This window comes from Amycolatopsis sp. NPDC003731 (assembly GCF_053586895.1).
In genome coordinates this window covers 1-89433 of sequence record NZ_JBSFNC010000010.1, presented here as the reverse complement: position 1 = coordinate 89433, position 89433 = coordinate 1, and the positions used below count along the sequence as shown (strand labels likewise).

89 protein-coding genes and 1 pseudogene are annotated in these 89433 nt (G+C 72.2%); 46 read left to right on the top strand and 44 right to left on the bottom strand.

The window, feature by feature from the left end:
- Positions 1-263: 263 nt before the first annotated feature.
- Both ACWDN5_RS06780 and ACWDN5_RS06775 read right to left on the bottom strand, forming a co-directional pair.
- Positions 264-887, bottom strand: a complete 624-nt coding sequence (locus tag ACWDN5_RS06780; RefSeq protein WP_449675061.1) for an enoyl-CoA hydratase/isomerase family protein — start codon at positions 885-887, stop codon at positions 264-266.
- The gene (locus ACWDN5_RS06775; RefSeq protein ID WP_449675059.1) at positions 884-1477 is read right to left on the bottom strand and encodes a TetR/AcrR family transcriptional regulator; all 594 of its coding nucleotides are present in this window, start codon (positions 1475-1477) and stop codon (positions 884-886) included. The genes ACWDN5_RS06780 and ACWDN5_RS06775 overlap by 4 nt, the downstream gene beginning before the upstream one ends.
- Positions 1478-1530: 53 nt before the next feature.
- Between ACWDN5_RS06775 and ACWDN5_RS06770 the strand changes: the two genes are divergently transcribed.
- Positions 1531-1884, top strand: a complete 354-nt coding sequence (locus ACWDN5_RS06770; protein ID WP_449675057.1) for an arsenate reductase family protein — start codon at positions 1531-1533, stop codon at positions 1882-1884.
- Here ACWDN5_RS06770 and ACWDN5_RS06765 read toward each other — a convergent pair.
- Entirely contained in the window at positions 1881-3092 is a 1212-nt protein-coding gene (locus tag ACWDN5_RS06765; RefSeq protein ID WP_449675056.1) for a threonine synthase, read from the bottom strand. The two genes, ACWDN5_RS06770 and ACWDN5_RS06765, sit on opposite strands and share 4 nt — an antisense overlap.
- Positions 3093-3122: 30 nt before the next feature.
- Here ACWDN5_RS06765 and ACWDN5_RS06760 point away from each other — a divergent pair, with 30 nt between their 5' ends.
- Positions 3123-3902 carry a DUF1295 domain-containing protein gene (locus ACWDN5_RS06760; protein WP_449675054.1) on the top strand — a complete coding sequence of 260 codons (780 nt, stop codon included), beginning with the start codon at positions 3123-3125 and terminating at the stop codon, positions 3900-3902.
- Complete coding sequence (locus ACWDN5_RS06755; protein WP_449675052.1) at positions 3899-4711, top strand: carbon-nitrogen hydrolase family protein; 813 nt, start codon at positions 3899-3901, stop codon at positions 4709-4711. Before ACWDN5_RS06760 ends, ACWDN5_RS06755 begins: the two co-directional genes overlap by 4 nt.
- A gap of 16 nt (positions 4712-4727) precedes the next feature.
- Here ACWDN5_RS06755 and ACWDN5_RS06750 read toward each other — a convergent pair whose 3' ends face one another.
- The 3 genes from ACWDN5_RS06750 to ACWDN5_RS06740 all read right to left on the bottom strand — a co-directional run bounded on the left by ACWDN5_RS06750 (position 4728) and on the right by ACWDN5_RS06740 (position 7713).
- The gene (locus ACWDN5_RS06750) at positions 4728-5474 is read right to left on the bottom strand and encodes an SDR family NAD(P)-dependent oxidoreductase (RefSeq protein ID WP_449675050.1); all 747 of its coding nucleotides are present in this window, start codon (positions 5472-5474) and stop codon (positions 4728-4730) included.
- Positions 5475-5566: 92 nt separating this feature from the next.
- A complete protein-coding gene (locus ACWDN5_RS06745; RefSeq protein ID WP_310974404.1) occupies positions 5567-6460 on the bottom strand; it encodes a LysR family transcriptional regulator in 894 nt (297 codons plus the stop codon).
- Entirely contained in the window at positions 6460-7713 is a 1254-nt protein-coding gene (locus ACWDN5_RS06740; RefSeq protein ID WP_449675048.1) for a cytochrome P450, read from the bottom strand. Before ACWDN5_RS06740 ends, ACWDN5_RS06745 begins: the two co-directional genes overlap by 1 nt.
- Before the next feature lie 47 nt (positions 7714-7760).
- Here ACWDN5_RS06740 and ACWDN5_RS06735 point away from each other — a divergent pair, with 47 nt between their 5' ends.
- On the top strand, positions 7761-8489 hold the full coding sequence (locus ACWDN5_RS06735; protein ID WP_310974402.1) for an alpha/beta fold hydrolase: 729 nt from the start codon (positions 7761-7763) through the stop codon (positions 8487-8489).
- 240 nt (positions 8490-8729) lie between these two features.
- A complete protein-coding gene (locus tag ACWDN5_RS06730; RefSeq protein ID WP_449675046.1) occupies positions 8730-11975 on the top strand; it encodes a tetratricopeptide repeat protein in 3246 nt (1081 codons plus the stop codon).
- 88 nt (positions 11976-12063) lie between these two features.
- Here ACWDN5_RS06730 and ACWDN5_RS06725 read toward each other — a convergent pair whose 3' ends face one another.
- Positions 12064-12846 (bottom strand): L-histidine N(alpha)-methyltransferase, encoded by a 783-nt coding sequence (locus ACWDN5_RS06725; protein WP_449675044.1) that lies wholly within the window; start codon positions 12844-12846, stop codon positions 12064-12066.
- Between the two features lie 28 nt (positions 12847-12874).
- Here ACWDN5_RS06725 and pdxR point away from each other — a divergent pair, with 28 nt between their 5' ends.
- The 3 genes and pseudogenes from pdxR to ACWDN5_RS06710 form a co-directional block, all read left to right on the top strand.
- Positions 12875-14326, top strand: a complete 1452-nt coding sequence (gene pdxR, locus ACWDN5_RS06720; RefSeq protein WP_449675042.1) for a MocR-like pyridoxine biosynthesis transcription factor PdxR — start codon at positions 12875-12877, stop codon at positions 14324-14326.
- A 115-nt stretch (positions 14327-14441) separates the two neighbouring features.
- On the top strand, positions 14442-16211 hold the full coding sequence (locus ACWDN5_RS06715; RefSeq protein WP_449675040.1) for an MFS transporter: 1770 nt from the start codon (positions 14442-14444) through the stop codon (positions 16209-16211).
- A gap of 51 nt (positions 16212-16262) precedes the next feature.
- A pseudogene (locus ACWDN5_RS06710) lies at positions 16263-16469 on the top strand (DUF6881 domain-containing protein); the annotation flags it as partial.
- Position 16470: 1 nt separating this feature from the next.
- On the opposite strand, the gene ACWDN5_RS06705 reads toward ACWDN5_RS06710, so the two are convergent.
- A complete protein-coding gene (locus tag ACWDN5_RS06705) occupies positions 16471-17130 on the bottom strand; it encodes a peptidylprolyl isomerase (protein WP_449675038.1) in 660 nt (219 codons plus the stop codon).
- Positions 17131-17155: 25 nt separating this feature from the next.
- Positions 17156-17413 carry a DUF2631 domain-containing protein gene (locus ACWDN5_RS06700; protein ID WP_310974395.1) on the bottom strand — a complete coding sequence of 86 codons (258 nt, stop codon included), beginning with the start codon at positions 17411-17413 and terminating at the stop codon, positions 17156-17158.
- Positions 17414-17507: 94 nt separating this feature from the next.
- Between ACWDN5_RS06700 and dxr the strand changes: the two genes are divergently transcribed.
- The 3 genes from dxr (at position 17508) to ispG (ending at position 21210) form a co-directional block, all read left to right on the top strand.
- Positions 17508-18710: a 1-deoxy-D-xylulose-5-phosphate reductoisomerase gene (gene dxr / locus ACWDN5_RS06695; RefSeq protein WP_449675036.1), complete on the top strand. Its 1203-nt coding sequence runs from the start codon at positions 17508-17510 to the stop codon at positions 18708-18710.
- Positions 18711-18713: 3 nt separating this feature from the next.
- Complete coding sequence (locus ACWDN5_RS06690) at positions 18714-19940, top strand: M50 family metallopeptidase (protein WP_449675034.1); 1227 nt, start codon at positions 18714-18716, stop codon at positions 19938-19940.
- A 136-nt stretch (positions 19941-20076) separates the two neighbouring features.
- On the top strand, positions 20077-21210 hold the full coding sequence (gene ispG, locus ACWDN5_RS06685; RefSeq protein ID WP_310974753.1) for a flavodoxin-dependent (E)-4-hydroxy-3-methylbut-2-enyl-diphosphate synthase: 1134 nt from the start codon (positions 20077-20079) through the stop codon (positions 21208-21210).
- A gap of 56 nt (positions 21211-21266) precedes the next feature.
- On the opposite strand, the gene ACWDN5_RS06680 is transcribed toward ispG, so the two are convergent.
- Entirely contained in the window at positions 21267-21521 is a 255-nt protein-coding gene (locus ACWDN5_RS06680) for a hypothetical protein (RefSeq protein ID WP_003057586.1), read from the bottom strand.
- A 113-nt stretch (positions 21522-21634) separates the two neighbouring features.
- Between ACWDN5_RS06680 and ACWDN5_RS06675 the strand changes: the two genes are divergently transcribed.
- The 5 genes from ACWDN5_RS06675 to map all read left to right on the top strand — a co-directional run bounded on the left by ACWDN5_RS06675 (position 21635) and on the right by map (position 26621).
- Positions 21635-22459 (top strand): helix-turn-helix domain-containing protein, encoded by an 825-nt coding sequence (locus ACWDN5_RS06675; protein ID WP_449675032.1) that lies wholly within the window; start codon positions 21635-21637, stop codon positions 22457-22459.
- Between the two features lie 4 nt (positions 22460-22463).
- The gene (locus ACWDN5_RS06670) at positions 22464-22853 is read left to right on the top strand and encodes a VOC family protein (RefSeq protein ID WP_449675030.1); all 390 of its coding nucleotides are present in this window, start codon (positions 22464-22466) and stop codon (positions 22851-22853) included.
- 177 nt (positions 22854-23030) lie between these two features.
- Positions 23031-23885, top strand: a complete 855-nt coding sequence (locus ACWDN5_RS06665; RefSeq protein WP_449675028.1) for a GNAT family N-acetyltransferase — start codon at positions 23031-23033, stop codon at positions 23883-23885.
- 61 nt (positions 23886-23946) lie between these two features.
- A complete protein-coding gene (locus ACWDN5_RS06660; protein ID WP_449675026.1) occupies positions 23947-25740 on the top strand; it encodes a penicillin-binding transpeptidase domain-containing protein in 1794 nt (597 codons plus the stop codon).
- A gap of 23 nt (positions 25741-25763) precedes the next feature.
- Positions 25764-26621, top strand: a complete 858-nt coding sequence (map, locus tag ACWDN5_RS06655; RefSeq protein WP_449675024.1) for a type I methionyl aminopeptidase — start codon at positions 25764-25766, stop codon at positions 26619-26621.
- Position 26622: 1 nt separating this feature from the next.
- Here the strand turns inward: map and ACWDN5_RS06650 are convergent, their stop codons facing one another.
- The 5 genes from ACWDN5_RS06650 to ACWDN5_RS06630 form a co-directional block, all read right to left on the bottom strand.
- Positions 26623-27426: an ABC transporter permease gene (locus ACWDN5_RS06650; RefSeq protein ID WP_449675022.1), complete on the bottom strand. Its 804-nt coding sequence runs from the start codon at positions 27424-27426 to the stop codon at positions 26623-26625.
- Positions 27426-28382 carry an ATP-binding cassette domain-containing protein gene (locus tag ACWDN5_RS06645; protein WP_310974385.1) on the bottom strand — a complete coding sequence of 319 codons (957 nt, stop codon included), beginning with the start codon at positions 28380-28382 and terminating at the stop codon, positions 27426-27428. Before ACWDN5_RS06645 ends, ACWDN5_RS06650 begins: the two co-directional genes overlap by 1 nt.
- 26 nt (positions 28383-28408) lie before the next feature.
- Positions 28409-29251, bottom strand: a complete 843-nt coding sequence (locus tag ACWDN5_RS06640) for a DUF4097 family beta strand repeat-containing protein (protein WP_449675020.1) — start codon at positions 29249-29251, stop codon at positions 28409-28411.
- Positions 29252-29306: 55 nt separating this feature from the next.
- Positions 29307-29795, bottom strand: coding sequence for a hypothetical protein (locus ACWDN5_RS06635; protein WP_310974383.1), 489 nt, complete (start codon positions 29793-29795; stop codon positions 29307-29309).
- 81 nt (positions 29796-29876) lie between these two features.
- Positions 29877-30560, bottom strand: a complete 684-nt coding sequence (locus ACWDN5_RS06630) for a FadR/GntR family transcriptional regulator (RefSeq protein ID WP_310974382.1) — start codon at positions 30558-30560, stop codon at positions 29877-29879.
- Between the two features lie 47 nt (positions 30561-30607).
- Here ACWDN5_RS06630 and ACWDN5_RS06625 point away from each other — a divergent pair, with 47 nt between their 5' ends.
- The 3 genes from ACWDN5_RS06625 (at position 30608) to ACWDN5_RS06615 (ending at position 34382) form a co-directional block, all read left to right on the top strand.
- Positions 30608-31825 carry a CynX/NimT family MFS transporter gene (locus ACWDN5_RS06625; RefSeq protein ID WP_449675018.1) on the top strand — a complete coding sequence of 406 codons (1218 nt, stop codon included), beginning with the start codon at positions 30608-30610 and terminating at the stop codon, positions 31823-31825.
- Between the two features lie 52 nt (positions 31826-31877).
- On the top strand, positions 31878-32777 hold the full coding sequence (locus ACWDN5_RS06620; protein WP_449675016.1) for an XRE family transcriptional regulator: 900 nt from the start codon (positions 31878-31880) through the stop codon (positions 32775-32777).
- 78 nt (positions 32778-32855) lie between these two features.
- Positions 32856-34382, top strand: coding sequence for a proprotein convertase P-domain-containing protein (locus ACWDN5_RS06615; protein ID WP_449675014.1), 1527 nt, complete (start codon positions 32856-32858; stop codon positions 34380-34382).
- 38 nt (positions 34383-34420) lie between these two features.
- Here the strand turns inward: ACWDN5_RS06615 and ACWDN5_RS06610 are convergent, their stop codons facing one another.
- Both ACWDN5_RS06610 and ACWDN5_RS06605 read right to left on the bottom strand, forming a co-directional pair.
- A complete protein-coding gene (locus ACWDN5_RS06610; protein ID WP_449675012.1) occupies positions 34421-35815 on the bottom strand; it encodes a mycothione reductase in 1395 nt (464 codons plus the stop codon).
- Between the two features lie 96 nt (positions 35816-35911).
- Positions 35912-36766: a M15 family metallopeptidase gene (locus tag ACWDN5_RS06605; protein ID WP_449675010.1), complete on the bottom strand. Its 855-nt coding sequence runs from the start codon at positions 36764-36766 to the stop codon at positions 35912-35914.
- 162 nt (positions 36767-36928) lie between these two features.
- Here ACWDN5_RS06605 and ACWDN5_RS06600 point away from each other — a divergent pair, with 162 nt between their 5' ends.
- Positions 36929-37744, top strand: coding sequence for a S1 family peptidase (locus tag ACWDN5_RS06600; RefSeq protein ID WP_310974377.1), 816 nt, complete (start codon positions 36929-36931; stop codon positions 37742-37744).
- A 17-nt stretch (positions 37745-37761) separates the two neighbouring features.
- On the top strand, positions 37762-38193 hold the full coding sequence (locus ACWDN5_RS06595) for a GNAT family N-acetyltransferase (RefSeq protein ID WP_449675008.1): 432 nt from the start codon (positions 37762-37764) through the stop codon (positions 38191-38193).
- A gap of 7 nt (positions 38194-38200) precedes the next feature.
- Here ACWDN5_RS06595 and ACWDN5_RS06590 read toward each other — a convergent pair whose 3' ends face one another.
- From ACWDN5_RS06590 to ACWDN5_RS06580, 3 genes are all read right to left on the bottom strand, one after another.
- Positions 38201-39376, bottom strand: coding sequence for an 8-amino-7-oxononanoate synthase (locus tag ACWDN5_RS06590; protein WP_310974374.1), 1176 nt, complete (start codon positions 39374-39376; stop codon positions 38201-38203).
- Positions 39377-39476: 100 nt separating this feature from the next.
- The gene (locus tag ACWDN5_RS06585; RefSeq protein WP_449675006.1) at positions 39477-41060 is read right to left on the bottom strand and encodes a DEAD/DEAH box helicase; all 1584 of its coding nucleotides are present in this window, start codon (positions 41058-41060) and stop codon (positions 39477-39479) included.
- A 323-nt stretch (positions 41061-41383) separates the two neighbouring features.
- Entirely contained in the window at positions 41384-42343 is a 960-nt protein-coding gene (locus ACWDN5_RS06580) for a serine protein kinase RIO (protein WP_449675004.1), read from the bottom strand.
- A 274-nt stretch (positions 42344-42617) separates the two neighbouring features.
- Between ACWDN5_RS06580 and ACWDN5_RS06575 the strand changes: the two genes are divergently transcribed.
- The 5 genes from ACWDN5_RS06575 (at position 42618) to ACWDN5_RS06555 (ending at position 46385) form a co-directional block, all read left to right on the top strand.
- A complete protein-coding gene (locus ACWDN5_RS06575; protein WP_310974368.1) occupies positions 42618-44153 on the top strand; it encodes a phytoene desaturase family protein in 1536 nt (511 codons plus the stop codon).
- A gap of 166 nt (positions 44154-44319) precedes the next feature.
- A complete protein-coding gene (locus ACWDN5_RS06570) occupies positions 44320-44583 on the top strand; it encodes a hypothetical protein (protein ID WP_449675002.1) in 264 nt (87 codons plus the stop codon).
- Entirely contained in the window at positions 44567-44716 is a 150-nt protein-coding gene (locus ACWDN5_RS06565) for a hypothetical protein (RefSeq protein ID WP_449675000.1), read from the top strand. The genes ACWDN5_RS06570 and ACWDN5_RS06565 overlap by 17 nt, the downstream gene beginning before the upstream one ends.
- Entirely contained in the window at positions 44713-45486 is a 774-nt protein-coding gene (locus tag ACWDN5_RS06560) for a hypothetical protein (protein ID WP_449674998.1), read from the top strand. The genes ACWDN5_RS06565 and ACWDN5_RS06560 overlap by 4 nt, the downstream gene beginning before the upstream one ends.
- Positions 45483-46385: a hypothetical protein gene (locus ACWDN5_RS06555; RefSeq protein ID WP_449674996.1), complete on the top strand. Its 903-nt coding sequence runs from the start codon at positions 45483-45485 to the stop codon at positions 46383-46385. Before ACWDN5_RS06560 ends, ACWDN5_RS06555 begins: the two co-directional genes overlap by 4 nt.
- Here ACWDN5_RS06555 and ACWDN5_RS06550 read toward each other — a convergent pair.
- Entirely contained in the window at positions 46375-47265 is an 891-nt protein-coding gene (locus ACWDN5_RS06550; protein WP_449674994.1) for an MBL fold metallo-hydrolase, read from the bottom strand. The two genes, ACWDN5_RS06555 and ACWDN5_RS06550, sit on opposite strands and share 11 nt — an antisense overlap.
- A gap of 82 nt (positions 47266-47347) precedes the next feature.
- Here ACWDN5_RS06550 and ACWDN5_RS06545 point away from each other — a divergent pair, with 82 nt between their 5' ends.
- Genes ACWDN5_RS06545 through ACWDN5_RS06535 form a run of 3 tightly spaced genes read left to right on the top strand, consistent with a single transcriptional unit; the run spans position 47348 to position 49584 of the window.
- Positions 47348-48199 carry a LysR family transcriptional regulator gene (locus ACWDN5_RS06545; protein ID WP_449674992.1) on the top strand — a complete coding sequence of 284 codons (852 nt, stop codon included), beginning with the start codon at positions 47348-47350 and terminating at the stop codon, positions 48197-48199.
- Between the two features lie 50 nt (positions 48200-48249).
- Complete coding sequence (locus ACWDN5_RS06540) at positions 48250-49053, top strand: class I SAM-dependent methyltransferase (RefSeq protein ID WP_449674990.1); 804 nt, start codon at positions 48250-48252, stop codon at positions 49051-49053.
- Entirely contained in the window at positions 49054-49584 is a 531-nt protein-coding gene (locus ACWDN5_RS06535) for a TetR/AcrR family transcriptional regulator (protein ID WP_449674988.1), read from the top strand.
- Here ACWDN5_RS06535 and ACWDN5_RS06530 read toward each other — a convergent pair.
- On the bottom strand, positions 49581-50135 hold the full coding sequence (locus ACWDN5_RS06530) for a suppressor of fused domain protein (protein WP_310974353.1): 555 nt from the start codon (positions 50133-50135) through the stop codon (positions 49581-49583). The genes ACWDN5_RS06535 and ACWDN5_RS06530 overlap by 4 nt on opposite strands.
- Before the next feature lie 83 nt (positions 50136-50218).
- On the opposite strand from ACWDN5_RS06530, the gene ACWDN5_RS06525 reads away from it, so the two are divergent.
- Positions 50219-51307, top strand: coding sequence for an NAD(P)/FAD-dependent oxidoreductase (locus tag ACWDN5_RS06525; protein WP_449674986.1), 1089 nt, complete (start codon positions 50219-50221; stop codon positions 51305-51307).
- Here the strand turns inward: ACWDN5_RS06525 and yaaA are convergent.
- Positions 51294-52040 carry a peroxide stress protein YaaA gene (gene yaaA / locus ACWDN5_RS06520; protein WP_310974350.1) on the bottom strand — a complete coding sequence of 249 codons (747 nt, stop codon included), beginning with the start codon at positions 52038-52040 and terminating at the stop codon, positions 51294-51296. The two genes, ACWDN5_RS06525 and yaaA, sit on opposite strands and share 14 nt — an antisense overlap.
- Before the next feature lie 55 nt (positions 52041-52095).
- Between yaaA and ACWDN5_RS06515 the strand changes: the two genes are divergently transcribed.
- A complete protein-coding gene (locus ACWDN5_RS06515; protein WP_310974348.1) occupies positions 52096-53061 on the top strand; it encodes a GNAT family N-acetyltransferase in 966 nt (321 codons plus the stop codon).
- Here ACWDN5_RS06515 and ACWDN5_RS06510 read toward each other — a convergent pair.
- The 3 genes from ACWDN5_RS06510 to ACWDN5_RS06500 all read right to left on the bottom strand — a co-directional run bounded on the left by ACWDN5_RS06510 (position 53042) and on the right by ACWDN5_RS06500 (position 56523).
- Complete coding sequence (locus ACWDN5_RS06510) at positions 53042-53944, bottom strand: 2-hydroxyacid dehydrogenase (protein WP_449674984.1); 903 nt, start codon at positions 53942-53944, stop codon at positions 53042-53044. The genes ACWDN5_RS06515 and ACWDN5_RS06510 overlap by 20 nt on opposite strands.
- Positions 53945-53960: 16 nt before the next feature.
- A complete protein-coding gene (locus ACWDN5_RS06505; RefSeq protein ID WP_449674982.1) occupies positions 53961-55763 on the bottom strand; it encodes a S1 family peptidase in 1803 nt (600 codons plus the stop codon).
- A gap of 409 nt (positions 55764-56172) precedes the next feature.
- Positions 56173-56523, bottom strand: coding sequence for a VOC family protein (locus ACWDN5_RS06500; RefSeq protein WP_449674980.1), 351 nt, complete (start codon positions 56521-56523; stop codon positions 56173-56175).
- 122 nt (positions 56524-56645) lie between these two features.
- On the opposite strand from ACWDN5_RS06500, the gene ACWDN5_RS06495 reads away from it, so the two are divergent.
- The 3 genes from ACWDN5_RS06495 to ACWDN5_RS06485 all read left to right on the top strand — a co-directional run bounded on the left by ACWDN5_RS06495 (position 56646) and on the right by ACWDN5_RS06485 (position 59947).
- Entirely contained in the window at positions 56646-58394 is a 1749-nt protein-coding gene (locus ACWDN5_RS06495; RefSeq protein WP_310974341.1) for a proline--tRNA ligase, read from the top strand.
- Position 58395: 1 nt separating this feature from the next.
- Positions 58396-59211 carry a hypothetical protein gene (locus ACWDN5_RS06490; RefSeq protein ID WP_310974340.1) on the top strand — a complete coding sequence of 272 codons (816 nt, stop codon included), beginning with the start codon at positions 58396-58398 and terminating at the stop codon, positions 59209-59211.
- 61 nt (positions 59212-59272) lie between these two features.
- Positions 59273-59947 carry a hypothetical protein gene (locus ACWDN5_RS06485; RefSeq protein WP_310974339.1) on the top strand — a complete coding sequence of 225 codons (675 nt, stop codon included), beginning with the start codon at positions 59273-59275 and terminating at the stop codon, positions 59945-59947.
- On the opposite strand, the gene ACWDN5_RS06480 is transcribed toward ACWDN5_RS06485, so the two are convergent.
- Both ACWDN5_RS06480 and ACWDN5_RS06475 read right to left on the bottom strand, forming a co-directional pair.
- On the bottom strand, positions 59925-61988 hold the full coding sequence (locus ACWDN5_RS06480; protein WP_310974337.1) for a bifunctional lysylphosphatidylglycerol flippase/synthetase MprF: 2064 nt from the start codon (positions 61986-61988) through the stop codon (positions 59925-59927). The genes ACWDN5_RS06485 and ACWDN5_RS06480 overlap by 23 nt on opposite strands.
- Before the next feature lie 174 nt (positions 61989-62162).
- Positions 62163-62858, bottom strand: a complete 696-nt coding sequence (locus tag ACWDN5_RS06475; RefSeq protein ID WP_310974335.1) for an HAD family hydrolase — start codon at positions 62856-62858, stop codon at positions 62163-62165.
- Between the two features lie 104 nt (positions 62859-62962).
- Between ACWDN5_RS06475 and ACWDN5_RS06470 the strand changes: the two genes are divergently transcribed.
- Positions 62963-63955, top strand: coding sequence for a YhgE/Pip domain-containing protein (locus tag ACWDN5_RS06470; RefSeq protein WP_310974333.1), 993 nt, complete (start codon positions 62963-62965; stop codon positions 63953-63955).
- On the opposite strand, the gene ACWDN5_RS06465 is transcribed toward ACWDN5_RS06470, so the two are convergent.
- Positions 63893-64303: a secondary thiamine-phosphate synthase enzyme YjbQ gene (locus tag ACWDN5_RS06465; RefSeq protein ID WP_310974331.1), complete on the bottom strand. Its 411-nt coding sequence runs from the start codon at positions 64301-64303 to the stop codon at positions 63893-63895. The genes ACWDN5_RS06470 and ACWDN5_RS06465 overlap by 63 nt on opposite strands.
- A 10-nt stretch (positions 64304-64313) precedes the next feature.
- Entirely contained in the window at positions 64314-65525 is a 1212-nt protein-coding gene (locus tag ACWDN5_RS06460) for an MFS transporter (RefSeq protein ID WP_449674977.1), read from the bottom strand.
- Positions 65526-65597: 72 nt separating this feature from the next.
- Here ACWDN5_RS06460 and ACWDN5_RS06455 point away from each other — a divergent pair, with 72 nt between their 5' ends.
- Entirely contained in the window at positions 65598-66257 is a 660-nt protein-coding gene (locus ACWDN5_RS06455) for a TetR/AcrR family transcriptional regulator (protein ID WP_449674975.1), read from the top strand.
- On the opposite strand, the gene ACWDN5_RS06450 is transcribed toward ACWDN5_RS06455, so the two are convergent.
- From ACWDN5_RS06450 to ACWDN5_RS06430, 5 genes are all read right to left on the bottom strand, one after another.
- Positions 66242-66886, bottom strand: coding sequence for a response regulator transcription factor (locus ACWDN5_RS06450; protein ID WP_310974324.1), 645 nt, complete (start codon positions 66884-66886; stop codon positions 66242-66244). The two genes, ACWDN5_RS06455 and ACWDN5_RS06450, sit on opposite strands and share 16 nt — an antisense overlap.
- A gap of 9 nt (positions 66887-66895) precedes the next feature.
- Positions 66896-68158 (bottom strand): sensor histidine kinase, encoded by a 1263-nt coding sequence (locus ACWDN5_RS06445; protein WP_449674972.1) that lies wholly within the window; start codon positions 68156-68158, stop codon positions 66896-66898.
- A gap of 461 nt (positions 68159-68619) precedes the next feature.
- On the bottom strand, positions 68620-68820 hold the full coding sequence (locus ACWDN5_RS06440) for a hypothetical protein (protein ID WP_310974321.1): 201 nt from the start codon (positions 68818-68820) through the stop codon (positions 68620-68622).
- Positions 68821-68827: 7 nt separating this feature from the next.
- Positions 68828-69934 (bottom strand): fatty acid desaturase family protein, encoded by a 1107-nt coding sequence (locus ACWDN5_RS06435; protein WP_310974320.1) that lies wholly within the window; start codon positions 69932-69934, stop codon positions 68828-68830.
- 11 nt (positions 69935-69945) lie between these two features.
- Positions 69946-71004 (bottom strand): ferredoxin reductase, encoded by a 1059-nt coding sequence (locus tag ACWDN5_RS06430; protein ID WP_310974318.1) that lies wholly within the window; start codon positions 71002-71004, stop codon positions 69946-69948.
- Between the two features lie 94 nt (positions 71005-71098).
- Here ACWDN5_RS06430 and ACWDN5_RS06425 point away from each other — a divergent pair, with 94 nt between their 5' ends.
- The 5 genes from ACWDN5_RS06425 to ACWDN5_RS06405 all read left to right on the top strand — a co-directional run bounded on the left by ACWDN5_RS06425 (position 71099) and on the right by ACWDN5_RS06405 (position 75415).
- On the top strand, positions 71099-71758 hold the full coding sequence (locus ACWDN5_RS06425; protein WP_310974317.1) for a TetR family transcriptional regulator: 660 nt from the start codon (positions 71099-71101) through the stop codon (positions 71756-71758).
- A gap of 123 nt (positions 71759-71881) precedes the next feature.
- On the top strand, positions 71882-72994 hold the full coding sequence (locus tag ACWDN5_RS06420) for a Re/Si-specific NAD(P)(+) transhydrogenase subunit alpha (protein ID WP_310974315.1): 1113 nt from the start codon (positions 71882-71884) through the stop codon (positions 72992-72994).
- Between the two features lie 5 nt (positions 72995-72999).
- On the top strand, positions 73000-73302 hold the full coding sequence (locus ACWDN5_RS06415; RefSeq protein WP_091319377.1) for an NAD(P) transhydrogenase subunit alpha: 303 nt from the start codon (positions 73000-73002) through the stop codon (positions 73300-73302).
- A complete protein-coding gene (locus ACWDN5_RS06410; RefSeq protein WP_449674970.1) occupies positions 73299-74687 on the top strand; it encodes an NAD(P)(+) transhydrogenase (Re/Si-specific) subunit beta in 1389 nt (462 codons plus the stop codon). The genes ACWDN5_RS06415 and ACWDN5_RS06410 overlap by 4 nt, the downstream gene beginning before the upstream one ends.
- Complete coding sequence (locus tag ACWDN5_RS06405) at positions 74684-75415, top strand: lipoate--protein ligase family protein (protein ID WP_449674968.1); 732 nt, start codon at positions 74684-74686, stop codon at positions 75413-75415. The genes ACWDN5_RS06410 and ACWDN5_RS06405 overlap by 4 nt, the downstream gene beginning before the upstream one ends.
- 16 nt (positions 75416-75431) lie before the next feature.
- Here ACWDN5_RS06405 and ACWDN5_RS06400 read toward each other — a convergent pair whose 3' ends face one another.
- Positions 75432-75821: an Lsr2 dimerization domain-containing protein gene (locus ACWDN5_RS06400; protein ID WP_449674966.1), complete on the bottom strand. Its 390-nt coding sequence runs from the start codon at positions 75819-75821 to the stop codon at positions 75432-75434.
- A gap of 237 nt (positions 75822-76058) precedes the next feature.
- Here ACWDN5_RS06400 and ACWDN5_RS06395 point away from each other — a divergent pair, with 237 nt between their 5' ends.
- The gene (locus ACWDN5_RS06395; protein WP_449674964.1) at positions 76059-77447 is read left to right on the top strand and encodes a dihydrolipoyl dehydrogenase family protein; all 1389 of its coding nucleotides are present in this window, start codon (positions 76059-76061) and stop codon (positions 77445-77447) included.
- A 3-nt stretch (positions 77448-77450) separates the two neighbouring features.
- Here ACWDN5_RS06395 and ACWDN5_RS06390 read toward each other — a convergent pair whose 3' ends face one another.
- Positions 77451-79790, bottom strand: coding sequence for a hypothetical protein (locus tag ACWDN5_RS06390; protein WP_449674962.1), 2340 nt, complete (start codon positions 79788-79790; stop codon positions 77451-77453).
- A gap of 275 nt (positions 79791-80065) precedes the next feature.
- On the opposite strand from ACWDN5_RS06390, the gene ACWDN5_RS06385 reads away from it, so the two are divergent.
- Together ACWDN5_RS06385 and ACWDN5_RS06380 are read left to right on the top strand one after the other, a co-directional pair.
- The gene (locus tag ACWDN5_RS06385; protein ID WP_191315073.1) at positions 80066-80569 is read left to right on the top strand and encodes a DUF3145 domain-containing protein; all 504 of its coding nucleotides are present in this window, start codon (positions 80066-80068) and stop codon (positions 80567-80569) included.
- Between the two features lie 31 nt (positions 80570-80600).
- Entirely contained in the window at positions 80601-81197 is a 597-nt protein-coding gene (locus tag ACWDN5_RS06380) for a hypothetical protein (RefSeq protein WP_310974304.1), read from the top strand.
- A 51-nt stretch (positions 81198-81248) separates the two neighbouring features.
- Here the strand turns inward: ACWDN5_RS06380 and ACWDN5_RS06375 are convergent, their stop codons facing one another.
- The 7 genes from ACWDN5_RS06375 to ACWDN5_RS06345 form a co-directional block, all read right to left on the bottom strand.
- Positions 81249-82499: a beta-ketoacyl-[acyl-carrier-protein] synthase family protein gene (locus tag ACWDN5_RS06375; protein WP_310974303.1), complete on the bottom strand. Its 1251-nt coding sequence runs from the start codon at positions 82497-82499 to the stop codon at positions 81249-81251.
- A 28-nt stretch (positions 82500-82527) separates the two neighbouring features.
- Entirely contained in the window at positions 82528-82773 is a 246-nt protein-coding gene (locus ACWDN5_RS06370; protein ID WP_004559006.1) for an acyl carrier protein, read from the bottom strand.
- 74 nt (positions 82774-82847) lie between these two features.
- Positions 82848-83831 (bottom strand): beta-ketoacyl-ACP synthase III, encoded by a 984-nt coding sequence (locus ACWDN5_RS06365; RefSeq protein WP_310974283.1) that lies wholly within the window; start codon positions 83829-83831, stop codon positions 82848-82850.
- Positions 83828-84751, bottom strand: coding sequence for an ACP S-malonyltransferase (locus ACWDN5_RS06360; RefSeq protein WP_310974280.1), 924 nt, complete (start codon positions 84749-84751; stop codon positions 83828-83830). The genes ACWDN5_RS06365 and ACWDN5_RS06360 overlap by 4 nt, the downstream gene beginning before the upstream one ends.
- A gap of 182 nt (positions 84752-84933) precedes the next feature.
- Positions 84934-85389 carry a nitroreductase family deazaflavin-dependent oxidoreductase gene (locus tag ACWDN5_RS06355; protein ID WP_449674958.1) on the bottom strand — a complete coding sequence of 152 codons (456 nt, stop codon included), beginning with the start codon at positions 85387-85389 and terminating at the stop codon, positions 84934-84936.
- A gap of 21 nt (positions 85390-85410) precedes the next feature.
- Positions 85411-85848 carry a VOC family protein gene (locus tag ACWDN5_RS06350; protein WP_310974276.1) on the bottom strand — a complete coding sequence of 146 codons (438 nt, stop codon included), beginning with the start codon at positions 85846-85848 and terminating at the stop codon, positions 85411-85413.
- 73 nt (positions 85849-85921) lie between these two features.
- Positions 85922-87136, bottom strand: a complete 1215-nt coding sequence (locus ACWDN5_RS06345) for a PucR family transcriptional regulator (RefSeq protein ID WP_449674956.1) — start codon at positions 87134-87136, stop codon at positions 85922-85924.
- Between the two features lie 118 nt (positions 87137-87254).
- Between ACWDN5_RS06345 and ACWDN5_RS06340 the strand changes: the two genes are divergently transcribed.
- Together ACWDN5_RS06340 and ACWDN5_RS06335 are read left to right on the top strand one after the other, a co-directional pair.
- Positions 87255-88163 (top strand): ABC transporter ATP-binding protein, encoded by a 909-nt coding sequence (locus ACWDN5_RS06340; protein WP_310974273.1) that lies wholly within the window; start codon positions 87255-87257, stop codon positions 88161-88163.
- Positions 88160-89377: an ABC transporter permease gene (locus ACWDN5_RS06335; RefSeq protein WP_449674954.1), complete on the top strand. Its 1218-nt coding sequence runs from the start codon at positions 88160-88162 to the stop codon at positions 89375-89377. Before ACWDN5_RS06340 ends, ACWDN5_RS06335 begins: the two co-directional genes overlap by 4 nt.
- Positions 89378-89433: the final 56 nt, after the last annotated feature.

The window sequence follows — 89433 nt, the reverse complement described above, 5'->3', positions numbered from 1 at the left end:
TCCCGCCGCCGCTGCTGCCGCCGCTTGCTCTGCTGCTCCCGCCGCCGCTGCTGCCGCCGCTTGCTCTGCTGCTCCCGCCGCCGCTGCTGCCGCCGCTTGCTCTGCTGCTCCCGCCGCCGCTGCTGCCGCCGCGGCAGCTCCCGCTGCTCCCGCCGCTGCTGCCGCCGCCGCTGCCGCCTCCGCTGCCTCTGCAGCGGCTCGCGCCGCCGACCGGCCGAAATTGTCGGTGGCCCCCGGTAAGCTGGATACCGGGGGCCGGAGGCCTACCCCGCCGCCCGGAGAGCCGCCACAGCCGGGGCGAACATCGTTGCCTTGATCGCGCCCAGCGTTCCGCGGTCCTTGCCCGCCAGCTGCTCCACCCGCTCCTGGGCCACCTTCAGCACGTCACCCTCGGTCGCGACCTCGTCCACCAGTCCGATCTCCGCTGCCGCCGGTCCGCCGAAGCGGCGGCCGGTCGTCATCGAGGCGATCGCCGCCGAGGGGGTCAGTTTTCCCTGGATCAGCGCCGCCATGCCCGGGGTGAACGGGATGTTGATGTCCGCCTCCGGGAAGCAGAAATAACCCCGGTCGCTGCGCATCACGCGGAAGTCGTGGGCCATCGCCAGCATTGCGCCCGCGCCGAACGCGTGGCCGTTGATCGCCGCCACCGTCGGGACCGGCAGGGTCAGCACCCGCGCGAACAGCTCCTGGACCTCCGCGACGTACTCCGATGCCCGGTCACCGTTCGCCGTCAGCCATTCGAGGTCCAGGCCGTTCGAATAGAACTTGCCGCTGCCGGTCGTCACCAAGGGGCCTTCGACGCCGTCCAAAAAGGAATGCACGCGCTGGAGCCAGTCCGGGGAGAACCGGTTTTCGCCGGCGCCCAGGTCAAATACGGAAACGGTCACGGTCGGTCCTTTTCTCGAGGGGGCACGGTCAGCACGGCCCGCACCGCGGCGGCCAGCCTTTCCCGCACCAGCTGATCGGTGATGTCACGCCGGAAGAACGCCGTCGGCAGGTCGACGACGCACGTCGTGATCACGTCGACGGCCAGCCCGTCCCCGCGGTCCCACAGCTGCCGGGCCAGCCGCACCAGCAGCGCGACCAGGCGCTTGTCCACCGCGTGCAGGGCCTCCGCCAGCTCGTCGGGCAGCTCCGGCCCGAACAGCCGGTCGCCGCGCACCGACAGCAGCATCCGCGCGCCGTCGGGGCGCAACAACGCGAACTCCGCCGGCGTGTCCGCGGCCGCGACGACCGCCTCCACCGGCGAAGGAGCCTGATCCACCCGGGACGTCTGAAGGTCGAGGAACGCCGTGGCCGCGCGTAGCCAGACCTGGGCTTTCACTGCACTGAGCGACCCGAACGCGTGGTAAATCGTCCCGTTCGGGACGCCCGCGGCCGCCGCCAGGCCACGGACCGTCACCTCCGTCGAGGAGGCGACGAGCCGCTCGGCGACGTCGAGGAGCGCGTCGAGGTCGTGGACGCGGGGGCGGGGCATGCCGCGACCGTAACAGAGCACGCGCTCCAAAACCAGGGCGGTAGGCTGCCGCCGTGGAGATCTGGATCAACCCGGCTTGCTCGAAGTGCCGGTCCGCGGTGTCGATGCTCGACGAGGCCGGCGCCGAATACACCGTGCGCCGCTACCTCGAGGATCCGCCGACGGCCGCCGAGCTCGAAGCCGTCCTGAAGCGCCTCGGCCTGGAACCGTGGGACATCACGCGCACCGCCGAGCCCGTCGCGAAGGAACTCGGCCTCAAGACCTGGGGCCGCACCCCCGCGGACCGGCCGAAGTGGATCGCCGCGCTCGCCACGCACCCGAAGCTGATCCAGCGGCCGATCATTACGGCCGACGACGGCACGACGGTCGTCGCCCGCGATCCCGAGACCGTGCGGTCGGTCCTCTAAGGAATCGCGTCGGTCGTCGACAGGAGCGGGACGTCCAGGGGCACTGTCTCCGGGTACTTGATCCCGGCGCCGGTGTTGAGCACGACGACGTCTTCGCCGCCCTCGAGCCACCCCGACTCGCGTAGGTGCCTCAGCGCGGCGAAGCACGCTCCGCCCTCCGGACAGACGAAGGTGCCTTCGTACGACGTCAGGTCCCGTTGCGCCTTGAGAAGCTCTTCGTCGGTGACGGCGATCGCGGTGCCGCCGGTCGCGTACACGGCGTCGAGCACGAGGAAGTCGCCCAGCGCCTTGGGGACCGTGATGCCGAAGGCGACCGTGCGGGCGTCCGGGAACGGCGTGCTTTCCCGCTCACCGCGCGAAAACGCCGTGACGATCGGCGCGCACCCGGTGGCCTGCACGGCGACGAGCCGGGGCAGCGGCCCGGAAACCCAGCCCAGTTCCCGCATTTCCAGCAGCGCCTTGTAGATCCCGATGATGCCGACGCCGCCGCCGGTGGGGTAGAGGATGACGTCGGGCAGCCGCCAGCCGAACTGCTCGGCGATCTCGTACCCCATCGTCTTCTTGCCCTCGATGCGGTACGGCTCCTTCAGCGTCGAGACGTCCTGCACGCCGGGTCGCCGCCCGACCGCCGCGGCGACGAGCTTGCCCGCGTCGCCGATGAGACCGTCCACCCGGTACAGCTCGGCGCCCGCCGCGACGCACTCGCGCATGGTGATCGCCGGGGCGTCGTCCGGCATCGCGACCAGGCTCGACAACCCCGCGCGCGCCGCGTACAACGCCCACGCCGCGCCGGCGTTGCCGTTCGTCGGCATCGCGATCCCGCGCACACCCAGCTCGGCCGCCCGCGAGACGCCGACCGCGGCGCCGCGCGCCTTGAACGTGCCGGTCGGGACCAGGCCTTCGTCCTTCATCCACAAGCGTGACAGCCCCAGCTCACGGCCGTAGCGCGGCAGCCGCAGCAACGGCGTCATGCCTTCGCCGAGGCTGACGACATGCTCGGCCGAGCGCACCGGCAGCACCTCGTGGTAGCGCCACAGCGTCGGCTCGCGCCCGGCGATCTCCTTCGGCGTCACGGCTTCGCGGACCCCGTCGAGGTCGTAGCGCGCGAGCAGCGGCGCGCCCGCCGGGGACAGGCCTTGGACGGCGTCGGCGTCCAGGCGGTCGCCGGTCCGCGAGCACTCGAGGTGGCTGAGGAACGAGTACGGCACAACGCCGATCCTAGGTCCTAAAGTGAGCACATGGACGCGCTGCGGGTGTGCCTGTACGTCTTCGCCGGGGTGACGCTCGGTACCTGGGTGGTCTCGGTGCTGACCAGGGAGTACTCCTGGGTCGACCGGATCTGGTCGATCGTGCCGGTGGCCTACGTGGGGATCTTCGCCGGTGCCGCCGGGTTCGCCGACGCGCGGCTGGACGTGATGTTCGCGCTGGTCGCGCTGTGGGGCGCGCGGCTGACCTTCAACTTCGCCCGCAAGGGCGGGTACGCGCCCGGCGGTGAGGACTACCGGTGGGCCGTGCTGCGCGAGCGGATGGCGCCGTGGCAGTTCCAGCTGTTCAACTTCTTCTTCATCTCGCTGTATCAGAACGTGATCCTCCTGCTGATCACGCTCCCCGCCCTGACCGCGCTGGAGCACCCCGGCGGCTTCGGGGCCGCGGACGTCGTCGTCGCGCTGATCTTCGCCGCCTTCCTGGTCGGGGAGACGGTCGCCGACCAGCAGCAATGGGCGTTCCACCGCGAGAAGCACGCCGGGCGGGCGCCGACGCGGTTCCTGCAGGACGGGCTGTTCCGCTATTCGCGGCACCCGAACTTCTTCTTCGAGCAGGCGCAGTGGTGGGCGATCGCCGCGTTCGGCGTCGTCGCCGGCGGTCTGCAGTGGACAGTCGTCGGTGCGGTCCTGCTGACGCTGCTGTTCGTGGGCTCGACGCGGTTCACCGAGAGCATCACGAAGTCGCGGTACCCCGAATACGCGGACTACCAGCGGCGGACGTCGGCCGTGGTCCCGTGGCCGGTCCGCGGATGACGGTCGTCGCCGCGCTGCAGATCGCGACCGGCGTCCCGCTCGAGCGGGTCCTGGCGTTCGAGGACGAGATCCGGGGCGCCGACCTGGTGGTGCTGCCCGAGGCCGTGCTCGGCGGCTACCCGGGCCGGACGCCGTTCGTGGAGTACTTCCACGCGGCCGTGACGGTGCCCGGCCCCGAAGTCGCCGAGCTGGCCGGGCTCGCGGCGCGGACCGGCGCGAGCCTGGTGGTGGGCGTCATCGAGCGCGACGGCTCGACCCTGTACAGCACGGTCGTTTTCCTCGACCCGGCACTCGGCCTGGTGGCCCGACACCGCAAGCTGGTCCCGACCGCCCGCGAACGCCTGGTCTGGGGCCGCGGCGACGGCTCGATGCTCCCGGTCGTCCCGACGGCGGCGGGCCGCGCCGGCGCGGCGATCTGCTGGGAGAACCACATGCCCCTGCTGCGGGCCGCGATGTACGCGAAGGGCGTCGAAATCTGGTGCGCCCCGACAGCGGACGACCGCGACGTCTGGCAGGCGTCGATGCGCCACATCGCCGACGAGGGCCGGTGTTTCGTGGTTTCGGCGTGCCCGTACGAAACCACGGGCGACGACCCGTTCCGCGGCGGCAGCGTGATCGTCGGCCCGCTGGGGGACGTCCTGGCGGGCCCGTTGCGCGGCACCGAAGGCCTGATCACGGCGGAGATCGACCTGGCCGAGATCGTGGCCGCGCGGCACAGCCTCGACGTCTCGGGCCACTACGCGCGGCCGGACGTCTTCTCGCTGACGGTCGACGAGCGACCCCAGGACGGCGTCACCTTCCTGAAATGACGCCGTCCTGCGGGACTCACACCGCCAGCCGGCCGCCGTCCACCGGGAGGATCGCGCCCTGGACGAAGCTCGCGTCGCCCGCCGCCAGGAACGCGATCGCCGCCGCGATCTCCTCCGGGGCCGCCACGCGCCCGGCCGGGCCCGCGGCCGCCAGCTCGTCCAGGCCGTCGCCGAAGACCGCCGTGCCTTCGGTGCGGGTCGGGCCCGGGCTGACCGCGTTGACGCGCACGCCCGACGGCCCGAACTCCGCCGCCCACGCCTTCGTCATCAGCTCGATCGCCGACTTCGACGCGCCGTACACCGCCATGCCCGCCATGCCGCGCACCGCGACCATCGTGGACACGTTCACGATCGTGCCGTGGCCGCGCGCCGCCATCTCCGGCCCCAGCGCGGCGACGAGGAAGAACGGCACCTTCACGTTCGTCGTGAAGACCGCGTCGAAGTCCGCCTCGGCGAAGGACCCGGTCGGTCCGGTCGGGAAGATCCCGGCGTTGTTGACCAGCACGTCGATCGGCCCGGCCAGCTCCCGCGCCCGGTCCGCGAGGGCGCGCGCCGACGCGGCGTCGACGAGGTCGGCCGCGACGAAGTCGGCTTTCCCGCCCGCCGCGCGGATGGTCTCGACGGCTTCGGCGCCGCGCCCGGCGTCCCGGCCGGACAGCACCACGTGCGCGCCGAGCCCGGCCAGCGCGGCGGCCGTCGCGCGGCCGATCCCGCTCGTGCCGCCGGTCACCAGTGCGGTCGACCCGGACAGTTCTGCAGTCATCGTTCAGCTCCTCCGCAACCCGGGTGTTTCCCCGGTCGCAGGGTTCAAGCGAGACCGCCCGGAAGGACTTCCGGCTGCGTGTTCGGCCCTCCTTATACCTCCGATCCGTTCCGCCGATGGTCTTCCAGCGCCGCGACGAACTCGGCGACGTCCCGCCGCCGCGACGCCGCCGGCCACACGGCCCAGGTCCGCCGGACGATCGGCGTGCCGGCCAGCGGCACCCACCGGACCGTGTCCGGCAGCGGGTAGGGCCACTCGGGCGGCGCGAACGCGTACGCCCCGCCCGCGCTGACCGCCGGGATCTTCAGCTCGACGATCAGCCGCTGCTCCTCCGGCACCTCCGGCCCGACGTCGAGGCCGTGACTGCGCAGGATCGCGGCCAGCTCGTCGTACCAGGCCGGGCTGCCCGCGCGCGGGAAGGCGAACCACTCCAGCCCGGCCAGGTCCTCCAGCCGGACCGGTGCGCCCAGCTTCTCGGCGACCTCGGTGGCCAGCAGGACACCGACGTCCTCGGTCACCACGAGCGTCGCGTCCAGGTCGGGCCCGGGCGGGCGCTCGCGGACCAGCCCGACGTCCAGCTCGCCGGCCCGCAGCGCCGCCACCTGCGCCACCGACGACAGGTGCCGCGCCTGCACCCGCGTGTCCGGCAGCCGCGCGAGCGCCGCCGGCAACAGCTCCGGCGGCAGTTCCAGCGGGACGCCGACGCGCAGCACGCCGCCGCCGTCCGCGGTGTGCCGGGCCATGGCCGCGAGGGCCTGGTCGTGGCGCGCCAGCACGGCGCGGGCCTCGCCGAGCAGCGTCGTCCCGGCGTCGGTGACCTGCACGCCGGTGCTGGTGCGCACCAGCAGCCGGACGCCGAGCCGCCGTTCGAGGGCCGTGATCGTCTGGGACAGCGCCGGCTGGCTCACGTGCAGCTGCCGGGCCGCCTTCGACATCGCGCCCGCCTCGACGACCGCGACGAACGCCCGCAGCTCCCGGATCTCCATCAGGCGGCCCACCGGATCGGCAGCGACTTGAGGCCGTTCTGGAAGTTCGACCGCAGCCGCACGGGCGGTCCCGCCAGGGAAACCTGGCCGAGCCGGTCGAGCACCGCTTCGAACATCGCCCGCAGCTGCACCCGCGCGAGGTGCGCGCCGAGGCAGAAGTGCGGACCGTGGCCGAAGGTCAGGTGGTCGTTCAGGGTCCGGCCGATGTCGAACGTGTCCGGCTCCGGGAACACCGCGGGATCCCGGTTGGCCGCCGAGAACCAGACCACCACCTTGTCCCCGGCGGCAATGTCCACATCGGACAATCGGACGTCGGTGACGGCCGTGCGCCGGAAGTGCATGACCGGCGTCCACCACCGCAGCATCTCTTCGACCGCCGAGGGCAGCAGCGAGCGGTCGGCCAGCAGGCGGCGGTATTCCGCGGGGTGCGAGAGGAGCGCGAGCAGCCCGCCCGGCAGGCCGTTGCGGAGGGTTTCGTTGCCCGCGACGGAAAACAGCCAGAACAGGTTCTCGAACTCGGCGAGCGAGACGCGGCCGCCGTCGGCCCCGACGTGCTGCATCAGGTTGCTCATCACGTCGTCGCCCGGGTGCGAACGCTTGTACTCGCCCAAAGCGTTCGCGTACGCGTAGAGATCCGGCATGCCCGCGCGCGTCCGCGGATCGGGCATCGACCCGTCCGGCCCCGGCGACGGCCGGACGGCGAGCGCGGCCCGGGCCAGCTCGCTCACTTCGGATGCGGAAACCGTCGAGCTCACCGCGTACTCGGCGTCCTGGTAGCCGATCACGCGATTGCTCCAGTCGTACATCAGCCGCCGGTCCTGCTCCGGCACGCCGAACACCTCGGCCAGCGTCAGCAGCGGGAGATCGGCCGCCACCGCGGCGAAGTCGCACCGGCCTTCGGAGGCGACCGCGTCGACGAGGTCCCGCGCCCAGGCCTCGATCCGCGAGGTCAGCTTCGCGATCGCCCGCGGGGTGAACGCCTTGGTGAGCAGTCCGCGCAGCCGGCCGTGCTCCGGCGGGTCCATGTTCAGCATCATCCGGCGCACGTACGCGAGGTCGGCCGCGTCCCGGATCTGCGTCCCGCCCAGCTGCGAGGAGAACACTCCCGGGTCGCGCAGCACCCGCCGCACCTCGGCGTGCCCGAGCACGGCCCAGAAGTCGTCGACGCGCACCACCGGGCCGGCGCGCCGCAGCCGCGCCAGCTCGTCGTACGGGACCCCTCGCACGTAGGTGTCCGGATCGGTGATCGTCACGGGCCCGACCCTAGCCGCGGCCACCGACAATTTGGGAGGCTGCGCAGATGGACACGCTCAACATGCGCATCGGCGGCAAGGGCGAACCGGCCGTCCTCCTGCTGCACGGCCTCGGCGCGACCGGCGCCGTCTGGAACCACCTCGCCGTCCAGCTCGACCGGCGCGTCCTGGTGCCCGACCTGCCCGGCCACGGCCCGTCCGCACCACTGCCGCACTACAGCTTCGCCACGCTCGCCGAAGCGGTCGCGCGGGCGCTGCCGGACGGCGGGCCGCTGATCGTCGCCGGGCATTCGCTCGGCGGGGTGCTCGCGCTGGAACTGGCGTCCGATCGCCACGACGTCGAGGTGGCCGGCGTGCTGGCCCTCGGCGTCAAGGTCGAGTGGAGCCAGGACGACCTGAACCGCGCGGCGTCGTTCGCGGCCCGGCCGCCGCGGGTGTTCGCGACGCAGGAGGAGGCCGATCAGGCGTACCTGAAGGTGTCCGGGCTGCTCGGGATCGCGCCGGCCGACCCGGCCGGGCTTCGCGAGACCGAGGGAGGTTGGCGCCTCGCGATGGACCCGGCCGCGTTCGGCCTCGGCGCGCCGGACATGCCGGCCCTGCTGGCCGGGGCGCGCTGCCCGGTCGTGCTCGCCGCGGGGGAAAACGACCCGATGAGCCGTCCGGAGCAGCTGCGGGCGCTCGATCCCGGCGCCGTCACGCTCGCCGGTCTCGGGCACAACGCCCACGTCGAGGACCCGGCCGCCGTGCGGGCCCTGCTCGAGCGCTTCGGCGTCTGAAGGAGCGGGTGCAGCCGTCGTACCCCACTCGACGGCTGCTCCGCCAACCCCTCGCCACCATCGGACGCGAAAAGCCTAGGAAAGCGCGGTGGACGAGCGCCTGTACTCCCGCTCCGCGCCGTCGTCACGGTCCGTACCTGCGGAAACGGTTATCTTCGCCGATCGGTGGTACATCTCGGGCGGCACGATCGTGATGCTGGAGAGGTACGTTCCGCTCGGGGGACGCAGGAGAGGACGCCTGTGGACGAAGGCCCGTCGTTCGCCGGATGGCTGCGCGACCGGCGTGCGCTCGCCGGTCTCACCCAGGCCCAGCTCGCCGAGCGTGCGGGGTTGAGCCTGCGCGCGGTGCGCAACGCCGAGCTGGGCAGCGTCCGGCGGCCCCGGCCGGAGACGGCCCGCAAGCTGCGGGAAGCGCTGGCCGAAGCCCCGCCGGAACCCGTGCGGCTCGGCGTGCTGGGCCCGCTGACGGTGACGCGCGGCGCCGAGGCCGTGGAGATCGGCGCGGAGAAGCAGCGACTCCTGCTGGCGCTGCTGGCCCTGCAACCGAACCGGACGGTCCGGCGCGAGGACCTCGTCGACGTCATCTGGGACGAGCCGCCGTCGACGTGCCTGGAGCTGCTCCACACCTACGTCGCCCGGCTGCGGCGGGCGCTGCGGCCCGCCGACCTGATCGCCACGGACAAGGGCGGCTACCGGCTGGCCGTCGGCGAGGACGAGCTCGACCTGCTGCGTTTCGAAGCGCTGCTGGAACGGGACGCCCTGAAGGAGGCCCTGGAACTCTGGCGCGGCCCGGCGCTCGCCGACGTCGAACGGCTGCGCCAGCACCCCGCCCGGCTCGCGCTGGCGATGCGGCGCGCGAAGGCCGTGCTGGCCTACGCCGCGGACGCCGACCCCGAAGACGCGGCGGTGCAGCTGCGGGTGCTGACCGCCGAGGAGCCGCTGAACGAGTCCGCGCACGCCAAGCTGATGCTGGCCCTCGCCGCATCCGGGCGCCAGGCCGCCGCCCTGGACGTCTTCGACGAGGTGCGCCGGCGCCTGGCCGGTGAGCTCGGCCTGGAACCCGGTCCCGAGCTGCGGGCGGCCCACCAGCAGGTGCTGCGGCAGGACTTCGCCGCTCCGGAGCCGCCCGCGCGGGTGCCGGCCCAGCTACCCGCCGACGTCCCCGGGTTCCGCGGCCGCGCCGCGCAGCTGGCCGAGCTGGACGCGCTGCTGCGGCGCGACGAAGGCGACACCGGCGCGCGCATCGCCGTCCTCTCCGGCACCGGCGGGGTCGGCAAGACCGCGCTCGCGGTCCGCTGGGCCCAGCGCGTGCCCGCGGAGTTCCCGGACGGCCAGCTCTACCTCGACCTGCACGGCTACGGCACGGTCCGGCCGGTGGACCCGGGCGACGCGCTGTCGGGCTTCCTGCGTGCCCTCGGCGTCGACGGCGCGGACATCCCCGCCGAGCCGGACGAGCGCGCCGCGAAGTTCCGGACCGCGCTCACCGGGCGGCGGATGCTGCTGGTGCTGGACAACGCCAACGCGGTCGGGCAGGTCCGCCCGCTGCTGCCCGGCTCGCCGACCTGCCTGGTGCTGGTGACCAGCCGGGACGCGCTGCCCGGGCTGGTCGCCCGCCACGGCGCCCGCCGCGTGCTCGTCGACCTGCTCACCGAGACCGAGGCCCGCGATCTGCTGCGCGCGCTGCTCGGCCGGCGCGTCGACGACGAACCGGAGGCCACCGCGGCGCTGATCGGGTACGCGGCGCGGCTGCCGCTGGCTCTGCGGCTGGTCGCCGAGCTGGCGCTGAGCCGGCCGGGGGAGCGGCTCGCCGCGCTCGCGGCCGAGCTGGCCGACGAACGGCGCCGGCTCGACCTGCTCGACGGCGGCGGTGACGAGCTGACCGCGGTCCGCGCGGTGTTCTCGTGGTCCTACCGCAACCTCGCGCCCGACGCGGCGCGCGTGTTCCGGCTCTGCGGCCTGCACCCGGGCCGCGACCTGACGCCGCCCGCGCTGGCCGCACTCGCCGGCGTCCCCTTGCCGGAGGCCGAAAGGCTGGCGGGCACCCTGGTGCGCGCCCACCTCGCCCAGCAGACCGGCGACGACCGCGTCCAGCTGCACGACCTGCTGCGCGTCTACGCGGCCGAGCTCGCGGCCGAGGACGCCGAGGAGAGCCACGAGGCGCAACAACGGCTGTTCGACTTCTACGTCACCTCGGCCGGGCAGGCGATGGACGTCGTCCTGCCGCAGGAACGGCACCTGCGGCCGCGCGTGCCCGACCCGGAGATCAAGGTGCTCGACGCGCCGGCGTGGCTGGAGGCCGAGCGGCGCAACCTCCTGGCGGTCGCCGCGCACGCGACCCGGCACGGCTGGCCGGAGCACCTCCGGCTGCTGTCCGGGATCCTGTGGCACTACCTCGACGTCGGCGGCTACCACGAGGAAGCGCTGGTGCTGCACACGCACGCGTCGGCGCTGGCCCACCACACCGGCGACCGGGCCGCCGAGGCCGAGCCGCTCATCCTGATCGCGCTGGGCCACTGGCGGGTCGGCCGGTCGCCGGAGGCCCTGCGGTACCTGGAGGAGGCGCTCGTCCTGGCCCGGGAAACCGGCGACTGGCGCACCGAAATCCACTCGGTCAACACCCTGGGGCTCGTGTGCCGCGCGCTGGGCCGGTTCGCCGACGGGATCCGGTACTCGACCGAGGCCCTCGCCCTGGCGCGGAAGACGGGCGACCGCACCAGCGAAGGCCTGGTCCTGGTGGTGCTCGGCTGTTCCAGCCGCGGCATCGGCCGCTACGGCGAAGCCATCGGCTACCTGGAAGAGGCCCTCGCCCTGGCGCGCGACATCGCCGACCGCACCAGCGAGGGCTACGCGCTGGTCAACCTGGGCGACGCGCTGTCTGCGCTGGGCCGGCACGACGAAGCCGTCCAGGCCCTGGAAGAAGGGCTGACGCACCTGCGCGCGATGGGCGTCCGGGTGAGCGAGGGGTACGCCCTGAGCATCCTCGGCGACATCGAGCACGCACGCGGCCGGTACGCCGAAGCCGCGGAACACCTGGAACGGGCCCTGGAAATCGCGCAGGAGACGGGAAGCCCGCCCAACCGCTGCATCTCGCTGAAGCACCTGGGCGACGTCCGCCTGGCGCAGGGGCGGCACTCGGAAGCGGCCCAGCACCTCGAAGAAGCGCTGAGCCTGGCCCGCGAATGCGGCGATCGGGGCGTGGAATCCCGCGTCCTCAACAGCCTCGGCAGCCTCTCCGCCGCGCGCGGCGCCACCGCGGACGCGTTGCGGTACCACCGTGAAGCCCTGGCCGTGGCGAAGGAAACGGGCTGCCGTCCGGAACAGGGCCGGGCCCACTGCGGGCTCGGCGAAGTCCACAGTGGACTCGGTGACGCGGAGGCCGCCCGCTCGCAGTGGGAGCGGGCGCTGGCCTGCTACGCCGGGGAATGCGTGCCCGGCGCGATCCGGGTCCGGAACCACCTGACGGCCCTGGAGCGCGTCGCGCGGTGATCGGGTTCGCGGGCGGCCAGGTCGGCTTCGAGCCGCTGGAGGTCCCGGTCGACGACGTCGGTGCTGCCCGCGAGCCGGGCCCGGGGCTTCACGGCCTGCTCCCGGTGGCCTTGAAGAACGTGTAGTGGAAGGTGCCGTCTTCGCGGGTCGTCCGGTGCAGGTCGGCGACGCCCCGGTCCCAGCGGCCCTGGGTGATCAGCCCGCGGCTGACGGCCGTTTCGCCGACGCCGTCGACCATCGCGGTGAAAGTGTCGCGGGTGAAGCCGGTGACCAGGCCGGGCCGCGAGGCGTCGGCGTAGACCGTCCGCGGTTCGACCTTGACGTCGCCGAACCCGGCGCCGGTCAGCAGCGGGTGGAGGCGGCGGCCGATGAGCGCGTCGCCGCCGGCGTCGGCCTGGAGCCGGATCAGGCAGTCGATGGCGGCCTGGGCGTGCTCGCTGCGCGGGTGGAAGAACGCCGAGCCGTGGTCGCCCTCGATCACGGTGATCGTGCCGCCGGGGCGCAGCAGCGTCTTCAGGTGCGCGAGGGCCTTCTCCGGCTCCGGCAGGTGTTCGAGGACGAAGCAGACGAAGACGTGGTCGTATTCGCCGTCGAGGTCGAACAGGTCGGCCTGCCGGAAGTCGACGCCCTCGACCCGGGTCCGGGCCTGGCGCAGGGACGCTGCGGAGACGTCGACCGCGGTCAGGTGCGCGTCCGGGCTGCGGGCCGCGAGGTGGACGGTCTGGGCGCCGACCCCGCAGCCGGCTTCGAGCACGCGGCTGCCGGCGGGGTAGGCCGTCCCGGCGTGCAGGAGGTCGGCGAGGGTGTCGGCCTGGTCGCCGAGGCGGCGGGCTTCGGGTTCGGTGTATCCGTGCACGTAAGCGGTGTCCATGCCTCCAGCGTGCTGCGACAATGGTCCGATGGACAGAGCCAAAACAGCGCCCTCGGAGGGGGCCATAGGTTCGGACTTCCTCCAGCTGGACGTCCGGTCGGCGCCGCCGGGCGGGCTCGCGGACTGGCTCGCCGGGCAGCTGCGTTCCGCGGTCGCCGACGGCCGGTTGCCGGTGGGCGGACGGCTGCCCGCGTCCCGGGTGCTGGCCGCCGACCTGCGCGTCTCGCGGGGGGTGGTCACCGAGGCCTACCAGCGGCTGATCGACGACGGCCACGCCGCGGGCCGCGGCCGGGCGGGCACGGTCATCGTCGCCGCGCCCGTCCTGCCGCCGTCCCCTTCGCCGGACCGCCTCTCCTCGGACGTGATCACGGCTTCGCCGGGCGTGGAGGTCTTCGACGCGGTCCGCGCGACCCCGGCCCGGATCGACCTCAGCCCGGGCGTCCCGGACCTGACGGCGTTCCCGCGGGCGGCGTGGCTGCGGGCGGAGCGGGCGGTGCTGGACGAGCTGGAGCCGTCCCACTTCGGCTACGGCGACCCGCGCGGCGCACCCTCGATGCGGCTGGCGGTGTCGCGCTGGCTGGCCCGCAACCGCGGGATCCGGGTCGATCCGGGCGAGATCATCGTGGTGGCCGGGGTCGCGCAGGCGTTGACGCTGGTCGGCGAGGTGCTGCGGCAGCACGGCGTGACTTCGGTGGCCGTCGAGGACCCGAGTTCGCTGGGGGCGCGGCAGCACCTGCACCACTGCGGCCTGGCGACGCCGCCGGTCCCGGTCGACGACGACGGCCTGCGCGTCTCGGCGTTGACGGCGCCGGCGGTGCTGCTGACACCGGCGCACCAGTTCCCGATGGGCGTGGTGCTGGGCGGCGAGCGCCGTCGTGAGCTGATGCGCTGGGCGGCTTCCGGCGGCATCGTCCTCGAAGACGACTACGACGCCGAGCACCGCTACGACCGGGCGCCGGTGCCGGCGGTCCGGTCGATGGTGCCGGAGGTCTGCTACATGGGCAGCGTGTCGAAGCTGCTGGCGCCGGCGTTGCGGGTGGGCTGGCTGCTGGCGCCGCCGCGGTTCTTCGCCGATCTCGTGGCGGCGAAGCGGTTCGCGGACCTGGGCAATCCGGTGCTGGCCCAGCTGGTCCTGGCGCGCTTGATGGAGACCGGCGAGCTGGAGCGGCAGCTGCGGGTGGTGCGGGGGCGGCACCGGCGTCGGCGGGACGCGATGATCCGGGCTCTGTCGGCGTCGCTGCCCTCGGCCGTCGTCCACGGCGCGGCCGCGGGCCTGCACCTGACGGTGACCTTCGACGCTGACGTGGACGACGTCGCGGTGGCGGCGGCCGCGCTGGCGGAGGGGGTGAAGGTCCAGCCGCTGTCGTGGCACCGGCAGCTCCCGGGGCGGCCGGGCCTGGTCCTGGGGTATGCGGCGCGGACGGCGTCGGAGATCGAGGAAGGCGTGGCCGTTCTGGGCACTCTGGTAAAGGGTCCCTAAAGGACAGTCAAGCGGCTGTGATCATGCTCTCCCATGCATTTCGCCCGGTTGGTTGCCATACGCAAGCAACTTGCTTAGCCTAGCTAAGGGACTTTGCGAGCAGAAGGGTTGCACAGTGGCGGAACGCCGGACGTATTCGATCGCGGAACTGGGGCCGCGGTACAAGTGGATCGCGCTGTCCAACACGACGCTGGGCATGCTGATCGCCACGATCAACTCCTCGATCGTGCTGATCGCGCTGCCCGACATCTTCAAGGGCATCGGCATCAACCCCCTGGAACCGGCCAACACGAGCTACCTGCTGTGGATGATCATGGGCTTCCTCGTGGTCACCGCGGTGCTGGTGGTGAGCTTCGGCAGGCTCGGCGACATGTACGGCCGCGCGAGGATGTACAACCTCGGCTTCGCGGTGTTCACGGTGTCGTCGATCATGCTGGCCATCACCTGGTTCGACGGCGACGCGGCCGCGTTGTGGCTGATCGGCTGGCGGATCGTGCAGGGCGTCGGCGGCGCCTTCCTGATGGCGAACAGCTCGGCGATCCTCACCGACGCCTTCCCGGCCAACCAGCGCGGCCTCGCGCTCGGCATGAACGGCGTCGCGGCGATCGCGGGCTCGTTCCTCGGCCTGGTCGTCGGCGGCGTGCTCGCGCCGGTCGACTGGAACCTGATCTTCCTGGTGTCGGTGCCGTTCGGCGTGATCGGCACGGTCTGGGCGTACCTCAAGCTGCACGACACCGGCGTCCGCAAGCACGCGCGGATGGACTGGTGGGGCAACATCACCTTCGCCGTCGGCCTGATCGCGGTGCTGATCGGCATCACCTACGGCATCCAGCCGTACGGCTCGTCCCCGACCGGCTGGGGCAGCCCGTTCGTGCTGACCTGCCTGATCGGCGGCCTCGCGGTGCTGGTGGCGTTCGTGGTCATCGAGTCGAAGGTGGACAACCCGCTGTTCCGCCTGTCGCTGTTCCGCATCCGCTCGTTCACCTGGGGCAACGTCGCCAACCTGACGGCCTCCCTCGGCCGCGGCGGGCTGCAGTTCATCCTGATCATCTGGCTGCAGGGCATCTGGCTCCCGCAGCACGGCTACACGTTCGAGCAGACCCCGTTGTGGGCGGGCATCTACATGCTCCCGATGACGATCGGCTTCCTGGTCTCGGCACCGGCGTCGGGCGTGCTGTCCGACCGCATCGGCAGCCGCCTGCTCGCCTCGGGCGGCCTGCTCATCACGGCGGTGACGTTCCTGCTGCTGATCCTGCTGCCGGTGAACTTCGACTACTGGGCGTTCGCGGCGATCCTGCTGATCAACGGCATCGGCATGGGCATGTTCGCTTCCCCGAACCGCGCCGAAGTGATGAACAGCCTCCCGGCGGACGCCCGCGGCTCGGGCGCGGGCATGATGACGACGTTCCAGAACGCGGCGATGGTCCTGTCGATCGGCTTCTTCTTCAGCTTGATCATCGCGGGCCTGTCGTCGAGCCTGCCGTCGACGATGAGCGCGGGCCTGATCGAACACGGCGTTCCCGCGTCATCGGCGGCCCAGATCGCCAACCTCCCGGCGGTGGCGGTGCTGTTCGCGGCGTTCCTGGGCTACAACCCGATCCAGCAGTTGCTGGGCGGTCAGCTGTCGTCCCTGCCGCCGGACCAGGCGTCGTTCCTGACGGGCCGGAGCTTCTTCCCGAACCTGATCTCGGGCCCGTTCCAGTCGGGCCTGGCGGTGGCGTTCGGCTTCGCGATCGTGGTGTGCGTGATCGGCGCGGTGGCGTCGCTGCTGACGAAGGACGCCAGGCCGAAGAACGGCGAGTCGGTGGGGGAGGAACTGGCCGCGGTGGCGGGGGAGTCGAGCGGGGGGCCGAGCGAATTGGTGTCGCCGTCGAGCGAACGCTGAGCGACGTGATCGAGGGGCCGGGGTCGTACCCCGGCCCCTTTCAGCGAACTCGATGAAGACCGGTACGAGGTGCGCAAGGTGGACGTCTACCGAGACGGCCGGGCCGAGTGGGCGGATGGGAGCCGGGAAACGGACGCGATCGGCCTGGGACAGCTGCCGTTCCCGGCGGCGGCCGAGATCAGCGCCCAGCCGGAGTTCCACGCGGAGGTCATCACGGCCGCGGAGTTCGAGGCCGTTGGGGCGCGTGCCCGCGGGTGACCTACCAGCCGATCGTGGCGCGCTGGATCTTCACCGGGTGAGCCGGCGCCCCGTCCAGCGGCCCGTTCGGGTCGGTCGGGATGATCCCGTCCGCCACCATCCGATCAAGAGCGGACATCCCCCGGATCACCCGCCCCATCACCGAGTAGCTGGCCGGGATGTTCGCGAACGAGTGCACGATGAAGAACTCCGACCCATTGGTTCCCGGCCCCTGGTTCCCCATCGCGATCGTCCCCCGCGGGTACGTCTCCGAACCCGAAACCTCGTCCGGGAACTTGTACCCCGGCCCACCCTTCTCCACCTCGTAGATGTCCCCGCACTGAAGAACACCAAGACGAGCGGAGTCGGACAGCCGCCAGCACTGCGACCGGTCGTAGAACCGCTGCAAAACCAGCGAGACCATGTTGTGCACCGCACAAGGCGCAGCCCCGCCGCGGTCCAGCCGCACGGTCACCGGCCCGTAGTTGAACCGGAACGTCACGTCGACAGTCCCGCGCGTCAACGCCACCGGAGCAGGACGCACCACAGGACGAGCCGCCGGGTTCGAGGGCGTCGGCGTGAACGAACACCGGACCAACGGCACCGACGCCGATGCCGGGGCAGGAGCCACCAGCAGCGCGCCCAGTACACCGACAAGAGCAAGTCCCCAGCGCAGCTTCATGCCGGGGACGTTAGCGAAAAACCGACTACTTGCGCCAGGCCGTGCGCTGCTTGCGGATGTCCAGCACCAGCAGCAGGATCAGGAACAACGACAGCCCCACCAGCCACACGTTCTCGGTGTTGTTCTCGTGGTTGCCCTTGATCATCACCAGCAGGACGATCGCGCTGACCCAGCCGGCGATGCGGGTGGCCTTCGGGAACGAGCCGTGCCAGCCCCAGGCCGCGGACGGCTCGTCGCGCGGGTCGACCTCGGGCCGCCTCTTCTCGACCGCCTTGCCTGCCACGATGAACTCCTCAAACCCCGTGAACCTCGGACCCGCCGATGATCCCACACCTCCGGGTGCGCCGCGGAGACGCCCCGCGCGACAATGACCGGCGATGACTACCTCGCGAAGCGTTCTCGTGCTCGGCTCGACCGGGTCCATCGGCGTGCAGGCCCTCGACGTCGCCGCGCGCAACCCGCACCTGTTCCGGGTGGCCGGGATCGCCGCCGGTGGAGCCGATCCGGCCGCTCTCGCCGCGCAGGCGATCGCCCACGGCGTCGAAGCCGTCGCCGTGACCAAGGCCACGGCCGCCGAGGACGTCCAGCTCGCGCTGTACGCCGAGGCGCAGAAGCGCGGGTACGCGCAGGGTGACTTCAAGCTCCCGCGGCTGTTCGCCGGCTCCGACGCCGTCACCGAGCTGATCGAGGCCGTCGAAGTCGACACCGTCCTCAACGCCCTGCCCGGCTCCCGCGGCCTCGAGCCCACGCTCAAGGCCCTGGCCACCGGCGCCACGCTCGCGCTCGCGAACAAGGAGTCGCTCATCGCCGGCGGGCCGCTGGTGCTCGCCGCCGCGAAGCCCGGGCAGCTCGTGCCCGTCGACTCCGAACACTCCGCCATCGCCCAGGCGCTGCGGGCCGGCCGCCAGGACGAAGTCGCCCGGCTCGTCCTCACCGCGTCCGGCGGCCCGTTCCGCGGCCGCAAGCGCGCCGAGCTGGCGGACGTCACCGTCGAGCAGGCGATGGCGCACCCGACCTGGTCCATGGGCCCGCTGATCACCATCAACTCCGCCACCCTGGTCAACAAGGGCCTGGAGCTGATCGAGGCGGCGCTGCTGTTCGGCATCGCTCCCGAAAAGATCGACGTCACCGTGCACCCGCAGTCGATCGTGCACTCGATGGTGACCTTCACCGACGGCTCGACGATCGCCCAGGCCAGCCCGCCCGACATGCAGCTGCCGATCGCGCTCGCCCTGCACTGGCCCGACCGGGTGCCCGGCGCCGCCCCGGCCTGCACCTGGGACAAGGCCGCCACCTGGACCTTCGAGCCGCTGGACGACGACGCCTTCCCGGCCGTCGAGCTGGCCCGCCACTGCGGCAGCGCCGGCGGCTGCCTGCCCGCGGTCTACAACGCCGCGAACGAGGAGCTCGTGGCGGCTTTCCTCGCGCAGAACACCAGCTTCACGTCGATAGTGGACACTGTTTCCGAGGTGGTGGGAGCCGCCGACGAATGGCGTCGCGAACCACGCGACGTGGAGGACGTACTCGCGGCCGAGCGCTGGGCTCGTGCCCGGGCCGGTTCGATCATCGAGGGGAAGTAGCGGGTGCTCGCCTACATCATCGGTGTGGTGCTCTTCGCGCTGGGGATCTGCGTCTCAGTCGCACTGCACGAGGCCGGCCACATGCTGACCGCGAAAGCCTTCGGCATGAAGGTCCGCCGGTACTTCGTGGGCTTCGGGCCCACGGTGTTCTCCTGGCGCCGCGGCGAGACCGAGTACGGCCTGAAGTGGATCCCGCTCGGCGGCTTCTGCGACATCGCCGGCATGACCGCGCTCGACGAGGTGACGCCGGACGAGGCGCCGCGCGCGATGTGGCGGTTCAAGACCTGGAAGCGCACCGTCGTGATGTCGGCCGGGTCGGTCACCCACTTCATCCTCGGCTTCGTGGTCCTCTACCTGATGGCCGTGACGATGGGCCTGCCGAACCTGGCCCCCGTCGACACCACGCCGGTGCTGGCGGCGACGTCGTGCGCGCAGTCGGCGACGACCGAGGCGCAGGCCCAGGCGCAGTCCGACGACCCGAGCTGCCCGCCGGGTGCGGTGCGGCCGGCCGAGGCGGCCGGGCTGCGGGCCGGCGACAAGATCCTCGCGGTCGGCGGCAAGCCGGTCGCCAGCTGGACCGAAATGCTCGCCGCCGTGCAGGCCACCAGCGGCCGGACCCAGTTCGACGTCCAGCGCGGCGACCAGCGGCTCGCGCTCATCGTCGACGTGCCGCAGGTGCAGCGCTGGACCAGCGCCGGCGTCAAGACGGTCGGCATGATCGGCGCTTCGCCGAAGCAGCCCGCGGTCACCACCCAGTACGGCCCGGTCGCCGCGGTCGGCGCCACCTTCAGCTTCACCGGCACGATGTTCGCCGAGACGGCGCAGCGGCTCGTCGAGTTCCCCCAGCGCATCCCCGCCGTCGTCACCGCGATCTTCGGCGGCGAGCGCGACCCGAACACCCCGGTCAGCGTCGTCGGCGCGAGCCGGATCGGCGGCGAGGCCGTCGAGCGGGGTATCTGGGTGCTGTTCTTCTTCCTGCTGGCCAGCCTCAACTTCTTCATCGGCGTGTTCAACCTGCTGCCGCTGCTGCCGCTGGACGGCGGGCACATCGCGGTGGTCTGGTACGAGCGCGTCCGCGACTGGATCCGGGCCCGGCGGGGCAAGGTCGCCGGCGGGCCGGTCGACTACACCAGGTTGTCCGGGATCACGATGGTGCTGGTGCTCATCGGCGGTGCGGTCACGCTACTCACGGTGACCGCGGACATCGTCAACCCGATTCGGCTGCAGTAGCGAACCGCCACGGAGGGGTTCCGGCCCCTCCGTGGCGCGCCACACGGCGCGTAATGCTGCTCACCGTGACGGTTGACATGGTGAAGGTGGCCCAGTAGGGGTGGGTACGCTGGAAGCCGTGACCGTCGCACTCGGTATGCCCGCCCTGCCCCCGCCCGTCCTCTCCGAGCGCCGCAAGACCCGCCAGCTCCAGGTGGGTCCGGTCGGTGTCGGCAGCGACTTCCCGATCTCCGTCCAGTCGATGACGACGACGCTCACCTCCGACGTCAACGCGACGCTGCAGCAGATCGCCGAGCTGACCGCCGCGGGCTGCGACATCGTCCGCGTGGCGTGCCCGTCGGCCGACGACGCCGAGGCGCTGCCCGCGATCGCGAAGAAGTCGCAGATCCCGGTGATCGCCGACATCCACTTCCAGCCGAAGTACGTCTTCGCGGCGATCGAGGCCGGCTGCGCGGCGGTGCGCGTCAACCCCGGCAACATCCGGAAGTTCGACGACCAGGTCAAGGAGATCGCGCAGGCCGCGAAGGACCACGGCACGCCGATCCGGATCGGCGTCAACGCCGGCTCGCTGGACAAGCGGATCATGGACAAGTACGGCAAGGCGACGCCGGAGGCGCTGGCCGAGTCGGCGCTGTGGGAGGCGTCGCTGTTCGCCGAGCACGACTTCCACGACATCAAGATTTCGGTGAAGCACAACGACCCGGTGGTCATGGTGCGCGCGTACGAGCTCCTCGCCGAGCAGTGCGACTACCCGCTGCACCTCGGCGTCACCGAGGCGGGCCCGGCGTTCCAGGGCACGATCAAGTCGGCGGTCGCCTTCGGCGCGCTGCTGCGCCAGGGCATCGGCGACACGATCCGCGTCTCGCTGTCCGCGCCGCCGGTCGAAGAGGTCAAGGTCGGCATCCAGATCCTGCAGTCGCTGAACCTCAAGCAGCGCAAGCTGGAGATCGTCTCGTGCCCGTCGTGCGGGCGCGCGCAGGTCGACGTCTACACGCTCGCCGAGCAGGTCACCGCCGGGCTCGAGGGCATGGAGATCCCGCTGCGCGTGGCCGTCATGGGCTGCGTCGTGAACGGCCCGGGCGAGGCCCGCGAGGCCGACCTGGGCGTCGCTTCGGGCAACGGCAAGGGCCAGATCTTCGTCAAGGGCGAGGTCATCAAGACCGTGCCCGAGCACGCGATCGTCGAGACGCTCATCGAAGAGGCCATGCGCATCGCCGAGGAGGCGGGCGAGTCCCTCGGCGAGGGCGCGCCGGTGGTCACCGCCGGCTGAGCACTCCCGCTCGGAGCCCTCCTCGCCGGATCGGTGAGGAGGGCTCCGGCGCGTTTTCAGCCCTGCAGGTGGTGCTGGGCGGCGTCGCGGATCTGCAGCCGCACGTTCTCGAGCGCGGCCGCGACCTCGTCGATCTGCTGGGAAGCGAGCTGGATGGCGCCCTGGATCGCGGTCGCGGTGGACGTCTCCCCGAGCAGGCCGAGCACCTGGGCCTGGAGGTCTTCGAGGTCGCTCTTCGTGGCGAGCGCGATGCCGGTCGGCACCTGGTCGGCGAGCAGCTCCAGCTGCTGCGCCTGCTCCTGGATCGTCATCGGGTGGTTCCTTCCGCGGTGGGGACGCACGTCCGTGTTATCAGACCCGGAACTGGCTGTGACACAGAGGGCTTCGCCCAGGTCGGGGGCTCCGCCACCCGAACCCCCGAAAAATGTCGGTGGTGACCTTTACCCTGGCAACCGTGAGCGTGACCTGGGCCGTCCACGAGCCGCACCCGGTGGTGCGGCCCCTGGTCACGCGCTATGTCGGGTACGCCCAGGACGACGTCACGCTGCCGGTCCACCGCGGGCTGCCGTCCCGGCACGTGACGCTCGTCATCAGCCTCGCCGGGCCGGTGCGCATGGGCGGGCAAAGCCTGCAGGCGCTGGTCGGCGGGCTCCACACGCGCGCGGTGCTGATCCGGCAGGACCGCGTGCAGGAGGGCATCCAGCTGGAGCTCGACCCGCTGGGCGTGCGGACGCTGTTCGGCGTCACGGCGGCGGAACTGTCCGGCGAGGTGGCCGACCTCGCCGGATTCGGTCTCGGCTCGCTGCCGGATCGGCTGCGGGAGCTGCCGTGGCGCGAGCGGTTCGCGCTGCTGGACGACGTCCTGGCCGCCCGGGCCGTCGAGCCGGTGGTTCCGCCGCCCGAGCTGGGGGAGGCGTGGCGCCGGATGCGCGGCGCGGACGGGCAGGTGCGCGTCGCGGACCTCGCCGAGGAGGTCGGCTGGAGCCGTCGCCACCTGGGCGAGCGGTTCCGCACCGAGCTCGGTCTGGCGCCCAAGCAGGCGGCGCGGGTGCTGCGGTTCGAGCGGGCCGGGCGGCTGCTGCGGCGCGGCCGGACGGATCTGGCGGCGCTGGCCGCGGAGTGCGGGTTCTACGACCAGGCGCACCTGACCAACGAGTGGCGCGCGCTGGCGGGCTGCACGCCGGGCACGTGGATCGCCGAGGAGCTCCCGTTCCTCCAAGACCAGGAGGCGGAGGTGGCGCGAAGCTGACGGCATGACTCCTGAACCGAACGTCTGGCCCGCTCTCCGGTACGACGACGCCCCGGCCGCGGTCCGCTTCCTCGTCGACGTCCTGGGCTTCACCGAGGCGCTGGTGGTGCCCGAGGGCGACCTGATCGCGCACGCCGAGCTGCGCTGGCCCGAGGGCGGCGCGGTGATGCTGGGCAGCGTCCGGCCACCGGACGGCGTCCACGACGCGATGAAGCCGGGCGCGTCCGCGGTGTACGTGGTCTCGGACCGGGTGGACGAGGTGCACGCGCGGGTGACGGCGGCGGGCGCCGAGATCACGGCCGAGCTGACGGACACCGAGTACGGCTCGCACACGTTCAGCCTGAGCGACCCGGAGGGCAACTCCTGGACGATCGGCACCTACCGCGGCGCCTGACCGCGCCAGGGAATGCCGCGAATGACTCATTCGGGGCCTCCGACGTCCCGAATGAGTCATTCGGGACGCGGCCGGCCGCGGCACCGGCCGCCCGGGGTGGCCGTCGACGGCTGTTCATCTCACCGTGTCGGGAGGCTTGCGTTCCGTTTAGCAGTCGAATCTGGCACCCTGGAGCCCGTGTTGCGGCTTGCAGGTGCACGGCTGCTCGATGATCGGGACTATCCGGCGGTCCGTGCCGCTCTGGCCGCGGACCCGGTGGGCAGCTGCATGGTCAGCGCCCGGGTCGAGGCCGCGGGCCTCGACCCGTGGCGGCTCGGTGGTGAGCTCTGGGCCGCCGACAGCCGTCCGGTCCGGGCCGGACGGCTCCAAGGGCTGTGCTTTTCCGGGCCGAACCTCATCCCGCTGAGGGGCAATGCGCCCGCGTTGCGCTCCTTCGCCGACCGCGCCCTGAGAAGGCAGCGCACCTGCTCCTCGCTCGTCGGCCCGGCCGAACAGGTCCTGGGCCTGTGGGACGAGCTCGAAGGCGAGTGGGGTCCGGCCCGCGAGGTCCGCGACGACCAGCCGCTGATGGCCCTCGACGCCACCCCGCTCGTCGCCGCCGATCCCCAGGTGCGGCCCGTCCGGCCGGACGAGCTCGAGCGGTACCTGCCCGCGGCCGTCTCGATGTTCATCGAGGAGGTCGGCGTCGACCCGCGCAGCGGCGACGGCGGGGCCAGCTACCGTGCCCGGGTCACCGAGCTGATCGGGGCCGGCCGCGCGTTCGCCCGTTTCGAGGACGGCGAGGTCGTCTTCAAGGCCGAGATCGGCGCCATGTCGGCCACCGTCGGGCAGATCCAGGGCGTCTGGGTGCACCCGGACCGCCGCGGCGACGGGCTCGGCACCGCTGGCACCGCCGCGGTCGTGAACCGGCTCGTCCGCGGCCTCGGCCGCACCGCCAGCCTCTACGTCAACGCCTTCAACACCCCCGCCCTCGCGGCCTACCGCAAGATCGGCTTCCAGCAGGTCGGCCAGTACGCGACGGTGCTGTTCTAACCACTCTTCCGTGGCGGTGTTGCGAAGCCGCCACAACGCTCTGACCAGGCATGATCCGGCCATGAGTGCACGTCGACACCGTGCTCTCGCGGCGCTGCTGCTGCTCGTCGCCGCGACCACGGCCGGGTGCTCGGGCGACGGTCCCGAGGACGCCCTTTCCGCCTTCCTGGACGCCCTCGCGTCCGGGGACGTCGCCGCCGCGGCCGCGAACACCGACTCACCCGATGCCGCCAAGACCGTGCTGAGCCAGGTCCGCGGCGTGCTCGACCCCGAGGCCCTCGACGTCGACGACGAAGAAGTGAAGCAGCCGGAGGGCGACGTCGTGACCGCCGGCTACCGGCTCACCTGGCACCTCCCGCACGGTCGCACGTGGTCCTACCGCGCCGACGCCCAGCTGCGGGCGGCCGAGAGCGGCTGGCAGGTGCACTGGCAGCCGACGGTCGTGCACCCCCAGCTCGCCGTCGGCCAGACCCTCGGCATGCTGCCGCAGCTGCCCGAGACGGCGCCGGTCCTCGACCGCGACGGCGTGGCGCTGATGCGCCCCCAGACCGTGATCGGCGTGGTCGTCGACCCGCAGAAAACCGGCAACGCGAGCGCTGTCGCCGGGACGCTGGCCAAGGCGCTGCACCGGTACGAGCCGTCGGTCACCGGCCGGTCCGTGCTGGACGGGATGAACAAGACCAAGCCCGGCGACGCCTACCCGGTGATCACCCTGCGCGCCGGCGACTACCAGCGGGTCAAGCCGGTGATCTACGACCTGCCCGGCGTCCGCTTCGCCAGCCAGGAGCGGCTGCTGCCGGTGACCCGCGGGTCCGGGCAGCAGGTCCTGCCGGGCATCCGCGCGCTCGTCGAGCAGCAGCTGGCCGGGGCGGCGGGCTGGCGGATCGTCACCCGCGACGTCACCGGGGGCGAGGCCGCCGAGCTCAAGGCCGAGCCGCCGCGGCCCGCGCCCGCCGTCACCAGCACGCTCAGCGCGAAGATCCAGGCCGCCGCCGAGAAGGCCCTCGAAACCGAGCCGTACTCCGCCGCGCTGGTCGCCATCCAGCCTTCCAGCGGGGACATCCTCGCGGTGGCCCAGAACGACGCCGCCGACGAGGAGGGCTCGCTGGCGCTGTCCGGGCGTTACCCGCCGGGGTCGACGTTCAAGATCGTCACGGCGGCAGCCGCGCTGTCGGCGGGGGAGGTCGAAGCGGGCGGCCCGGTCGACTGCCCGGGGACGACGACGATCGAAAACCGCGTCGTGCCGAACGAGGGCCGGTTCGACCTGGGCCGGGTGCCGCTGAAGACGGCGTTCGCGCGGTCCTGCAACACGACGTTCGCCCGGCTCGCCGCCGGCCTCGACAAGGCGGCGCTCACCGACACCGCCCGCTCCTTCGGGCTCGGCGCCGACTTCGTCGTCCCGGGCCTGACCACGGTCACCGGGGACGTCCCGGCCGGCGACTCCGCCGTCCAGCGGGCGGAAAACGGCTTCGGCCAGGGGACGGTCCTGACCAGCCCGTTCGGCATGGCGCTGGTCGCGGCCACCGTGCAGGCCGGGAAGGTGCCGTCGCCGTCGATCGTCAAGGGCCTGCCCGCGGCGACGCAGAACGTCGGGGACCCGCCGTCGCCGGAGGTCCTCGACGCGCTGCGCGGGATGATGCGGGAGGTCGTCACGGCGGGCACCGCGACCGGCCTGCGGGACATCCCCGACGTCGCGGGCAAGACCGGTACCGCCCAGTTCGGCGACGGCTCCCGCTCGCACGGCTGGTTCGTCGGCTACCGCGGCGACCTGGCGTTCGCCGTGCTCCTCACCGACGCCGGGTCGTCGAAACCGGCGGTGCAGGCCGCGCACCGGTTCCTGGCGGGGATCGGCTGAGCGGACCGTCGTAAGGTGGAGGCATGTCCGTTCGTGCTCCGCTCGTTCCCGGCGTCCAGACGCCGCGCCGTGACGTCCCCAGTTCCATCGCCCGTCCCGAGTACGTGGACAAGCCGGCGCCGAAGCGGGACACCGGCAACGGCGTGCGCACGCCCGAGGTGATCGAGAAGATGCGGATCGCCGGCCGTATCGCGGCCCAGGCGCTGGAAGAGGGCGGCAAGGCCGTCAAGCCGGGCGCCACCACGGACGACATCGACAAGGTGGTGCACGAGTTCCTGCTCGACCACCACGCCTACCCGTCGACGCTGGGCTACCGCCGCTTCCCGAAGTCGTGCTGCACGTCGCTCAACGAGGTGATCTGCCACGGCATCCCGGACTCGACGGTGATCGAGGACGGTGACATCTGCAACATCGACGTCACCGCCTACATCGGCGGCGTCCACGGCGACACGAACGCGACCTTCCTGGCCGGCGACGTCTCCGAGGAGGCCCGCCAGCTGGTGGAGCGCACCCGCGAGGCGACCATGCGGGCGATCAAGGCGGTCCGGCCGGGCCGGCAGCTGAACGTCATCGGCCGGGTCATCGAGTCCTACGCCAAGCGCTTCGGCTACGGCGTGGTCCGCGACTTCACCGGCCACGGCGTCGGCCCGGCGTTCCACACGCCCCCGACGGTCCTGCACTACGAAGAGCCCTCCGTCGACACGATCATCGAGGAGGGCATGACCTTCACGATCGAGCCGATGATCACGCTGGGCACCATCGACTACGACATCTGGCCGGACGACTGGACCGTCACCACGAAGGACAAGAAGTGGACGGCCCAGTTCGAGCACACCCTCGTGGTGACGGCCGACGGCAGCGAGATCCTCACGCTGCCCTGAGTCAGTGGCTGGTGGCCTTCTTGTAGCAGCGCACCGAAAGCGGCACGAAGACCACCAGCAGCAGCGCGATCCACAGCACCGAGGCGAGCACGGCGTGCTGCATCGGCCAGGCGGCGTGCACCGGCATGGCCGCGCTCGTGTTGCCGAACAGTTCCCGGGACGCCTGGGTGATCGCCGAGACCGGGTTCCAGTCCGCGATCACCCGCAGCGGGGCAGGGAGGCGGCCGCTGTCGACGAACGTGTTGGCCAGGAAGGTCAGCGGGAAGATCGCCACGCTGGAGACGTTGTTGAACACCTCCGGCTTGCGGACGGCCAGGCCGAGCGTGCCCATCACCCACGACAGCGCGTAGGCGAACGCGAGCAGCAGGAGCACCCCGCCGAGCGCTTCTAAAACGCCGGTGTGGATGCGCCAGCCGACCAGCAGGCCGACCAGGCCCATGATCAGCAGGCTCGTCACGTTCAGGATGAGGTCCGCGGTGGTGCGGCCGATCAGCACCGCGGCCGGGGACATCGGCAGCGATCTGAACCGGTCGATGATGCCCTTCTGCAGGTCGTCGGTCAGCCCGTAGCCGGTGACGATGCTGCCCATCGCCACCGCGAGGACGAAGATCCCCGGGAGCATGAACTCGCGGTACGACATGCCGGGGATGTCGATCACGCTGCCGAAGACGTAGCCGAAGAGCAGCACGAACATCACCGGCATGAACACGATGGACCCGAGCAGGTCCAGCGACCGGACGATCTTGATCGAGTTGCGCTTGGCGACGGTCACGCCGTCGGTGACGGCCATCTGCACCGCGTTCATCACACGGCCTCCTTCGCGGGTTCGGCCGTCTCGTGGCCGGTCAAGGTGAGGAAAACGTCGTCGAGGGTGGGGCGGCGGACGCCGACGTCGCGGACGTCGACGCCTTCCGCGGCGAGCAGGGCGAGCGCTTCGGTAAGCGCTTTCGCGCCGTGGGTCACGGGCACGGTGAGCCGGAACGCCTCGGCCTGCGGCTCGCCGCTGGCCAGCCGGGCCAGCGCGCGCCGGGCCACGAGGACGTCGTCGTGGGTGCCGACGGTCAGCTCGATCCGCTCGCCGCCGACCAGGTCCTTGAGCTCGTCGGCGGTGCCGCGGGCGATCACGCGCCCGTGGTCGACGACGGCGATGCTGTCGGCCAGCCGGTCCGCTTCTTCCAGGTACTGCGTGGTCAGCAGCAGCGTGGTGCCGCCGGCGACCAGCTCGGTGATGACGTCCCACAGCTCGGTGCGGGCCCGCGGGTCGAGCCCGGTCGTGGGCTCGTCGAGGAACAGCACCGGCGGGTTGGCCACGAGCGCGCCGGCCAGGTCGAGCCGGCGCCGCATGCCGCCGGAGTAGCCCTTCACCGGCCGGTCGGCCGCGTCCTCCAGGCTGAACCGGGCGAGCAGCTCGCGGCCGCGGGCCTTGGCCCGCTTGGTACCCAGGTGGTAGAGCCGCCCGACCATCTCGAGGTTCTCCGCCCCGGTCAGTTCCTGGTCGACGGCGGCGTACTGCCCCGAAGCGCCGATGTGCGAGCGCAGCTCGTGGGCGTCCTTCACGACGTCGAACCCGGCGACGGTCGCGTGGCCCGCGTCCGGCTTCTGCAGCGTCGTGAGGATCTGGACGGTGGTGGTCTTCCCGGCGCCGTTCGGCCCGAGCACCCCCAGCACCGTGCCCTCCGGTACGCGCAGCGACATCCCGTCGAGCGCGGTGACCTTCCCGTACTTCTTGACCAATCCCTCGGCCACGATGGCGTCCGGCATGGATTTCCCCTGTCTGTGTGGAGTCTTCAGGCGCGTCGGATGACGATGTCGCCGGTATAGGTGTGGGCCTTGACCTCGACGGTCTCGGTGGTGCCGCCCGGACCGTCGGACGGCGTGAGCGTGTTGCGCACCGACCCGGTCAGCGAGTTCAGCTCGAGCCACGCGGCACTGCCCTCGCGGATGCCGACCTCGATCTCGCCGACGGCGGTCTCGAGGACGACCCGGTCGCGGATGACCTCGCCGAGCCGGATGTCACCGGCGGCGGTCTTCGCGTTGACCGCGGCATGGGCGACGTCGACCAGGATGTCGCCGTTGGCGGTGTTGACGCGCAGGTCGCCGGTCACCTCGCCGACGCGGGTCTCGCCGTTGGAGTTCTTGAGGACCGCGGTGCCGTCTATCTCGCGGATCCGCAGCTCGCCGGAGCCGGTGCCGACCTCGGCGTGCCCGGTGGCCCGGTCGACGAAGACGTCACCGGTCGCGGTGTTCGCTTCGAGCCGCGAGGTCTCGTCGAGGTGGATGTTGCCCACGGACGTCTTGAGCCGGCTGTCGCCCAGGCGGCCGGTGACGTGGAAGTCGCCCATCGCGGACGTCGCCTTGACGCGGGAGCCGGCCGGCAGCTCGACCGTGACGTGCAGCGCGCCGCCCTTGCCCCACAGTCTCGTCGTGTACTTCGGGCCTTTGACCAGCAGCTCGCCGTCCGCGAACTCGACGCGGGTCTTGGCCGCGGCCTTGACGTCCTCGTTGTCGCCGGGGTCGGCCGGCTGGACCTCGACGGTGGTTTCGGTGCGGTCGCCGGCGACGATCCGGACATCGGCCATGCTGACGTCCAGCGTGGCCGTGATCGGCTCGGGGGTGGGGAAAATTGGCATGGCTGCGCCCTCCTGGGGTGCTTTGGGAGCGTTTTGGCTGGTCAGAACGGGTGGGTCAGCGGACCCAGCCGGTGTACTTCTCGCCGTAGACGGACCGGCGGTGCGCGGGCCGGCTCGCGTCGGCGCCGAGTGCGGCGTTCGCGGCCCGGACGAGCCAGGCGTTGATGGAGAGCCGGTCGCGGCTCGCGGCCTCCTCCACCCGCTGCTTCAGCTGGTCGGGGAGCCGCAGGTTGATCCGGGAGACGGCGCCGTCGTCGGCCTCGGGTGGTGGCGGGGCCTCCGCCGGAGCCGGTTCGGGCGCCGTGGGCACGGAAACCGCGAACTCCGCTTCGCGGCGGCGAAGGCGTACTTCGACGGATCCGGGAGCGAGGTCGCGGGTGATCTCGTCGGCCGCGGCCGACAGCGCGTCGAGCAGGGTGAGCCGGATGGCGGACTCCAGCGGGGAGGCCAGCCGTTCGGCCAGGGTGACAGCGTCCTCGCCGGCCGCCTCGGCGGCTACCGCGAACTCGCGGCGGAGGCTGTCCACGAAGGGTGTCAGGTCCATGGCACAAATATGGCACCACGGTGGTGCCACAACAACCCTGAAATGGCACCCTTAGGGGTCATCTATGGCAGAACTCGCAGGTCAGGCGTGTTCGATCCGCTCCAGGAGCTCGTCGAGGAACCCGCAGGCCTCCGCGGCCGCGCGGTCCGGGTCGCGGTCGGCGATGGCCTCGGCAAGGCCTTCGTGGCCGATCTCCGGTACGTGATCCGCGCCCGGCGCGATGCTGGACGTCGTCGCGATGCTCGCCGCGATGACCTCGGTCAGCCCGCGGTAGAGCTCGGTGAGCAGCCGGTTGTGCCCGGCGGCGACCACGGCGCAGTGGAACTCGGCGTCGGTGCGGGCGAAGTCCTGCCACTGGCCGGCCCGCAGGTCGGTTTCGCGGCGGGCGAGCAGGGCGCGCAGCTCGGCGACCTCGTCTTCGGTCCGCTCGACGGCCGCGAGCCGGGCGCCTTCGACTTCGAGGGTGCGCCGGACCTGCAGGACTTCACGCAGTTCCGTGCCGCAGAGCCGGCGGATCGCGCCGGAGACCTCGCTCGTGGCGCGCACGTAGGTGCCGTCGCCCTGCCGGACCTCCAGGAGCCCGGTGTGCGCGAGCGCGCGCACGGCTTCGCGGACGGTGTTGCGCCCGACGCCGAGCTGCTCGACCAGCTCGGCCTCGGTCGGGATGCGTTCGCCGATCGGCCATTCGCCCTGCGTGACCGCGGTCCGCAGCTGGTCGATGACCTGGTCGACGAGGCCTGCTCGGCGCGTGGTGGCCAGAGGCACAGGATTATCCCTTCATCCAATCATCCTACGTATGCGATAGTAGCGCCATGCCCGTCGAACACCGTGAACCCGAACTGGACGGCGTCATCGAAGTCCGGACGCCCGGCGTGGTCGCCGCCGGCGCGCTGCTCGCGGTCGCGGTGGTGCTCACCGCCCTGAACCTGCGCCCGGCGATCACCGGCGTCGGGCCGATGCTCGCCGAAATGCGCCAGGACCTGGGCACTTCGGTCGTCTGGGCCGGGCTGCTCACGACGTTGCCGACGCTCTGCTTCGCCGGCGCCGGGCTCGCCGCGCCACTGCTGGCGCGCCGGGCCGGGATCGGCGCGGCCATCGCGATCGCGCTGGCCGCCCTCGCCGCCGGGCTCGTGCTGCGCGTGCTCGACGGCCCGGCCGTGGTGCTCGGCGGGACGCTCGTCGCGACCGCCGGGATCGCCCTGATCAACGTGCTCATCCCGGTCGTCATCAAGGACTCCTTCCCGGCTCGGATCGGCGTGCTGACCGGCGTCTACACCGCCGCGCTGCAGGGCGGCGGCGCGCTCGGGTCGGCGGTGACCCCGCGGCTGGGCGACACCCTCGGTGGCTGGCGCCCGGCACTGGGCGGCTGGGCGGTGCTCGCCGTCGTCGCGCTGCTGGCCTGGATCTTCGCAGCCCGCGGCACCGGCCGGGCACCGCGGCCCGCCGAAGGCGCCGAGGGTGGCCGGTCGCTGCTGCGCAACCGGCTGGCCTGGATCGTCACCGGGTTCTTCGGCCTGCAGGCGTTCTACGCCTACGCGGCGATGGGCTGGTTCCCGCAGGTGCTGATGGACGCGGGCGTCCCGCGCGAGGACGCCGGGCTGCTGTTCGGCCTGGTTTCGCTGATCGCCGTGCCGATCAGTCTCGTCGTCGCGCCGATGGCGGCCCGGCAGCGCGGGCAGAGCCCGTGGATCGTCGGGCTCGGCGTCTTCGGTGTCGCCGGGACCATCGGGCTGATGCTCGCGCCGTCGTGGTCGCCCCTGCTCTGGAGCATCCTCGTCGGGCTCGGGATGAGCACGTTCTCGCTGGCCCTGACCGTGATCGCGTTGCGCGCGCGGACCGGCGCCGACACCGCCCGGCTGTCCGGGATGGCGCAGGGCTTCGGCTACCTGTTCGCCGCGCTCGGGCCGTTCCTCTTCGGCCTGCTGCACGACCTCGCGGGCGGCTGGACCGTGCCGCTGGCGATGCTGCTCGGCTTGCTCGTGGTGCAGCTGGCGTTCGGCGCCCTCGCCGGGCGCCACCGCTTCGTCTGATTCTTGATTGTTAACGGCTTTCGCCCCGGTTGCCGCGACTTAGGATCACCGGGTGGCCGTGCCGGTGCCCGACCTCGGGACGTTGCTGCGCGAGGGCCCCTTCGACGCGGCTCTGCGCGCGGCCATCCGCGCCCGCGGGCTGAGCCTCGACCGGCTCCGCGAGCACCTGCGCACCCGCGGTGTCTCGGTCACGACGGCGACCCTGAGCTACTGGCAGTCCGGCCGCAGCCGCCCCCGGCGGCGCGACTCGGTGCACGGGCTGCGGCAGCTCGAAGCGATCCTCGAGGTGCCGGCGGGCTCGCTGGTCGCGCTGCTCGGCCCGCCGCGGACCGGCCGGTCCGCGCCCGCCGGGATCGGCCGGTTCTGGCCGGACGGGCCGCGCATCGAGGCCGCGGTGTCCGATGTGGACACCCGGTGGGACGAGCGGCTGACCCGGCTCAGCCAGCACGACGTCGTTCTCGTCGGCCCGGGTCGCGAGGAGCTGGAGATCCGGTCGCGGCAGGTACTGCGGGCCGAGGCCGACGGCCCGGACCGGTGGGTGGTGATCCTGCACCTCGACGAGCACGACCGGCCCCTGCCGGAGCTGCGTTCGCTGCGCGGCTGCCGAGCGGGCCGCAGCGTGCTGCAGCCCGAAGACGGCCTTCTCGTCGTCGAACTGCTCTTCGGCAGGCCGCTGCTGCGCGGCGAAACGGTGATCACCGAACACACGCTGGCGAATTCCGCGCCGCACCCGGTCGCGCTGAACTACGAACGGAAGTTCCGGCTCCCGGTCCGCGAATACGTGCTCGAAATCCGGTTCTCCCAGGAGGCGGTGCCGCCGGTGTGCCGCCGGTTCGCCGAGCCCGGCGAAAACGCCGACGTCGTGCCGGAATCCGGTGCGGTGCACGGGGTCGCGCTCAATTTCGGGCCTGGCCGGTACGGCTTCGCATGGGACTGGCCGGTTGATTGTTAAGGACTTGCGGATCTGCACCGCGGGCCTTCCGGCGGCTTACCGTCTGCGCACTCCACTCGCCGATCCGAGGAGAAACCGATGCGCAGATTCGTTTCCGCCGTCAGTGTGGCCGCGCTGGCCACGCTGGGACCGGGTGTCATGCCCGCCGAAGCGGCGCCGGACCATCCGGACGCCGAAGTGGCGGGTGTCGCCGCGGCGTTCGGGCTGTCCGCAGGACAGGCCCGGACCCAGCTCGCCGCCCAGGATCGCGCGCACCGGCTGGCCGGGACCCTGCCCGCGGCCGTCCGTGCGCAGGCCGCGGGACAGTGGTTCGATGCCGCCGCCGGGCAGCTGACCATCGCCGTCACCACGCCGGAAGCGGCTGAGGAGGCCCGTGCCGCGGGTGCGGCGGCCCGGGTCGTGGCCCGGAGCCGGGCCGAGCTCGACCGCACCGCCTCGGCCGTCCGCGACCTCGTCGGCGGGGGCGTCCCTGGCGTCTACGGCTGGGGCGTCGACGTCCGCGCCAACGACGTCGGGGTGGACGTCGACCGGACGAAGAAGACCGCCGCGACCGACAGCTTCCTTTCGCGCGTGCGGGAGCTGGGGGTCCGGATCACCGAGACCACGACGTCGCCGCGGCAGCAGTCGGGCACGATCCAGACCGGCAACCCGTGGTGGCCGGGCAGTGAGAGCAACTGCTCGGTCGGCTTCCCGGTGACGGATTCCACCGGTGCGAAGCACTTCCTGACCGCGGGGCACTGCACGAACGACCGCGACCAGGCCGCCTACGGCGCTTCGGGGCAGCAGAACCGGATCGGCACGTCGAACGTCGGCGGCACGCACAGCGTCAACGCCCGCGAAGGCGACATGGGTGTCGTCGCGGTGACGGAGGCCGGGTGGAACCTCTCGGCGTCGGTGAACACCTGGGGCCAGCCGGCGATCACGCTGTCCGGCGCGGCCGAAGCGATGGTCGGCGACCGCGTCTGCCACTCCGGCAACACCTCGCACTGGCAGTGCGGCGAGGTGAAGTACACGCACAAGTCCGTCGACTACGGCGGCGGCCTGGTTATCGACGACCTGACCTGGACGACGGCGTGCTCCCTCGGCGGCGACTCCGGCGGCGGCTGGCTGCTCGGCGACAAGGCCACCGGCCTGCACGACGGCGGCCCGTCGCAGTGCGTCCAGAACCCTTCGGACGGGGATCTGTCACTCTTCCAGCCGGTGGCCGAGGCGCTGGCCAAGTGGCGGCTGACCCTGGTGACCGGCAGCGGCCCGGCGCCGGGCGGCCGGACCTTCACCAACGACACGGACTACCCGATCCGCGACCACCAGCAGCTGTTCAGCCCGGTCACGTCCACGCTGACCGGCCAGGCGGCGACGCCGCTTTCCGTCGCGGTGACGATCCGGCACACGTGCGCCGAGGACCTCGGCGTCACGCTGCTCGACCCCGGCAGCAAGGCGTACCCGCTCAAGTACAGCGGTGGCGGCACGTGCACGGCGTGGAACGGCACCCGGACGTTCACGGTTCCGGCGTCCGCCCCGGCCGGCGGCCGCTGGCAGTTGCGCGTCACCGACTACGGGACCGGCGACACCGGCACCCTCGACACCTGGTCGATCACCCTGTGAGCCGCCGCGGGCCGGGTGCGTCCCGGCCCGCCGGCGCCTCAGTCCAGGGGCAGGTTCAGCAGCGCGTTCTCGATCAGCTCCGGCATCGCCGGGTGGATCCAGTACTGCCCGCGGGCCATGCTGCGCGCGTCGAGGCCGAAGCTCATCGCCTGGATGAGCGGCTGGATCACCGACGACGCCTGCGGGCCGATGATGTGCGCGCCGAGCAGCTGCCCGGTCGCCGGGTCGGCCAGGAGCTTCGCGAAGCCCGTGGTGTCCTCCATCGCCCAGCCGTACGCGATCCCGGCGTAGTCCTGCTTCGAGACCACGTAGGACACGCCCAGCTCGCGGGCCTTTTGCTCGGTCAGCCCGACCGAGGCCACCTGCGGGTGCGTGAAGACCGCGTGCGGCACGAACCGGTGGTCGGCGGTGATCCGCTCGTCCGGGTGCAGGAGGTTGTGCTGCACCACGCGGGCTTCGTGGTTCGCGACGTGCTTGAGCTCGTGCGGCGACGACAGGTCGCCGAGGGCGTAGATGCCCTCGACCGCGGTCTGCTGGTAGTCGTCCACCACGACGTGTCCACTGTCCATTGTGGTCACCCCGGTGGCGGCGACGTCGAGGAGGTCGGAGTTCGGCTTGCGGCCGGTGGCGATCAGCAGGACGTCACCTTCGACGGTCTCGGCGCCCTGCGGCCCTTCGAGGTCCAGTGCGATGCCGCTGTCGGTCTTGCGCGCCCGCACGGTCTTGCGCTCGAGGCGGACGTCGAACCGCTCGGCGGCCAGCTCGGTGAAGCGGGCGCTGACGTCCTCGTCCTCCGAGCGCAGCAGCCGCCCGGACCGGTTGACCAGCGTGACCTGCACGCCGAAGGAGGCGAAGACGTGCGCGAACTCGGCCGCGATGTACCCGCCGCCGAGGATGACGATCCGCTCGGGCAGCTCGTCGAGCCGCATCACGGTGTCGGAGGTGTGGTAGTCGACGCCGTCCAGGCCCGGGATGTCGGGGATGACCGGCCGGCCGCCCGCGGCGAGCACGAACTCGTCGGCGGTCAGCACCTCGTCGGGGCGCCCGTCGCCGAAGCTGACGCGCAGCTCCTTGTGCCCGGTGAAGCGGCCGGTGCCCTCGTAGACGTCGACGTTCGCGTTGTCCTCGTGGTGGCGCCGGTACTCCGCGCCGCCCTCGGCGATCGGGTCGATGCGGCCGAAGATCCGGTCGCGGATGTCGCGCCAGCGCACGCCCTTCAGCTCTTCGTCGACGCCGTACTTGGCGCTGTGCGAAGGCGTGTACGCGACGTCGGCGGCGTACACGAACATCTTCGTCGGGATGCAGCCCACGTTGAGGCAGGTGCCGCCGAAGGTGCCCTTTTCGACGATCGCCGTCTTCTTGCCGGCGAAGTCCGGGCCGAGGATCGAGTTCCCCGATCCCGTCCCGACGATCACCAGGTCGTAGTGGGGCACTGCATCCTCCGCGGGTCCGGTTCCGGTCGTTTCACCCTAGCCAACCCTGCCGTGGAGGCTGGTGTTCCCCGTTGTGCTTAACGTCGTATTACGTGGTCAGTGGCCGGTCGCGGTGAAGTGCATCCGGTCTTTCGGACTGGCCCAGGTGCCGCCCCAGCTCCACCCGATCGCCGCGAACGCGCGCACGGTCGCGTCGCCGGCCAGCACCATGCCGGGCCGCTTGCGCGAACGGTCGACGTACGCCGAGGCCAGTTCGGGCAGCACGAGGTCGCCCTGGGTGTAGGGGTTGCAGAACGGGTTGACGTCCACCGCGAGCCCGGAGGCGTGCGCCGACCAGGTCGTCTGCCCGCGCACCGGGCGGCAGACGAACGCGCTGGTCGAGTTGCCGTCCCCGGTCGGCGGCGCGGTGAGCTCGGCCGGGCCGGTCACGCGCATCTCCTCCAGGGGGAAGCGGGCGGCGAAGAGCTGTCCGAAAACCTTCGTGATGCCCGCCGCGCCGCGGGCGTTGACCAGCATTTCGCCGGTGTGCGCGCGGCCGTCGAAGCCCCAGAACGACATCGTGAGGTAGCGGAGGTCGCCGGCCTTGACGGGGCAGGCGGGCTGCCACGTGCTGCGCGCGAGGACGTCGGCGGGCACGGCGCTGATCGTCGACGCGTAGGCGGCCCCGGCGGGCGGCGGGAGGAGGTCTTTTGTCGGAAGTGCCCGATTCACCAGTTCGGGTGGCGTCGGCTCGACCTCGCCGAAGCCGTCGGGACGGCGGGGGAGCGGCCGGGCACCCACCTGCCAGGTGACGGCGGGCGCGCTCGACGTCGGCGCCGGCTTCGCCACGGCGGTCGTCGCCGTTGCCGCTGGTGTCGCCGCAGGCGCAGGCGGGGATGGTGGCGGTGCTTCCGCCGAGCATGCGCACAGGGTGAGGGCCAGTGCTGCCCACGCCGCCGCCGTCCGCCACATCCGGTCAGCTTGGCAGAGGCGGCCGGGAGCGGAGACCACCCGTTCCAGTGACACCGTTTTGGGCCCCCTCGGCTTAGGGTATTGAGCGCACGTCGTTCACGCACCGGAGTTGTCCGGATGCCGAGTGCTTAGCTCCGTGCTGCGCCGAAAAGGGGAAGACCCATGCCCGTGAAGTTCCGCCGATCCCTGCTGTTCGCGAGCGGCGCGCTCCTCGCGGTCGCCGCGGTCGCCATCCCGGTCGTGGTGGGCACGGCGGTGGCCGGCCCGGCTTCGGCCAACCAGCCGCGGATCGTCGGCGGCGAAAAGGCTTCGCTGTCGGAGCACCCGTACGCGGTGTACCTGACCGACGCGGGCGGCAACCAGTTCTGCGGCGCGGTGATCGTGAGCTCGACGTCGGTCGCGACGGCGGCGCACTGCGCGAAAGCGGTGGCGAAGCAGGACATCCGCGTGGTCGCCGGCCGCGAGGACAAGCGCACGGGCGACGGCCAGGTCCTCGGCGTCTCGAAGGTCTGGGTCGCCCAGGGCTACAGCGACCCGACGAAGGGCGGCGACGTCGCGGTGCTGACCGTCCGCGGCCAGCTCGACTACCGGCCCGCGAAGCTGCCCGAAAGCGGCGACGCGGGGCTGTACGCCAAGGGCACCCAGGCGACCGTGCTCGGCTGGGGCCGCATCGCCGACGGCGGCGCCCGTTCCGACTACCTGCGCAGCGCCGACGTGCCGGTGGTCTCGGACAGCGAGTGCCGCACCGACTACGACGTCTACGACCAGCGAACCATGGTGTGCGCGGGCTACGCCGAGGGCGGCGTCGACGCCTGCCAGGGCGACTCCGGCGGCCCGCTCGTGGTCGGCGACACGCTGATCGGCATCGTCTCCTTCGGCGACGGCTGCGCGAAGGCGAACAGGCCGGGTGTCTACACGCGCGTCTCGACGTACGCCAACGACATCGAAGCCCAGGCCAGGCCCCGCCTCCTCGGCTGAGCGTGCTAAGCAGGGGTATGCCGACCCTGCACGACACGACCGGTCCCGAACTGACCGCCGCCCAGCTGCACGACATCCTCCGCCTGCGCGTCGACGTGTTCGTCGTGGAGCAGAAGGCCGCGTACCCGGAGCTCGACGGCCGCGACCTCCTCCCGGACACCCGCCACCTGTGGTTCGAGGACGCCGGCTCGGTCCTGGCGTACCTGCGGGTCCTGCTCGACCCGGGCGGCATCCGCCGCATCGGCCGCGTGGCGACGGCGGCGCACGCCCGTGGCGCCGGCCTGGCGGCCCGCCTGATGGACGCGGCCCTGACCGTCCCGGGCGAGTACGTCCTCGACGCGCAGACCTACGTCCAGGGCTTCTACGCGCGCTACGGCTTTGTCGCGGAAGGCGACGAATACACCGACGACGACGGGATCCCGCACATCAGGATGCGCCGCCGCCCGTGACCACCGCTCAGGCGAGCGCGCCCCGTGGGGCCGTCGCGGTGATCACCTTCACCGCACGGTCCACATCGGACTCCGTGAGGTCGGCCCGCGCGGTCAGCCGCAGCCGCGAAATCCCGTCCGGCACCGACGGCGGCCGGAAGCACCCGACGCGGATGCCCTGCTCGGCACACGCCGCGGCCCACGCCACCGCCGTCTCCGCGGACGGCGCCTGAACCGAGATCACGGCGGCGTCCGGAACGCTCGCCTTCAACCCGTTCGCCTTCAGCGACATCGCCAGGTTGCCCGCGTTCTCGAGCACCTTCCCGGCCAGCCCCGGCTCTTCCTTCAGCGCGTGCAACGCCGCCAGCGCGGCCGCGGCGCTCGCGGGCGCCAGCGCGGTGTCGAAGATGAAGCTGCGTGCCGTGTCCACCAGGTGTTTGATCACCCGGCGCGGCCCCACCACGGCCCCGCCCTGCGCGCCGAGGGACTTCGACAGCGTCAACGTCGTGACGACGTCGGGCGCGCCCGAAAGCCCGGCCGCGTGGACCGCCCCGCGGCCGCCTTCGCCGAGGACGCCGAAGCCGTGCGCGTCGTCGACCAGCAGCGCGGCGCTGTGCGATCGGCAGATCCCGGCCAGCTCGTCGAGCGGGGCCAGGTCGCCGTCGACCGAGAACACCGAGTCCGTCACCACCAGCGCCCGCGGCTTGCGGCGGGTCGCCAGTGCGTGCTTGATCGCCGACGGCGTCGAGTGCGCGACCGCGGCGACGTCGGCCCGCGACAGCCGGCAGCCCTCGATCAGCGACGCGTGGATGTACTTGTCGGTGACGATCGCCGACTCGGCCCCGGACAGCGCCGTCACCGCACCGAGGTTCGCGGCGAAGCCGGAGGAGAACACGAGCGCCGCCTGCGCGCCGCAGAACCGGGCGAGCTCCAGCTCCAGCTCGGTGTGCAGCTCGGTCGATCCGGTGACCAGCCGGGACCCGGTCGACCCGGCGCCCCAGCGCAGCGCGGCGGCCGCGGCGGCCCCGGCGACCCGCTTGTCGCGCGCCAGCCCGAGGTAGTCGTTGCCGGCCAGGTCCAGCTCGTCGGCCTGCGCGGGACGCGGCCGCAGCTGCCGCACGAGTCCCGCGTTCGCCCGCTTTTCCGCCTCGGCGTCGAGCCAGTCGAAAACCTCGTCGGGCGGGAGCGTCGGCGGCGTAGTCACGTCCCGCAGTCTCCCATCCGGGCCCCGGCGCCCGGCCAAGCGGGGCTGGAAACGCCGGAAGCCCCGGACCGCGTGGTCCGGGGCTTCCGAAAGAGGACGATCAGCTGTCGTAGCCGCGACGCGGGCCACGGCTCGGGCGGCCGTAGCCACCGCCGTTGCCCGAGCGGGGCTGACGGCCGCGGCCGCCGAAGCCACCGGGACGGCCTTCGCGGTCGCCGCCGCGGTAACCACCACGGTCGCCGCCGCGCTCGCCGCCACGGTCACGGTCGCCGTAGCTGCGCTCGCCGCGGTAGGAACCGCCGCGCTCGCCGCCCCGGCCGCCGCCGAAGCCGCGGTCTCCGCGGAAGCCACCGCCGCCGCGGCGCGGGTTCTCGCGCCGCCGCTCGACGACCGGCTCACCGCTGGGCTCCTGGGCACCGGTGATGCGGGACAGTTCGGCGTCGCCCGGGCGGACCGTCGTCGACTCCGCGCGCACGCCGGCGCGGTCGGTCAGCCGGCGGACCATCCGGCGCTGGTCGTGCGTCGCCAGCGTGACGACCACACCGGACGCCCCGGCGCGGGCCGTGCGGCCGGCGCGGTGCAGGTAGTCCTTGTGGTCGGCGGCCGGGTCGACGTGCAGCACCAGCGAGATGTCGTCGACGTGGATGCCGCGCGCGGCGACGTCCGTGGCGACCAGCACCGGGGTGTGGCCGTCCTTGAAGTCGGCGAGGACGCGGTTGCGCTGCCCCTGGGTCTTGCCGCCGTGCAGCGCCGCCGCGTGCACACCTTGCTCGCGCAGCCGCTCGGTGAGGCGGTCGACGTGGTGCTTGGTGCGCACGAACATGATCGTGCGGCCCTCGCGGGCGCCGATCTGCGTGATGACGTCCTGCTTGTCCTGGTGCGAGACCTGGAGCACGTGGTGGTCCATGGTCGTCACGCTGGCGGTCGACGGCGCGACCGAGTGCGTGACCGGGTCGGTCAGGTACTGCTTGACCAGGCGGTTGACGTCACCGTCGAGCGTCGCGGAGAACAGCAGCCGCTGCCCGCCCGGCGGGGTCAGGTCGAGGATCTCGCGGACCTGCGGCATGAAGCCCATGTCCGCCATCTGGTCGGCCTCGTCGAGCGCGATGAAGTTGCAGTCGCCCAGGTGCGCGGTGCCCTGGCGGACGTGGTCCGACAGGCGGCCCGGCGTGGCGATCAGCAGGTCGACGCCGCGGGACAGCGCGTCCGCCTGACGGGCGAAAGCCATGCCGCCGACGGCCGTGCGGCACCACAGGCCCAGGGCCTTGGCCAGCGGGGTCAGCGAGTCGGCGACCTGCATGGCCAGCTCGCGGGTCGGGACCAGGATCAGCGCGCGGGGGCGCTTCGGGCGGGCCTTGCCGCCGTCCAGCCGGGCCAGCATGGCCAGGCCGAAGGCGAGGGTCTTGCCGGAGCCGGTCTGGGCGCGGCCCAGCACGTCGCGGCCGGCCAGGGCGTCCGGGATGGTCGCGGACTGGATCGGGAACGGGTTGGCGATGCCCGCATCGGCCAGCGCGCGGAGCAGCGGCTCCGGCAGGCCCAGCTGGGCGAACGTCTTGGTGACCACGGTCTCGACGGCGTCGTCGCGCAGCATGTCGCCGCCCGCAGACCGCTGGCGCGGCTTGTGGTCGGGACGGCCCGCGCGGGCGGACGTCGAGGAGTGGCCGGAGTTGAACGTGACTGTCACAAATGCCTCTCGGACGTGGTTCGTCGCAAGGGAGGCCCGGGCTGCCCGCGCGCAGGCAGGGCAAGATGGTGTGCGATGGGCGTTCACAGGGACGGACCCGGCACACCGTGTCATCGCTTGCCGACACTGCGCGCCGCTTGGGTTACGGATTACCGCGAGCCATTCGGTGGCTCTGGAGGCGACGGACACCAACTCATCCACGCCGCCGGTTGCGGTCTGTGTTCACTGTACCCGAGCCGGAGCTGGGACTACGCATCGAGGTCACCGGTTGTGGGCGGGGTCGCAGGCGTGTTCCACGCCACACCTGCGACGCCGCCGCGGAATCAGTCCATGCCGGCCGCGGAAACCAGCTCGGCCAGCAGTTCCCCGGTGTTCGTGACGTCCTCGCCGAGGCCCCGGCCGTGGAACCAGCCGGCCAGGTTGCGCACGTCCCGCGCCAGGAACTCGACGCCGCCGGGGTTGGCGACGACGTCGACGACCTGGGGCAGGTCGATCACCATCAGCCTGCCCCGGTGCACGAGCAGGTTGTACGCCGAGAGGTCGCCGTGCGCGAGCCCTTCGGAGGCGAGCAGTTCGAGCGCCGCGGTGGCCTGGAACCACAGGTCCGTCAGCTCGTCCGGGTCCGGGCGGACCTGGGCCAGCCGGGGCGCGGCGGTGCCGTCGTCCTCGCCGAGGAACTCGAGCAGCAGTTCCGTCCCCTCCCGCTGCACCGGGTAGGGCACCGGCGCGCCGAGCGTCCACAGGCGACTCAGCGCGGCGAACTCCGCCACCGCCCACTGCTCGGCGATCAGGTTGCGGCCGAACGCGCTGCGCTGGGCCATCGCGCGCATCTCGCGGGACCGGCGCATCCGCCGCCCTTCGAGGTAGCCCGCGTCGCGGTGGAACAGCTTGTGCTCGTCGCTGCGGTAGCGCTTCGCGGCGAGGAGCGTGCCCGGCGTGCCGGGCAGCCCGCGCCGCAGCAGGTGGACGTCGGCCTCCTTGCCGGTCTTGAGGACGCCGAGGTCGGTGTCGACCGCGGCGAGCTCGGTGACGACCCAGTCCGGCCGGGGGAGCGGGCCGTGCTCGGCGTCGTCCCAGGTGGACCAGCGGTCGGCGCCGTCGGGCAGCTGGTTTTCGGTGTAGGCGTCGTCGCGCAGTTTCGCGAGCCGGACGCGCTCGGCTTCGGTCAGCCGTCCGCTGCGGGTGGGTTCGGGTTCGTCGAACCGGCCGCGCCGCGGGCTCTTCCGGCGCCGGGTGGGCTGGTCGTCGAACAGGTCGAAGTCTTCGTAGTCGTGCTGGCGCACTGGTGGGTTTCTCCTTGATCAGGGATGCCCCACCGGGCGCGTGGTCAGCCTCGGGGGGCGGGTGGGTGAGGGCGCGAAAAGGCCCGGACAGTCCTCACGTCAGGCACCTCCCGTTCTCACCACACCGGCTCCCTGCCGGGTGCGCACAGGATGCCGGACTTCTCCGCCGCCGCGCAACCGAATAGCGCGAACGGTCCATTCGTGACGTTTCCTTGAATTCGCCCCGGCGCCGTGGTCACGATGAACGGGCAGGCCGAACCAGGAAGGGCGGCAGATGGACAGCTACGACGTGGTGATCGTCGGCGGTGGGCACAACGGCCTGGTGGCGGCCGCGTACCTGGCGCGGGCGGGCCGGTCCGTGCTCGTGCTCGAACGGCGGGAAGAGACCGGTGGCGCCGCCGTCTCGTTCCGCGCGTTCGAGGGCGTGGACGTCCGGCTTTCGCGCTACTCGTACCTGGTCAGCCTGCTGCCGAAGAAGATCGTGGCCGACCTCGGCCTCGACGTGGAACTGCGACGGCGCCGGATGTCGTCCTACACCCCGTCGGGCGGCTCCGGTCTCCTTGTCGACAACGACGACGCCGTCCGGACGGCGTCGTCGTTCCGGGCGGTCACCGGGTCCACTTCGGACTTCTCGGCCTGGCAGCGGTTCTACGAGCTGACCGAGCGCGTCGCCGGGCGTGCGTTCGGGACGCTCACCGAACCGCTGCTGTCCGAAGTGGACTTCCGCGAGCGCGTCGGCGATGCCGAGGCGTGGTCCTTGCTGTTCGAACGGCCGATCGGCGAAGCGCTCAGGTCGTGGTTCGGCCACGACACGGTGCGCGGCGTGGTGCTCACCGACGCGCTGATCGGCACGTTCGCCCCGGCGGACGGCGAGGACCTGCGGCAGAACCGGTGTCTGCTGTACCACGTGATCGGCAACGGCACCGGCGACTGGGACGTCCCGGTCGGCGGTATGGGCGCGGTCACCCGTTCGCTCGCGGCGGTTGCCGCCGCGGCGGGCGCGTGCCTGGTGACCGGGGCCGAGGTGCTCGCGATCGACCCGGACGGCGAGGTGCGTTACCGGCGTGACGACACCGAACTCGTCGTCCGGGGCGGGCACGTCCTCGCGAACGTCGCGCCGGCGGCGCTCGCGCGGCTGCTGGGCGAGGATCCGGCGGAGCGCCCGGAAGGCGCACAGCTGAAGGTCAACATGGTGCTGACGCGGCTGCCGAGGCTGCGTGACCCGGACGTCGATCCGGCCGAAGCGTTCGGGGGCACCTTCCACGTCAACGAGACCTTCAGCCAGCTGGAAACGGCGTACCGCGAGGCGGCGGCGGGCGGGATCCCCACGCTGCCGCCCTGCGAAATCTATTGCCACTCGCTGACGGATCCGTCGATCCTCGGCCCGGCCGAACGCGCGGCCGGCACGCACACCCTCACCCTGTTCGGCCTGCACATGCCGGCACGCCTCTTCGAGGGGCGCAACGAAGAGGCACGCGAAGCGGCGTTGCGCGCGACGCTCGCTTCGCTGAACAGCGTGCTGGCCGAGCCGATCGAGGACTGCCTGCTGATCGCGCCGGACGGCAGGCCCTGTGTGGAAGCGAAGACCCCGCTGGACCTGGAAGCCGAGCTGGGCCTTCCGGCGGGGCACATCTTCCACCGGGACCTGTCGTGGCCGTACGCGGAAGATCCGGCCCAGGCCGGTCGCTGGGGCGTCGAGACCGCCCACGAACGCATCCTGCTGTGTGGCGCGGGTGCCGCGAGAGGAGGTGGTGTCAGCGGCATCCCCGGCCACAACGCGGCAATGGCGGTGCTCGGCGCCCGGGCGTGAACGGTGACCCGGAATTGCGCAGGGCCCATACCCGGTGAATAAGAAACGGTTCCCGGGAATCGACGCTGCCCCATGCAGGTGCATCGCGCGGGGCAGCGTTGACACCCGCTTTCGCCGAGTGCTCCCATGGAAAGACCGGCGACGGTGGGGCGTGGGAGGGGTCAGGATGGGCGACGAAGCTGTGTTCACCGATTTCCCGGTCGAGATCAGAAGGCGCGCCGCGAGCTACCTCGGCGTGATTTCCGGGTCCGGAATTCCCGAATTGTCCCGGATCGGGTCCGAAGGAACGGAGAGTTCCGAAAACACTGAGCGTTCCGAAGGAAAGGAAGGCACCGAAGGGAGTGAGACCTCCGAGCGTTCGGAGATGACGGAAACCAGCGAGAACACCGAAACCAGCGAATCGATGGAGCGGTATGCCGGGTTCCGCTGACGAGGACGAATCCGTCTCGATCGGCGACCCGTTCGTCCCGGCCGAAGCACGCCCGGCGGTGGTCGACGAGCTGGCGCGAACCGCTTGGCAGGTCGCGGCGGCCCTCGAAGTCTGGGAAACCAGCGGCCGATGACGCTCCTGGTCATCGCCGCGGACACGGACGAGACGGCCGTCCGGTTCGCCGATTTCGCGATCTCGCAAGGGGTTCCAGCGGTCGTCGCGCACGGGTTCGGCCGGGTCGGCGTCTCGGTGCGGGCAACCCGCGAGCGGATTTGCCGTGCGCGGTTGACGTGCGACGGCGTCGAGGTGTCCGGGATCCTCAACCGCGGGACCGGCGGCTGGGGTGACGAGCCGGATCCGGATCGCGCCTTCGCCGCGGCCGAGACCTACGCGGCCTTCTGGTCGGCGGTCGCCCTGTGGCCGGGGCCGGTGGTCAACCGGCCGTCGGAGCACGGGTTCTTCGCGCGCCTGGACCCGCTCGAACTCGCGAGTGCCGGGGTGGTCGAGCCACCGCGCACGGTGATCCTCAACGACGGCTCGGCGCCGGGACGGGAGGTGTACCGGATTCCCGAGTGGACAGTGCTGGACCCCGACGCGCCGCGCAGCCGGTTCGACGTCGTCCAGATCAGCGACCCGGGCCGCACCCGCCGGTTCGTCGTTGCCGGAGCGGAGCTCTTCGAGGCGGGCGGCGCCGGACCACGGCTCGACGCGGCCACGGCGGACCGGGTGGCCCCGATCGTCGCCTGGATCCGAAGGCGGGGAACGATGTTCGCCGACTTCCGGGTGGACCTGGACGCCGGAATTCCGCGGCTGGCCGACGTCTTGTGCTGGCCGGGGCACCACCTGTTCCCGGACTTCGAGGACCAGGTCTACGCGGCCCTGCTGGCCGGGCTCACCTCATGATCCTCTGTCTCGGTGTCGCCGCCGACCCGACCTTCACGGCCGGGCTGCGGGCGCTGCGCGGAGCCGGGATCGCGTTCCGGCCCGTCGACCTGCCCTCGCTGGCCATGCGCGGCCGCATCCGGATTCCCCTGGACAGCCCGGCCGATACCGTGCTGTCGCTGGACGGCGAAACTCACCGCGCCGGGGATTTCGCCGCCGTCTGGTGCCGGCTCGTGGACGTTGCTTCCGCCGCGCCCACGCCCGAACTCGCCGCAGCCTCGACGGGCCAGACCGAGGCGCTGGCGCGAATCCTCGAATTCCTGCCCGGCAACGTGATGAACCCGCCGCTGCGCGAAGCGTCCGGGTTCACCAAGCTGCTGCACGCGGTGACCCTCGGCGAAGTCGGCGGGTGGCAGGTCCCGGAAAGCTGCCTCACCTCGGACCCGCAGGAGGCGCTGGACTTCGTCCGCGGCTGCCGGGCCGGGGCGATCTTCAAGGGCGCCAGCGCCACCAAGACGTGGGCGACGGTCTTCGAGCCGCACCACGAGCCCCGGCTGCCGCGGCTCGTCCACCTGCCGGTGCTGTTCCAGGAGCGGATCACCGGGCCGGATGTGCGGATCCACGTTGTGGGCGACCGGTCGTTCGGCGAGCTGATCGACTCGCCGGTGCTCGACTACCGGACCGTCCGGGGCGTCAACGACTACCGCCCGCTGGTGCCTCCGCGAGAGATCGCCGAAGGCTGCGCGCGGCTGACCGCGCACTGCCGCGTCCCTCTGCTGGGCGTCGACTTCAAGATCGAGCGCGCCACCGGGGAATGGTTCTTCCTGGAGGCGAACTCGATGCCGTGTTTCGAGGGCTACGACGAGCGGGCCGGCGGCGCCATCTCGCGCGCGATCGTCGAGTGGCTCGTCACGCCGTGACGCCGTGTTCCGCGCAGAGGCACCCGATGCCCGGCTCGATCCACTCCCGGCCGGCCCACTCGGGATGGCGCTCGACGAGCAAAGCGCGCACCTCGGCGGTGAGCTCGTCCATGCCCATCGCCGAGTCCCGGCGGCGCCAGGTTTCGTCGCGGAGTTCGCGGAGGTAGTCGCGGACGTCGGTGAGTACCGGCAGCCCTCCGAGGTCGCCGTGGCCCGGTACGACCACGCGCGGTCCGGCCGCGATCAGCCGGTCCAGGACCGCTAGCCAGCCCACGCCCGAGACGTCCGTGTCGTGCGGCGGGAACCACGGGAAGATCGCGAACTGCCCGGTTTCGGCCAGGTCGCCGGTGAACAGGACGCCGGCGTCCGGGACCTCGACGACCTGGTCGCCGGCGGTGTGACCCCGGCCCGTGGGCCGCAGCCGGACGGTCCGGTCGCCGAGGTCGAGCGTGTGCTCGTCGTACACCACGTCGGGGGTAGGCACGTTGACGCCGTCGAGGCGGCGGGCGATCGTCTCGCCCAGGCCGCGGAACATCTCCAGGTAGCCGGGGCCCCGGGTGGCGAGGTCTTCGGCCTGGCCGCGGTTGACCAGGTAGGTGGCTTCACCGGCGAACACCTGCGCGCCGAACGCGTGCTCGGGGTGGAAGTGGGTCGTGGTCAGATAAAGGCGACGGCCCTTCGCCACTTCGCGCGCGAAGGCCAGCACCTGTTCGGCGTTGGCGGTGCCGATGCCGGTGTCGACGACCAGGACGGCCTCGGTGCCGCCGATGACGCCGATGTTCGGCACCAGGTCGACGTGGTCGTTCGGGATCACCAGCAGGTCGGGGGCGATCTCCCGGGCGCCGGAGACACGCACGGCGGGATCGTTCAGCTCGGTCATGCCCCGATTCCACCGCCGCTCGCCCGCCGCCGTCCAAGACCGGTTCGGTGGCGCCGATACCGGGCGCCTATCGTCGCCGGTCATGGAGCTGCGCACGCTGCGGTACTTCGTCGCGGTCGCCGAGGAACTCCACTTCGGCCGGGCCGCGGCGCGGCTGCACATGAGCCAGCCGCCGCTGAGCCGGGCGATCAAGCAGCTGGAAACCGACGTCGGGGCCGTTCTGCTGCTGCGGTCCGCCGCGGGCGTCACGCTCACCCCGGCCGGAACGGCGCTGCTGGCCGAGGCGCGAGCGCTGCTCGACCAGGCCGACCAGGCCCGCGTGCGTGTCGCCACGGCGGCGGGCACGCCGACGCTGACCGTCGGCATCCTCGGTGACGGGGCCGACCCCGCCGCAGCCCGGCTCGCCGATGCCTACCGGGCCCGGCACCCGGACGTCGAGGTCCGCGTCCGCGACGCCGACCTCACCGACCCGACCTGCGGCCTGCGCGCCGGGCTCGTCGATGTCGCGCTGACCCGCGGGCCGTTCGACGAGACCGGCCTGACGGTGCACGAGCTGCGTGCCGACCCGGTGGGCGCGGTGCTGCGGGCCGACGACCCGCTGGCCGGCCGCGACCACCTCGCGCTCGCCGACCTGGCCGGACGGCGCTGGTTCCGGTTCCCGGACGGCACCGATCCGGTCTGGCAGGCGTACTGGCACGGCGGCGAACCCCGCGAGGGGCCGGTGGTGCGGGCGGTCCAGGAGTGCCTGCAGGCCGTGCTGTGGAACGGCACGGTCGGGCTGATGCCGCTCGGGCACCGGCCGCGCGGGGAGCTGGCCGTGGTGCCGTTGCCGGACATGGCCCCGAATCCGGTGGTCGTCGCGTGGCAGACCGGCGACGCGAACCCGCTGATCCGCTCGTTCGCCCGGATCGCGGCGGCTGCCTACCGCGCCTGAACGGCGACGGACCTGATAAAAAATGAACGTTCATTCGCTATGCTGGCCGCATGCGCTCCGCCAGCCGAACCGCCGAGCACGTCGCCCTGTTCCGCGCCCTGGAGACGCGGCGCCGCGACCGGCTCTTCGCCGACGACCTCGCCATCCGGTTCCTGCCGGCCCGTTACCGCTGGCTCGTGCGGGCCGCGGCCGTCCGGCCGCTCGGGCACGGCATCGCGCGCGTCATCGACCACTACTACCCGGGCGGCCCGCGCATGTCGGCGGTCGCCCGCACCCGGCTGATCGACGACCTGCTCACCGAGGCCGAGCCGGACCAGGTGCTCCTGCTCGGGGCCGGGTACGACAGCCGCGCCCACCGCATCCCCGGCGGGCTGCCCACCTACGAGGTCGACCACCCCCTGACCCAGCGCGCCAAGCGCCGGCGCGTCGCGGACCGGCCGCACGTGCACTACGTCCCCGTCGACCTCGGCACCGACAGCCTCGTCACGGCCCTCGACGGCTTCCCGCACAAGCGCACGGCCGTCGTCTGGGAAGGCGTCACCAACTACCTCACCGAGCAGGCCGTCGACTCGACGCTGCGCGACCTCGCCGCCATCACCGCGCGAGGCAGCACGATCATCTTCACCTACGTCGACCGGGCGGTGCTCGGCGCCGACGTCGCCTGGCAGCGGAAGGTCGCGCAGGTCGGTGAGCCGTGGACGTTCGGCTTCCGGCCCGCCGACGTCCCCGGCTACCTGGCCGAACGAGGTCTGGACCTCAAAGGTGACCTGTCGGCGAAGGACGCGACCGCCCGCTACCACCGGGACGAGCCGGCCGCCGGGTTCTACCGGATCGCGTGGGCGGTGGTCCGGTAGATGCCCAAGGTCAGTGAGGAACACCTGGCGAGCCGTCGCCGTCAGATTCTCGACGCCGCGGCCGGCTGCTTCGCCCGTGCCGGGTTCCACCGCACTTCCGTGCAGGACATCGTCAAGGAGTCCGGCCTTTCCGCCGGGCTGATCTACCGGTACTTCACCGGCAAGGAGGACATGATCCTCGCGATCGTCGGCGAATGGCACACGGCCCGGGCGGCCGGCCTGGGCGACGCCGACGATCCCTTGGCCGGCTACCTCGGACTGTTGCGGGAGATCGCCGGGCCGGGCGCGGCACAGCAGCGGAACCTCGGGATGCAGGCCTGGGCCGAAACCGTCCGCGAACCCCGGATCCGCGCCCTGGCTCGCCAAGGCGTCGACGACCAGCGGGAGGCGTTCGGCGGTGTCGCGCCGGACGCGGTGATCCGGGTGCTCGTGGCCATCTACCAGGGCTTGCTGCTGCAGGCTTCGTGGGACGACGAGCTGGACGCCGAGGCGTTCGTCGAGGCGGTCCGGGAATTGGTGCAGCGTCGCTAGACCACCGGTGGGCGGCGGACGTCGTAGAGGTCCCAGTCCAGCTGCCAGAACGCGTCGATGCCGTGCTCGCGGATGTACTTCCGCTCGGTGTCGTGCACCGGGTAGCAGCCCGCGATGCTGATCGGCGCGCCACCGATGTCGATCAGCGTGTACTGGTGCGCGTCGAGGCCCGCGGGCGCCGAAACCGCGAACGCCGTCATCGACGACTCCGGGGCGATCGGCTGGCCGAAGTCGATGGTGTCGCCGTAGACGAACGGGCACGTCCCGCGCAGCTGCTCGGCCAGGTAACCGATGGCCAGGGCCCAGACCGGGTCGTCGGACCGGACGCTGATCCACAGCTCGGGCCGGACGCCGTGCCAGTCCGGGTGGTCGGCCAGCGAGAGGCCGTAGGTCGCGCCGGTGAGGTAGCGCGGCTCGGGTTCGTCGGCGTAGACGAACGAGATGACGTCGTCGAGCCCGGGCTGCGTCGACGGGATGGGCTGCAGCCGGGGCGCGGCGGACCCGGTCAGGGTGTCGAGATGGGCGAAATACCGCTCGGCACGGCTCGGCATGGCGCGCAGCATACGACCGGCCGGGCGTCTGCGTGGGTTATCCCGTTGGCCCGGGCGCGGCAAGATCGGGCAGGGTGGGAAGCATGCGAGTGCTTGTGATCGGCAGCGGAATCGGCGGCGCGGCGACGGCCTGGCACCTGGCGGGCCGCGGCGCGGAAGTGATCATCGCGGACGCGGCGCGCCCGGGGACGGCGACCGAAGCCGGCGCCGGCATCGTCAGCCCCTGGACATCGCGCTGGAACGACGCGCTCTACCCGCTCGCGGCGGCCGCGGGCCGGTACTACCGGGAGTTCACCGCGGAGCTCGAAGGTTCCTCGTTCGAGGTGGTCGGCGGAATGGTGGTCTCGGCCGACGACGCGGAACTGGCCGAAGCCCACGAGCGGCTGACGTCGCGGGCGGCGGACGCGCCCGAGATGGGCGAGGTCCGGCGGCTCGACCCGGCGCAGGCCCGCGAGCTGTTCCCGGCGCTGGCGCCCAGGCTGGGTGCGGTGCACCTGCCGGGCGCCGGGCGCGTCGACGGCCACCAGCTGCGCCGGGCCTTGCTGGCGGCCGCCGAGGCGAGGGGCGCGAAGTTCGTCGAGGGCGAGGTCGCGTTCCGCGCGGACGGCACGGTGGCGACCCCGGACGGCCCCCTGGACGCCGACAGCGTGGTGGTGGCGGCCGGCGCGTGGAGCCGCGAACTGCTGGCCCCGCTGGGGATCGACCTGCCGGTGACGCCGCACCGCGGCCAGATCAGCCACTTCGACCTGCCGGGCACGGAAACCGCGGCCTGGCCGGTGGTCCTGCCCCGCACCAGCCACTACCTCCTGGCCTTCGGCGGCGGCCGGGTGGTGGCGGGCGCGACGCGCGAGGCGGAGGCGGGCTTCGACTACCGCGTGACGGCGGCCGGGCAGCGCGAAGTGCTGGAGAACGCCCTGACAGTGGCGCCGGGTCTGGCGGACGCCACCCTCGCCGAGACCCGGGTCGGCTTCCGCCCGGGAACACCCGACGGCCTGCCGATCCTGGGCACGATCCGGCCGGGCCTGGCGGTGTCGACGGGCTTCGGCGCCGGCGGGCTGACGAACGCGCCGTTCGCGGGAAAGCTCGTGGCGGCGCTGGCCCTGGGGGAGGACCCGGGCTTCGACCTGAGCCCGTTCGCCCCGGACCGGTTCACGGGCCTCAGCCCTCGGTGACCAGCTCCAGCGCGTGCTCGCCGGTGCGCTCGACCACCAAGCCCGCCTTGGTGATCACCTTCGCCAGCTGGTCCACAGTGGACGGCTCCGCGCGGGTGGCCGCCAGCACGTGCGCCAGGCGGCCCTTGTACGCCTTGTTGAAGTGGCTCACCGTCACGCGCTCGCCGCGGGCGTTCTCCGTCACCACCCGGACGGTCACCGCGTCCGGGCGCAGCTTGGCGAACGCCGAGTACGTGCCCGAGCGCAGGTCGACGACCAGGCCCTCGACCGCCTGCAGCACCGGCTCGAGGACCGGCTTCCACAGCCCGCGGACGGTGCCCAGCGCCGGCAGCGAGTTGCCGCCCGAGAGCCGGTACGCCGGGATCGGATCGGTGGCCGACACCACGCCGAACAGCGACGACGTCACCGCCAGCCGCCGGTGGGCCTTCTCCAGTCCCGCCTTCGTGAAGCTCTTCACGTCCAGCGCGTCGTACAGGACGCCGGTGTAGCGGCGCAGCGCCGGCATCGTCGGGGACGTCCACAGCTGCGCGTTGCGCGCGACCTCGCCCGCCTGCCGCTCGGTGAGGCCCAGGGCCGCGATGCTCGCCGGGACGTCGGTGGCCAGCTCGGCCAGCGCGTCGGCCAGCTTCGCGCGCGTCGGGTTCAGCTCGGGGAACGACAGCCCGTCGAGGCGGAGCGGGCCGCCGCGGCCGCCGTCGGCCTTGGTCTCGGAAGGGGGGAGGAGCACCAGCACGCCCCGAGCGTAAATCGGGGTGCGCGGGCGCCGCTGCCCGGCCTAGCCTCCCGGGATGGACCTGACCTGGCGACCGTTGACCCTCGGCGACGCTCCCGCCCTCGCCCGGCTGTACGCGGCGGCCGAGGAGGTCGACCGGACGGGTGAGCACTTCAGCGCCGAAGACTTCCGCGAAGAGCTGGCGGGCCCCAACGTCGACCTGGCCCGCGCCACCGTCGGGGCCTGGGCCGGCGACCGGCTCGTGGGCTACGGCCTGGTTCGCCGCCGCGACGCCGCCGACCCCGTGCACATGATCCGGCTCCAGTCGATCGTGCACCCGGACTCCCGGACCGACGCCGTCGGCGCTCACCTGGTCGAGTGGTTCACGCGCACGAGCCGCGAGGTCCACGAGCGCGTCTTCCCGGGCGCGCCCCTCGAACTGCACTACGGCAGCCACGAGAACGAGCGCTGGATCGCCGGTGTCCTCACCCGGGCGGGCTACACGAACAGCCGGACGATGGTCACCATGCGCGTCGGCCTCGCCGACCTGCCGCCGCAGCCCCCGCTACCCGACGGGTTCGCCGCGGTGCCGTTCGAGTTCAAGTACGACCTCGCCGCGCTCGACGCCCGCAACGACACCTTCGCCGACCACTGGGGCAGCACGAGCTACGAGCCGGACGCCTGGCGCCACCTGGTCACCGGCTCGAAGGACTTCCGCCCGGAGTTGTCGTTCCTCGTCCTGGACGGCGACAAGGTGCTGGCGTTCGTGCTGAGCCACCACTACGTGTCCGAAACCGAGGCGACCGGCATCCGCGAGCTTTACGCGACCTGGGTGGGCACCCGGTCGGCCCTGCGTGGCCGCGGCATCGCGTCGGGGCTGCTGGGGCACACCCTCCTGGCGGCGAAGGAGGCGGGATTCGACCGGTCCGCCCTCAACGTCGACGTCGACAACGCCCACCGCGCCCTGGGTGTCTACGAACGCTGCGGATATCGCGTCGTCGACGAATGGCACGTGTACGTGCTCAAGCCCGGACGAGGTTGAGCAACTCCTCGCCCTGCGCGTACCGCCGCAGCTGCTCCGCCGCGAGCTTCTTCGCGCGCGGGTAGAACGACGCCGACCCGCCCGCGATGTGCGGGGTGATGACCACGCCCGGAACCGTCCACAGTGGATGATCCGCGGGCAGGGGTTCCGGGTCCACGACGTCGAGACCGGCGCGGAGGCGCCCGGTGCGCGTCTCGGCGAGCAACGCGTCCGTGTCGATCGCCGTGCCGCGGCCGACGTTGACCACCAGGGCGTCGTCGGGGAGGGCGGCGAGCTCGGCGACGCCGATGAGGCCGCGCGTCGCCGGGGTCTCCGGCAGGACCAGCACGACGATGTCGGCTGCGGGCAGCAGCGCGGGCAGTTCGGCGACGCCGTGGACGTCTTCGTCCGGGCGGGGACGGCTCGCCACCCGCGTCACCACGGCCTCGGCCGCGACGAGCTGGCGCTCGATGGCCTGCCCGATCGAGCCGTACCCGACGAGGAGGACCCGGCTGTCGGCCAGCGACCGCGTGTGCTCCCGCACCCACTCGCCGCGGGTCTGCTGCGCGAACCAGCGCGGCAGGTCCCGCTGCGCGGCGTGGATGAGCGCGAGGGCGTGCTCGGCGACGCTCAGGTCGTGCAGCCCGCGCCCGTTCGCGAGGCGCACGCCCTCGGGCAGCAGCGGCACGATGGCCTCGACGCCGGCCGACAGCGACTGCACCACCCGCAGCGACGGCAGTTCCCGGATCAGTTTCGGCGGCTCCGGCCCGCGGTCGTAGGGCAGCACGTAGAACTCGACGTCCCCGAGATCGGCCGGAGGGGCGCCGGCGCCGTCGTAGTACGCGGCGCCGAGCCCCTCCGGCACGTCGATGTCGGTCCACGGCAGCAGTACGCGAGCGCTCATGCCGCCTTTCTACCCGCTACCGCGTGTAGTAGCCCTGCAGGTCGACGACCAGGTGCGTCGAGCCGGCGGAGTTGAGCACGTCGAAGCGCGCTCCCGAGCCGAGCCGGACCGTCGCGGCGTTGGACGTGTTCTCGCCCGCCATGACGTTCACCGTCGAGGGCACGCCGCTGTAGGGCAGGTCGTGCGACCAGGCGGCCAGGAACGTCATGGCGCTCGGCTGGACGCCGGTGACGTTGACCGCCGCGGCGGTCGCGCCGGACGGCAGGCCGGCGGCCGGCACCGTGACGATCCCGCCCGGGCCCAGCGGCGCCGCCGGGCCGGTGCGGGTGTCGACCAGGCGGGTGGGCGTGCCCAGCGCCGCGTACCGGCTGCCCGTGTCGCCGGGGACGAACGAGCCGACCAGGGACAGCAGGACGTGGCTCTGGCCGTGGTGCAGGAAGATGCGGATGGCGCCGTCGTCGCCGATCCGCACCAGCGACTGGGTCGCGCGGTGCTCGTTCGGCACGATGTTCAGCGTCGACGGGCCGGGCGTGCCCTGGGCGAAGACGCTGAAGAAGGTGTCGGAGTCGCTTTCGGTCCCGGTGAGGTTGACGGCCACCGCGACGGCGTCGGCGGGGACGCCCGCGACGCCGCGGACCGGCACGGTCACCACCTCGCCCGGGGTCAGCCGGCCCGGGTGCCCGCCGAGCGAGGTGCGGGTGTCGAGCACCAGGCCGGGCTTGTCCTTCGGCTGGTAGGTCGACTCGCCGGAGGCGCTGTAGTAGCCGAGGTAGTCGACGATGACGTCGATGTTCCCGGCGTTGTTGCGGACCTTGATCCGGCCGTCCGCGCCGACCGGGACGATCGCCATGCCGGCGGCGGTGCGACCGCCGGTGATGTTGACGTTGGACGTCGTGGGCAGGGCGTCGCCGTAGGCGGTCAGGAAGGTGCTCGCGGTGCCACCGGTGCCGACCAGGCTGACCGCGACCGCGCTCGCGGCGGCGGGCAGGCCGGGGATGGCGACGGACACGGATTCGCCGGCCGCGACGGGCTTCTGGTGGCCGCCGGTGTCGGTGCGGGTGTCGAGCACGCGCTGGGCGGTGGGCAGGGCGGTGTACGCGTCGCCGCGGAGGCGGAGGCCGATCCAGCCGGCGATGTCGTCGACGCGGGTCTCGACGGTGCCCTGCCGGGTCTCGGTCGAGCCGAGGCAGCCGGCCTGCCAGGACGCGTGGTGGATCCCGGCGAGCTCGACGACGCCGTTGCGCTCGCGGAGGAGGGGACCGCCGGCGTCGCCCTGGCAGGTGGTGGCGGCCGCCGGGTCGCCGAGGACGGCGAGGGTGGTGGCGGTGACGCTCTGCACGGAGGCGGGGACGGTGTGGAGCTGGTCGGGGACCCATTCGGTGGCGGTCCGGCCGTAGCCGGCGATGCGCAGGACCTCGTCCGGCGCGGGAGCGGCGGTGCCGATGGCGACGGGCGTGACGCCGGTGACCGGCGCGGCCAGCTTGGCGAGGGCGAGGTTGCGGTCGGCCCGGAAGAGGAGGTCGACGACGGCGCGTTCGGTGCCGGCGGCGCCCCGCTGCCCGACGATCGCCTTCGTGGCGAGCTTCGGCGCACCGGCTTGGCCGCCGTTTTCGGGGAAGCAGCCGGCGGCGGTGACGACCCACTGCGGCGCGACCAGGGCACCGCTGCACCCGTGCAGCCCGCCGACGTCGATCTTGGTGGCGAAGGTGTAGGCGCCTGCGGCGGCCGGGCTGCCCCCGGTGACGGCGGACGCGGGAACGGCGGCGAGGAGGCCGGCCACCGCGACGGCGGCGAGCGTGGCCCCGGCTCTTCCGGGCATGGCGAAGGCACCCTTGACGGGCGGCATGGATCCCCCTGTGATTCGGAAACTTCGTCGCGAACGGGAACTGTCGCGGGCACCCCGCACCAAGGACCCCCCCGTTCCTGGTCGCGCCGATGCTAGCCGGTTGTGTTGGCGGGGGGCCAGTAGCCGAAAGGCGGGTGTGGAAGGGGGTGGGCCGAACGGACGATCATGGGGCCGGTCGGGGCGGGAATCGTTGTGGGACAGGGGATCTGTTGACGGCTGAGCCGGGGCAGCATCGGCCGGCGGAGGTGCGGTGGGCTCGGCGAGCGGGCCGGGCCGGCTGGGTGCGGCAGCCGCCGGCCGCGCCGTCGCGGGATGGGCCGGGAAACGCCGGCCCGGCGAGCGGGCCGGTCGCTTCGACGCAGCCCGCCCTCCCCGGTCGAGCTCAGTGCGCGCCGGCCGATACGCAGAACTCGTTGCCCTCCGGATCCACCAGCACCGTCCACGCCAGGCCCGGGACCTCGTGCTCCGCCACCTCCTTCGCGCCCAGCCCCACCAGCCGTGCCACCTCGGCCCGGCGATCCTCGCAGCCGAAGTCCACGTGGACGCGGTTCTTGCCCGCTCTCGGCTCCGGCACCCGCTGCAGCCCCACCGTCAGGCCGCCCTCCGGCGGGGCCAGCATCAGGAAGTCGCCGTGGTCCTGGGCCACCTTCGTGCCCAGCGCCGCCGTCCAGAACTCCGCCAGCCTCTTCGGGTCGGCGCAGTCGATCGTGATCATGCCCATTTGCATCGCCATGTCCCGAAGCTAGCGGCCACCACCGACAAAACCGGCCGCCGAGTAACCCGTTGGAGTCACGGTGGGGGGATTGACTACCCTGAGCGGGACTTTCACACCCGCCCGGCGCAGGGAGCCCCGCAGTGATCACCAGGACTTCGTCGTTGTTCCTTCGCACGTTGCGCGAGGATCCGGCGGACGCCGAGGTACCGAGCCACCGGCTCCTGGTACGTGCCGGCTATGTCCGCCGGGTCGCTCCGGGCGGGTACTCCTGGCTGCCGCTCGGCCTGCGGGTGCTGCGCCGCATCGAGGCCGTCGTGCGCGAAGAGATGAACGCCATCGGCGCGCAGGAGATCCAGTTCCCCGCGCTGCTGCCGAAGGAGCCCTACGAGGCCACGGGCCGCTGGACCGAGTACGGCGACGGCCTCTTCCGCCTCAAGGACCGCAAGGGCGCCGACTACCTCCTCGGCCCGACGCACGAGGAGCTCTTCGCCCTCACCGTCAAGGGCGAGTACAGCTCGTACCGCGATTACCCGGTCACGCTCTACCAGATCCAGACCAAGTACCGCGACGAAGCGCGCCCCCGGGCCGGCATCCTGCGCGGCCGCGAGTTCGTCATGAAGGACTCCTACTCCTTCGACCTCGACGACGACGGTCTCGCGCGCTCCTACCAGGCCCACCGGGACGCCTACACGAAGCTGTTCGACCGGCTCGGCCTCGAATACGTCGTCGTCAAGGCGACGTCGGGCGCCATGGGCGGCTCGGCGTCCGAGGAGTTCCTCGCGGTCGCCGAGACGGGCGAGGACACCTACGTCCGCAGCACCGAGTCCGGCTACGCGGCGAACGTCGAAGCCGTCGTCACGCCCGCGCCCCCCGCGCAGCCGATCGAGGGCCGTCCCGAGGCGCAGGTGCACCACACGCCGAACACGCCGACCATCGAGACGCTCGTCGACTTCCTCAACAACGCGGGCCTGGGCCGCACGTTCACCGCCGCGGACACGCTGAAGAACGTCATGCTCAAGACGCGTCAGCCGGGCTCGGCCGAGTGGCAGCTCGTCTGCGTCGCCGTCCCGGGCGACCGCGAAGTGGACATGAAGCGCCTCGAAGCGTCGCTGGAGCCGGCCGAGGTCGCGCTGCTCGACGAGGCCGACTTCGCGAAGAACCCGTTCCTCGTCAAGGGCTACATCGGCCCGAAGGCGCTGCAGGACAACGGCGTGCGCTACCTCGCCGACCCGCGGATCGTCCCCGGCACCGCCTGGGTCACCGGGGCCGACAAGGTCGACCACCACGTCGTCGATCTGCTCGCCGGCCGCGACTTCACGCCGGACGGCACCATCGAGGCCGCCGAGGTCCGCGAGGGCGACGCGTCGCCGGACGGGCACGGCACCCTGGTCGCCGCGCGCGGCATCGAGATCGGGCACATCTTCCAGCTGGGCCGCAAGTACACCGACGCCTTCGAGGTCGACGCGCTCGGCCCCGACTCGAAGCCGATCCGGATCACCATGGGGTCCTACGGCGTCGGCGTCTCGCGGCTGGTCGGCGTGCTCGCCGAGCAGAACCACGACGACCTCGGCCTGATCTGGCCGCGCGTGGTCTCGCCGTTCGACGTGCACATCGTCATCGCGGGCAAGGACGAGGCGGTCGCGGCCGGTGCCGAGAAGATCGCCGCCGAGCTGGACGCGGCCGGCGTCGAGGTCATCCTCGACGACCGGAAGGCGACCCCGGGCGTCAAGTTCGCCGACGCCGAGCTGGTCGGCGTCCCGACCATCCTGGTCGTCGGGCGCGGCCTGGCCAACGGCGTCGTCGAGGTCAAGGACCGGCGTTCCGGCGAGCGCGAGGAGATCGCGGTCGACGCCGTCGTCGAGCACCTGGTCAAGCTCGTCCGGAGCTGAGATGAACCGGCGCTCCGACGATGAGACGCCGGGGTACGAGGACAACGCGGCGCTCCGCGGGTTCGGCGGTTACGAACCCGCGGACGCCCCGCGCGCGCAGCCGAAGCGGATCCGGCCGAAGCTGAAACCGCTAAAGTGGCGGCGGGCGCCGTGGTTCGGCCTGGTGTTCATCGCCCTGGTCGCCGGCGTGCTGAACGCGCTGGGCGTCGGCAAGCCGCACCCGGCCTCGTCCTCGCCGTCACCCGCGCCGCTGGTGGTAACGCCCTCGCCGCGTGCGGTGGTGCCGGCGGCGGTCGAGGGCTGGCAGCCCGTGGCCGGTCGCGACGGCGCGTACGCCTACGACGTCCCGCCGAATTGGCAACCGACGCCCGACACCCAGCACGGCTGGGCCGGGATCAGGCTGATCACCAGCGCGTTCCTCGGCAAGTGCGGTGGTGGCGCCGGCCTCACCACGGAGCCACTGGCCGACCTCGAGGCGGCAGCCCGCAAGGCGGCGACGGACCTGGCGAAGGGCGCGTATGGTGCGGTGCCGGAGATCGGGCCTGGGACGGACGCGCAGGTTCCCCGGGCCGACGGCACGGCGGTTCCCGCCCGGGTGGTGGTCGCTTCGGTGACTCCGGCGCAGACGGGGGAGTGCGCCGTCCCGCACGCGCAGCTGGCGGTGCTGGCGTTCGGTGGGGATTCGGGGACGTCCGGCGTGCTGGTGGCGTACGGGGAATCGGCGCGGGAGGACCTGGTGCGGATCGTGCGGAGCTACCGGTTCGTCCCGGCGGCGGACCGGGGGACGACGACCCCGCCGCCGACGACCGTCCGCTAGAGCGGCCGCGGACCGGCAGCGCCGCTTCCGTTGAGCGCGGGAATTCGGCAGGCTGCGGGGCATGAGTGGGGATGCGGGCAGACGGCTGGGCCGGATCCGGGCCGTCGCGTTCGGGGTGCTGGCCGTCTCAGGGGTGCTGCTCCTTTTCGGACCGCTGCTGGCCAAAGCCTGGATCTGGCTCGTCGAGCCGCGGGATCCGGACTGGTGGGGTGCCTCCGGCCAGTGGGTCGGCGGCATCGGCACGATCGCGGCCGTCGTGGTCGCGCTGTGGATCGCCATCCGCGACGGCCGGCTCGCGCAGGCCGACCGCCGGGAGCGGGACCTGCGCGAACGGCAGGAGCAGGCCGCGAAGGTCACCGCGTGGATCGAGTACGCCGGCGGCCAGGGCTTCATGGTCGTCTCCAACGCGAACGCCGAAGCGGTCAACCACGTCGTCGTCTCGTTCGACCTCGTGCACAACCTGCCGATGACCGGGTCGACCCTGCACCGCGGGCCGGACATCGAGGACGACGAATACCTCTACGCCATCCTGCCGCCCGGGAAGTGGCGGATGCCGATCCGCGAGGAGTGGCAGCGCCCGGACATGACGCCCGGGGTGATGCTCGCCTTCACCGACTCGCGGAACGGCCACTGGCTCCGCCTGACCGACGGACGGCTGATCCCGAAGGAGCACAACGTCGTCACCCGGCGGAAGATCCGCTTCCCGCAGCGGATCAGCGTGCCCGAGAGCTACTGACCAGCTTCGCCAGCTGCCGCAGCCGGACGTCCGGCAGGTAGGCCCGGCTCAGCGCCAGCCCGATGCGCGGAAGGTCGGCCTCATCGCGGAAAGCCAGGTACAGCGGGACGTGCCGCGGCTGGAACTTCGCCTTGAACGCGTGCAGGGAACGGAATCCGTAGTACGGCTCCATCACGCGGCCCAGTGACTCCAGGACCCGGTCCACCGGCCGCGCCGCGAACCCGTCGCCGCTGCGGGCCAGCGGCGCACCCGACAGCGAGACGAACCGCGCGCCTTCCTCGCGGAAGGCCAGGCACGCCGAGGCGATGAGGAACTCCATCACCGGGCGGAAGCCGTGGGCGCTGCGGCGCATGACGTCCAGCGTCCAGCCGCCGATCTTGCCCGCGCCGGTGTGGACCGGCAGCCACGACGTCACGCCGTGGACCGTGCCCTCCGCGTCGACCGCCAGGCCGACCCGGGTCGCCGGGTCCATCGCCTCGTCGAGGCCGCCGAGGGTGAAGCCCATCTCCGGCATGGCCTTGCCGGACATCCACTCCTCCGACAGCGCCCGGACCTGGGCCAGGATCGGCTCGGGCTGGTCGGCCAGGCGGACCAGCCGGAACTCGATGTCCTGCTTGGCCGCCTTGTTCAGCGCCGAGCGGACGTCCTGCCACGCCTTGCCGCGGAACTCGAGGCCATCGAGGTCGAGCACGTTGTCCTCGGCCACCTGGACGTGCTGCCAGCCCAGCTCGCGCGTCGCCGCGACGGTGGCTTCCGTCGCCGAGAACACGCACGGCACCAGCCCGGAGTTCTCGCACATCGCGGCGAATTCGGTGACCGTGGCGGCCGCCGTGCCGTCCGGCGCGATCGGGTCGCCCAGCGCCACCGCGACCCCCGCGTGACGGCGGTACGCGAGGTAGGACAGGCCGTCCTCTCGGACGAAGTAGGTGTTGCGCGGCCAGGTCGTCATCCACGACAGCGTGCTGCCGCCGTGGCGCCCCAGCAGAGTGCGGGCCAGCGCCGGCCCCGGGCCCTGCGCGTGCCGCCGCAGCCGGCGCCGCGAAGGCACCCGGAAGGCGTGGCGGGCGGCGATCAGGACGGCCAGCTCGACCGTCCACAAGAGATTGTCCACGAAGAACAGTGGCAGACCCGTGACGTCGTAGTCGCCGCCGAAGATGTCGGCCACCCCGAGCAGGGTCGCGACGGCGAGCCCCTGCACCGTCACGAACGCCGAAAGCCCGACGGCCCAGCGCCACGCGACGCGGCTGCCCTTGCGCAGCCCGTTGAGCATCGGCACCACCAGGAGCACCAGGATGCCGAGCTCCGGCGCCGACAGCGAAACGCCGTCGTCGGACCCGAAGGGGCCGTCGCCGGGCACCAGGAACATCACGATCTCGGCGATGGTGAGCAGCAGCAGGCCGGCCACGGCCAGCACCCGCCACTCCCGCAGGTTCGGGGCCGCCTGGGCGCCGATCCGCCGGGTGCCGACCAGGCGCTTGCCGAGCGGAAGGGCCAGCAGCAGCGCGAAGAAGTGCACGAGGTCGGCCAGCGTGCCGACGTAGACGATCGCGACCCCGGCGTACACGCACAGCCCGGCCCGCAACCGCAGCGCCCACGGCGGCCGCAGCGTCGCGCTGGCGATGGCCACCGCGGCGAGCGCGCCGCCGGAGAACCCGACGTCGAGGCTGCCCGCGACCCGCTCGGCCCACAGCCAGCCGGAATTGCGGGACAGCGCGAGGAACTGGGTCGCGGCGAGCACCGCGACGAGCTGGCCGCCGATGGTCACCGCCATCGCGCGCCGCGTCCCCAGCTTCCACTCGGCGAAGCCGGCGAAGAGCGCGAAGCTGCCGACCATCGGGAGGTAATACCAAGGGATGACGGCGAAGAACGGCCCGGTGAGCATGGTCCACCACCGGCCCGCCTCCAGTGACGGCAGTCCGTAGGCGACGAACGGGTAGACCGCGCGGTCTTCGGCGGCGTTCCACAACGCCCCGGTCGCGACGGCCAGCACCAGCATCGCGAGCGTGACACCGCTGGTGAACGGCAGTCGCTGTCTCAACACCGCAACCGTGCTCCGGATGCGGCCCCCTCCGGCGGTTCCGGCCGCCGCCCCTGCGTCAGTCATGGGGAGAAGTCTGTCGAGTTCCCGCCACCGCGGACATCGGGCAAGGGAACGAGATTTCCCCTAGGGGTGTCGTCCTTTCGGCTGAGGGATGTCCCCCTCTGCAGGACGACGTCAGCCGAGGACGGCGCGCCGGACCGCGTCGGTGTCGGTCAGGTCGGGCAGCACCGTGTGGGCGCCCTCGGCCTGCAGTTCCTCGGCGGAGTAGTGCCCGGTGGCCACCGCGACGGAGACCGCGCCGTTGGCCACCGCGGCCCGGACGTCGTTCGGCGTGTCGCCGATGACGACCACCGCGTCGGCGTCGAATTCCGTGCCGTGCTTGGCCGCCGCCAGCGCCATCGCGTGCGGGACCAGGTCCGGGCGGTGCACCGAGAGCGTGCCGTAGCCGCCGATCTCGAGGTCGAGGTGCTCGTCCAGGCCGAACGGGGCGAGCTTGTGCCGGGAGATCTCCGGCAGGTTGCCGGTGACGAGCGTCTGGACGACGTCGCCGCCGGCGGCGAACGCGGTCAGCGCCTCGGCCGCGCCCGGCAGCGCGCGGGCCGTCTCCGCGAAGGTGTGCCGGTGGCGTTCGGACTCCGCCACCAAGGCCTTGAACAGCGCCTGGATCGTCTCCTCGGCGGCCTCGAAGCCGTTCGCGGTGAGCAGGTCGGTCGTCGTCGCCCGTTCCGTGCGGCCGCCGAACACCGGGTGCACGCGCAGGGTCGCGCCGGTCGCCGCGGTGAACGCGGTCCCGTACCAGGCCGCGCCCAGTTCGGAGAAGTCCACGAGCGTGTGGTCGATGTCCCAGAGCACCAGCCGCTTCTTCGTCACGGATCCGAGGCTACCGGGCACGGTATTCAACGCGTGTTGACTTCCGGGCGGCCGGGTCGTACCTTGGGCGTAATTCAACACGCGAAGAATAAGTGGAGGCAGTGATGACCCGTCCCGCAGGGGCGCTCGCCCTGGTCGCCGCCCTGGCCGGCGCGCTGGTGGCGGTGGTGCTCGGATTCCTCACCTTCGGCGCGCAGGCCACCGTCGCGCCCGACGGCGTCCCGGTCGCCGTCGCCGCACCGCCGGAGATCGCGCAGCGCATCGCCGCCCATGGCGGTGGCCAGCTCGCCTGGACCGTCGCGACCCCGGCCGAAGCGCGACAGCTCCTGGAAGACAAGAAGGTCTACGGCGTGCTCGAACTCGGGCCGGGACCGTCCGCGACCGTCGTGACGTCGGGCGCGGTCAACCCGGCGGGCACCCAGGTCGCCCAGCAGGCGCTGACCGGCGCCGCGACCGCGCTGGCCGGCCCGCCGAAGCAGGAGGTCCTGCACCCGGTCGGGCTCGCGGGCCGGACCGCGCCGCTGGCCGCGAGCGCGCTGGCGTGGATCGGGGCGCTCGTCGCGGGTCTCGCGCTGACGCAGCTCGCGAAGCGGACCGGCCGGAGCGTCGGGGCCGGCGCCCGGTTCCTGCAGGTCGTCGGCGCGGGTGTGCTGATCACGGCGGTGGTGGCCGGGTTCTTCGCGCTGTGGGACGCGACGTTGCCGCTGACCGCGGACGTCCTCGGCTTCGTCTTCCTGGCCGCGACGGCGTTCGCGGCGCTGCAGGCCGGGTTGCTGCGCCTGCTGGGCCTGCGCGCGATGGCCGTCCTCGCGCCGCTGTACCTGGTCGCGCCCGCGGTGGCCGGGCAGGTGCCGGAGCTGCTGAACCCGGCCTACCGCGCGCTGCTGTGGTCGTGGACGCCGTTCCGGTTCTCCACCGAAGGCCTGCGCAGCCTGCTGCAGGGCGTCCCGGGCGCGCCCGACGTGACGACCGCCTTGTGGGTGCTCGGTGCGCTGCTGGCCGCGGGCCTGCTGGTGGCGCTGTGGCCGGTCCGCTCAGCCCGCGAGGAGGCTGAACCGCACCTTGCGGACGGGGTTGTCGAGGTTGGTGTCCACTAGGCAGATCGACTGCCAGGTGCCCAGCGCGAGGACGCCGCCGAGCACCGGGATCGTCGCGTACGGCGGCACCAGCGCCGGGAGCACGTGGTCACGGCCGTGACCCGGGCTCCCGTGCCGGTGCCGCCAGCGGCCGTCGCGGGGGAGCAGCTCGTCGAGTGCGGTCAGCAGGTCCTCGTCGCTGCCGGCGCCGGTTTCCAGGACGGCCAGCCCGGCGGTGGCGTGCGGGACCCAGACGTGCAGCAGCCCGTCGGTGGCGTCGGCGTCGCGCAGGAACGCCTCGGCTTCGTGGGTGAGGTCGTGGACGACGGCTTCCGAGCCGGTGCGGACCTCGATCTCGGTGGAATACATGCGGCCCAGCCTAGGGAGCGATGGGCTCCTTCGCGGGGTGACCGGTGCGGGTGAACGCGAACGCCGTCAAGGCCGCCAGGAGCACCGCGCCGGCGAGGTAGGGGACGACCGGGTCGATCTCGTACAGGCCGGTGCCCAGCAACGGCCCGCCCATGAACGCCAGCGCGCTGCTCGACCCCATGAGCCCGGCGACCGCGCCCTGCTCCTCCCGGGTGGCCAGCAGCGTCGGCGCCGACATGAACCCCGGCGTCGCGAACCCCATCCCCGCGCCGAGCACGCCCACGCCGGCGCCGAGCAGGAACCCGTCCGAGCCGGTGGCCACCACGAGCATCCCGGCGGTCATGACGACCGCCCCCACGCGGACCAGCCGCAGCGGCGTCCAGTCCAGGCGCGGGACGGCGAGCACCTGGACCAGGATGATCATCCCCGCTCCGGCCAGCATGACCAGGCTCGTCACCCGCCCGGTGTCCTGCGCGGCCAGGTGCAGGCGGTCCTGCACGAGGAACCCGATGGTCATCAGGACGATCGCCAGCGCGAGGTAGAGGCCGAAGCCCAGGGTCAGGAACGGCCACAGGCGCTTGTCGAACGGGCTGACCTTCACCGTCTCCGGCCGCGTGACGCGTTTCGGGGGCTTCGGCAGCGCGAAGGTGATCACGACGGCGATCGCGGCCAAGACGACCGGCGCGGCGTAGACCGGGACGAGCAGATTGCCGGTGAGGCTCAGCAGGCCGCCCAGCGCGGGCCCGACGGCGAGCGCGAGGCCCTGGGCCGCGCCGAAGACCGCCATGCCCCGCACGCGCGCGGCGGGGCCGTTGGTGACGTCGGCGATGTAGGACTGCGCGGTCACCGGCGTCGCGGCCCAGGCCAGCCCGAACGCGACACCGCGGGTGAGCAGGACGGCCGTGAACAGCACCGGCACGGCGAGCGCCTTCGCCAGGCCGAGCTGGGCGACGAGGGCGAAGCCGAGCAGGCTCGCCATGGCGCCCAGCAGGGAGAGCAGCAGGACCGGCCGGTGTCCCCAGCGCGCGGTCCGGCGGCCCCAGAACGGGCTGGCCAGCACGACACCGGCCCCGCCGATCGCCCACACCGAGCCGAGCGCGAACTCGCTGAAGCCGAATTCGCGGGCCAGCGGCGGCAGGAGCGGGTTGAGCATCTGCTGGCCGGCCATCAGGCCGAAGACCGCCAGGCACACCACCAGGACGGGTCGTCTTTCCGTGGTCATGATCGTTCCCCAGTTCTGTCCGACGACTTTTCGAACACGTTCCGAAAGTAGCACGGCGGGCATGATGGGGGCATGCCTCGACCCGCCGGCCGCATGGGACGGCCGCCGACGACGTCCCGCGAGCAGATCCTCGAAGCGGCACGGGTGATCCTCGACCGGGACGGCTGGGAGAAGCTGACGATCCGCCGGCTCGCCGCGGAGCTCGGCGTCGGCGCGACGACGCTGTACCACCACGTGCGCGACAAGGACGACCTGCTGATCCAGCTGCTCGAGCACTACGCCGGCCGGCTGCCGCGGCCGGCCCTGCCGGACGACCCGCGCGACCGCATCGTCGCCGCGGCGACCGTGATGCACGACGCGCTGGCCGCCTGGCCGCAGGTCGTGGAGGTGCTGACGGCCGACGACCTGCTGGGCGAGCCGGCGCTGTGGATGGTCGAGGGCATCGTCGGCGGGGCACTCGATTGCGGCAGTGCGCCGGAGCGGGCCGTCGAGCTGTACCGGAACATCTGGTACTACACGGTGGGCGAGATCCTCGTTCGCGCTCGCGCCGGGCGGCGGGCCGCCGAGGGCCGGCCCCGTTACCGCGACTCGGTGTTCGCGAACCTGGACGAGTCCCGGTTCCCCGGGCTGGCCGGCATCGGGGAACGCTGGCCGGAGCTGACCGCGCGCGACACCTACCGGGCCGGGCTGCGCGCCTTCGTCGACGGGCTGCTCGCTCAGGAATCCAAGTAGCGCAACACCGCGAGCACCCGGCGGTTGTCCCCTTCGGACGGTGGCAGGCCGAGCTTGCCGAAGATCGACGTCACGTACTTCTCCACCGAACCGGGGGAGAGGAACAGCTTCGTCGCGATCGCGGAGTTCGACCGGCCCTCCGCCATCAGGCCCAGCACCTCGCGTTCCCGCGGGGTGAGGCCGCCGAGCGCGTCGGTCTGGCGCGTCGCCGAGAACAGCTGGCTGACGACCTCGGGGTCGAGGACCGTTTCGCCGTCCGCGACCCGGCGCAGCGCGTCGAGGAAGTCCGACACCTCGGCGACGCGATCCTTGAGCAGGTAGCCGACGCCGCCCGCGCGGTCGGCCAGCAGCTGGGCCGCGTACTTCGTCTCGACGTACTGGGAGAACAGCAGGATCGCGCAGCCGGGGAGCTCGCGGCGCAGCGCGATCGCCGCGCGCAGGCCCTCGTCGGTGTGCGCCGGCGGCATCCTGATGTCCACAATGGACACGTCGGGAGCGTGGTCGTTGACCGCTTCGCGCAGGGCGTCGGCGTCCTTCACCGCGGCGACGACCTCGTGGCCGCGGAAGGTCAGCAGCTCCACGAGACCCTGGCGCAGGATGGTGGAGTCCTCCGCGATGACGATCCGCATGCCGCGACCCTAGCGGGGCAGCGGCACCCGCGCGGACACTTCGGTCGGACCGCCGGCCGGGCTGGTGACGGTCAGCTCGCCGTCGACCGTCCGCAGCCGCTCGGCGACGCCGGCCAGCCCGCCGCCCGGCACGATCCGGGCGCCGCCGGGACCGGTGTCGCGCACCCGCAGCAGCAGGACGTCCGGGGTTTCGGTGACTTCGACGAGCGTCGTCCCGCCGTGTTTCGCGGCGTTGGTGAGCAGTTCGGCGGCGCTGAAGTAGACGATCGTCTCCAGCGACGGCGGTGGGCGGCGCGGCAGGTCGACGGCGACCTGCGCGTCGATCCCGGAGGTGGCGACGAGCGTGGCGAGGGCGACGTCGAGGCCCGCGTCCAGGGCGGCCGGGTGGATGCCGCGGGCGAGGTCGCGCAGTTCGGTGAGGGCCTGCTTGGCGTTGGCGTGCGCGGCGGTGACCAGCTGCTTGACCTGCGGGAGGTCGACGTCGGTCAGCTCGTCCTTGGCCAGGCCGAGCTTCATGGCCAGCGCGACGAGCTGGGCCTGCGCGCCGTCGTGCAGGTCGCGTTCGATGCGCCGCAGCCGCAGGGCGGCGTCCTCGACGGCGGTCGCGCGGCTCGCTTCGAGGTCGCGGACGCGGGCGGACAGGTCGCGCTCGCCGAGCAGCCCGACGACCAGCAGCCTGTCGAGCGCGGCGAAGGCGTGCGTCACCCGCGGCAACGCGACCAGCACGAGCAGCCCGGACGCCGACCAGGCCAGCGCACCCGCCCAGTGCTCGGCGCGGATGTCGAAGACGGGCAGTTCCCGTTCGCCCATCGGGAACCAGAAGAAGCAGTAGGTGGTGGCGGCGAAGCTGTAGAGGGTCGCGGTGAGGACGGTGCCGAGCCCGACGAGGGTCAGCGGCATTCGCAGCAGCAGGTAGCCGATGGCCCGCCAGCCCGCGGGATCGCCGACGCGCGCCTTCACCCAGCTCCACAGCCCGGGTTTGAGCTCGGGCCGCCGTGGGGCGGGGACGCTGACGCCGAGCAGGGCTTTCGCGAGCCTCCGGTGGGCGGCCCCGATGCCCCGGGCGTAGAAGACGGCGCCGGCGAGGACGAGGAACCCGAGCAGGACGGGGGTGAGCCAGAGGCCGGCCGCGAGCACGACCAGGAAGGTGAGCAGGGCGAAGACGGTGAGCGGGGCGGCGAGCCAGAGCCAGAGGTACTCGGCCCGGAAGTCCCGCGTGGCCAGGGGGCCGAAGACGCGGCGCAGCGGGTGGGGTGGGTCGAGGGTGGTCACGGGATTCAGTGTTGCCCGCGGGCGGCGGGGTTGCCCATGGGGTTTTCCCCCGAGTCGGTTACGGAACTCCGCAGGGTGCCGGCGAACGGGGACCTGGTCGTCCGCGCTGTCGGAAGGCGGCGAAGCGGGTCCGGGCTTCGAGCTGGATCCTGTTCGCCGGGCCGGCGTACTTGCTGCTGGTCGACCGGCGGATTCCGTTCGGTGCGGCACGTGAAGGCGGTGCCGGTCCTGGACGCTGGCCTTGGCGGCGCTCGGCGAAGCGGGCCGGCGGCACCACGGGTACTTCGAGTTCGCCGATCTCGTGTCCGTCGCTGTTCGCCGTCGTGGGCGGCGGCATTTTCGCGCCGGCCCGCCGGGGCGCCCCCCGTTTTCCACGCTACCGGTGACCACCGACAATTCCGTCCGCCGGAAACCGCGAACGGCCTCCCCGAAGCACGAGGAGGCCGTTCACGAAACCCGCGTCACGGCGTGTCCGGGTCGTCCTCCCGGGCTCGCTGGGCCGCCTCGCGCATCTCGATCACGTCCGTGAGCCACTCGCCCGTTTCGCGGGCGACGTCGCGGATCGCTCCCGTGATGATCGACGCTATGTTGCCGACGTGCGTCGCCGCTGATTCGGTGATCACCTGCAGGGTGTCCTTCTCTCGTTCGAACTGGCCCACCATGTCACCCTCACGCTGCTCGGAGCTGCCGGTCGGGTTCCACGGTAGCCGGGGACTGCGGGGCGGGCAGGGCCAGCTTCACGATCTTCTTCGCCACCGACCAGAGCTGCCGGCGCAACGGGCCGGTGTGGTACGGCAGCCCGTACTTCTCGCAGATCGCGCGCACTTCGCCGGCGATCTGCGGGTAGCGGCGCGCCGGGATGTCCGGGAACAGGTGGTGCTCGATCTGGTGGGACAGGTTGCCGCTCAGGATGTGGAAGAGCGGGCCGCCGGTGATGTTCGCCGAACCCAGGATCTGGCGCAGGTACCACTGGCCTCGCGATTCCGAAGCGGTTTCCTCTTCGGTGAAGCTTTCGACGTCCGCCGGGAAGTGGCCGCAGAAGATGATCGCGAACGCCCACAGGTTGCGGGTCAGGTTCGCCGTCGCGTTGCCGAGGAACGTCAGCGGCGCCAGCGGGCCGGTCAGCAGCGGGAACAGCACGTAGTCCTTGCCGATCTGCCGCGACGCCTTCCGCACGATCTTCCGCAGCACCGGCACGTTGTCCGCCCAGGTCCGCGTGCCCTTGACGACGTTCTCCACCTCGAGGTCGTGCAGCATCACGCCCCACTGGAAGAAGATCGCCAGCAGCGTCGCGTACACCGGGTTGCCCAGGTAGTACGGGTGCCACTTCTGGGCGGTGTCCATCCGCAGGATGCCGTAGCCGACGTCGCGGTCCTTGTCGACGATGTTCGTGTACGTGTGGTGGATGTAGTTGTGCGAGTGCCGCCAGTTCTCCGCCGGCGCCACCGTGTCCCACTCGAACCGCTGCGAGCTCAGCGCCGGGTCGCGCGTCCAGTCGTACTGGCCGTGCATGACGTTGTGGCCGATCTCCATGTTGTCGAGGATCTTCGCCAGCGACAGCGCGCCGACGCCGGCCAGCCACGCCGGCGGGAAGAACCCGGCGAACAGCAGCGCCCGCCCGGCGACCTCCAGGCCGCGCTGGGTCTTGATGACGTTGTGGATGTAGTCGACGTCCTCCTGGCCGAGGTCGTCGACGATCCGCTGCCGCAGCGCGTCGAGCTCGCGGCCGAACTCCTCGACCTGTTCCGGGGTCAGGCGGTCCTGCAGACCGGTCATGACAATCTCCTCTAAGCGTCGATCTCGACGTCCCCGACCGGGACGGAGATGCAGAGCTGGATTTCTTCGTCTTCGTCGCCGGACACCTCGCCGGTGCGCGCGTTGCGGACGCGTCCGGCCGTCTTCAGCTGGGTGCAGGAGAAGCAGATGCCCATCCGGCAGCCGTGCTCCGGCGCCAGCCCGGCTTCCTCGGCCTGCTCCAGCAACGGCTTCCCCGAGTTCGCGCATTCGCGGCCGCTGCGGCGGAACCGCACCCGGCCCTCGGCGTCCGCCGTGTCGAAGGTCAGCGCCGGCGGCGTGAACTCTTCGGTGTGCACGCGTTCACCGAGCTCCTCGCGCACGGCGTCCATCAGCGGCTTCGGGCCGCAGACGAACGTCTCCGCGTCGCGGAACCCCGGCTCGATGTGCTCGACCGAGAAGAAGCCGGTCAGGTCGCCGCCCTTCGAATGGGTGTAGGCGTGCACGACCCGCAGCCCCGGGTGCCGGGCGGCGAGCTCGGCCAGTTCGGTGCGGTACAGCGCGTCGGCCGGGCCGTTCGAGTACTGCACGAACACGATCTCGCCGGGGTGACCTTCGTCGACCAGGGTGCGCGCCATGGCGAGCACCGGCGTGATGCCGCTGCCGCCGGCGATCAGCAGCACGCGGTCCGGCCGGGTGGCCGGGAGCGTGAAGCCGCCGTCCGGAGTGGACAGATTGACGACCGAGCCGACGCCGATCGCCCGGTTCAGGTGCCCGGAGACCAGGCCCTGCTCCTTGACCGTGAACTCCAGCTCGCCGTCGTACTGCGAACCGCACGGCGAATAGCAGCGCGTGCGCCGGACGCCGTCGATCTCCACCTGCACGCGGACGTACTGGCCGGCGGTGAACCCGGGCCACGCGCGGCTCGGTCGGACGGTGAGGGTGACGCTGTCCGGCGTCTGCTTGCGCACCGCCGTGACCAGCCCCCGGATCTCGCGGCGGACCAGCATCGGGTCGACGAGCTCCAGGTACCGGTCCATCCCGTGCGGCGTCAGCAGCGCCTCGGCCAGCGAGGCGAGGCCGCGCACCCGCCGGGGGATGAGCGCCGTCATCTCCGAACCTCCTCGGTTACAGTGAACGACTGTGCACTCAATAGTGCACTGCAGGAGTGGACGCCCTGTCAACGCGAGACGCGAAGGATGTGACGTGAGCAACGCGGTGGACACCCGTACGCTGGAACCCGTGTCCGAACCACTGACGCCGGTGAGCCGCCAGGAGCGCAAACTGCGCACCCGCCAGGCGTTGCTGGACACCGCCCTCGAGCTGCTGGCCGACCGCCCGTTCGCCACGCTGTCCCTGCGCGAGGTCGCAAAGGGCGCCGGCATCGTCCCGACGGCCTTCTACCGGCACTTCGCCACGATGGAGGACCTCGGCGTCGCGCTCGTCGAAGAGGCGACGCGCACGCTGCGCGGCATGATGCGTTCCGCCCGCACCGATCCGGACACCTACCAGGGGATGATCAGCGCCTCGGTGGCCACGGTGCACCAATTCGTCCGGGCGAACGAGGACCATTTCCGGTTCCTCACCCGCGAGCGGTACGCCGGCGGCCCGCTCGCCCAGGCGATCGGCGTCGAACTGCGGATGTTCTCCGGCGACCTCGCCATCGACCTCGCGCGGTTCGCGCCGCTGCGGTCGTGGAGCACCGAAGACCTGCACATGCTGGCCGACTTGATCGTTTCCGTGATGCTGACGACCATTGTCGAACTGCTGGAAGCCCGCCCAGGTGAAGACGCGAAAATCACCGGAACGGCGGAAAAACGGCTGCGCCTGGTCCTGCTGGGCGTCCCGCACTGGAAAACGACCTGAACGTTTCCCGCACGACGCTCGTATTTCCCGGCACAACCGGCAGACTTGCGACCCAGGTCACTGGGGACTGTCGGTCCGGCGTGGTACAACCCTCGGATCGTGCCTCGCCGATGAGGAGGTCGTGTGACGGACAGCGAACAGAGTCAGCAGCTCACCGTGGGTGTGGTGGCCGAATCACGCCCCGGGGAGCGGCGGGTGGCCATGGTGCCCAAGCTCGTCGGGCGGCTGGCGCAGCGCGGGCTGCGCGTCGTCGTCGAGCCGGGCGCCGGATCCGGCGCGCACCTGAGTGACGACGCGTACACCCGAGCGGGCGCCGAACTCGGCGACGCCTGGGGTGCGCCGATCGTCGTGAAGGTCAACCCGCCTTCGCCGGGGGAAGTCGCGAAACTGAGCCGGGGCGCCGTGCTCGTCGGTTTCCTCGATCCGCGCGGCAACCCGGAAGGGCTCGCGAAGCTCGAAGAAGCGGGGTTGCGCGCCTTCGCGATGGAGGCGATCCCGCGGATTTCCCGGGCGCAGGCGATGGACGCGCTGTCGTCGCAGGCCAGCATCGGCGGCTACCGCGCGGTGCTGCTCGCCGCGCAGAAACTCCCGCGGTTCTTCCCGATGCTCACCACCGCGGCCGGCACCGTCCCCCCGGCCAAGGTGCTCGTCCTCGGCGCCGGCGTCGCCGGCCTGCAGGCGCTCGCCACGGCGAAACGGCTCGGCGCCCAGACCACCGGCTACGACGTGCGGCCCGAGGTCGCCGAGCAGGTCAAGTCACTCGGCGCGCAGTTCCTCGACCTCGGCATCGAGGCGGTCGGCGAAGGCGGGTACGCCCGCGAGCTGACGCCGGAAGAGCGCGAGGAGCAACAGCGGCGGCTCACCGAGGCCATCACGAAGTTCGACGTCGTGATCACCACCGCGCTGGTCCCGGGCCGCAAGGCGCCGACCCTCGTCACCGCGGACGCCGTCAAGGGCATGCCCGCCGGGTCCGTCGTGGTCGACCTCGCGGGCGAGACCGGCGGCAACTGCGAGCTGACCAAGCCGGGCGAGGACGTCGTGGAGCACGACGTCACCATCTCCTCCCCGCTGAACCTGCCCGCCGAAATGCCTTCGCACGCCAGCGAGCTGTACGCGCGCAACGTCGTCGAGCTGCTGGAGCTGCTCGTGACGAAGGAAGGCGCGCTGGAGCTGAACTTCGAAGACGAGATCGTCGCCGGTGCCTGCGTGGCCGGGCGCGAAGGGAGCGCGTCGTGAGCCCACTGGTGCAGAACCTGGCGGTGCTCGTGCTCGCCGGGTTCGTCGGCTTCGCCGTCATTTCGAAGGTGCCCAACACCCTGCACACCCCGCTGATGTCGGGCACCAACGCCATCCACGGCATCGTGCTGCTGGGCGGCCTGGTCGTGCTCGGCCTCGGCGTCGACGGCGTGTTCAACAAGATCCTGCTGGTGATCGCCATCGCCTTCGGCACGATCAACGTCGTCGGCGGGTTCCTCGTCACCGACCGGATGCTGTCGATGTTCAAGGCCAAGAAGCCGGTGCCCGGTGAGGAGGACGAGAAGTGACGGACTTCATCGCGATCCTCTACATCATCGCGTTCGCCCTCTTCATCTACGGCCTGATGGGCCTGACCGGCCCGCGCACCGCCGTCCGCGGCAACTGGATCGCCGCGGTCGGCATGGGCATCGCCGTCGTCGCCACCCTGCTGACCCCGGGGATGGGCAACTGGGTGCTCATCGCGCTCGGCGTCGGGATCGGCGTCGTCGTCGGCGTGCCGTCGGCGCGCAAGGTCAAGATGACCGCGATGCCGCAGATGGTGGCGCTGTTCAACGGCGTCGGCGGCGGCGCGGTCGCGCTCATCGCGTGGGTCGAGTTCAACTCCACCGACGGCTACGCCCGCGAACCGGCGTACATCGCGATCGCCTCGCTGTTCGCCGCCATCATCGGCTCGATCTCCTTCTGGGGCTCGAACGTCGCGTTCGGCAAGCTCCAGGAGCTGATCAGCGGCCGCCCGATCACCCTCGGCAAGCTCCAGCAGCCGATCAACCTGCTGCTCCTGGCGATCGCGGTCGTCTGCGCGGTGCTCATCATCACCGGCAACGACAGCGAGCTGCTGATCATCGGGCTGCTGGTGGCGGCGGGCATCCTCGGCCTCACCGTCGTGCTGCCGATCGGCGGCGCGGACATGCCGGTGGTGATCTCCCTGCTCAACGCCTTCACCGGCCTCTCGGCCGCGGCGATGGGCCTGGCGCTGGACAACACGGCGCTGATCGTGGCGGGCATGATCGTCGGCGCGTCCGGCTCGATCCTGACGAACCTGATGGCCAAGGCGATGAACCGGTCCATCCCGGCGATCGTCGCGGGCGGCTTCGGCGGCGGTCCCGCGGTCGCGGCCGGCGGCGGGGCGAAGGAGGCCCGCCCGGTGCGTTCGACCAGCGCGGCCGACACCGCGATCCAGATGGCCTACGCCAGCAAGGTCGTCGTGGTGCCCGGCTACGGCATGGCCGTGGCGCAGGCGCAGCACACCGTCCGCGAGATGGCGAAGCTGCTGGAGAAGAAGGGCATCACGGTCGCCTACGCGATCCACCCGGTGGCCGGCCGGATGCCGGGGCACATGAACGTGCTGCTCGCCGAGGCCGACGTGCCCTACGAGCAGCTCAAGGAGATGGACGAGATCAACTCCGAGTTCGCCCAGACCGACGTCGCGCTGGTGATCGGCGCGAACGACGTCACGAACCCGGCCGCGCAGACCGACCCGAGCTCGCCGATCTACGGGATGCCGATCCTCAAGGTCAACGAGAGCCGGTCCGTGATCGTCTTGAAACGCGGGATGAGCTCGGGCTTCGCCGGGATCGACAACGACCTGTTCTACGATCCGAAGACCAGCATGCTCTTCGGGGACGCCAAGTCGTCGGTGGGCGAGATCGTGGAGGAACTCAAGGCGCTATGACGACCGGGTCGGATGTTCGTGCGGCGTTCACGGATCCGGCCGAGAATCTCGCTTTCGACGAAGCGCTCCTCCGGGTTGCGCCCGAGTCACCGGTGCTGTGGCTCTGGCGCAACCCGGTTTGCGTCGTGGTGGGGCGCGGGCAGCGGATCGCCCGCGAAGTGCGCGTCGACAAGTGCGTCCGCGACGGCGTCCCGGTGCTGCGGCGGGCCAGCGGCGGCGGCACCGTGTTCCACGACCCGGGCAACCTGAACGTCACGTTGGTCCTGCCCGGCCCGGCGGACCGGCCCCTCGAGGCACTCGGCCAGGTGATGAGCGCCGCCGTCGACCAGCTCGGGCTGGTGCCGCGGATCGGCGACCGCGGGCTGTTCATCGGTGACGCGAAGCTGTGCGGGTTCGCGGTGTTCCGCACGAAGACCGGCCTGCTGGCCCACTCGACGCTGCTGGTCGAGACGGCGGCCGGCCTCGTCGGCCGCTACCTGACCAGCGCACCGCCGGATCCGCGGCCGCTCGACTCGCACCGCAGCCCGGTGGCGTCGCTGGCCGAGCACGGCCTGCGCCCCGGGTTCCCGGCGGTCGAGGCGGCGGTGCGGGCGGCGGCGTCGCAGCTGCTCGGGACGTTCGTGCCCCGCCCGCCGTCGGCGGCCGAGCTGGCGCGGCAGCGGGCGTTGCTGCACACCCGCTACCGCTACCCGTCCTGGCACGCCGACGGCGCCCAGCGCGCGGCCTGAGCCGTCTACTGTGGACTTACTCGGCCGCCGAGAACATGACGGTCGGCACCTTGCGGGCGGCCGCGCGGGCGGTGGTCTTCGGCTCCGCGGCCTTCCTGGTGCGGGTGGTCTTCGCGGGTTCGGCCTTCTTCTCCGGGGCGGCCTTCGGCTTGACGGCCTTCGTTTTCGGGGTGGTTCTCTCCGCTTGGGTCTTCTTCGCGCCGGGGACGGTCCGGGGGCGGTTCTTGCGGCCGCCGGTGCGGCGTCCGGCGTCGGCGTAGCGCTGCAGGAGTTCGCGCAGCGCTTCGGCGTTGGTGAAGGAGAGGTCGATGTCGTAGTCGATGCCGTCCAGCCCGAACCCGACGGTCTCCGCCGCGGGCTCGCCGGTCAGATCATCCAGCACCTGCACAGCCGTGTTCCTGGCCACGACAAACCTCCCGTGCTCGAACTCGTGTGTTCGCGCGCACCGGGCCCGACGGCATCCGGTGCCGCCGACTGTGTCATCGTCACCGATCCGAACGGCAGTCACGGCGGAACAGGTGCCGGTGAGCGCATTGGCTCCGGACCGTGTCCGCCTGCTTTCGGCCGGATCGGTGATTGCAGCTTCCTGACGGAGGATAGCCGCTGGCTTGCGTGATCCCGCGTAGTGGTGTGACCTGAACCCATGCCTGGAGAGACTTTTGACGTAGTGGTGATCGGCGCGGGTCCGGTGGGGGAGGTGGCCGCGGAACGGGCGGCTCGCGGAGGCCTGAAGGTCGCCCTCGTCGAGCACGAACGCTTCGGCGGCGAGTGCTCCTACTGGGCCTGCATCCCGAGCAAGGCGTTGCTGCGGCCGGGAAATCTGCTGGCCGCCGCCAAGCGGGTGCCGGGTGTGCCGGTCGGCGACCGGGTCGACCCGGCGGCGGTGTTCGCGCGCCGTGACTGGTTCACCGGCAAGGGCGACGACTCGGGACAGGTCGACTGGGCCCGCGGCGCGGGCATCGAGCCGATCCGCGGGCACGGCGAGATCACCGGTGAGCGGGAGGTGACGGTCGGCGGCGACCGCGTCCTGACCGCGCGGCACGCGGTGATCGTGTGCACCGGCAGCGTGCCGAGCACGCCGCCGATCCCGGGCCTCGACACGATCCGGCCGTGGGGTTCGCGGGAAGCGACGTCGGCGTCCTCGGTGCCCGGGCGCCTCGGCGTCCTGGGTGGCGGCGTGGTCGGCGTTGAGATGGCGCAGGCGTTCGCGTCGCTGGGCTCGGAGGTCCACCTGGTGATCAGCGGCCCGCGTCCGCTGCCGCGCAACGCGTCCTTCGCCGGTGATCTCGTGCTGGCGGGGTTGCGCGAAGCCGGCGTCCAGGTGCACACGGACTCGGGGGTGTCCTCGGTGGCCGCGGGGGACGCCGGGACGACGTTGACGCTGAAGGACGGTTCGACGCTCGTCGTCGACGAGTTCCTGGTGGCGACCGGCCGCCGTCCGGCGACCGCCGGGCTCGAGCGCTTCGGCATCGAGCCCGGGCACCCGCTGGAGACCGACGACACCGGCCGCGTGTCCGCAGTGGACGGTGGCTGGCTGTTCGCGGCGGGTGACGTCACGGGCCGCGCGCCGCTGACCCACCAGGGCAAGTACGGCGCCCGCGCGGCGGGCGACACGGTGGCGGCCCTGGCGGCGGGCACGTTCACGGAGCCGTCGCCGTGGAGCCGCTTCACCGCGACGGCCGACCACCACGCGGTGCCCCAGGTGGTGTTCACCGACCCGGAGGTGGCGGCGGTCGGCCTCGCGGACGCGCGCCCGGGCTCGGCGGACCGCGTCGTCGACATCGACATCGCGGTGGCGGGCTCGTCGTTGCACGCGGACGGCTACACGGGCAAGGCCCGGATGGTGGTCGACACGGAGCGGAACGTGCTCCTGGGTGTGACGTTCGTCGGCCAGGACGTCTCGGAGCTGCTGCACTCGGCGACGATCGCGATCGTGGGCGAGGTGCCCCTGGACCGCCTGTGGCACGCGGTGCCGTCGTTCCCGACGATCAGCGAGGTCTGGCTGCGGCTGCTGGAGGCGTACGGGCTCTGAGGGTCACTGGGCGGGCAGGTCGAGGGCGGCCTTGGCGGCCCGGACCAGGCCGGGATCGTCCGCAGTGGACGGTCCCGGCACCCAGACGGCCTGCACGAGCCGCACGGACGAGCCATCGAGCTTGCTGGCGTAGGCGGCGTTCTCGAAGCGCGGCGTCGGGGTGGCGCCCCACTGGCCGGTCTCGGTGGCGAGGTCGAGGACCCCGCCCCCGCCGGGCGTATCGGCAACGGCTTTGAAGGCGGCGGCCTGGGCGGCATCGGGGAACGCGACGATCCCGACGGTGACGGCTCCGTTGCGGCCGTCGATGGTGGCGGCGTAGCTGGCGCGTTTGACGCCGGAGCAGCTGGTCTGCTGAAGGCTGGCTTGGGCATCGCCGAAGGCGTGCGAGGCACAGCCTTGATCCCCACCGGCGGCGCGGAGGGCGAACTGGAGGCTCCGCACGGCGGTGGTGGGCGGAGCGGTCTGGGAGGTGGCAGGGGGAGGAGGGGCGGGCGCGGCGGCGGTGCCATCCCCGGTGGTGGCCACGGCGATGGCGGCGACGGCGAGGAGGACGAGCCCACCGATGGCGCCGAGCGGCAGCCACCGGACGGTGCGGGGGGCCGGAGTGGCGGGTTCGGGCTTCGGCCGGGGGCGGGGGAAAGGCTGCGGGGAGGGCAGCGCGAGCTCGGGTGCTTGCCGCGGGTTGGGGGCGGGATTGGGCTGCGCGGCTTCGGCTGGCTGGGAAGGAGTGCCCGGCTTGGCTTGGGTGGGGGTCGGCCCGGCTTCGGTCGACTGGGGAGGAATGCCCGGCTTGGCTTGAGTGGGGGTCGGCCCGGCGGTCGGCTGGGGAGGGGTGCTCGGCTTGGCTTGAGTGGGGGTCGGCCCGGCGGTCGGCTGGGGAGGAGTGTCCGGCTCGGCTTCGGTGGGCTGCGGGTTGGGCTGCTCGGGTGCGGCTTGGGTGGCGTCGGCCGGTTGTGGGGAAATGCTCGGCCCGGCTTGCGCGGCCTGCGGGACATGCCGCTGGGGCTCGGCTGTCTGCGAGCCCGCTGCCGCCGCCTCGGTGGGACGCGGAGTGGTTGGCCCGGTTTGGGCGGGGCGTGCGGATGGGGAGTCGGGCGCCTCGGCGGTGCGCGGCGCGGCCTGCCCGGTTTCGGCTGGCTGCGGGGAAGTGCCCGGCTCGGCTCGGGCGGGCTCCGGGTCGAGCTGCTCGGCCGCGGCGGGCTGGGAGTCCGCCGCCGTGGGCTCGGGGGCCTGGGGTGTGGTTGGTTCGTCCTGGGCGGGCCGGGAGTCAGCATCGGCGGAGTCGGCAGGAGCCGCGGTCTGCTCGCCGCTCGGTGACGGCAGGTGGAGGTTTTCGGTCCGCTCAGTCTCAGCGGCAACGGATTCAGCCGGTTCCGGACCATCCGAACGGGTGGCGTCGGCGGACCCGGACGGTTCCGTGCCGGGGAACACCGGGCGCCCCTCGGGATCGGCGGGGCGGTCCGGCTCCGCCGACGCGGGCGGCCGGAGTACCTCGGTGGGTTCGGCCGGCGGCGAAGTGGCGCCCGGGAACACCGGGCGCGCCTCGGGATCGGCTGCGCGGTCCGGTGCCGGCTGGAGCACCTCGGTGGGTTCGGCGTCGGCGGGTGGTGTGGCCTCCGCCGGGGTCTCCGTCCGCCAGCCGGTCACGCCCACCGAAACAGCCGAAGCAGCCGAAGCAGCCGCAGCAGGAGCAACCGCCGGGGGATCGTCCCAAAGGGACTCCGGGGGCGCGTCGTCCGTCAACCTGCTGAAGCCTTCGCCCAGCAGCACTTCGTCCGAAAACTCCGGGGCCGAGGGCGCCAGACCGCGGATCAGCGCCCGCACCTGGTCCACCGACCGCGGCCGGTGGGCCGTGCACAACGACACCGTTGCCGCCAGCATCGTCGTCGGGGTCGGGTGCAGCACTCGTACCGGGCCCGCCAGGTCCGCCGCCGGCTGGTCGACCGTCTCCACGTACGGCCCCACCGCGACGATCGTGCCCACCGGGGCCGTTCCCGGGACCAGTTCGGCAATTCGCCGTTCGCAAGCCTGCGAAACGTCCAGGGCCTCCGTGGCCGGGTTCACCGAATCGTCGTCCGCGACCAGGGGCCAGCCGTCCGCCTTCCACGGGCCTCCCAACGGCGCCTCCAGGCGCAGGGCCGGGTCCGGGAGGTCGACGCCGATCACGATGATCACGCCGTGGGGGAGCAGGACCACGGCCTCGATCGGGCGGTCCGTCACGCCTCCGACACCCACCAGGGCGATGCCGCCGATGACGGTGCTGCCGCGGCCCAGGGATGCCAGCGCGGCCCGGATGTCGTCCGCCACCCGGGACTGCTGCCTCTCCAGGCGCACCAGTCGCACCGAAAGCCCCTTTCCGCTCGTCGTTCCGGGTCAACACGCTAGCGCGCGCAGCGCAGCGAACCGCGCGACACGGGGACGGCACGGCGCGGTGCCCTCCGAAAGTGGGGCGGCGGGTGACTTGTGGTGTTCATGTGGCCAAACGGCACGGTTGGGGTGCAGAATGTGCTACAACGCATCGGAGGCGGCATTCGGGAGCCGCGCTGAGGCCCGCGCTGAAAGCTCGGAGTAGGGCGTAGGGGAAGACGTCCCTCGTCGAGCAACAAGCGGAGGTAGCAGTGAGCACCCGTGGCAGCACCCGAGGTGTGGTGTACGTCCACTCGTCGCCGTCTGCGGTGTGTCCGCACGTCGAGTGGGCCATTTCGGGCACCCTGGGTGCCCGCGTTGACCTGAAGTGGACGGCGCAGCCGGCCAGTCCGGGTCAGCTTCGCGCCGAGTGCGGCTGGCGCGCGCCCGCGGGCACCGGCGCCAAACTGGCGTCCGCCCTCAAGGCGTGGCCGATGATTCGGTTCGAAGTCACCGAAGAGCCCAGCGCGGGCGTCGACGGCGAACGGTTCTGCTTCGCGCCCGGCCTCGGCCTGTGGCACGGCCGGACCAGCGCCAACGGCGACATCGTGGTGGGCGAGGACCAGCTGCGCGCGCTCGTCAGCATGACCCGCGGCGGCGAATCCCTCGCGCACAAGCTGGACGAACTCCTGGCCGCGAGCTGGGACGAGGCGCTCGAGCCGTTCCGCCACGCCGGCGACGGCGCGCCGGTGACCTGGCTGCACCAGGTCGGCTGAGCCCCGGGACGGGGGCCGGTACGCTCTCCGCGTGACCACCCCCGCCCCCAGCTCTCGCCAGCGCTGGCTGGTGCCCGTCGTGGTCGTGGTGCTGTCCGTGACCGTCGGCGGCGGCCTGCTCGCGCGCGAGCTCTACCGCCGGCCCGACCAGCCCGTCGACGACACCTCCGTCGCGGTCACGACGCCGTCGCCGTCCAGCGTCGGCGCGCCGGCCGCGGTGGACGACGACGTCCGGATGACCGACGACGCCAAGCGGCACCCGCAGGGCGACGCCGTGCGCCGGGTGCTGCAGAAGTACTTCGCGGCCATCAACAGCAAGCAGTACCAGCAGTGGGTCGCCGTGGTCACCGACGAGCGGGCCGCCGGCCAGTCGCAGAGCGACTGGAAGAAGGGCGTTCGCACCACAGAGGACAGCGACGCCCTCGTCTACCGGATCGAGCGCTCGTCCGGGAATTCGCTGCGCGTCCTGGTCGGGTTCACCAGCAGGCAGAACGTCGAGGACGCCCCGCTGTTCTTCCGCGAGCCGTGCATCAAGTGGCGGCTCGTCATCCCGATGGTGGCCGACGGCAAGACGCTGAAGGTCGCCGCCATCGACGGCGGGCCACCACCCGAACACGAGAAGTGCTGAAACGGACGAAGGGCCCGGCCGGAGCCGGGCCCTTCCTCAGTTCCGGGGCGGTCAGGCCGCCGGGGTGAACAGCAGCGCGGTGTTGTGGCCGCCGAACCCGAACGAGTTGCTGATCGCCGCGGTCAGCTCGACCTTGCGCGGCTCGCCCGCGACGACGTCCAGCTGCACCCGCGGGTCCAGGTCGGTCAGGTTCCGGGTGGCCGGCACCAGGCCGTGGTAGAGCGACAGGATCGTGATGATCCCCTCGACCGCGCCGGCCCCGCCGACGAGGTGGCCGAGTGAGGCCTTCGGCGCCGTCACGATCACGTGGTCGCCGACCGCCTTGCGGATCGCCGCCGCCTCGCCGATGTCACCCACCACAGTGGACGTCGCGTGCGCGTTCACGTGCCCGACGTCCGCCGCGGTGACCCCGGCCATCTTCATCGCCGCGCGCATGGCGGCGATCTGGCCGACGCCCTCGGGGTGGTTGCCGGTGATGTGGTAGGCGTCCGAGGTGATGCCGTGTCCCGCGATCGTCGCGTAGACGCGCGCCCCGCGGGCCTTCGCCAGGTCCGCGCGCTCCAGGATGACCACGCCGGCGCCCTCGCCGAGGACGAAGCCGTCGCGGTTGGCGTCGAACGGCCGCGACGCGCTCGCCGGGTCGTCGTTGCGCGTGGAGACCGTGCGGGCCTGGGCGAACCCGGCCAGCGTGATCGGGTGGATGCACGCTTCGGCGCCGCCGGCGATCACGACGTCGGCGCGCCCGGAGCGGATCATCTCCACGCCGCTGGCGATGCCCTCGGCACCCGAGGCACAGGCCGAAGCCGGGGAGTGCACCCCGGCCCGCGCCTTGAGGTCGATGCCCACGTGCGCGGCCGGGCCGTTCGGCATCAGCATCGGCACGGTCAGCGGCGACACCTTGCGGAGACCCTGCTGGTGCAACAGGTCGTTCTGGGTGAGCAGGGTGACCGGGCCACCGACCCCGGTGCCGATCGACACGCCGAGGCGGTCGGGGTCGACGTCGGTGTGCTCGTCGGTCGGCTCGGTGTACCCGGCGTCGGCCCACGCCTGCCGGGCGGCGATCAGCGCGACCTGCTCGCAGCGGTCCATCCGGCGGGCCTGGACCCGGGGCAGGACCTCGGTCGGCTCGACGGCCAGCTGACCGCCGATCTTGACCGGCAGCTGCAGCTCCTCGACCCAATCGGCCTCGATCGCGCGAACCCCGCTCGCCCCGGCCAGCAGACCGTCCCAGGTGGACGTGACGTCCCCGCCGAGCGGTGTGGTGGCGCCGAGACCGGTGATCACGACGTCGATGTTGCTCATGGGAGTCTCCTCAAGGAGGGAAGAGGACTTACTTCGAGTTGGCCGACACGTAGTTCACCGCGTCGCCCACGGTCTTCAGGTTGGCGAGCTCGTCGTCCGGGATCTTGACGCCGAACTTGTCCTCGGCCTGCACGGCGATCTCGACCATCGACAGCGAGTCGATGTCCAGGTCGTCCACGAACGACTTCTCGGCGGTGACGTCGTCCTGAGCCACACCGGCGACCTCTTCGACGATCTCGGCGAGGCCGGCGAGGATCTCAGCGTTGTCAGCCATGGGGTAGTTCCCTTCTCGGTCTTTCTGGGGGTCTGTTTCCCTCGGGCGAGTGCCCGCGGGGAGCGTAACGGTGGTCAGGGGCAGATGAACGCCTGCCCGGCGTAGGACAGGCCCGCGCCGAACCCGACCGCCAGCACCACGTCGCCGGTCTTCGCCGTCCCGGCCTTGCGCATGTGGTCCAGCGCGAGCGGGATGGACGCCGACGAGGTGTTGCCGGAGTACTTGATGTCGTCGGCGACGACCATGTCGTCGCGGGCGCCGTTGGCCCGCAGCTTCTTCGCGATCGCCTCGACGATGCGCAGGTTGGCCTGGTGCGGGATCAGCACGTCCACATCGGACGGCTTGAGCCCGGCGACCTCGAGCGCCTGCATCGCGATCGGCGCGATCTTCGTGGTCGCCCACCGGAAGACCGACTGGCCCTCCTGGTAGATGTACTTCTGGTCGCGCATGTAGATCAGGTCGACCAGGTCGCCCGCGCTGCCCCAGGAGACCGGGCCGATCTCCGGCTCGTCGGAGGCGCCGACCACCGCGGCGCCCGCGCCGTCGGCGAAGATGATCGCGTTGGCCCGGTCGACCGGGTCGACGGAGTCGGTGAGCTTCTCCGCGCCGATGACCAGGACCTTCTTCGCCGAGCCGGCCCGGATCAGGTCGGAGGCGACACCGAGGCCGTAGCAGAACCCGGCGCACGCGGCGTTGAGGTCGAACGCGCCGGGGCTGGGGATGCCGATCCGGGCCGCCACCTGCGCGGCGGCGTTCGGGATGAGCGTCGGCATGGTGCAGTTCGGCAGGATGACCGTGTCCACTTCGGACGGGTCGACCCCGGCGTCCTCCAGCGCGGCCTTGCCCGCGGCGACGGCGAAGTCGGTGAGCAGCTCGTCCTTCTCGGCGAACCGGCGCTCGACGATCCCGACCCGGGACTGGATCCACTCGTCGCTGGTTTCCATGATCTGGGACAGGTCGTCGTTGGTGACGATCTTCTCCGGCTGCGCGCTGCCGATGCCCAGCACGCGGCTGCCGCGGGAGCCGGTGTTGAGACTCAGGGCGGGTCGGTCGGTCACGAGGCGTCCTCCTGGCGCAGCGCCGCCAGCTCGGCCGGCGTCTTCAGCGCGGTGATAGTGGTGACGACGCCCTTGAGCTGCCGCTTGACCAGGCCGGTCAGGGTGCCCGCGGGCGCGAGTTCGATCGTGCGGGTGACGCCGAGGGAGACCAGGCCGTCCATCGTCAGGTCCCAGCGGACCGGGCGGGTGACCTGGGAGACCAGCCGCGCCAGGTACTCGGCCCCGCTGGTGACGACGGCACCGTCCGCGTTGGACAGCAGCGGGCGGGTGGGGTCGGCCGGGGTCAGCTCGGCGGCGTGGGCGCGCATCGCCTCTTCGGCGGACGCCATGTAGGGCGTGTGGAACGCGCCGGCGACCTTGAGGGCGCGGATCTTCGTGCCTTCGAGGGGCTCGGCGACGATCTTCGCGATCGCGTCGGCGGCACCGGAGGCGACGATCTGGCCGGCACCGTTGCGGTTCGCCGCGGTCAGGCCCTGCTCTCCGAGCCACGCGACGACCTGCTCGGGGTCCCCGAGCATGACCGCGGCCATCGACGTCGGTTCCAGCGCGCACGCCTTCGCCATCTCGGCCCCGCGGACGGCGGCGAGCGCGACGGCGTCTTCGGGCTTCAGCACCCCGGCGATCGCGGCGGCCGCGAGCTCGCCGACGGAGTGGCCGGCGACCGGCGCGTCCGCGGGCACCGGCGCGGTGGCCTGGAGGTGCTCGAAGGTGAGCAGCGACAGCGCGACGATCAGCGGCTGGGCGATCGCGGTGTCCTGGATCTCGTCGGCGTCCGACTCGGTGCCGAGGCGGAGCAGGTCGAGCCCGGCGCGCTCGGACCACTGCGCGACGCGCTCGCGCGCGCCGTCGAGGTCGAGCCAGGGCGTGAACATACCGGGGGCCTGGGACCCCTGGCCGGGAGCGAGGACTGCTGCTGTCACCCTTCAAGACAACACGGCGGAGGGCGTTCCCCGGGATGCCGACGTTCACAGTGTCTGTGCGACGTCTTTGTCGGAACCCTCCAAAGACGCGCCGCAGAAGCTCGCGCGTAACCCGGAAGCCTTGTCGGGTTCAATCACCTTTCGCTGTTAAGTCCATCACGTGACGCCCGTCTCGGGAAGGCTCACTCCTGCGGGGTGAGCACGACGACCGGGATGACGCGATCGGTCTTGCGCGCGTACTCGTCGTAGAGCGGGAAGAGGCCCGCCATCGTGGTCCACAGCGGACCGCGCTCGGCCGCGGAGGCCGGCCGGGCGCGGGCGGTGAACCGGCGCGGGCCGACCTGGACGCCGACGCTCGGTTCGGCCAGGAGGTTCTTGAACCACGCGGGATCCTCGTCGGCGCCGCCCTTGGACGCGACGACCACGAAGTCGTCCCCCGCGGTGCCGTAGATCAAGCACGTGCGCCGGGGCACCCCGGTCCGGCGGCCGGTCGTGACGAGGATGAGCGTGCGCAGGCCGTTCGACTCGTGGCCCACGGCGCCGCCGGAGGCCAGGTAGGCGCGGGTCTGTTCGGCCACCCACGCCCACTGCGGGTCGGTGGAATCGGTGGCGCGGTCGAGGTCGTCGGCGACGGCCATGAGGTGTCCTTTCCCAGTGGGTCAGCGGAGGTTTTCGGCGAGCGCGACGATGAGGCCCTCGGGACCGCGGACGTAGGCGAGCCGGTGGCTGCCCTCGTATTCGACCACCTCGCCCAGGAGCTCCGCGCCGTGCGGGCGCACGCGAGCGAGGACGGTGCCGAGGTCCTCGACGGCGAACATGATGCGGCGCATCCCAAAGGCGTTGACCGGCTCGGCGGCCCCGGCGGCCGGAGCCACCGGCGCGTGGAACTTCATCAGTTCGAGCCGCCCGTGGCCGTCCGGCGTGCGCACCACGGCCAGGTCGCACCGCACACCTTCGAGCGCGACGAGGCTGTCGACCTCCGGCCCGCCGACCGTCGCTTCGCCCTCGAGCTCCAGGCCGAGGGCGACGAAGAACGCCGTCACCGCCGCCAGGTCGTCGACGACGACGCCGACGTTGTCCATCCGCTGGATCGTCATGGGTTTCTCCCAGGTCACGCGGCCGGGTGGCCGCTCCTGCCCTTGAGACGAAGCCGGCGCCGGGTTCTCGACATCACCAGAGGCCGCGGGCGCGCGCCAGCCGTCCGACGGTCAGCGCGATCCGCAGCACCAGCGCGTCGCGCGGGTCGGTCGCCTGGCAGCCGGTCAGGTCCGCGGCCTTGCGCAGCCGGTAGCGGACCGTGTTCGGGTGGACGAACAGCGTCTTCGCGCACGTCTCCAGCACGCCGCCGCTCTCCAGGTACGCCTCCACCGTGCGCTGCAACGTCGGGCCGGCCTCCTCCAGCGGGCGCGCGATCGTGTCCACCAGCAGGCGCTCGGCCTCCGCGTCCCCGGACAGCGCGCGCTCGGGCAGCAGGTCGCCCGAGCGCACCGGGCGGGGCGCGCCCGGCCAGCCGACCACCGCGCGCAGCCCCGACAACGCCTCCGTCGCGCTGTGGTGGGCCTCCGCCAGCGTCGGCACCGTCGGGCCGGCCACCACCGGGCCGTCGGCGAACGCCACCGACATCCGGGTCAGGATCTCCCGCTCCTTCACCCCGCCGTCGGTCGGGCCGCCCACCACGACCACCAGCCGGGAACCCTGCACCGACAGCAGGACCGGACGCCCGACGCGGGCCGCGCGGCTGCGGACCTCGAACACCACCGTCGGCGGGTCCTCCGACGGCGGGTTGCCGACCAGCACCGTCGCCGCCGCCGTGGGGTCCCAGCCCAGCGCCGTCGCCCGGGAGAGCACCGACTCCTCGGCGTCGCCGCGGACGATGCCGTCGACGACCAGCGCCTCCAGGCGGGCGTCCCAGGCGCCGCGTGCTTCCGCCGCCGCCGCGTAGGAATTCGCCGCCGCGAAGGCGATTTCCCGGCCGTAGCGCAGGATCCCTTCGATCAGCGCGGCCCGTTCGGCTTCGTTCGCGGCGAAATCGGGCAGCTGCTCCTCGAACACCTCGATGGCCAGCCGCACCATGCCGACCGCCTGGCGGAGGCTGATCCACCGCGAAAGCTCGGCCGGCGCGTCGCGGAACGCCTCGGTCGTGAGCTTCAGCGCCTCTTTGGAGTCCCGCAGCCAGTCGACGAACCCGGCGGCCCCGGCCTGGGTGATCAGCAGGACGCTCGCGCGCTGGTCGGCGGGCAGCCGGGCGAACCAGGGCAGCCGCCGCTCCATCACCGAGATGCTCGCGCTCGCCAGGCTGCCGGACGCGTGCTCCAGCCGCCGGAGCGTCTTCGCGGACAGTCCGTGGTGCTTCGGCACCCGGCGCGGGGCGGTGGTTCCATCCATGGCGGAGGCGATCCTACGTGCCCGCAACTTTGGTAGCCCCTCGCGGCAACGCGCGAGGGTAGGCGGCGCGTGTACGCACTGCCTAGGATCGGGGCCACACGAGAACGGGGGAACCGGAATGACCGGTTTGGAAATAGACGGGATCTCCAAACGCTACGGCGACGTGGTCGCCCTGCGCGAAATGACCTTCGACGTCCGTCCGGGCGAATTGTTCGGCTTCGTCGGCAGCAACGGCGCTGGCAAGACCACGACCATGCGGATCGCGCTCGGCGTGCTCTCCGCCGACGCCGGCGAAGTCCGCTACGACGGCGCGCCCGTGACGCACGAAACGCGCCGCCACATCGGCTACATGCCCGAAGAACGCGGCCTCTACCCGAGGATGAAGGTGGCCGAGCAGCTGACGTACCTCGCGCGGCTGCACGGCATGCCCGCCGCCGACGCGCAGGCGTCGGTGACCAAGTGGACGGAACGGCTGGGCGTCGCCGGCCGCCGCGACGACGAGGTGCAGAAGCTCTCGCTCGGCAACCAGCAGCGCGTCCAGCTGGCCGCGGCGCTGGTGCACGAGCCGCGGATCCTGGTGCTCGACGAGCCGTTCTCCGGCCTCGACCCGGTCGCGGTCGACGTGATGAGCCAGGTGCTCAAGGAAAAGGCGGCCGAGGGGGTGCCGGTCGTGTTCTCCAGTCACCAGCTCGATCTGGTGGAACGGCTCTGCGACCGGGTCGGCATCGTCCGCAGTGGACAGATGGTCGCCAAGGGCACGGTCGACGAGCTGCGCGCCGGCGGCGCGCTGCGGCTGCGGGTCGACGTCCCCGAGGCCGCCGACGGGTGGGCCGACGGCCTGCCCGGGGTGAAGGTGCTCGGCCGGACGGGCGCGGTGACCGAGCTCGAGCTGGGCGCGGACGCCGACGACCAGGCCGTGCTCAAGGCGGCGCTGGCCACCGGGCCGGTCCGCGAGTTCGCCCGCGAGCAGCCGTCACTGACCGAACTGTTCCGCTCCGTCGTCACCCACCAGGAGGTTCCGGCATGACCACCCCGGCTCCGGACGTCCGGATGAGCCCCGCGGCGGCGGTGGGCCTGGTCGCCTCGCGCGAGATCAGCACCCGCCTGAAGTCGAAGGCCTACCGGATCAGCACCGCGGTCACGCTGCTGCTGATCGTGGTCGGCATCCTGGCGATCAAGCTGTTCTCCGGTGGCGGCGCCGACTCGAAGGTCGGCTACACCCCGGCGACCGCCGGGTTCTCGGCGCCGCTGAAGGCGACCGGCCAGGCGATCGGCGAGACCGTCGAGGTCATCCCGGTCGCCGACGAGGCCGCCGGGCGCGCCAAGCTGGCCGACGGCTCGCTCGACGCGCTGCTCACCGGCGACGGCAAGAGCTTGCACGTCCAGGTGAAGAAGGACCTCGACGGCAACCTGAAGGACGTCCTGCAGGTGCTGTCGCAGCAGGTGGCGGTCAGCCAGCAGGTCGCGGCGCTGGGCGGGGACCCGGCCCGGTTCCAGGAAGCTGTCGCCTCGGCGAAGTTCGTCGAGGACCCGCCGCTGGAGCAGCCCTACGACTACAACGGCCAGCAGCTCGTGCTGGGCATCATCGCCGGCATCCTGATCTACATGTCGCTGCTGATGAACGGCCAGATCGTCGCGCAGGGCGTCGTCGAGGAGAAGACCTCGCGCGTGGTCGAGCTGCTGCTGTCGACGATCAAGCCGTGGCAGCTGATGGCGGGCAAGGTGCTCGGCATCGGAGCGGTCGGGCTGATCCAGATGGTCGTGATCGGCGTCGGCGGGGTGGTGACCGCGCTGGCCACCGACGTGCTGACGATCTCCGTCTCGGCGGCGGTGGGCACGGTCGTCTGGCTGATCGTCTGGTACCTGCTCGGGTTCTTGATGTACTCGATCGTGTTCGCCGCGCTCGGGGCGCTGGTTTCGCGCCAGGAGGACGTCGGCGGCGTGACGACGCCGGCGCTGATGTTCGTGATCGCCGGGTACGTGATCGGTATTTCGGTGCTGCCGTCGGATCCGGGCAACACGTTCGTCGAGGTGCTTTCGGTGATCCCGGTGTTCTCGCCGACGCTGATGCCGATGCGGCTGGCCATGGGCGGGGTGCCCGTGTGGGAAGCCGTGGTGTCGGTGGGGCTGGTGGTGCTGCTGATTCCGGTATTGATCTGGTTTGCCGCGCGGATCTACCGGAACGCCGTCATGCGCACCGGCGCGAAAGTGAAACTCCGCGACGCCCTGCGCGCGGCCTGAGCGCCCGGCGAACGTCGCGAATGACTCATTCGGGACCTCTGACGTCCCGAATGAGT

Excerpts from the sequence above, each read along its gene's own strand:
- ACWDN5_RS06775 (WP_449675059.1), bottom strand. The coding sequence starts at position 1,477 with ATGCCCCGCCCCCGCGTCCACGACCTCGACGCGCTCCTCGACGTCGCC.
- ACWDN5_RS06760 (WP_449675054.1), top strand. The coding sequence starts at position 3,123 with ATGGACGCGCTGCGGGTGTGCCTGTACGTCTTCGCCGGGGTGACGCTC.
- ACWDN5_RS06755 (WP_449675052.1), top strand. The coding sequence starts at position 3,899 with ATGACGGTCGTCGCCGCGCTGCAGATCGCGACCGGCGTCCCGCTCGAG.
- ACWDN5_RS06750 (WP_449675050.1), bottom strand. The coding sequence starts at position 5,474 with ATGACTGCAGAACTGTCCGGGTCGACCGCACTGGTGACCGGCGGCACG.
- ACWDN5_RS06745 (WP_310974404.1), bottom strand. The coding sequence starts at position 6,460 with ATGGAGATCCGGGAGCTGCGGGCGTTCGTCGCGGTCGTCGAGGCGGGC.
- ACWDN5_RS06735 (WP_310974402.1), top strand. The coding sequence starts at position 7,761 with ATGGACACGCTCAACATGCGCATCGGCGGCAAGGGCGAACCGGCCGTC.
- ACWDN5_RS06725 (WP_449675044.1), bottom strand. The coding sequence starts at position 12,846 with ATGGACACCGCTTACGTGCACGGATACACCGAACCCGAAGCCCGCCGC.
- pdxR (WP_449675042.1), top strand. The coding sequence starts at position 12,875 with ATGGACAGAGCCAAAACAGCGCCCTCGGAGGGGGCCATAGGTTCGGAC.
- ACWDN5_RS06705 (WP_449675038.1), bottom strand. The coding sequence starts at position 17,130 with ATGAAGCTGCGCTGGGGACTTGCTCTTGTCGGTGTACTGGGCGCGCTG.
- dxr (WP_449675036.1), top strand. The coding sequence starts at position 17,508 with ATGACTACCTCGCGAAGCGTTCTCGTGCTCGGCTCGACCGGGTCCATC.
- ispG (WP_310974753.1), top strand. The coding sequence starts at position 20,077 with ATGCCCGCCCTGCCCCCGCCCGTCCTCTCCGAGCGCCGCAAGACCCGC.
- ACWDN5_RS06680 (WP_003057586.1), bottom strand. The coding sequence starts at position 21,521 with ATGACGATCCAGGAGCAGGCGCAGCAGCTGGAGCTGCTCGCCGACCAG.
- ACWDN5_RS06675 (WP_449675032.1), top strand. The coding sequence starts at position 21,635 with ATGTCGGTGGTGACCTTTACCCTGGCAACCGTGAGCGTGACCTGGGCC.
- ACWDN5_RS06670 (WP_449675030.1), top strand. The coding sequence starts at position 22,464 with ATGACTCCTGAACCGAACGTCTGGCCCGCTCTCCGGTACGACGACGCC.
- ACWDN5_RS06660 (WP_449675026.1), top strand. The coding sequence starts at position 23,947 with ATGAGTGCACGTCGACACCGTGCTCTCGCGGCGCTGCTGCTGCTCGTC.
- map (WP_449675024.1), top strand. The coding sequence starts at position 25,764 with ATGTCCGTTCGTGCTCCGCTCGTTCCCGGCGTCCAGACGCCGCGCCGT.
- ACWDN5_RS06650 (WP_449675022.1), bottom strand. The coding sequence starts at position 27,426 with ATGAACGCGGTGCAGATGGCCGTCACCGACGGCGTGACCGTCGCCAAG.
- ACWDN5_RS06645 (WP_310974385.1), bottom strand. The coding sequence starts at position 28,382 with ATGCCGGACGCCATCGTGGCCGAGGGATTGGTCAAGAAGTACGGGAAG.
- ACWDN5_RS06640 (WP_449675020.1), bottom strand. The coding sequence starts at position 29,251 with ATGCCAATTTTCCCCACCCCCGAGCCGATCACGGCCACGCTGGACGTC.
- ACWDN5_RS06635 (WP_310974383.1), bottom strand. The coding sequence starts at position 29,795 with ATGGACCTGACACCCTTCGTGGACAGCCTCCGCCGCGAGTTCGCGGTA.
- ACWDN5_RS06625 (WP_449675018.1), top strand. The coding sequence starts at position 30,608 with ATGCCCGTCGAACACCGTGAACCCGAACTGGACGGCGTCATCGAAGTC.
- ACWDN5_RS06615 (WP_449675014.1), top strand. The coding sequence starts at position 32,856 with ATGCGCAGATTCGTTTCCGCCGTCAGTGTGGCCGCGCTGGCCACGCTG.
- ACWDN5_RS06605 (WP_449675010.1), bottom strand. The coding sequence starts at position 36,766 with ATGTGGCGGACGGCGGCGGCGTGGGCAGCACTGGCCCTCACCCTGTGC.
- ACWDN5_RS06600 (WP_310974377.1), top strand. The coding sequence starts at position 36,929 with ATGCCCGTGAAGTTCCGCCGATCCCTGCTGTTCGCGAGCGGCGCGCTC.
- ACWDN5_RS06595 (WP_449675008.1), top strand. The coding sequence starts at position 37,762 with ATGCCGACCCTGCACGACACGACCGGTCCCGAACTGACCGCCGCCCAG.
- ACWDN5_RS06575 (WP_310974368.1), top strand. The coding sequence starts at position 42,618 with ATGGACAGCTACGACGTGGTGATCGTCGGCGGTGGGCACAACGGCCTG.
- ACWDN5_RS06570 (WP_449675002.1), top strand. The coding sequence starts at position 44,320 with ATGGGCGACGAAGCTGTGTTCACCGATTTCCCGGTCGAGATCAGAAGG.
- ACWDN5_RS06565 (WP_449675000.1), top strand. The coding sequence starts at position 44,567 with ATGCCGGGTTCCGCTGACGAGGACGAATCCGTCTCGATCGGCGACCCG.
- ACWDN5_RS06560 (WP_449674998.1), top strand. The coding sequence starts at position 44,713 with ATGACGCTCCTGGTCATCGCCGCGGACACGGACGAGACGGCCGTCCGG.
- ACWDN5_RS06555 (WP_449674996.1), top strand. The coding sequence starts at position 45,483 with ATGATCCTCTGTCTCGGTGTCGCCGCCGACCCGACCTTCACGGCCGGG.
- ACWDN5_RS06550 (WP_449674994.1), bottom strand. The coding sequence starts at position 47,265 with ATGACCGAGCTGAACGATCCCGCCGTGCGTGTCTCCGGCGCCCGGGAG.
- ACWDN5_RS06545 (WP_449674992.1), top strand. The coding sequence starts at position 47,348 with ATGGAGCTGCGCACGCTGCGGTACTTCGTCGCGGTCGCCGAGGAACTC.
- ACWDN5_RS06540 (WP_449674990.1), top strand. The coding sequence starts at position 48,250 with ATGCGCTCCGCCAGCCGAACCGCCGAGCACGTCGCCCTGTTCCGCGCC.
- ACWDN5_RS06535 (WP_449674988.1), top strand. The coding sequence starts at position 49,054 with ATGCCCAAGGTCAGTGAGGAACACCTGGCGAGCCGTCGCCGTCAGATT.
- ACWDN5_RS06530 (WP_310974353.1), bottom strand. The coding sequence starts at position 50,135 with ATGCCGAGCCGTGCCGAGCGGTATTTCGCCCATCTCGACACCCTGACC.
- ACWDN5_RS06525 (WP_449674986.1), top strand. The coding sequence starts at position 50,219 with ATGCGAGTGCTTGTGATCGGCAGCGGAATCGGCGGCGCGGCGACGGCC.
- ACWDN5_RS06515 (WP_310974348.1), top strand. The coding sequence starts at position 52,096 with ATGGACCTGACCTGGCGACCGTTGACCCTCGGCGACGCTCCCGCCCTC.
- ACWDN5_RS06510 (WP_449674984.1), bottom strand. The coding sequence starts at position 53,944 with ATGAGCGCTCGCGTACTGCTGCCGTGGACCGACATCGACGTGCCGGAG.
- ACWDN5_RS06505 (WP_449674982.1), bottom strand. The coding sequence starts at position 55,763 with ATGCCCGGAAGAGCCGGGGCCACGCTCGCCGCCGTCGCGGTGGCCGGC.
- ACWDN5_RS06500 (WP_449674980.1), bottom strand. The coding sequence starts at position 56,523 with ATGGCGATGCAAATGGGCATGATCACGATCGACTGCGCCGACCCGAAG.
- ACWDN5_RS06490 (WP_310974340.1), top strand. The coding sequence starts at position 58,396 with ATGAACCGGCGCTCCGACGATGAGACGCCGGGGTACGAGGACAACGCG.
- ACWDN5_RS06485 (WP_310974339.1), top strand. The coding sequence starts at position 59,273 with ATGAGTGGGGATGCGGGCAGACGGCTGGGCCGGATCCGGGCCGTCGCG.
- ACWDN5_RS06470 (WP_310974333.1), top strand. The coding sequence starts at position 62,963 with ATGACCCGTCCCGCAGGGGCGCTCGCCCTGGTCGCCGCCCTGGCCGGC.
- ACWDN5_RS06465 (WP_310974331.1), bottom strand. The coding sequence starts at position 64,303 with ATGTATTCCACCGAGATCGAGGTCCGCACCGGCTCGGAAGCCGTCGTC.
- ACWDN5_RS06460 (WP_449674977.1), bottom strand. The coding sequence starts at position 65,525 with ATGACCACGGAAAGACGACCCGTCCTGGTGGTGTGCCTGGCGGTCTTC.
- ACWDN5_RS06455 (WP_449674975.1), top strand. The coding sequence starts at position 65,598 with ATGCCTCGACCCGCCGGCCGCATGGGACGGCCGCCGACGACGTCCCGC.
- ACWDN5_RS06450 (WP_310974324.1), bottom strand. The coding sequence starts at position 66,886 with ATGCGGATCGTCATCGCGGAGGACTCCACCATCCTGCGCCAGGGTCTC.
- ACWDN5_RS06440 (WP_310974321.1), bottom strand. The coding sequence starts at position 68,820 with ATGGTGGGCCAGTTCGAACGAGAGAAGGACACCCTGCAGGTGATCACC.
- ACWDN5_RS06435 (WP_310974320.1), bottom strand. The coding sequence starts at position 69,934 with ATGACCGGTCTGCAGGACCGCCTGACCCCGGAACAGGTCGAGGAGTTC.
- ACWDN5_RS06430 (WP_310974318.1), bottom strand. The coding sequence starts at position 71,004 with ATGACGGCGCTCATCCCCCGGCGGGTGCGCGGCCTCGCCTCGCTGGCC.
- ACWDN5_RS06405 (WP_449674968.1), top strand. The coding sequence starts at position 74,684 with ATGACGACCGGGTCGGATGTTCGTGCGGCGTTCACGGATCCGGCCGAG.
- ACWDN5_RS06395 (WP_449674964.1), top strand. The coding sequence starts at position 76,059 with ATGCCTGGAGAGACTTTTGACGTAGTGGTGATCGGCGCGGGTCCGGTG.
- ACWDN5_RS06375 (WP_310974303.1), bottom strand. The coding sequence starts at position 82,499 with ATGAGCAACATCGACGTCGTGATCACCGGTCTCGGCGCCACCACACCG.
- ACWDN5_RS06370 (WP_004559006.1), bottom strand. The coding sequence starts at position 82,773 with ATGGCTGACAACGCTGAGATCCTCGCCGGCCTCGCCGAGATCGTCGAA.
- ACWDN5_RS06355 (WP_449674958.1), bottom strand. The coding sequence starts at position 85,389 with ATGGCCGTCGCCGACGACCTCGACCGCGCCACCGATTCCACCGACCCG.
- ACWDN5_RS06350 (WP_310974276.1), bottom strand. The coding sequence starts at position 85,848 with ATGACGATCCAGCGGATGGACAACGTCGGCGTCGTCGTCGACGACCTG.
- ACWDN5_RS06345 (WP_449674956.1), bottom strand. The coding sequence starts at position 87,136 with ATGGATGGAACCACCGCCCCGCGCCGGGTGCCGAAGCACCACGGACTG.
- ACWDN5_RS06340 (WP_310974273.1), top strand. The coding sequence starts at position 87,255 with ATGACCGGTTTGGAAATAGACGGGATCTCCAAACGCTACGGCGACGTG.
- ACWDN5_RS06335 (WP_449674954.1), top strand. The coding sequence starts at position 88,160 with ATGACCACCCCGGCTCCGGACGTCCGGATGAGCCCCGCGGCGGCGGTG.